Origin of the sequence: Paraburkholderia sp. C35, from assembly GCF_003121405.1 — a bacterium.
In the GTDB taxonomy this organism is placed as follows: Bacteria; Pseudomonadota; Gammaproteobacteria; order Burkholderiales; family Burkholderiaceae; genus Paraburkholderia.
Window position 1 is genome coordinate 1 of record NZ_QBUY01000027.1, and the last position, 84,682, is coordinate 84,682.

Below are 84,682 nucleotides of genomic sequence, written 5' to 3' on the forward strand. Positions count from 1 at the left end.
TCCTCTCAGGCTGGAGCCTGTTTGCCCAGGAGGAAGCAGCAGACCGTCGGACCTGATGCCAGGCTTGCTGGTTGCGAGACAGGCGTCTGCTTTGCCCGCGGCGGTGGGCCACCTAAATTCTCCATCCTTCGACCGTCAGTCTTTTTGACACTGGATGTTTGCTATTGAATGCCGGTTGTCGACCGAGGCCGTGTGAAAACGCGAAAGTACTCGGTTTTCGGGTGTTGCTTTACCCTTCCCAACGCGCTACCAGGCCAATACAGGCCGATCTGAAGGGTCGCCTTTCTCGAACTTCGCGTTTGACCTACGTTTTCACACGGCCTCGACCGGCAAGCGCCCGCTCACCGGCCGACAGCTATCAGACTTCGGTTTGCTCGGCCATCTCGAGCGCGTCGTCCACCTCAATACCAAGATACCGAACTGTGCTCTCGAGCTTCGTATGGCCCAAGAGTAACTGAACCGCGCGCTGGGTCTTGGTGCGTCGATAGATCAGGGCTGCCTTCGTGCGGCGCATCGTGTGAGTGCCATACGCGGCATCATCGAGTCCAATTGATGCGACCCAACGATGCACGATGCGCGCGTACTGACGCGTCGACACGTGCGCGGACGCGTGCAGGCGACTCGGAAACAGATAGTCAGTGGGCTTCAGCCCGCGTGCCAAAACCCAGCTCGCGACACTTTGCCGGGTTTGCTCGGTGATTTCGAACTGGACCGGCCGCTGCGTCTTCTGCTGCATGAAAGTCGCTCGCGAGACCACATGCCCTCCCATGCAAACGTCTTGGACCTGCAAACGCGTCAAATCGCACGCCCGAAGCTTGCTGTCGATCGCAAGGTTGAACATCGCCAGCTCGCGGGCGTTGGACGACATCTGCAGCCTCGTTCGAATCTCCCAGATTTCCCGAAGCTTTAACGGAGGCTTCTGACCGGTCGACCGCCCCTTGTTCCACGGCACACGATGAGCGCCGGAAGAAGTAAGCGTTTCCATGACAATCTCCTCTTCAACGAAGGGAGATCGATTGTGCGCTTGGTGGAGTGGTCAATCTTCGGTAGAGTCGAGATGTGGCGCGGTAGCCGGAGGTCCGGTTTGTCTGTTGCCGCCCCTTTCGGCTGGCGGTGCCCGAGTAACCTCGCCTTAACCCCGTTTCCACATCCCGCTCATCGAACCGGACATGCAGATCTCCCGCATCCGGCTCTCGGACAAGACATCACGCCTTCGTACACGGCACGTTACACCCAAGGCCCCGTCAGACGCACAAGACCGAAGTGCTTGTAGAGGTGCGGGCGTGGATAGCTCCCGCGCCTGCTTCGCCTGGCTTTGTACTTGTTGCGTAACCACCGACGCAACCGCAGATGAACCGACAGTCTACGCCGAACACATATGCCGCTCTGCGGTGCATGACATCGACCATGCAACCACGCCGTCCCGCGAATCCGCCAGCCTCCGGCCCATTCATAGAAACGTCGTCTCGCTCCCTATGGACGTTTTGCACATCGCACAAAAGTCTCCCTCGAGTTCACTCCTCGAATCACCGCACGCTGCGACTCAGCATGTTCGCGAAGGACCGCTGTAGGACTTCCCACGGTTGGACGGCTTCGGCCACATCGCCTCGTCTATAATCGGCACATCCAGAATCCACACCGCATGGAGCCGTATTTTATGAGCCAAGCCCGTGGGCGATATGCGGAATCCCGGCGCAACGGTCAACGCAACTTTCAACGCGAGAAAACCTCGCCGCCCCAACGCCACGGTTCTCCGTATGTGAAGGCGCCGGCCAAAGACGCCGCGCAAACTGCCTCCATCTTCAAGACCCGATCGCTCCAGTTTCTGGTCAACGCGGTCGGCGCAGAAAACATCGCCATCGCGCTCGAATCGAACATGACGCGCGTGGCCGAACTGATGAAAGGCGAGCGATTCACACCTGAGACCGCCTTTCACATGGAAACTACGCTTGGCTTACCGCATGGTTTCTTTGACCAGCCTAACCCTGCGCTCGGGGACGAGACCATCGCGCGTCTGAAGTCCCCGCTCGACTTGGTCCAGATCGATGAAGGTTTCGACGCAGCGCCCGAAGCACCTGAACCGACCGTTGCCAGGACGGTCGACCACGAAGCCGTTCCAGAAGTCAGTGTGGCCGAGGAAGTACAGATGCCCAAGAAAACCACAACAGGCTCCCCGGGAACCGTCAAGAATAGCCGAAGCAATATGCCCAAACAGTCTGAGCCTCGCGCCCCGCTCAAAGCTTCATCTCCGAAGGACAGGACGTCTTCTAAAGCGCCACAGCAGCAACCGCTGGCACTGACCGAGAGCGCCGAGGTCGAGACCATCCGTCGCACCAACCTGCACCTGCTCACGAGTCGCACCGGATCGAAAGTACGACTGGGCGTGGTCATGGAGATGAGTGCATTCAACATCGCCGATCGGCTCCATGGCAAGAAGCGCATGGACAGCACTGAAGCACACCGTTTCACCGAGCGACTCGGATTGCCCGTTGGCTGGCTGGACAGCCCACACACCGACGCCGACATTCCCGAGTCCGTATCGCGTCTGCTCGCACCGGCGCCGCGTGGACGCGCAGCCGTCAGGCAGGACGAGCCGCCAGTGCCAGCCAAGATCGATAGCGAACAAGGGAAACTCGCGCACGAGGCGGTCCGCACAAGGCGTAAGCGTGCGACCGGCACGGGCGATTCGGCACAGCCCGTACCTGTCCTAGAGGATGTCGCGGAAGAAATAGACACAACCATTGCCCGCACTCAGGCACACGCAAATGGCGTCCCTGACGATCTGGCCAGCCGCGCGTCGGCAGAAGATCACGCCCGGCGCCAGTATCGCCACTGGCACACCCTGAGCCGATTCGGGAGTCGTTGCCCGCCTCCGGGACGCTGCCGCAAAAACCGGCTCTGCCCGACCTCACCTCCACGACCACACTGGACACGCTGCACGGGATTGCCCCGATCGCAGAAGCGTTGATCAAGACGCTGGCCGGCAAGGCGCGCACGGGTCGGCTGGACGAGCTGAAAGCGCTGGAAATGCTGCAGCAGGCGATCCTGCTGTAGGCGTCGCGGGGCATGGCGGCGTCGATCAAGCAATGACGCCTCCACCGCCGGTTGCGACAAGCGCTGGGCGCCGTGCAGACCGGCGCCTGTCTGTCGACGCCGATATCGATTTTTTTGTCAAGGACGAGTAACGCAATCCGATCTTTCGTGTGCACGGCGTAATCGTGGCACGTATCTCCTCGCTTCGGACACGCCCTTTGGCAACCTGCCGCGGATGCTGCGGTCCATGTGGAAAATCCGCACGGAATCGCCACAGCACCATGCTGAGTTTGCATCTCGCGATGCGTTGAACGCTTGCCATCTTCAGTTCAATCCGAAAAACTCATGAGAACCTTCAGCCGACGTCAGGTCATCATACAGATCCTCCCCCGTCGAACCCACACCACCTCTTCCGCGCCCTCGCCAGGCGCCCCTACATCCGTCTCGGCCCCACTTCGAATTCTGATCGGTTTCTCGCCTCACAGCGCATCGGACGATCTCGTGCACTGTCTCCAGCCGGAATTGAGCACCGCGCTCGGCAGGCCGGTCAACGTCGAACTGATGCCCGGAGACCTCGGCACCAAGGCCGCGAAGATGGCAATCGCCAGCTCCGCCGACGGAAACACGATCCTGGTCGCGACGTTTGGCACACATGCGATCAGCCCCGATCTGAAGCCGAATCTTGGATACGACCCACAGAAGGATTTCACGCCCGTCTGCCTCGCCACCCGTTCGCCGCTAATCCTCGGCCCGCATCCTTCGTTTGGCGCACACGACGTGAAGGCACTCATTGCACTGGCTTCGAAAAGCGAGGTGCCGGTCGGCAGTTCAGGCGTGGGAAGTGCCCCATATCTGGCCGGACTGCTGTTTCAGAAAATGAGTGGCGTCAGGTTGACACACCGCGCCTACCCGGACCCCCGCATGTTGTACGAAGACTTGCTGGCGCAGCGGCTCGATATCAGTTTCAACAACGCTTCAAGCATGCTGCCCCTCGTACGCGAAAAGCGCTTGCGCGCACTCGCGGTAACAACGCCTGTCCGGTGTACCGCGGCCCCTGCTCTGCCTACGATGATGGAAGAAGGTCTCGACGGTTTCTCGCTGAACAACTGGCTTGGCTTCGTTGCGCCGCCCCGTACACCTGCCCCTATCGTCGCCGAATTAAATACTGCGCTACTCGTGGCACTGCGCAGCCCGCGAGCCCACTCATTCTTTACTACCAGCGGCATCGACGTAATCGGTAGTACTCCCTATGCGTTCCGCTCTTATATCGCCGAAGAGATTGATCGTTGGTCCTGGCTCAGGGACTCGCCACACGCTTAGATCAGCAGCGTTGGCAAGTTGACTTCTGAAGTTTTTAGCAACAGCTACCGTGGCGGGCGATTTTCACGAAGGCTTTGCAGTTCAAAGCAAGCGCACGAAGCGGACGAAGAATAGCTGTCGTGATCATGGCCCCGATCGTCCTGAACGATGCGAAGCCTCGTGGACCGCGTCAACCTGCGCGTAAAGCTGCGCGGTATTGTGGCGATTGAGAACTTCAGAATTTATGCCGAAGGCCAATCCGAACCGTGCTTTGCCGATCGCTCGTCGAAGGGGTAAGGTTGTTAATGGATGCGACTGCGGGCGCGCCGGTTGAGTCCGTACCTGACGCCTTCTGATAAATGCCGATGAGGTACACGTCGGTGCGTTTGGACAGGAAGTAGTCCACTCCCAATGCACTTTGATAATACTTCGCTCCCGGATTTTCGCCAGATGCCGAGTCGACGCCGCTTCCCTTCGTATAGTCGAATGCTGCGCCGACTAGCAGCGCTGCCGTTAGCTGATACTTGAAGTTGACTTCGACGTTGTTGAAAGTGGCATTCCCGCTGTAGCCGCGCGGATTCGGTGCGGACGTCGCAGTATCACCCAGATTCCCGAACTGAATGTTGGAGTAGGTTGCACCTAAAGTGGCGGCACCGACCTGGTACGCTGCGCCGGCAGCAACGACCTGATACGTGTGGGCCGACGCATAGCCACTGTATACCGGTGATGAAATGTAATTTCCACTCGATGTCGTCGCAGTGCTTGCGCCGTTGTCTCCAAAGTAGCCAATGTTTGGGTTGCGAGCATTTAAGTATCCCACGCCGAGCGACAGCGGACCGTTGGCGTACCTGGCGCCAGCCGACCATACCTGGTTGCGAGAAATGTCACCCGCGACACCGCCCAGACTGTAAAGGCCGCCGAAAGTGAAGCCGCCATATGAACGGCTCGTATATTTGATAGCATTGTTGACACGATACGCATTATTCATGTTGTCCAGGTCGCCGGGGTGAGCCCCGATATATCCCGCCCACTGCGTGCCTGACTCAAACGGGCCGACGTAATCAACAACCGAATCGTATTGGCGCCCGAGAAACACACTTCCGTAGTTGCTCGAGATCCCGACGTAGGCTTGACGACCAAACATCAAGCCTTGAGTGCTTCCGCGATTTTTCTGGGCAAGTGACCCGCTGTTCAGGTCGAATCCATTCTCGAGGACGAACAACGCCCTCAATCCGCCCCCCAAATCATCCGTGCCACGAAACCCCCAGCGACTCGCCTGAATTACACCACTCGACATTCCATATAGACTGTGCCCTCCCGAATTCGAAGTCCAGCCAAAGCCGTCGTCGACGATGCCGTATATCGTCACAGAACTCTGCGCGCAGGCCTGACTCGAGACCATTGAGCATAGCGCGGCAGCAAAAATTCCAAATGCAACGTATTTCCTGATTTCCATATGTAATCCTTAATTTATAAAATTGTGTTTCTCGACAGATAAATAATCAGCGTGAATTCTTGGGTAAAGCGGGATTCCGTTCCGGTGAACGGCCGAAGTGGATCGACTTACGACAGAAAGTCCTCGATTGGCAGGTCTGTTATCAGCATGTGGCCAGCGGCATGACCGATGGCAAAGGGAATTTCTGCAGCCATGACGGCGACTTGCGGAGTAAGGCCGCAGGCCCAAAATACCGGGAATTCTCCGGTTCTCACAGAGGAGAGCCCGTGAAATTCTGGCCGTGTAATGTCCGCAATACCGATATCGTGGGGATTGCCGAAATGTACTGGCGCGCCGTGTACCTGAGGAAACCTGCTTGTGATTTCGATGGCTTTGATGGTCTGCGCGACGTTGAACGGACGCATCGAGACTGCGAGCTTCCCTCCAAAAGGTCCGCTCTTCACGTTGTCAATGTTAGAAACAAAGACGGGGGCACTTCCGCCCAGTTCGATATGTCGCACAGGCAGCCCATGCTTTAGCAACAGGTGTTCGAAAGAGAACGAGCATCCCAGAGCAAAGGTGACAAGGTCATCCCGCCAGTGCCGGATCAGGTCTATCCGCGACTCCGAGAATTTTCCGTTTCGATATACCGTGTAACGCGGTACGTCTGTTCTGACATCAATATCCTCGCCCAGTGTCGGCATCGACCAACTGCCAACGTCGCTAACCGCCAGCAACGGACAAGCGCGTGGATTTAATGCACAGAAATTCTCGAAATCGGCTGCGTACTCCTTCGGGAGAATCATCAGGTTGACCTGAACATAGCCGTTGCAATATCCCGCCGTCGGTCCGTCGTATAAGCCGGCTCGTGCCGCACGTCGAAACTCTCGTGGGTGCGTGCGGATATCCATATCAATCCTGGTCTGAGGTTCTGATTCCTGTTCCTTCCGCTATGCGCGAAAGTGCGATGGAGTAACTGATACCGAGTGCATCGGCGGCAGCAACGTCGAATCCGAGGCTCTGCAGCAGTCCATCGACGAGCGAATAAACCATCGCATGCACAACCACCTCTTGTCCTCGCGCCCACGCATCCTGCATGACCGTGGTGTTGCACACGTTGCGCGCCTGTTCCAGAACATTCAGGTCACACGCCATATCAGCGCGCAGCGGCCCTTCGAGCTTGCTCAGCAGCGGCTCATGGCGCGCAACAACGTCGCGCACATGGAGAATCCAATTGTCGGCAAGACCGACTCGCGTTCCGGCTAACGCTGCGTGGACGCCTCCGCAACCGCGATGGCCGACCACCATCACGTGTTTAACCTTAAGGACATCGACCGCGTACTGCAGGCATGCAAGACTGTTCAGGTCGGACGGTGAGACGACGTTTGCCACGTTCCTGTGAACGAAGAGTTCGCCGGGACGAAGGCCGACGAGTTCGTTGGCAGGGACCCGACTGTCGGCGCATCCAATCCAGAAATACTGAGGTGCTTGCTGAAGGCTCAGGGACTTAAAGAATCCAGGCTCGGAGCCTTTAATCGACGACGCCCAACTTCGGTTGCGCTGCAGTAGTGTGTCAAGCGTTTCCATCACCAGCGGGCTCCGAAGGTTTCAACTGTCCAATTGCCTGGCCATAACCCACCACCTGCCCTTCCGGCATCGACGTAGATAGCAGGCTCCCTGACGTAGGCGCCAAAACAGCGCAGAACACCGAGTCGATTTCCACGTATCCGATAGGGTCGCCGCGACCGAGCATCACAATGTCCGATTGAGCCGGGCTTACCAGCGGATGAGTGGCACGAAATCGCCCAGTCGCCGGCGCCGCTATGGTCAGCGTGACCGGTTCCGTCTGAAGAGCTTCACCAACCGAGTTCTGCATTGGCTGCTGTTGTGCCTGGCTTACTTCTTTCTCGAATTTCAGACGGAGAAACTGGGCTCCGTACTCGATTTCGCATTCAGTCACATCGGTTTTTTGCAGCCGAGCCAGGAATTGGGCGATATCGTCCATTGTCATCATGCTTTCGCCCCATTCAAGACGTCGCCTTCGATAAGCCGTTCGAGATGGTGGATATCGAATCCGCCGTTACGGAAGCCTTGCTCCTGCATCAGTTTCTGGTGGAGTGCCACAGTGGTGTCGACTCCCCCGATGCAAATCTCATCCAGAGCGACTCGCATGCGAGCAACAGCCTGCTCACGATTTGCCCCATGCGTAAGCAATTTTCCAATCAGCGAATCGTAGTTCGGCGGAATCGTATATCCTGCATACAGATGTGACTCGACTCGAACGCCCGGTCCGCCGGGAGCAATCCATTCGGTCACTCGCCCCGGTGACGGTACAAATGTCCAAGGATTTTCAGCATTCAGCCGACATTCGATTGCGTGACCCTCGAAGCGGATATCAGACTGCTTCATTGACAGCGGCTCCCCGAGTGCGATGCGCAATTGTTCAGCAACGATGTCAACGCCAGTCACAAGCTCTGTGACCGGGTGTTCGACCTGAACTCGGGTATTCATTTCGATGAAGAAAAACGAGCCGTCTTCGTAGAGAAACTCGAACGTGCCGGCGCCGGTGTAGCCGATATCGACGCACGCGTTCGCGCATAGCGCGCCAATGCGAGCTATCTCGGCGCGCTCGATACCGGGTGCCGGGGATTCTTCGATAATCTTCTGATTGCGTCGTTGCATCGAACAGTCACGTTCCCCAAGCCAGACGGCATTGCCATGCCTGTCGGCCAGGACCTGAATTTCCACGTGACGCGGTGTCTCGAGGAAGCGTTCTGCGTAGACGCTTGGATTCCCGAATGCACGGCCGGCTTCTTCGCGTGTCATCGCTACGGCCTGGAGCAACTCAGATGGCTCACGAACAATACGCATCCCTCGACCGCCGCCGCCCCCAGCAGCCTTAACAATTAGGGGATAGCCGACCTGTGCTCCAATTGCTGAAACTACGGCAGCATCTTCAGGCAATGCGCCATCAGACCCGGGAACACACGGGACGCCAGACGCTGTCATCGCCAGCTTGGCGCTGACCTTGTCCCCCATCTGACGGATAGCCGCAGAAGTGGGACCAATGAACGTGATGCCCGCATCCTCGACCATCTGCGCAAATTCAGCGCTTTCAGAAAGGAAGCCGTAGCCTGGGTGGATTGCACCTGCCCCAGAAAGCTTTGCGGCAAGAATAATTTCCCCTTTTTGCAGATAGCTCTTTTGCGATGGCGCAGGTCCGAAACATATGGCATGGTCAGCCAGGGCTACGTGACGCAGGTTCGCGTCGGCCTCCGAATATGCTGCAACGGTCTTTAGACCGAGGGCTTTGCACGCTCGGACAACGCGAAGTGCGATTTCTCCACGGTTAGCGATAAGGACAGTGTCAAACATCAGCGGCCTCCAAAGACTGAATCGCAAAGAGCGCTGTGTCCGGCGTAACCGGCGTGCCGTCTTCCACGAATATTTCCGCCACGCGACCCGAGCAATCTGCTTCGATGGAGTTCAAAAGTTTCATGGCTTCGACCACGGCAACTGTTTGCCCCTCCTGAACGATGTCACCAATCGCGACAAAAGGAGACTGGTCCGGCGCAGGTGCACGGTAGAACGTTCCCGTCATTCCTGCAGTTATCACACGCCTGCTGGCCGCGGGTTCGATTTCGACCGAAGGCGAATTGCGCGGCTTGTCGGCTTCTAGCGCTGATGCCAAAGGCTCGGCTCTACGTCGCGGGCTGACCTCACCGGCCTGCTGCCCGCGTATCAGTTTCACTCGCCAATCGGACTCCGCGTATTCAATCTCGGTTACCGAAGAGTCCTCTACAAGCTGTAAAAGCCGGTTGAGTTTGTCGTGGTCCATTCGCGAATGCCTCAAACAAACGACTTGATGGTCACGCCGGCGCTCTCGAGCACCTTTCGCACTTCGGCTGCCATCTGAATTGCGCCGGGCGTATCGCTGTGAACGCAGATGGTGTCAATCTGAACCGGAAGCATGCGTCCGGACACGGTCTCGATGCCGCATGCTTCGACCATTCGAAGCATGCGCGCGGCTGCCTGCTCAACATCGTGCAGCACTGCGCCGGGCTTCTTGCGATGTACGAGGTGGCCTTCCTCATCGTAAGCCCGGTCCGCGAATACCTCGCAGCAAACGCGAAGTCCCATGTCTCGGGCGACGTCTTGCATCAAAGCGCCCGCGAAGGTCATACACACCAGCTCAGGGTTGACCGCCTTTATCGCACGAGCGATTGCTGTTGCAACATCGTGCTCGGTTTGCGTGAGGTTCCCTAGCGCGCCGTGTGCTTTAACATAGGTGATAGGGTTGCCCGCGTATGTCGAAAGCGCTTGCGCCGCACCAATCTGATACGCGACAAGACGCTCAATCTCGCCTGCGGAGAATGGAATGATGCGGCGGCCGAAGCCCCACAGGTCAGGGAAGCCTGGGTGCGCACCGACATTGACGCCCCGTTCCTTTGCCATCGAGAACGTGCGAGCCATGATTTCGGGGTCTCCGGCATGCAAGCCACAGGCTACGTTTGCAGAAGACACGATGTCGAGGATTGCCTCATCGTCGCCCATCCGCCACGCGCCGAAGCCTTCTCCCATATCGGAGTTGAGGTCGATGTGGAGTGATTTGTTTGAACTCATTGCAGTAACTCTCTATGGTTTTGAGCGTGGCGTCTGTCAGCCACGTGCCGACATCAAGGCCAGCGTCTGTTGCAGTTTCTTCACCTCGGCAGCTCGCTGGCGAAGCGATGCAACGGCTTCATCAATGTCAGTCAGGACGAATCGAATTCGACATCCAGCCGGGGCCTGTCCAAGCTTCCAGAGGTCTGATTCGATGACCGTCGCAATCTTGGGATAGCCGCCGCAGGTATTCGCTTCTGCGAGCTGGACAATGGGCTGCCCGGACGGCGGTACCTGGACTGTGCCGGGAACGACTCCGTGGGAAAGGAGTTCAACGGGCCTGGTCAACGGCAATGCCGCGCCATTCAGGCGATAGCCCACGCGATTCGACTCAGGAGTAATCTCGTACTCGGCAGTAGCGAACGCTTCTTTCGCTTCATCGGTGAAGTCGCCATACTCCGCGGCCGGGACCACGCGAACTGAGACGGTTCCGGCAGAGAGTTCTTCCCAGAACGAAGCAAGCCCCTGAGGGACCACGCCGAGCCCAGACTCGCGCGCGGAGCGAAAAGGGCTGCTTCTTACCTGAAGTGCGTCGCCGCGCTTCAGGCCTCGTCCTTCGAAACCTCCGAAAGCACCTTTGAGGTCGGTCGACCTTGAACCCATCACTGGCTCAACGTCGACACCGCCTGCCAGACAAAGATACGCACGCGCACCTCGCTTCGGTCGCTCAATCACCAGGGTCTGACCGGCGCGCGCTGTCCGTGACCACCAGGGGGCAAGCGTTGTATCGTCGAGCCGCACGCGACAGTCGGCACCCGTTACCGCGAAATCCAGGTCCTTCTGAAATTTGACCCGAAACGGAAACAGGCTAATTTCGATGGCGGCCTCACTTGGGTCATTCCCGACAAGTGAGTTGCCAACCGTGAGCGCGAGAGCGTCCATGGCACCAGACCTGCTGACCCCAATGCCGAGGTGACCTCGCCGTCCGGCGTCCTGGACGAGGTTCGGCGCGCCCGTTGAGAGGATGTCAATCATGCTTCAATACCTTTCACAATGAATCGGACTTCATTGCCCGGCTCAAGCAAACAAGGTGGCGTGCTCTTCGCGTCGAACATGCGTGTCTGAGTTCTTCCCAGCAAATGCCAGCCGGATGGCGCGGTGCAGGGCATCACACCAGCCTGTGCTCCGCCTACGATGACGGTACCTTCGTCGACCTTCATGCGGGGGACCTTTCTACGAGGTATCGCGAGCTCGGCGGGAAGACCAGTCAAGTAGGCGAATCCGGGCATCGAGCCGATGCAGGCGACCGAGTAAGTCGCCGCGCTGTGCAGCCTCACGTATTCGTCAACGTCGACGTGCGCATTGTTTGCCAATGCAATCAGGTCTTCGCCGGCGTGACCGCCGTAGATGACAGGAATCTCAATCGTCCGTTTTTGTTTGAGCTCCGGCTCCGTCGTATCCCACATGCCGAGGAGGGCGTCCGACGCATCATCCGGATTCGTGTCAATCGGGTCGAAAATAAGCATCAGGTTATTCACGCCGAGGACGACTTCGATGCCGCTAAGAGGACACTGGCCGAAATCCCGGCGCCTCGTTGCTAGCGACAGCAGTCGGCTCTGCAACGCCGAATCGAACGTGCCATTACTCGGGTCAAACAGGAGTGCGCCGGCACCGGCCGCACTCAGCTTGAGGTGCGAATCTGCGAGTTGAACAATCTGCTTGGCGGGCGCCGCCGAAGAAGAGCTGGCGGATGCGGCCGAATCGCTCTGCTCGCTGTCGTATAGGTGGGCTTCCATGTCACTCTTCCAGCGGTCTTCCGGCAGTTTCCTTGGCTGCCATCAACGCAAAGATGGTGATGAGGAGACCGGCCGAGATGTAGACAGCGATATACGTCCACGACTGATAAGCCTTGAGAAGGCTCGCGAACACGAGCGGAGCGAAGCCGCCACCGATGATTCCACCGAAAGTCGCTGCGAGCGACGCGCCGGCGTAGCGGACTCGCGTCGGAAACTGCTCGGTGACGAATGACGCCTGCGGCCCGTACATCATTGCCTGGAAGAGCATCCCGACCACTACGGCAACGCAGATGTTGAGCGGCTCGCGCGTATCCATCAGCGCGAAATAGGCAAATGCCCAGACTATCGACATAGCCGCGCCGGTTCCATACACGGCACGTCGCCCCAACTTGTCGCAGAGTGCACCGAACAGCGGGACACACACTGCATGAAGCGCGGCGCCGAGCATCGTGGCGGTCAACGCAAGGGAGCGCGGAAGATGCAACACGCCCGTTACGTACGTCAAGGTGAAAACGACCAGCAGCCCATACACAATGTCGGAGCCGATGCGGACACTGCCGGCAATAATCAATCGCTTCCAATAGCCGCCTACGACCTCCTTGATGGGCAGCTGAACCTTGTGATGATGACGCTCCAGGTCCTTGAACATGGGTGTTTCATCGACACCTCGGCGAAGCCACAGCCCGAACATCACGAGAACCGCGCTGGAGAGAAGCGGAATTCGCCACCCCCAGGTTTGAAACGACTCTGCTGACATCGTGAGGGTCGCGACGGTGATGAATCCGGCCCCGAGCAAGGTCCCGCATGCAGGTCCCATTTGGGCGTACGATGCGTTTCGGCCGCGCTGGTCTTGCCTGCCGTGCTCCATCGACAGCAGGACCGCTCCTGCCCATTCACCGCCGATTGCGGCACCCTGAAAGAAGCGCAACGCCACAAGCAGAACCGGGCTCCAGATTCCCCATACGTTATAGGTTGGAAGCAGCCCCATCAGTGCCGTTGCGGCGCCCATCAGAACCAGGGTCGCAACCAGAACGAATCGGCGGCCGAGCTTATCCCCCAGATGACCGAACACCAGCCCGCCGAACGGCCGTGAGAGATAGCCAACGGCATAGGTCGAAAATGCGAGGATGGTTCCTGAAAGCGGGTCAAACGACGGAAAGAAGACGGCATTGAAAACGAGCGCCGCCATCAGGTTGTAGACCGTGAAGTCGTACCATTCCAGGGTGGTGCCAATCGAACTGGCGGCTGCCAGCCGGCCCATCTTTGGCCGCTCACCTTGTATGAAGCCCGATTGTTCAATCGGGGTTTTGCCGATAGCGCTTGTGTTGTCCATCACGTCAGCTCCGATGCCGAGAGTTTCCAGGTGAGCGAGTAGCGGGCGGTTTGCGAAGCCCGCGAATCAAGCGCTTGAGCTGCGAATTCCAATGCTCGTTCGTTCGAGGTCTCGTTGCTGCTCTCGATGATGAAAATGGGGTACATCCGACGCGAACTGAGGTCCTCTTGGGGCAGCGGACGGCTGAGTTCATCGACCGGCGATAACAGGTACGAGTGAACAAAGCCCAGGTCTTCAGAAAGGCGCGCGCCAATTTCTGCGCAGCGGTCACTGAGACCTTGCAAGTCTTCCGGGATGTTCAGAGAAAGTGTCGCGACATAGGCACCACTTCCCTGGCCCACGCTCGCGCTGACCTCGCCAATGCGGCGAGTCGGTGCGACCATTTTCGGAAGCGTTTTCTGCGACCATTCGGTTTGATTCTGAAACGCATGGCTGTACGCGGCGGAAGCAAAAACAGATATCGATTCTGCCCAGTAGAGGCCAAGATATTTGGGCTTCCCACTCACCGCCCAGTACCGTGCAGCTGAGATTACGCCCTGCATGCGGACGCGCTCTTCAATGTGCGCGCGGTCGTACCATGCGTTGAAATCCGCCTCATCGTTGGCATTAATGTCAGAGGCCACAAAAAGCATGCCGTGGGGTGTCACAGAAGTCATCTTCGTCTCACTCATCTTCCGGATTGGATGACCCATCGTCATCAACCAATAAATCAGGGGCAAACGGGAAATTCCTGGGGTGGTTGATAGATTTTTCTTGTGAGGCTCTAAATGCCGAGCGGTAGTTACAGATACGCTGGCCGTATCTGCCAGCTCCGAGAAACGGAATTGACGTGGCGATTTCGGCGACGGAAGGTGACGGACTAAGGCGTTCATCGAGCGCTTAAACGGGAGACCACATGAATACACGCTTCCTGGAGAGTTTTCTTCTCGTTGTCGAGCTAGGAAGCTTCCGTGCGGCTGCCGACCGCTTGCATGTGACGCAGGCGGCAATCTCCAACCGTATTGCGTCGCTTGAAGAAGAGCTCGACGCCCGCGTATTCGACCGTGGCCCTGGTGAACTCCGGCTGACGCCGGTGGGCTTGCGCCTTATCAGCTACGGTGAACGGATGCTCGAGCTGCAAAAAGACATGCTGCAACTAGGCCGGACTGACCAGAAGCTACTGGGGAGTGTTCGAATCGGCGCGATAGAGAGCATCGTTCACACCTGGCTGGTGCCTTTCATGCAGCATTTGCAGCAGTCTTATCCCGGCATTGAAGTCCAGCTCAGTTCTGAGTCGACGGACCGACTGCATCGCAGTCTGCGAGATGGCGATGTCGATATCGCACTCCAGACTGACCAGATGATAGGCGACGGCATCGTGAGCACCGCCTGCCTGCCGATGACAATGGGATGGGTTGGTTCAGCACAGGCTCCTGAAGAACTCGACAACAACCTGCCGCTTATCCTGAGCCAGCCAACGATTACATTGAGTCGAGGCTCGCAGCCCTATCTCGTGCTCAAAGACCTGTATCGGCGTGCCGGCATGCCCCTGGGCAAAGTGCACTGCGTCAGCTCGATTGCGGCCATCGTGCGCCTCGTGCGTTGCGGTTTCGGAAGCGCCATGATGCCGTTGCCACCCGTGCGCGAAGAAATCGAGAGTGGCGTATTGCGCATCATAGCGAGCGACCATGCCTTGCCTCTGCAGGGACTGGTGGTCAGTTACCTCGAGAATCGGGCGTCTGATGCCATTCGCTTCGTGGCCGAACTGGCCTGCCAGGAATCGGACCGGTACATGCGCTCGCTGCACGCACCGTTCGCGCCCGCTTGAGTAACGCTAGCCGTTAGAGATGACGTTGAAAATTAAAACGTCGAGTCCCCACGAAGCATGAGGGGGAGACTGACGTCTTGCTGGAACGATGTGTGCATCAGGTCTGCCGCTCCGATAGCCTTACGAAGTCGGCGATGGACTGCCACATAGCAACCGGATTCGAATACATCGGGAAATGTCCGCAGTCGGCAATCTCGGCGAGCTTCACCCCACGGCTCTCGATATGCTTCAGATAAGACAGGTGAGCGTTTTGCTCGCCAAACATGAACATGCGCGGGAATGGCATCCCAAGGAACCTTTCCATCAGTCCAGCGTTATCCGACAGTTCGACCATCGACTTGAAGATCCCCGCAACGGCTTCCGCACGAACCTTATGACGGAGACTCGCTGAATACAGCGCGCTTGCGTAAGCTGGAGCGTGAAGTGCGCGCTCAACGAAATCGTCAAGGAATTGCGCTGCACTGTCCGCAGGATATTGGTGAATCTGCCGGCTCAGAAAGCAGTCCTCGGGCGCAATGTTTCCTTCGATATCGGTGAATGAGATGACTCGTTGCGGCAATTGCGACCCGAGCATGAGTGAAGTTAAGCCGCCCATCGAATGTCCCACGAGGTGGAACCGCTCAAAACCAAAGTGGTCGGCGACTGCCACGGCTGTGTCAACCAGAAACGGAATGCAGACTTTGCTCAGGTCGGAGCAGTGCGTCTGTCCGCATCCAGGTGCGTCGTAACTCACGAAGGGGCGCTCAGCGAACTCGTTGTGTCTGGCGATATCTGCATAGTCTTCCTTCGTGGAGCCAAACCCATGGAGGAACATCATGGGTGCCTTCGAGCCATCACGCGATAACGCGGAAATCGTCATAGATGTTCCGGATACGGATAGGGGAATCGACGATTGATTGAATTCTCGTTTCATGAGTTTTCAAATGAGGAACAGGGCTCGCGAGCCCTGTTGTATTAATCAATTAGTCGCCGTTACAAGGCGTCCAGTCAACCTTCAAGCGTTGTGCAAAAGTCACGAATAGCGTCGCATGCTCGCGCTAGCGAGTCATCGTCCAGCGCATAGGCGATGCGAATGTACGGCCCTAAGCCGAACGCGCTCCCGTGAACGGTCGCAATGCCGACCTCGTCGAGCAAGGCATTGACCACCGCTTCATCACTATCCATACGCGCGCCTGCGCGTGTCGTTTTTCCAATCAGGCCTTCGCAGGACGCGAACGCATAGAATGCACCCTGCGGAACCTGACAGTGCAGTCCCGGAGCGCGATTCAGTCGTGCAACGACCTCATCGCGACGACGCTGGAACACTGACCGAGACTGCAGGATAAAGTCTTGTGGGCCATTCAAGGCGGCGAGTGCGGCGTGTTGCGAGATGCTCGACGCGCCCGACGTCTGCTGACCCTGCAGCTTTTCCATGGCATCAATCAGCCATCGTGGCCCAGTGCCATAGCCGATTCGCCATCCGGTCATTGCGTACGCTTTGGAGACGCCGTTCATTGTGAGGACGCGCTCACTCAATCGCGGCTCAACTTGCGCTATCGTCGCAAACTGCAACCCGTCGAAAATCAGATGCTCGTAGATGTCATCGGACAGTACAAGTACGTCCGGATGGGCGCGCAACACTTCCGCGAGTCCCAGCAACTCGGACCGGCTATAAACAGCACCGGTTGGGTTGGACGGCGAGTTCAGAATCAGCCACCGCGTCTTTGATGTTATGGCTGACTGCAGCGCGGCAGGTGTCAACTTGAAACCTGTGTCGGCCTTGCACGGCACCACTACAGACGTGGCGCCGCAAAGCTGAACGATTTCAGGGTAGCTGACCCAGTACGGTGCCGGGATGACAACCTCGTCGCCCTCGTTAAGCGTCGCCGCTAGCGCGTTAAAGATGACCTGCTTTCCACCGCTGCAGACGAGCGTATCCTGCCAGCGAACGGTCAGACCGTTCTCGCGTTCGAACTTTTGCGCAATTGCCTCGCGCAGTGTCCGCAAGCCGGCGACTTGCGTGTAACGGGTCTGACCGGAGCGGATTGCTGCGATACCGGCGTCGCGCACATGCTCGGGTGTATCGAAATCGGGTTCCCCTGCGCTAAGGGAGATAACCGAAGCGCCACTGGCACGCCGCGCAGCGACACGGTCAATCACCTTATAGGTCGCCGAGGGACGTGCCGTTGCGAGGAAACGGTTCAACTTGCCAATTTCCGTGGTCATCGCGTGTCCCTCCAGCTCGTCAAACCCATTAGCTCGAGCGTGCTGCGGCCTTCGCGAAGTGCGTTCATCATGGTGGCTTCCTTGTCCGCCCGCGCCTGTCCATCGTTGATAGTGCGCAGCGCGTGCTCAGCCGGAAGGACAAGAACGCCGTCGTCGTCTGCGACGACCAGGTCACCCACCTCGACAGGCGTACCCGCAAAGCTGATGCGTTGCCCGACCGACGGTGAGCTTGCCTTGATGGTCCCTCGCATCGAGATGCCGCGAGTAAAGACCGGGAAGCGCCGGGCCACCAACGCCACGATGTCACGGACACCACCGTCGATAATCAAACCGACGACACCTGCTGCCTCAGCTGCAACAGTCAGGACTTCGCCCCAGTAGCCCGAGATGAAACCGCCCGTCGACACCACCAGAACGCTGCCACGGGGAACACGCTCCATGGCGATGTGGATCGAGAGGTTGTCGCCCGGCGAGCATTCGAGAGGATAAGCGGGGCCAGCAATGGATGCGCCCGCCCACACAGTCCGGATATCAGAATCGACTGCGGTGGTAGATACGCCTGATGCTTCGAAGAGTGTCGAGGTACCCAGCTTCCGCGCTTGCTCGAGGATCCCTTTGTCATACGGCGTGGTCGCAACCATCAGTCCTTCCTTTGCAGTGTGTGGTAGCCGAGAGCCGAACGCGCCTCGCCAAGCGTCTTGCCTTTTGCGAGCTGCTCGCGAATACGCGACTCGGTTTCCTCAATCTGGCGCGCAGTCGCGGCGACTTCTCGGGCACGCCCTCGCGGAACTACGACGACACCGTTCGCATCCGCGACAACGATGTCCCGGGATGCGACGCGTACCGTCCCGATTCCGACAGTGGAATTGACGGATTCCACCTGAACACGGTCCTTGCCGGTTCGCATGAAGCGGCCTGCAGTGAAAAGTGGGTATCCGTCACCCAACGCTTTATTGACGTCGCGACACACGCCATCAATCACCGTGCCCGCGATATCCCTCAATCCGGCATATTGCGTCATGATGTCGCCCCACACCGTGCAGTCTGTCCGGCCATCGTTGTCGATGACGACGATGTCGCCCTGCGCGACTTCGTCGATGAAATCGCCGACGGTGCCCGGTGGCAGGCTTGCAGGAACATACTTAACCGTGAACGCGGGTCCAACGACGACCTTCGTATAGTCTGCGAGCGGAGCAATTCCGAGTGCCTGCCCGTGGATGCCCAGCTTGTCCAACGCGTCTGATACGCCTGGCGTATCAAGCCCGATGAACAGTTCGACAAGCTCTCGGTCCTCGGCACTCGCCTTCTTCGGATTCTTCATGGATAACTCCAGAGTGTGTGGTTATTGAGCCCGGATGGCCTCGAATTCCTTGTCGTGCATCACCTCGGCCACGGAGCGGCCCGCTCTGACCGCCGCAACCATTCCGTCCTGACGACGCACGATGCGCTCGCCAAGGTCGAGAACCTCGTCTATGCGGGCAGCAGGCACGAACACGGTGCCGCAGCGGTCGGCAATCACGAAGTCATCCTCGTGGACGGTGACGCCGGCAATCTGAACCGGCTTTCCAGCGTCGACCTGGATAACCCGGTTGCGGGCGCTAATCATCGTGACGCCGCGGCCGAACACCGGATAGCCGACGGCCTCGCTACCTTCGATGTCCCGGCTCACCCCGTCGATAATCGAGCCACGAACTTTTTTTGCGACAGCTGCATTGGCCAGGATGTCGCCCCAGCACGAAATTCCTTCGAGCCCACCGCCAATGACGAGAACGCGGTCGTCCGTCGTAACTGCATCGATAACCGGGGAGATGAGATGGACCGTCGGAGCGACGCCTGTTTTGGAGCCAAGCTGAATGGTGCTTGCGCGGCCGACAATCTTCGGACAATCCCCGAGCGGTCGAAGTCCGAAAGTGGCACCATCGATGTCCAGAAAGTCAAGAGCGTCAGAGACAGTATTTGTGTCGAGCGAGGCAAGTCGTTCGAGAGTTGACGTGCGGGTCATTAGGAAGCTCCGTTGGCAGGATGAGCCAATGGTCGACCAGCAGGGCTGATCTGTAAATTCGTAATGCGATATCTCTCTGATACGATTTACCAATCAATAGATTTCGTCACAATTCCTCATCTCATAAGGACGCCGACATGACCACCATCGACTTTCGTCAGATTCGTCAACTCTGGATGTTCCTGGCCGTAGCAGAGGAAAAGCACTTTGGGCGAGCGGCGCAGCGACTGAACATGTCGCAGCCCCCCTTGACCGAGCAGATAAAGATTCTTGAGCAATCGCTGAAACTGACGCTGTTCGACCGATCGAGAAGAGGCACTCAGCTAAGTGCCGCGGGTGCGGCCATCCTGCCCGCAGTGCGACAGTTCGCTGACCAGGTCGAACGTCTCGAACGCGCCGTGCGCGAGGTTGCTGCTGGACAGACTGGTGTCTTGCAGGTTGGTGCGATTACGTCAGCCATGCTGGAGACCGTGCCCGCGGTGCTTGCTGGATTAAAGCGGGATCACCCGGGCCTCGCGGTGTTCATCCGGGAGATTGACAGCGTCGAAGCAATACCGGCCCTCGAAGCCGGAGAGCTTGACGTAGCCTTCCTGAGGCTTGACGGCAAAGTGGGCCATGGAATCGCCACCCTTCCAATGGCAGAAGAGCGACTCGCCGTTGCGCTCCCGCGCGACCATCCACTATCGGACGTTCCGAGAATTCGACTGCGGTCGCTCGCGAACGAATCTTTGGTCATGTCGTCGCGAGAGGTTAGTCCCGCATATTTTGACTTCCTGACGGCAGCTTGTCAGTCACATGGTTTTGCTCCTCGAGTTTTACATGAGGTCCGGTCGGTGATGTCACAGATTGCTTTCGTGGGATGTGGCCAGGGCGTCGCCCTTGTTCCTGCTTCGATGCGAAAGCTCGCATCGGAGAACGTCGTCGTTCGTCCGCTGAAGGAGCGCGTGATGGTCGTCACCGCTGCGCTGGCATGGAATCCCGCTCGTCATAATCCAATGGTCGATGCGATGGTGTCTTTAGCCGAGCGTCTGCCTGCGCCTGCGCGGAAACTGCACAAACCAGACTCTTGCGATGCGCGCTGACTTTCCACAGGAGATGAAGAGAAAACAACCGGAACCTGCCCCGACTGCAGCGATCATGGGCCGCCGGCTAAGGTTGTCGACTCGTTGAGACCATCTCGCGACGATCGATCGACCGTTTGCTGAGTGGAGCGTCCGACTCGACGTCCGAACGTCTGGCCGGACGGATGCCTCGTCGAGGCCGAATTCACCCATTGATCGGCCGTCGCCGCATACCCGAGCTTGGATCACCTTCCGCTCAAACGCCATTATCCCGGTAAGGCGCGGACTATCACGGCAACTCAATGGTGATGCGCACAATTGCTCTGTTCGGTCCTCTAGCATCAATGAGACGGCGAGAGCAATTGAAGCCTGAGGTCGAACGTGGTTCGCTTGCCCTATGCGGGCCGCAACGAAAAAACCGTCGAAGGAGCTACGGATCAGGCGGAACGCATAGGCGCCGCTCGATCCGGGAATTTCCCACGATGCGTCAGCGTCGATCAGGCGGCAACCGATGTGCTGGTCACCTCGAGGGTCATCCTGGCTGTGACCTTCTTCGTAGCACACTTCTTCACGGCTGCCATGCTGGTCACAGTTCTTGCTCTTGCCAGAGCTGCAGTCCTTTTCGCCGCAGCCTCCGTCGATTTCAAGGCATCCGCGCTAGCCCGATCAATCAGAAACTTCGTTCGGTCTCGGGCGCCGCCCACCATGCGGGCGCCGGTCCATGCCAACTCCACGTCGCACCACTTTTCGGGTCGCGACACCTGGGCGTTACGGGCCTCGTACGCGCTGGCCACCCGCCGCCTATCTTCCGCTACGCAAATACCCCTCCTTCGATGGGTCCCGCATGCATATCGCCACCACGCCTGCTATCACGCAGAGCGCCGTCACATACCAATAGAATGCCGGCTCGATGCCCACCGCTTTGAGCCACAGCGCCACATACTCCGCAGAGCCGCCGAAGATCGCATTCGCGATGGCATACGAGAGACCGACACCGAGCGCCCGGACTTCCGGCGGAAACATCTCTGCCTTAATGAGGCCGCTAATCGACGTATAGAAACTGACGATGAGGAGCGCCGCCATAACCCAGCCAAACGCCGCGTATGGACTGCTCACACTCTTTAGGGCATACATGAGCGGTACGGTACAGGTTGCTGCGAGAACACCGAACAGGATCATCGACATGCGCCGCCCGATCCGATCGGACAATGCGCCAAAGAGCGGCTGCATCAGCATGAAGACGACGAGCGCCAACGACATCACCGTGCTGGCAGACTTTGCATTCATACCCGCCGTATTCACGAGGTACTTCTGCATATACGTGGTGAAGGTATAGAACGCGAGCGAGCCGCCCGCCGTGAAGCCGATCACCGTCGCGAGGGCCCGCTTATGCATGAGCAGCCCGCGCAGTGTACCCGCGTCCTCACGATTGCGGCTCGCCGTCGAAGACGTCTCTTCCAGTGACCGCCGCAGATAGAGCGACACCACGGCCGCTACGGCGCCAATCGCGAACGGCACGCGCCAGCCCCATGCACGCAGTTCCTGGTCAGTCAGCATCGTTTGCAGCACGATCACAACGAGCAGTGCCGCCACTTGCCCCGTAATCACCGTCACGTACTGAAACGACGCAAAGAATCCCTTTCTGCCCGCGACGGTCACCTCGCTCATATAGGTCGCGCTTGTGCCGTATTCGCCTCCCACCGACAGTCCCTGAAAGCAGCGCGCGACCAGCAGCAGCACGGGCGCGGCGGTCCCGATCGACGCATACGTCGGCAGCAGCGCGATCACGAGCGAACCGGTACACATCATCAGCACGGAGACAATCATCGAATGGCGCCGCCCATAGCGGTCCGCGATACGTCCGAACATCCATCCGCCGATCGGACGCATCAGGAATCCGGTCGCGAATCCACCTGCCGTATTGAGCAACTGCGTGTTGGTATTGCCGCCTGGGAAGAACGCGTGCGCGAAGTAAATCGAACAGAACGAGTAGACGAAGAAATCGAACCACTCGACGAGGTTGCCTGACGATGCACCCACAATAGCCTTGATGCAGCGACGTGTTTCACTGCTTCGGGTGACGACGCTCTGGCCGAACGTATCAACTGTCATGGTGTCTCCGTGTATGTGCCTGGGCCGGCGATCTACTGTCGCCTTCGAACGCGCTTACCGGTTGGGTCAATGTGGGACGGCCACGCGGTGCCCGTCCAGGGGGGAAGTTAGCGGATCACGAATGGATTGCCTGTGGGCGCGCCTGTGTTGATCCAGACGCTCTTGGTCTGAAAAAAGTCGTTGATGGCTTCGATGCCGTTTTCACGCCCGAGCCCCGAGTCCTTGTAGCCGCCGAACGGCGACATGTAGCTCACGGCGCGATACGTATTGACCCATACGGTGCCCGACTGGATGCGCTCGGCCATGCGGAACGCGCGGCCAATGTCACTCGTCCAGACGCCCGCGCCGAGGCCGAAGCGCACGTCGTTGGCGATCTCGACCGCCTCGTCTTCGTCCCTGAAGCGGATCACCGAAAGCACCGGTCCGAACACTTCTTCCTGCGCAATGCGCATGCTGTTGCGCACGCCCGTGAAGATCGTCGGTTCGATGAACCAGCCGTTCCCGCACTCGCGGCGCACAGCGGCCTTGCCGCCAAGCTCGAGCGTCGCCCCCTCTTCGCGGGCGATATCGATGTAGCTGAGCACCTTGTCGTATTGCGGCCGCGTCGTGATAGGGCCGATCTGTGTGTCCTTCTGCATTGGATCGCCCATACGCGCGGATTCGGCGAGTTGCACCACGCGATGCACGAACGCGTCGTGGATGCTGTCCTGCACCAGCAGCCGCGAGCCCGCGATGCACGTCTGCCCGGTCGCCGCGAAAATGCCGGCAACTGCGCCGTTCACAGCATCGTCGAGATTCGCATCGGCGAATACGATGTTCGGCGACTTGCCGCCCAGTTCCAGGCTCACATGCTTGAAGTCGCGCGCCGCCTGCTCGTTGATCCGCCTCCCCGTTGCATTCGCCCCTGTGAACGTGATCTTTCTTACCAGAGGATGCGACACGAGCGGTGCGCCGACCTCGTTGCCAAAACCGGTCACCACATTCACGACGCCCGGCGGGAAACCGACCTCCTTAAACAGTCGCGCAAACGCCAGCGTCGAAGCCGACGTGAATTCGGACGGCTTGATGACGACCGTGCAACCCGCAGCCAGCGCAGGCGCGAGCTTCCAGGCGAGCAACATCAGGGGCGAATTCCACGGCGTGATGATGGCCACTTCGCCAAGCGGTTCGTGCCGCGTGTAGTTGAAGTACCCCTTCTTGTCGAGCGGGATGACGCTGCCCTGGATCTTGTCGGCGAGGCCGCCGTAATAGCGGAACCATTGGGGCAGGTAACCCAGTTGCGCATGCATCTCCGAATACAGCTTGCCGTTGTCGCGCACTTCAATCGAAGCGAGACATTCGGCCTCTTCAGCGAGACGATCGCCGAGACGATGCAGCAGCAATCCGCGCGCACTCGCACTGAGGGCTGGCCATGCACCCGTCGTGAATGCTCGCTGCGCGGCCTGCACGGCGCGCTCCACGTCGGGTGCGCCACCGCGCGCAACCTGCGCCCAAGGCTCACCCGTGAACGGATTGTCGCTGGTGAACCATTCACCCGATGCAGGCTCGCACTGCGTTGCGTCGATATAAAGACGATAGCGTTCCATCAGAATCTCTTCACGATAATGCCGGCTTGATCGATTCCCGCGATGAGAGCAAGCGTGTCAGCACGCTTCGGTACGGGGGATGACACGGATCTCAAAACGGCGCGTAGCCGAGCGCCGCCCGGAAGCGGTTCTTGACGTACACGCCATCGCGCGGCGGAAGCGCGCGCGGCGGCTCGTCGGGCCGGATGAAAACCTGCGCGAGCGTCGGGCCGCCCTTCGCGCGCGCTCGCGCGGCGACGGCGGACACGCCATCCAGATCGGTCACCGCGAACGCGTCCTGAATGCCGAATCCTTTGGCGACGGCGACCAGGTCTGTGCCGAGACTCGTGTGACTGCGCTGCATACCCGTCTCGCCGAAATGTCCGTTGTCGAGCACAACGATCGTGAGGTTCTTCGGCTGCTTGACGGCGATGGTGCCGAGACTGCCGATACCCATCAGTTGCTCGCCGTCGCCCGTGACAACGATCACAGGCTTGTCCTGTTGCGCGAGCGCGAGGCCGAGGCCCAGCGACGCCGCGCAGCCCATGGCGCCCCACAGATAGAAGTGCTGGTCGCGATCGCCGGAGGCGAACACGTCATAGGAGGCCGACCCAAGCCCCGTCACGACAAGCGCATGAGGCACCGACTCCAGCAGGCTCGCGACGAATTCACGACGATCGACCGCGTTGTTTGGCTTCGACATTACTTTCTCTCCCATTTCTTGCGACCGATAAGACTCTGCGACAACAGCACCGCGACCTGTTCGCCCGCCTCGAAGGCCGCGTCGAACCCCGCGCTGACGATCTCGCCGACCTGATCCGGATCGTCCGCGCGCAACACCGTGATGCCCATCAACTCGAGCGCAGCCTGGGTCTGCTTGCCCATCGGGCCTTGCCACGGATTGAACTCCGCATACTCGCCGCGCATCGTGACGAGGGTGAAGAACGGGAACCGGCAGCTTTGCAGCAGCGAAAACATGTTCACGCAGTTGCCCACGCCGCTGCTCTGCATCAGCAGAACGGCGCGCTGACCGCCCAACCAGGCGCCGCTCGTGACGCCGACACCCTCTTCCTCCGTGGTCAGCACCACATCCTCAATCTCGGGATCGGCGATCACGCTGCGAATCACGTGCGAATGGCCCGCGTCCGGCACATACGCGACCTGTTTGACTCCGCCCTCTTTCAACACGTCGAAAATGGCCTGCTGCCAGGCGGGCGCCTGCACTGCTGACGTACTCATGAATCCGCCTCCAGGAAAAGAAACTATCGATGCAGGAATCATAGTTTGCTATGTGACAAGCGTAGAAATAGAATTATTTGATTCCTGCATACGCTTTCGGCATTGGAGAGACCGACGTGGATATCAAGCAATTACGGGCGCTGCTCGCCGTCGCCGAGACAGGCAGTGTCACCAGGGCGGCATCGCTGCTGCATATCGTTCAGCCCGCGGTGTCGCGCCAGCTTCGGCTACTGGAGGAAGACGTCGGCACGCCGCTTTTCTCGCGCGGGCGGTATGGCATGGAGTTGACCGAAGCGGGCGAAATCTTCGTCGAACACGCGCGGCGCGCGCTCGCGGAACTCGACCGCGCCCGCTCCGAATTGCAGCCGTCAGGCGGCGTGAGCGGCACGGTGACGATGGGCCTTTTGCCCAGCACGTGCGACCTGTTGGCGAGCGGACTCGTTGCGAATGTCGGAGCGACGTATCCCGCCATCCGCTTGCGCATTTCGATGGGCTATACGGGCCACCTGCAAAACTGGCTCGAAGTCGGCGAGGTCGATGCGGCATTGCTCTACGATCCGAAGCCCTCGCCAATGCTTCAGGTCAGCCCGCTAGTCGAGGAAAAGCTTTGGGTAGTCGGTCAACCCGAGGCGGGATTCAGTCCGAATGAGCCCGTCAGTCTTGAGAGCGTCGCGCATCTGCCGATGATTCTTCCTAACGCGCCGCACGGAATCCGATCGCTCGTCGAACAAACATGCGCGGGTATTGAAATCAACATGAACATCGCCGCGGAAACGAATGCAATGAGCGTGCAGAAAGGTCTGGTGCTAGGCGGTATCGGCATCACGATATTGCCGGGCATCGCTATCGCCGATGACATCGCGCAAGGCAACCTGAGCGCGGCGCCACTCATCGACGCGCCGCTTCAGCGCAAGATCGTGCTGGCACTGCCCAATAACCGGCGCATACCTGTTGCCGTGCGCTGCGTCGTCGATCTGCTCGTCAGCCAGATTACGGACGCCGTGCGCGCTGGCAGCTGGACAACGGCGCGGCTGCTCACAGACGAAGCGGACAACTCGTCGTGAACCGTTCCGATGCCAGCCAGGTACGTCACGCGCAACAGGATCGCCGAGGCTGAGCGGCCTCACACTCTTCTGGCATCTGACGTATTTTCAGCAGAGCGCTTTCTTGTGCAAACCGCCAGAAAACAGACGTACGTTCTCGACACCAGATACAAGTCGAATGTCACTCGATAGACGCAAGTTCTTCCGTCACCGCAAGAAAGCGGCTGATATCGCCCGGCGTATGGCAATGCAGCGGCGAAATCCGCACAGCGCCTTGCAGGCCAAACGATCTCAACATGCGCCCCGAGTAAAGGCTTGTTCCGATGCGCTCGTACACGATGACACCGCGCTTTTCGTATTCACGCACGGCGGCAGTCGGCTCGAGACGATCGAACCCGATGCCGGCGATCAGATCGCGTTTCGTCAGATCGTCGTGGTCCCAGAATACCCGCACGCCCTTGATTGCTCTCAGCCCGCGTTGCGTTTGCGTGCCGTCAAGCAAGGTCGCAAGTAGTGCGCGTTCATGGCTTTCGATACGCTGCATCCCTTGGGCGAACAGCTCGCGGCGATCATCCGCATCACTGGTTTGCGCACCGATCCAGGCGACGTAATCGACGATCGCGCTCACCACTGCGAACTGCGCGGGTGCGGGACTGCCGAGTTCCCACACGCCGCTTTCCTTTGCATCGAGGCGGTGATGCGGCAATTGCGCCAACCTGTCCGACAACCACGAGATGCCCGATCCTCGACATCCAAAGAATTTATACGGCGCGAAATTGATTCCGTCGACGGGCGTTTTGTGCAGGTCGATCGCCGCGTGCGGCGCATGCTGGACGGCATCGACGATGATGAAAAGATCGGGCTTCTTCGCCCGCGCACGCTCCACAATGGCAGCGATATCGAGCTTCGCACCAGAGATATTCGACGCATACATTACGCTTAACAGCGCAGTGTCCTGGTCGACGAGCGACACGATCGCGTCGACATCCACGCCACCTGTTTCCGGATTGCTCGGTGCGATGCGCAACGCTTTTCCAGTGCGTTCGCAATAGAGCTTCATCGCATCGAATGAGGACGGATGCTCGAGTATCGTCGTGACAGCGTTCGTGCCGGGTACGTTTTCCATCACGGCGCGCACCATCTCGAACATCGCGGCCGACGCGGTCAGCGACGGATAGATACTGCCACCTTCTGCATTGAAAATGCGCCGGATATCGTCTTCACCACGCGCCTGAACATCTTGCAGATAACATGCCCGTTCATGAATGCGCTCCGGGCAGTCTGGCAGTGCGTCGACGTATGCGAATGCTTCCAGCGCCGCCTTGAGCCGGAACGATCCGCCCGCGTTGTCGAAAAAGAGCCGCTCGCGCCCGTCGATGTCGCTATCGACATAATGAAAACGGCTCTTGATCTCCTGCATAAGAGACTCAGGAAAGAACTGCCCCTGGTTGCTGCTCATCTGTAGCTCCTCGATATGATGCTTTTCTCTGCGCTCAGGCGTCGAGCGACGCGAGATACGCCTTGCCCTTTTCTTCGTCGTACTGCCCTTCCCACTTTGCGATGACGAGCGGCGCCAGTGCATTGCCCACGACATTCAACGCGGTGCGTCCCATATCCATGATCCGGTCCACGCCTGCGATGAAAGCGAGCCCTTCGAGCGGCAGTCCAGCGCTGGCGAGGGTGGTCAACAGGATCACGAACATGAAGCCCGGTACACCGGCAGCGCCTTTCGATGTCACGACCATGGTCAGGATCAGGACGATCTGTTCCTGGACACCGAGATGCACGCCGTACAACTGCGCGACGAACAGCGTGCCGATACCGAGATAGATGGATGCGCCGTCCAGGTTAAAGGTGTAACCAGTCGGCACGACAAAGGTCGTGATGCTCTTGGGCACGCCGAAGTCTTCCATTTTCTTCATCAGCTGCGGCAGCACGGTGGCCGAACTGCACGTCGAAAACGCAATGATCAGTTCATCCTTGATGACCTTGAGCAGCGTAAAGATCCTGAAGCCGAACAGGCGAGCGGTGACGCCGAGCACGAAGACAGCAAACAGAACAATGGCGAGATACGTGACGGCGACCAGCTTGACCAATGGCAGCAGCGAACCGAAGCCGAAGTTCGCGACGGTCACCGCGATCAGCGCACATACGCCAAATGGTGCGTAGCGCATCACCATGCCGGTGACCTTGAACATCGCGTCACCGATGCCCTTCAACGTGGCGAGCAAGGGCTTTCGGTATTCCGCTGGCACGGACTGCAAGCCGAGCCCGAACAGCACCGAGAAGAAAATGACTGGCAACAGATCGCCTCGCCCCATCGACGCGATGATGTTGTCGGGGATGATATTCAGCAGCAAGGACATGAAACCATGATGGCCTTGCGTCTGCGTGGCTTGCTGGAGATGCGAGATGTCGGTGTGGCCGAGTTGCGACATGTCGGTGCCGACGCCTGGCTGCAGCACATTGCCGAGCACGAGCCCCAGCACGATCGCAATCGTCGTAACGACTTCGAAGTACACCAGCGTCTTCAGGCCGATGCGCCCCAACGAGCGGCCATCTCCCACGCCTGCAATGCCCGCCACCATGCTGGTGAATACGATTGGCACGACGACCATCTTGATAAGCCGGATAAAGATGTCGCCGGCAGGCTGCAAAAAGCCGGTGATGACGGAATCGCGCATTTGAGGAAAGCGGTTCAGCACGACGCCGACTGCAATCCCGACCACCAGGCCGATCAGTATCTGCCAGGCAAGTCCAATGCGCGGCTTGCGCTCAGTGTGTTCGGCAGACGATGTTTCGATCACGGATTCCATGCATTCTCCAGACGGACCGATTGATATGGATAACGCGGGAAGCGGCGCGCCGTGTCGTGTACGCGCTCGCTCGAGCCTGCCCGCATGCGCAGTGTTCCAGCCCGATGTCGAAACCATAATCATCCAGAATAAACAGAAAAAGCGATTTTTTTCTATGCGAAAATATCGCTTTTAGTCATGTAACGACGATGCGATGCTGACCTTCAAGCAGATCGAAGCCCTGTACTGGATCGTGCAACTGGGATCGTTCGAGGCCGCGGCGACGCGTCTGAATACGCCCCAGTCGGCGGTGTCCAAGCGTGTGCAGGAACTGGAGCGGGCTTTCGACCTCGTGGTTTTCGCCCGCGCCCGTCGCAGCGCCCGCCTGACCGGGAAAGGCGCTGAATTGTTCGAGTACGCGAAAGAGTTGCTGGAGCGGCGTGATCAGATCGTCGAGCGCATCATTTCGAAGGAAGCGCTCGTCAAGCAGATACGGATCGGCGTGACGGAACTCACGGCGCTGACGTGGCTGCCCCGCCTCGTGGCTGCGATTCAGGCCGAGTATCCGAAAGTGAAGGTGGAAGCCGAGGTGGAACTGAATGCGACGCTGCGTGAGAGGCTCGCGGCCGATACGGTCGATGTCATCATCGTGCCGCAGACGCAGGCCACCGAGCCGTTCGCGGCCACACCCGTCGGCCATGTCGACAACGCGTGGATGTGTGCAGCCAGTCTCGCCCCGCGCAAGACCGCCATTCCGATTACCGAGATCGCGAAATATCCACTGATTCTGCAAGGTGGCTTATCCGGCACCGGCTACGTGTATAGCCGATTTTTGCAGGATCACGGCGTCAGCCTTCAGAAAGTACTGGCAAGCAATAGCCTCATTGCGCAGATCGGGCTGACGTTGTCGGGGCTCGGCGTCAGCTATCTGCCCAAAGCTTGTCTGCACCATATGCTCGAACGACGCGCACTCATGGTGGTGCCGACAAGGCCCGCATTGCCGCCGGTGACATACGTCGCGATGCATCGAGCAGACCAGTCGCATTCGTTGAACGCGGCCATCGCGAGACTGGCCGCGCAAACGTGTGATTTCAGTTCGAACCTGCTCGATCCGGGGTTGCCGCAACTGCAGCCTGCGCAATAGTGATTGCACCAAATCACGGAGCATCGAGCTTCATCCGACTGTGGTCGATTGTTATGTCATCTCGCCGCACTCGCCCTCCCCGGCATCGTCGGCTACGCCCGTTGATCGGCCAAAGCCGACGATCGCCGATCAGCCGTTGTGCGGCGGCTGAAGGTTGCTTCACTGACATTCGCAAGCCCGTGCCGACGAATGTCTCCTCTCTCTATCGACGAAGTCTTCACGACCCGTTGCGGCCAGTCGACTCGTCATAGTACCAATGGCAGCTGGTCGACCATATCCGTCTCGATTGATCATGTTGGATTGTTCGGAGATATCAGTCGGGGCAGCTTATCCTTCATGAGCGGACGTTCGTGGAGATTTAGTGAACGTCCGAACCTGGCCAAACCCACTCCGCTTGACTCACTCGTCGCCATAAGTCAATCAGGCAGCCATGCCGTCAGTGTCTTCGAATGGAAATCGCAAGACTATCGCATCATCACGTTCAGGACCCGTGGTAACTATTGACACTGCAACGCCGACGTCCTGCTGAATCGCCTCGATCAGCGCCGTGGCCTGGCGCGGCAACTCTCCATAAGAGCGGACGCCCCGCGTTGGGCCTTCCCAACCGTCAAAGCGTTTGAGAACCGGCTGCAAGCGCTGCTGCTCGGCGTTAGTTGACGGCATGTAGTCGATGCGTCGCCCATCGAGTTCGTAGCCTACACACAGGTAGACCGAATCCAGGCCATCAAGGACGTCCAGCTTGGATAGCGCCAGGCGATCGATGCCCGCGACTTTGCAACTCTCGCGCAATTGCACCGTGTCCAGCCAGCCGCAGCGACGTGGACGGCCCGTGTTGACGCCATACTCGGCGCCGCGTTGCCGGAGCACATCGCCGACTGCGCCGCCCACTTCGGACGTGAAAGGCCCTTCGCCGACACGCGTTGCATAGACCTTGCTGACACCAAGTACCTGCCCGATGCGCGACGGCGCGATGCCGGTGCCGCTGGCCGCGCCGGCGGCGACCGTGGTCGACGACGTCACATACGGATAGCTGCCCCAGTCCACGTCGAGCATCACGGCTTGCGAGCCTTCGAACACCGTGCGCTTGCCCGATGCATGGGCGCGGTCTAGCTGTTCCCACACGCGCCCTACGAACGGCAGGATTCTCGGCGCCACGGCGAGCAGGTCGTTCAACATCGTGTCTCGCGGGAAAGACTCCAAACCGAGGCCGCGGAACCACGCGTTATGGTGCGCGAGCAGCCCATCGAGCTTTTGCGCAAGCAGTTCCGGTTCAGCAAGGTCACAGACCCGCAACGCTCGGCGTCCAACCTTGTCTTCGTAGGCCGGACCGATGCCGCGTAGCGTGGTGCCGATCGGCTCTGCGCGCAAGCGTTCCTGCGCGGCGTCGATCGCGCGATGGACGGGGAGAACCAGCGTGGCCGTCTCGGCAATCTGCAGCACGTCCGGCGTGACGCGAATGCCAAGCGCAGCCACACGATCGATCTCCGCCAGCAGCGCTTCGGGATCAAGCGCGACGCCGTTGCCGATCAGACCGCGCTTGCCGCGCACGACTCCGCTGGGAAGCAGCGCCAGCTTGTAGGTCTGACCGTTCACCACAAGCGTGTGGCCGGCGTTGTGGCCACCGTTGTAGCGGACCACGATGTCCGCATTCTCGGCAAGCCAGTCCACGATCCGGCCCTTTCCTTCATCGCCCCATTGCGCGCCAACGACAACGACATTCGACATACAGTAGCTTTCCTTGTGACTTAATCAAACAGATTCGAAATACGATCTATCCCCATGCGGCTCAATATAGGCGTGCGATGCCGTCACGAAAATCGATATAAAATCATCGATACTGTCAGAAAAAATCACATAGGGATTGCCCACATGCCTCGCCGTCTTCCGCCGTTGAACGCGCTACGCGTATTCGAAGCCGCCGCGAGGCTGGAAAGCTTCTCGGCCGCAGCCGACGAGCTTTGCGTCACGCACGGGGCGGTTAGCCGTCAGGTGGGCCAACTGGAAGCCTGGCTTGGACACAATCTGTTCGAGCGCCGCGGCCGAAGAGTTGTCCTGACCGCTCGAGGGCGCAATTACTTGTCGGAGATATCGGCAGCGCTTGACCGCATCGCGCTGGCCACCAACGAACAGCTCCGGGTCACGCAACAGCAAATCATCAGGGTCAATGCGCCGACGACATTCGCATTGCGATGGCTATTGCCACGGCTTTCCAACTTCCAGCTAACCTATCCAGCGGTGGAAGTGCGGTTGACGACTTCGGACGAACCGATCGAACGGCTCCACGACGAATTCGACGTAGCGATTCGCGGCAGTGAGCAGAAATCGGCGGGGTACGTAGTCAACGAGTTTCTGGTGGAAGTCCGGCTGCCGGTGTGCTCGCCCAAGGTGCTGGAATCGCATCCCATTCGCCAGCTCTCGGACCTGGCACATCACACCCTGCTGCACACTGCGACCTATCCCGGCCTCTGGGCCGAATGGCTGGCGGCCTGCGGTAACCCTCGGCTTGCTGAAAGCAATTCGCTGCAGCTTGACCACTTTTATTTGACCTTGCAGGCCGCCATTGATGGTCTGGGTATCGCGATGGGCCCAACCGCGTTGGTAGCGCTCGATGTCAAGGAGGGACGTCTCGTGTTTCCGTTCGACGGGCCGACCCTGCCAGCATGGCGCTACTGTAGCTACGTCCACAATGCACGCCTTGACGATCCCGCCGTCAATGCATTTCTGACGTGGTTGCGCGAACTGGGGAATCGTTTCTCACGCAATGTTGGGTGAATAGAACTGACTTCATAAGTGTCGGCAAGAATTGACAGCGGCATTGATGAAACCACTTTGAGTGAGTCAAACTTCTTCGAGCGACTTCTCCAGATTGTTGACGGTCCACATGCTCGTATCGAATATCTCAAGATGGCGGGTCGCGAAAGATCGTCCCCTACCCCAACTCGCTCGTTCTACTTTCGCGCCGGCCTTCTGCGAACGAGCCTCTACATTCGCCCTGGCGAGCTGCACTTCGACGGCTGCTGCGAGAGTACACCGGTCGATCGGTGCCTGGCAGCACCGACCGGTCATCGGGTTATCGGTCTTTATGGATGTTTGTCAGTCTCAACGTCAGAGCTGCTCTCCGTGCACAGGTGACAGCCGCGTGGCGAGGCTCGTTGACAGTCGAGTACAACGATTTTAGTTGACTCCCGTGTTTTTCAACACGACAGTCATCTAGGTCTAGCAGCGTGTCCTTGAGTTCACCAATTGCTCCTGCACATCGCTATCAACTGCCCCACAGTAGACGGCACTCCAATGTCACCAATGGCCGATCAGCCGAAGGATTCCGCCCCCCTCGCAAACGCGTCGCCCGCCTTCGAGGATTGCCGCAATAGCGTCGTGGGTTATCGCGGCAACGAAGGGAGCACTACGGTGGTTGCGCCGACCAGGTCAAGGCCTGCCTAATATTTTCTTGAGACTCGACAAAAAGCGAACAATGAAATCGAAGATTTCCCAAACCATCGATGATCAGACATCCTATTGATTCCAGCATCAGGAAAATGTGGCAACATGAGAAACCGATAAGGGCGCGCCGATGCAGACAGCAACGGGTAGCGCACGGTCGACCACTCCTCTATTTGAAATATGGTTAGCTCCAGTAGGCGTTCTGGTCAATCGACAGAATTCCAAGTTATCAACGTTTTGGCGCCAGCGCATTCGGCGCCTTCAGATCCGTCCTGGCCAGCGCACAGGCCGATGTGCCGCTCCGGTTTGGCCGGGTCCCGGCGAATCATGCTGTTTGCGCCTCGCTGGCTAACCCGTCGCCGAGTCGGGCACCGGCGTTGCCGGCTCTCCCTGGGCGGTCAACCCGGCCATCCAGTCCCACCTCATCATCCGCTTGCTCGGGGAGCGGCCCAGTCCTCGTGCGGAATGCTGCCAATGGATTGCGCGGGATTTGCGCAAAACAAGACTTCAAGCCGCGCCAGCAACCGACGGCCACTCTCCACAACGTATCATCCGTGCATCGAACGATGCGTTCTATCAGATAGCTGACTCTCAGGTTCTGGCAGGCGCTCGGAATGGCCAGAACTTTTCAGCCGGCTCAATTTGAGCCGGCTTGTTTTCGTGCTCGACGAATGTGAGCACGCCAACTCTCAAATTACTAAGCGTCATAAAAGTATTGCAAAAGGTAATGCGACGTGGAACCGTTTCCACCGATATTCTGCCACCGCAGCGCCGGAAGTACCGTGTTCGGTCAGCCAGAACCTGAGAGAAAGCCGAGGATGAAAGCCAACGGTCGGCGCTGCACTCCGGCTGTTCACGAAGTGACTTTATTGCAGCGGATCCCGCGCTTACACCTACCTGGCCGACATTCAGAAGACGATGTCGCGATACGTGTGCGTTCTTGGTCGCGTCCAGTGGCAGGTTGCTTGTCTGTCGACTATCTTTCCATCATCGACGACTCAGTTTTACCGCCTATTCGCAACCTGACGAATATTTGCAGACAGTCATCCGGATACCAGCATCGATGCACGGGTTTACCGGAGCTAGACTCGCTCATTCAAAGGAGCGTCTCGTGCCAAAAATCTTTTCTGTTGCTTCCCTCGTCATGTTGTACCTGTCCACGTCCGCGTGGGCCGATCCGGATACGTTGCTGGGGACATGGCGTCTGAAATCATTCGTGCGCGAAGTTGTCGGGACGAACGAGCGATACAACCAGTTGGGAGAACAACCTGACGGCTATCTCACCTACTCGTCGGATGGTCGCATGCTCGCGCTGTTCGTGTCTGGCGACCAGCCGCGGCCGCAAAACGAACCCTCCGACGACGAGCGCGTCAAGCTCCACAAATCGATGCTTGCATACGGTGGAACGTATAGCGTGTCGCCGGGAAAGGTCGTCCATCATATCGACATCGAATGGGACGGCAGGCGAATCGGAACCGACCAGGTTCGCTTTTACACTATTAATGGCGATACGCTTTCCATCAAGACCGAACCCAACAAAAGCCCGGTCGATGGCCGTGAGGGCATAGGCATCCTGATCTTCGAACGAGTAAAGAGCACGCAGCCGCAGTGAGTGGGCAATATCGGTGCGGCTGGTTGCAGCAATTGTCGACCGACTGGTAGTTTCCGCGATCTACCTGGACGACTTCAGGCTCCATCGTCACGAGCACGCTGCACGCCAACCTGTCCAGCGGTAGGCCATCTACCTTGCCACTCCACCATTGCGCGATCCCGTGGGTTCGACGATGTCCCACGGCGATCAGATCGGTTTCCAGGACATGCGCGACATACAGAATCCTCTCCAGTGGATTACCGATCGCAAAATGATCAATCGTCTTGATTCCTCGCCTTGCCAGTCTCTGAAGACCTTCTTCAAGGATCGAGCGGGGCCGTCACTCGCTTGAAATATTCGCTCGGGAAACTGGGTTTCGTGACAGAACTCACCTTCGTGAAGCCTTCACGCGCGGGTACGGTGCGACGCCTCAAGCCGTGCGCAGAGAAGCACGTAATCCGGCCACTGCCCTCGCCGACGACTAGTGCGAGCAACGTTTCGCACAGTCCTTAAGGCTGAATCTTCCGACATCCGCCACGTATTGCAGCGTTGACCAGTCCGACGGGTGGTCATTGTCTGTATGGACGCCAATGGGTTCGGAAGATCGCCCCCTACCCTAACTCGCTCGCCCCGTAGTCGCGCCGAAGTTCGGCGAACTACCTAAGGCGTCTCTCAAGAATGCGTAGGCCGAGTGACGGCCATTTGATGGCTCAACAGACATTCCGAATCTTGAGCATAAACCGGGGGTCTTGGGGTGCCCGTGATATCGACATTAGGAAAGAGCGATCTCTCGCTCCTCGTTGATTGATCGATAGCCGGCGGTTGAAACCTCCTGAACCAGGATATTGAGTTCAAGACTACACAGCGGGTCGACTTCGCTTTCGCCGCGGATAACGCTCACAAAATGCTCTGCGCCATCCTTAAACTTGATCGGAATGGAGCTACAGTCAATCCGCTGCCCCTTGGGAAATTCGGAGTTCACCAACACAACATAGCCTTTGCTGCTGGTGCGAAGCACGCCATCGGTTCCATATACGATGAGGCCACGGTTTGTCGGATCAACTTCCTCCTCGGGACCTTCGTCCATCTGGGTCCAGCTTCCCTCGGCCTGGCCCAGCGCTTGTGGCCATTTCATCGTGACCACTGCGTTATCCTCCATTTCGGGCGGGATGTTCTCCTTCACGAAATGACCCGCCATCGCAGAGACGCTGGTTGGCCGTCCGAACACGTGGCAGAGGTAGCTGATGCCGTAGTAGCAATAATTGATGAGAATGCCGCCACCGTTCTTTTCCATATCCCAAAGCCAGTCGGTAAAGAACTTCGACGCGCCGGATTTTTCCGTTCCTGCATTCGCATTGCGCCACTTGGCCCAGAACGGTCGACCAATCGCCCCTTCGCGGATGAGGTCAAAGCCTTTGCGGAGCGGGGCCTTCCAGATTGACAGAGAATTGACGACGAGCTTGACCCCCGTCTCATCGACAATCCGTTTCATTTCCCACGCATCTTCCATCGTCGTGCATAGCGGCTTGTCCATCAGGATATGCAAACCTTTCTTCGCCGCTGCCCGAACGGGAGCGACCTTCGCATTACTTGGCAAGCCAATCAGCACCGCGTCAAGCTGTTCGGTCTCCAGCATTTCGTTGTAGTCGGCGTAGACTCGTTCGATTCCGAGATCGTTGCGCAGCCTGTCGTGAAGTTCCTGATGCTCTTCGGTCGCGGCGACCAGTTTCACGCCTGGATGATCGCGAAACTCGAAAAAGACACCCTTTCCCCAAACGGGCCAAAAGTGATCATGTACCGCGCCGATGATGCCGATTCGTACTTCCTTTGAACTCATGGTCATTCTCTCCAAATCTATACGGAGCCAGCAGTGTTCATGCTGGAACGTCTAAGGGGCGCCGAACAAACGTGCGGCGATTTGATAGATCAGCTTGCGCTCGGTGCGGCGACCGCTTGCTGCACGTCGGATGAGTGCCGAAGCATGCGCGATAGCACGAATGCGAGGAGCGATGCGAACAAGGCGGGGCCAGCTGCCACGAGAAGAAGATCGCGAGTTGGCCAGCCGAGGGCCATCAATACACCGCCAAGGGTTGGCCCGAGAATCGCACCACTTCGTCCGATGCCTAACGCCCAGCCAACGCCGGTCGAGCGCAGACTCGGCGGATAGGCAAAGGCGCTCACAGCGTTCGCACCTGTCTGAGTGCCAATAACGAAGAATCCGGCGAGGAACGCGATTGTCGTGAAGTAGGCGATTGAGCTTCCTGCAAACGCCAGCAGTACCTGCGTTAATGCACCTCCGCCCATCCCGATTCCGATCATCGTGAACGGATCGAGGCGTCGCACTAGGGCGGCCAGGGAAAATGTGCCGAGCACACTCCCGACTTGCATGAAGGCTGCGGCGCGGACGGAATCAGCCAGGTCAATGCCAGATGAGTGAGCGATGGTCGGAAGCCACGAAACCATGAAATACAACGACAGGATGTTCGCGAAAAACATCACCCAGAGCACGATCGTGCGCGATGTTCGCCCCTCGGTGAACAGCCGTTTAATCGGGAAGCCGACTTCTCTTTCGCTGAGGCTGAGTTTGGCATCTGGATCGACCGAAACGGTAGGTGCAATCTGGTTGATGGCCTTGGCGACGAGATCGGAGCGGCCTCGCCGGGCAAGATCGACAATCGACTGTGGTAGCAGAACGAAGATCGCCGCCAGGATCAGAAGTGGCGCGACGCCACCGAATACAAAGACCGAGCGCCAGCCGAGCGCTGGAATCATGTAAGCGGCGATCAATCCACCGCCTGCCGCACCAATCGCATAACCAGACGTTGTAATCATGGCAGCCGGCACCTTAAACCGGGCGGGACAGAACTCAGCAACATATGCCACGGTCAATGGCGTCAGTCCGCCGAGCCCGAGCCCGGAGATGAAACGCCACACCATCAGCGTTCCAATTCCCGTTGCGGTGATGGTGCCGAGAGAGCAAATCGCGAAGGTCAGAATGCAGGAGCACAGTACGCGTTTGCGGCCGACGCGGTCGCCCAACGCACCAAAGATCAGAGCGCCTAAAGTCGTTCCCAGCAGTCCACTGGAAAACACCGGGCCGAGCATCGCGCGCTCAACACCGAACTCATGCGTCAGCACAGGTGCGACGTAGGTGATCACCTGGATGTCGAAGCCATCTACCAGCATCGCCATCAAGCACAGTGCGAGGATGCGCAAGCTCGTCGCATTTAGGGAACTGCGGTCAATCACTTCTGTGACATCAAGTGATCCGAGCTGGATTGATCGTCGTGGTCGATCCATGATGAGACTGTCTCCTTCCAGAAACACGCAGGATTCCGCGATAAGGGTGTTCCCATTTCACGCGGTGCGTGTCGATTTTCGATTGCCCTTACTTCAAACGAATCCTCTCGGCATTACGCTGAAGCAATCCGACGCGGTGCGATCAGAACGAGTGCCGTATGCCGATTCGCGTCGCAAGTTCGTTGGGCGATGTAGAGCCAGGCTGCCCGAGCAGATCGGGACCGGCCGGCTTGCCTGTCGAGTCAGTTCCCGTCGCATGTGCGGCAACCACGACGGCATAAACATACGTGCGCTTGGACAACAGATACGATGCCCCCAGATTGCCTTGCCAGTAGTGTGCCTCGTCCCCCTTCGTGTAGTCTGCACCGACACCGATCAGAAATGCTGGCGTAGCCTGATACGTGTAGCTCAGTTCGGCATTGCGCACGAAATGCGTCCCGGCGAATGGCGTCGAAGCTGTCTTGATCACATCACCAAAACGGGTGTTGGTCAAAACCGTGGCGATCATCGAGCTTCCGAACGTGTAGGCCAGGGTGGTGCCATAAACCTGATAGTTGCTGGCAGAAGCGTAGCCTGCATAGACTGTGTTGCTGAGCGGATTCGTGAAAGCCTTGCCTGCCACCGGATCTGCCGACGCGTACCAGAGCGTTGTCGCAGGATTGTTGATATTTGCGTATACCGCGGCGTAGGAAAAACCGCCCTGGTCACCTTTGAAACCGAACTCATACGCTCGTCCGCCCGCAAACGTCCCGGGCCTACCTCCGGGCGAAAAGATCGCTCCGAATGTCGTGCCGAAAATCTTGGGCGATTCGTATCGAATTACGTTGTTGAGCTGGTATGTACCATAAACGTTATCCACGTCGCCCGCGTGAGTCGCGAGGCTACCGCCAAAGGTAAGACTGGCTGCCTGAGGATTGAGGTAAAGCGGAAGAAGTTCATACGACCGCCCCATCTGGAACGAGCCGAATTGATCATTCGCCAGACCAACTGTCGCGTAACGGCCAAAGAGCGCTCCGTGCTGGCCAAGCTTGCCGGTGTTGGTATCAAAACCGCTTTCCAGCTTGAAGAATGCCTGCGTGCCACCACCCAGATCCTCGTTGCCTACCATGCCCCATTTGGAGCTGCCACGGCCACCACTCGACGTAAGAAAATTCGAGTGGCCGCCAGCATTTGACAGGTACAGCAGACTATCGTCCAGTACACCATAAAGTGTCACCGACGAAGCGAGGGCTGCGGAGCTGCCGAGCAAACCTGAGACCATCACGACGGCTGTGGCTATACGACTGCGTTCCATTTCTGTCTCCATTGATCTTTTTAGTTCGACGCTCAGATGGCATCGATACGAGCGCGCGGAGTGCCGCGGTGATTCAATGATGCCGACGACCTGAATGCCGCGGCAGTCCTCGCAGACTCAAAGCAGCTATGAGCGCGCGGAACAGATATAGACGTAACGCTTCTAGATGCACCGGAGGCGCTGGACGTCCGGGCGCGAGGATGAATGGCGTGTGAAGTCCCCCAGACGGGCCTAAGAGGGAAAAAGTTGGGGCAAAAGTCCGTGCGGATTTGTCCGCGCCGTATCAGACCATCAGAGACATCGGAGCACTGCTTTAGGGGCGTCCGATGGGAGAGTTATCGTCGTAAACCCCGACCTTCTGGCGTTCGTGGCTAAACCGCACGAGGCTTATTTTTCACGGCTTTGATTGGTCGCCCGCCACCGATCCCAAGCCCCAGTCTGTCGACCGGGAGAGGCGCTCCTCAAGGAACTTCACGAAAACCTTGACGCGCAGATTCAGGTTGCGGCGGCTTTGGAACACAGCAAAGACGGGTTCACGATCCTCAGGCAACCAGTCAGCAAGCACGGTGCGCAGGGTCCCGGCGCGTAGATCCGGAGCGATGTGGAATGCCGCAAGACGGGCGATGCCCATACCCTGGCATGCGAGAACGCGCAGAAAATTATCCGAGTTGCTTGCCACGTTTCCCGTCGCCTCAAGCCGCGTGGTTTCGACACTCTGCTCGCCCTGCGTTCGCATCGGCCAGACGCTGCGATACGTCCCCGGCAAAAAATTCAGGCAGTTGTGGTCGGCAAGGTCCGCCGGGTGTCTCGGCGTGCCGGCACGTTGAAGGTACTCTGGCGAAGCACAGAGAAGCCATTGCGTTGTAGCGATCCGTCGAGCAACCAGTGAGGGATTGGTAACTGGACCAACCTGTAGCGAGAGATCGATATCCGCAGCGATCAGATCCACAGCGTCGCTGTGCAGGATGAATTCGATGCGCAGCTGGGGATTCAGCGCGAGAAAGTCCGGAAGAATGCGCGCGAGTTGCTGCTGCGCGAAATTCAAGGTGGTGTGCACACGCAGCAGGCCGGTCACAGGCGCATCAGCATGCAACAGCGAGGCCTCAGCCTCATTAACCGCTTCGAGCGCCCGAATGGCCGCCTGATGGAAGTTCCGGCCGTCCTGTGTAAGTGCCAGCGTGCGGGAGGTGCGGTGAAGCAACCGGACACCTAACCGGTTCTCCATTCGGTCGATGAGCTTGCTGACAGCCGACGGTGTGCAGTCGAGCTTGCGGGAGGCGGCGGAAAAGCTGCCCGTATCGACCACACAGACGAAGGTTTCAAATTCTCGAAAACGGTCCGCGCTCATAGAGGCGACACTTCATTTGTGCCGGAGTTTCATAGGTAGTGTGAGTGTACAGGCCTTTTTCGGAGGCTTCCAGACCGGCATGATTGCCTCATGTACTCAACATTCCTACAGGAGACAATCGATGGAATCCAAAAGAGTAGCTTTCGTTACCGGCGCCGCCGGCGCGGTAGGGCGCGCAATTGCAGAACGACTCGCACGAGACGGAAACCGGATCGTGTATGCCGATCTCGACGGTGCCATCTGTGACGAACTGGCCAGGGAACTCGGCGATCGCGCAATCGGCGTCGAGGTGGATATCACCAATGACGCCTCGGTCCGCAAGGCTGTCGCTGAAGTCATCGAGCGCTTCGGTCGTATCGACATTCTCGTCAACAACGCGGGTGTCCTCGTTCGCGAAGATAACTGCGAGATGGACGAAGACGTGTTCGATCGCATCATCAATGTGAATCTGAAGGGCCCTTTCCTGATCACCCGCGCAATCATCCCGCATATGAAAGCACAAAAGTACGGTCGCCTCGTCGCGATCACGTCGCGCAACTATCTTGCTGGTGGTATGCCGGCCTACGGCGCCAGCAAGGCTGGCCTGCAGGCATTGACGGTTTCGTGGGCGCGCGAACTCGGGGCCTATGGCATCACGGCGAATGCCGTTGCGCCCGGCTCGATTGCGGTCACCCCCGGCCTCGGCCTTCTCAAACGTACGCCGGAGGAGCAGCTCCATGCCGCACGTCACTCTATTGCCCGCACTCCTATCCAACGTTTGGCGACGAGAGACGATGTGGCCGGCGCCGTCGCCTACTTTGCGTTGGAGGAATCCGGCTTCGTTACAGGCGAAACGCTCTACGTTGCGGGCGGTGCACAGCTGGCTCCGGTAGCCACATATCCAACGGATACAAAGTAAACCCGGCACAAACGCCTTGCTCGGGATGGTGACGTGAGCCTTTTGGATCGCCGCTTGTGGAAGAGGAATGCGGCGGCATTCCTTATTCCGCGACGAGTGCAGTTCGTAATAAGTCAGTCCTGGCAATTTGAGCCGAATGACCGTCATAAGGAGTACATCAGCCGTTCGGATTTGAATTCTCAGTGGCCGACGAATGTCAATTGTCGGCCGCATTGGGTCCGACAGGGAACACTCCAAACGTCCCATTGTGGATGATCAGATGTGACCCACGAATGCGCGGTAAGGGGCGCGAAGCGGCCGTGCAACAGCACCGCACAGCATCCACTGGTTCCGACATCACCGGGCGGGGCCTTGGCGGTTTGTAATCCGGCTACTGGGCGCGACGCCCGAAGCGGAGAGTTGATCCCACCGTCACAAGCAGAAGCACTAGCGCGAGCGCCACGTTACCAGCCACGATTCCCACCAGCCGATGGTACGCGACGGTGACACTGTCGCTCAACCAGACACTGTCGTGAACGAACGTCAGGATGACGACTGCTCCGAATTGCGTGCCAAGATAGCTAACGTCGGAATGCCCAAAGCGGACGTAGCAAGCGAGCCACACCAGGACACATACGGCAATCAGACTGTACGTGAGACTTCCAGCCGTGAGCGGCAATACGGCGAGCACCACCACGCAGCCCAATCCGCAGCCGAGAAGCCGGTGACACATCCTCTGCACGACGCGGTACGGCGACCATATTCCCTGCGCGTCGACGGGGACCATCAGGACAACCAGTGCTGTCGTCATCGCCTGCGGAAACCCGTCCAGCGGGTAACGCCATGCGAGATACGCGAGCGCTGATAGTGCAATCGCGCCGATCATTGCATGTGGCACGCGACCGAGCTCGCCGCCCGTCAGGGCGTGCGCCATGACCGGACCGCTTTCGGGGGCGCCTGGCTCGTACCTGCGGCACAGGAGCGCCGCTGCCGAACCCGCCAAGGCAACGCCCAGGTAGACGAGAGTGCCAATCGAGGCATTGAGCCACAAGGACGACGCGACGCCATGCAGTTCAACGTTTGGGTTAGCGTGGGCCGTTGTCACGACGAATATGGCCAACGCCGTCGATAGTATCCACATGTAGCCCATCGATCGTTTCGTCGCCAGATAGAGACCTGCTGCGGACAAGCCGGCCATCGACAGAACGAATATGACCGCACTCGAACTTGCGACCGGCGACAGCATCAGGCCGATGATCGTGCCGCCGAACGTGCCGGCTATTTGCTGCACGCCCATATCGAGAGCCACCTTCAATGCAAGGCCCGTCAATGAAAACGCACAGATAACTGCCCACCACGTTTCGGTCAGGCCAAGATATCGACTTACACATATCGCAAGAACCGTGGCCAGAATCGCCTCGGCGCAACTGCGAAATCGTGCCCTCAACGTTCGCCTGGAAAGCTCAGCCTTCAAGGCGCCGAAAGTGTCGCGCACTGCTAGCGATAAGGTGTCGCACATGATGTTGGCTAGTCGGAAAACCGCAGTCGACCGCAGATACCGGTCGTCACATGTTACGACGTGGCTGGAGGGCCCTAGAATGTCCACGCCAGTTGCCGAACCACATGCCCGGTATGGCACCACCGCGGCAACAGCAGTCATTCCTGTTTGCAGGATAACCCTGGCGTCAAAACTAATCATAGCTGGGTAGTGTCGCTTGACCGAACACAAGCGGTCATTAGCGCACGCAAGGCTGACGGCCGCTTTTGGGCCGCATTGGGTCCGACAGGGAACGCTCCAAACGACCCGTTGCCGACGTTTCCACGCGCATTCCCCTGAACGTCTCGTACTGCAGTAATGGAGTCGTTCCAATGACAGGTTAGTCCGCTCACAGAACGGATGCTTCTAGCCCCACTGGGTCCGACGGAAAGTGCTCAAAATCGCCCTTTCCATGAGAACTGTCATCGTAGAGTAGCCAACCGACGATTACTGCGTATGAGTTCTATCTGTTGTGCCGAAGCCCTCAGCAAGAAACTCCTTGTCCATGATTCGATATTTCGACTATTATCGAATTATGGAAACGAACCAGACCATCGCCGCGCTGGCGGCTCTCGCGCATGAGTCCCGACTCGCAGTATTTCGCGCTCTCGTGCAGGCGGGCCCCGAAGGCATGCCTGCAGGCCAGATCGCCACGCTGCTGGACATCGCGCCGTCGTCCCTGTCCTTCCACCTGAAGGAGCTGTCCCATGCGCAGCTCGTCACCAGCCGGCAGGAAGGGCGGTTTATCTACTACTGCGCGAACTTTGACACGATAAACGGCCTGCTGGCCTATCTCACCGAGAACTGCTGTGGCGGCAACCCCTGCTCGCCGGTCTCAGCGTGTTCTCCCTCCCGGGAGAAGCAGTCATGAAGCGCTTTCACATTCACGTCGCCGTCACTGATCTCGCCGCGAGCGGCCGTTTCTACTCGGCGTTGTTTGCGTCACAACCAACGGTCGTCAAAGACGACTACGCCAAGTGGATGCTCGAGGACCCGCGTCTCAACTTCGCGATCTCGCAACGCGGCGCTACACCGGGCCTGGACCATCTGGGCGTGCAGGTTGAGAACGAAGCCGAACTGGCTGAGATGCACGATCGGCTCGAAGGCGCAGCACTGCCGGTCGATACCCAGATAGGTACGGCCTGCTGCTACGCGAAGTCGAACAAATACTGGACTGTCGATCCGCAGGGCATCGCATGGGAGTCGTATCACACGCTCAATGACATCCCGGTCTTTGGCGAGTCGCGTAACACGCAGAACAGCGTACCCAATGCTGAAGTCGCAGCGTGCTGCGCTCCGTCGTCGGGCAAACCGGTCAGTGTTCCCGTCAAGTCTTCGTCGTGCTGCTGAGTCCGGCGCGCTATCAATGAGAAACCCATGACGACCAACGTACTGATCCTTTGCACGCACAACTCCGCGCGCAGCGTGCTCGGTGAAGCCATGCTGAATCACCTCGCCGCGAAACTCGGCAAGGATGTGCGCGCCTTCAGCGCGGGCAGCACGCCAAGTGGCCGCATAAATCCGCTTGCGATTGATGCGCTCACGCAGGCAGGTATCGACGTCAGCGGCTATCGCAGTAAGAGCTGGGACGAGTTCGCGCAGGACCGCGCGCCGCACATGCGCATTGTCATTACGGTCTGCGACAGTGCAGCGGCCGAAGCGTGCCCGTTCTGGCCCGGTAGCCCGGTCAAGGTGCACTGGGGCTATGCCGATCCGTCGAATGCGCCCGGCGGCGATGAAGGCAAGCGTCAGGCGTTCGGACTCACCCGCCAGGCCATCGGCTATCGCATGCTGCAGTTACTGGCGCTTCCCATGGACAGTCTGAGCAACGCCGAGCTTCAGCAGGCGCTCAACGACATCCTGCAAAGCTGAACCACCTTCACCGAGTTGTCCCATGAACACCCCCGACGTTGCCGCTTCGCCGACGACTGCCTCAAAGCCGACCATCGGCTTCTTCGAGCGCTACCTGACCGTCTGGGTTGCTCTATGCATTGTCGCCGGCATCCTGCTTGGTCAGATTCTGCCGGGCGTCTTTCAGGCAATTGGCAAGATGGAATACGCGCAGGTCAACCTTCCGGTCGGTCTGCTGATCTGGGTCATGATCATCCCGATGCTGGTCAAGGTTGATTTCGGGTCGCTGCATGAAGTGCGTCAGCACGTACGGGGGATCGGTGTCACCCTCTTCGTCAACTGGCTGGTGAAGCCATTCACGATGGCGCTTCTCGCGTGGGTCTTCATCAAGCACCTGTTCGTGCCCATGCTGCCGGCGGCACAGCTCGACAGCTATGTGGCCGGCCTGATCCTGCTGGCCGCCGCGCCCTGCACGGCGATGGTGTTCGTATGGAGTCGCCTCACGGGCGGCGACCCGCTCTTCACGCTCTCGCAGGTCGCACTGAACGACAGCATCATGGTGGTCGCGTTTGCGCCGCTCGTTGGCCTGCTGCTCGGCATCTCGGCCATTACCGTACCGTGGGCAACGCTGCTCACCTCGGTCGCACTCTACATCGTCATTCCGGTGATCCTCGCGCAGATCCTGCGCAAGGTGTTACTCGCCAGAGGCGACGCTGCGTTTGAGGCTGCCATGGCTAAGATCGGTCCGTGGTCGATTACGGCGCTACTCGCGACACTGGTGCTGCTGTTCGCGTTCCAGGGCGAAGCGATTCTGATGCAGCCGCTCGTCATTGTGTTACTCGCCGTACCGATCCTGATTCAGGTGTTCTTCAATTCGGCGCTGGCGTACTGGCTGAACCGTGCGGTCGGCGAAAAGCACAACATTGCCTGCCCGTCTGCGCTGATCGGCGCATCCAACTTCTTCGAACTGGCCGTCGCCACGGCAATCGGCCTGTTCGGTTTCAACTCGGGCGCGGCGCTCGCAACGGTGGTGGGCGTGCTGATCGAGGTGCCCGTCATGCTGCTCGTCGTGCGCATCGTCAATCGCTCGAAGAACTGGTACGAGTGTGCCTGAAGGCCACCGACAGAAACACATGAACGACGTCGTCATTTATCACAACCCGGACTGCGGCACTTCCCGCAATACGCTCGCGATGATCCGCAACGCGGGCATTGAACCCATCATTATTGAGTACCTGAAGCACCCGCCCTCGCGTGAAAAGCTCGCAGAACTCGTCGCGCAGGCGGGACTGGGCATGCGCGAGGTGCTTCGTCAGAAAGGCACGCCTTATGCCGAGCTGCAGCTCGACAACCCGGCGCTGACCGACGACCAGCTGCTCGACGCGATGATGGCCCATCCGGTTCTCATCAACTGGCCTATGGTGGTCACGTCGAAGGGCGTGCGGCTATGCCGGCCATCCGAAGTCGTGCTCGACATCCTGCCCTAGCCACAACGCGGCGCGTTCACGAAGGAGGACGGCGAAGTCATCGTCGACGCGGAGGGAAAACGTGTCTGATCTGACGACCAACCTGCCGCAGGTTGATTCGGCGCTGTTCCGCGTTCCTGACATCGACCGCCTTCAGCCCGCAAACACTTCGCCCCATCCACCACGCATCCTGCTGCTCTATGGCTCGCTGCGCGAGCGCTCGTTTAGCCGGCTGCTAAGCGAAGAAGCCGCGCGCCTCCTCCCGGCGATGGGCGCCGAGGTGCGAATCTTCAATCCGAGCGGCCTGCCGCTCCCGGCCGATGCACCCGACACTCACCCCAAGGTGAAGGAACTGCGGGAACTGGTGCTGTGGTCGGAAGGCATGGTCTGGTGCTCGCCGGAACGCCACGGCGCGATGACAGGCATCATGAAATCACAGATCGACTGGATTCCCCTGTCGGTCGGCGCGGTCAGACCAACACAGGGCAAGACGCTCGCGGTGATGCAGGTCAGCGGCGGCTCGCAGTCGTTCAACGCGGTCAACCAGATGCGAGTGCTCGGACGCTGGATGCGCATGCTGACCATCCCGAACCAGTCATCGGTCGCCATAGCTTTCACGGAGTTCGATGAAGCCGGCCGCATGACACCTTCAGCTTACTTCGACCGGGTCGTGGACGTCAGGGAGGAACTGGTGAAGATCACGCTGCTGACCCGCGATATCGGTCCGTATCTGGATGACCGCTATAGCGAGCGAAAGGAAAGCGCCGAAGAACTGACGAAGCGCGTAAACCAGGCCAATATCTGACCCATGTCCCCATCCGCGATCGAACACGAGTCAAAAGGGAACACTGCAACGTGGGCGCTGGCCCTCGCCCAGCTCGTCGCCTGGGGGACCGTCTATTACGCGTTTTCGCTCTTTGTCGTTCCGATGGAGCACGAGCTTGGATGGAGTCGGGCGTCAACCAACGCTGCGCTATCGGTCGGCCTTTTGGTCTCCGGACCGGTCGCCTACCCGGTCGGTAAATGGATCGATCACGGCCACGGCCGCGCGGTGCTGACGGCAGGGTCATTGCTTGCGTCCATCATGCTGGTGCTCTGGTCGCAGGCCGGGAACCTCGTGACGCTCTTTGTTGCGTGGGTCGGGCTGGGCGTCGCGATGGCGGCGACACTCTACGATCCTGTGTTCGCGATCCTCACCCGGAACTACCCTCAGAGCTTTCGCACGAGGATCACATTGGTTACGCTCGTCGCGGGCTTCGCGAGCACGGTGTTCATCCCGCTTACGCAGGCACTGATCGATTACCAGGGGTGGCGGCACGCGCTGCTCTCGCTCTCGGCGATCAACCTGTGCGTCTGCCTGCCGATCCATCTGATGGCCTTGCACGACAAGGCGATCAGCACGACAGCGACGATCAGCAAAGCGAAGGTTAAGGCGGAGAACAGCGAGTCCGTCAGGCGCGCTCTCCGAACGCCGGTCTTCTGGGCGCTCGCGATCTGCTTCACTGCCTACTATGCGACCTTCGCCGCGCTGACGTTCCATCTGGTCCCGCTAATGGTTGAGCGTCACGTCGCCCAACCTATCATCCTCGCGACAATGGCGGTGATCGGCCCAGCGCAGGTGCTTGTGCGAATGCTCTGGTTCACGTTCGGGCGGAACGTATCGCCGAAGATCGTAGGTTTGACGATCACCGCCGCCTTTCCGGTATCGGTTGTCATCCTTCTGGTTGCCGGCGCGTCACCTGTGGCACTGATCCTGTTCGCGGTGATCTATGGCGGTGCGAACGGCATGATGACGATCCTGCGCGGGACGATCGTGCAACACATCCTCTGGACGGAAGGGTACGGTGCGGTCAGTGGCCTGCTTTCGATGCCGTCAAACATCGCGAAGGGCATCGCGCCGATCTCGGCTGCGGCGATCTGGACAGTGACAGGCAACTATCTGCCCGTAGAGTGGGCGGTATTGTGCGTGTCGCTGGTGTCGACGGCGGCCTTTGTGTACGTCGTGCGCTGGCAGGGCGGCACATCAACCGGGATCGCAGCGCGGGAAGGAAGTGCGTCATGAAAATCCGAGCCGCCAACGACGATGATCTCGTCGACATACGCTCCCTGCTGACAGCATGTGAGTTGCCCGTTGAGGACGTCGCCCGTAGCCTGCTAACGGGGTTTCTGGTTGCTGTCGATGATAAGGGAGCAATCGTTGGCAGCGCCTGTCTGGAGCCGGTAGGTGAGGCGGCGTTACTCAGATCGCTGGCTGTCGGCTCGCACCTGCGAGCAACGGGTCTGGGCATGGCCCTGCTGCTGGCAATCGAACGGGAAGCCAGGAAGCGTACCTACTCCAGTCTGTGGCTGCTCACAACCAGCGCACAGCGTTTTTTCGAACGCCATGGGTACAGCGTAGTCGAGCGCGAGCATGTGCCGGATGAATTACGTGAGACGGCCCAGTACACGCGCCTCTGTCCATCTAGCGCCGTATGCATGCGAAAGCACATCAAGTGACCTATCGCACTGTTCAGTGAACTCGGCCTGACTCCGACCTGCAGCAAAACGCGGAAGGCCCGCGACCCAGAATCTTTGGAGATGACGCGCAACGCATGTAGAAGTTGATACAGTTAAGTCGGGCGTACCCTCCCTTCCCCGGATCATTCTGCACCGACAACTGGAAGAACACTATGACTGCGATTGCCCGGCGCGTGCCTGGCGCTTCAACCAGCACTCAACTCGACACCACCATGCACTCGAAAATCGACGTGCGTTTTCGATTACGTATTCTCGTTGGCGACACAGTGGCGATTGGTCCCGGGAAAATGGCACTCCTCGAAGCTATACAGGAGAACGGTTCGATTAGTGCCGCTGCGCGCAGCCTCGGGATGTCCTATCGACGTGCGTGGGTCCTTCTCGATGAGTTGAACTCTCTGCTGCGCGAGCCGGCGACGTCTGCTTCGACCGGCGGCGCGACCGGCGGCGGATGCCAGTTGACGGACGTCGGCGAAGCGCTCGTCCGCTTGTACCGGCAGATCAATCTCGAAGCGAGTCAAGCCTGTGCAGTTCATCTGGCTGCACTACGCGGTCTCATCTCGTGACGAGCTGATTGCGTCTACTTAAATGCGCCGATCAATCATCCCACCACTTCGAAGATTTGTTCAGCGATTCTTGTGAGCGCCCGTATCTCAATTTGCACAGGCCTTAGTACGCGGGGAATAGCGCTATAAAGAGAACTATATCGCGCCATAGCAAAACGACAACGTACCTCGATTGATACTCTGCACGGTCGCCTCCTCAGTTGTTCTCACCGCCCTACCTCGCGCGCCCGAAGCCGCAACAGTCGACAAGAATCCCGAGAGTAACATTCGCTATGCCCTAGCTAAATGGCAGACAGACTTCAATGCGCGACGTGAAGCATACATCTGTGACCTCTTCGCACCCGATCTACGCTACGATTTCTATGACGCACCTGAGCGAACCTACTCCGAACTCTGCGCCCGCTTCCACCATGCGCTGGCTGACACCACGCAATCGCTTCGATATGACCTGAAAATCGCGGAGATCATTGTCTCCACCAACCTCGCGATCGTTCGCCTGATTTGGAAATCGACCGCCACCATCCATGGCAATCAGCAGTCTAATGATGAGATCGGGCTCGATGATCCGCTCGTCAGCCAGACGTCAGTTGGAAGATCATCCGTTACATCGCATATCCTGAGAAGGACTGACATCCTGTGCTCGTGGGGTGATCGGGGCGTCGTGTGCTCGACGCCGCTCGATGACTGGTTATTGTGGCGGACGCGACGTTCGATGGTCTCGCGATCCGAGCCTATGAATGACTCTCGATGGCCCCCGGTTGCAGAAATCGGGATCTAAGCGCCATCCTGAAGCGACGCAACTTTCGCGGTCGAACCAAGGCCACCGACCCAAAGACCGCAGTGCGCAAAAGACGGAGTGTTGCTGGCGGCCACTAGAATTTATCAAACATTGGCAGAGCGTTTGGCTCTCCCCCGAATCGGGAGAGCTCCTCGTCGGCGAGCAACTAGCTCCTGTTGCTGAGAAGTCGATCAAGGCAAGATCCCAAAAAGCTCTTGCACGCTTTGGTTGCACAGCTCGGCTTCCAGAGTAGATGTGCAGTCCAATGTGATCGCTCATATGCTTCTGAAGAACGGGCACCCTCGGCATTGACAGACCCTAACGCTCTCGCCGCTGATCACGCGACGGCCCTGCGTGGGGAAGCATCCTTTGCAGCACATGGTCCTTCAGGACAAAGCGGTGAAACAGCGCAGCGACGACATGCAGACAAATCAACGCGAGGAGCACCCATGCGAGGATGCCGTGCACATCCCCCATCGCGTGGCCGAAGGCCGAGCCCGATTCGCTCAGCGCCGGATAGGACACCACGCCCGCCAAGCGGACCGTCCAGCCACGCGAGGACGCGTTGATCCAGCCGAGCAGCGGCACCAGCCCCAGGGCGGCGTAGAGGAGAACATGCGTTATGCGCGAGGCGACGCTCAGTAGCGGTGGCAGTTCATCCGGCGTGGGCCCGTGCGTCAATCGCCAGATCACCCGGATTGCCATGACGGCGACGAGCGTCGCGCCCACCCCGAGATGCCAGGCGATCAGATTAACCGGCTGCGTGTCTTTGTGCACGTCCGGCATCGTCCAGCCAATCACAAATTGCATTGCGACCAACAGGACGGTTAGCCAGTGCAGTGTGCGTGCGACTGCGTCATATGCCGGATGCCGTATTTCGTAGGCCTTCGCCATTTTTTCTCCTTAAGTTGTCACGACTTGATAAATTGATGGGGATCCGCAGTGCGCATCTTGATGCTGATAGCCTGAAAAAAGCACTATTCACATCCGATGGATGCTAGCGCCATTACCTTAAGGAAACCTGACGTTTAGAGGGGCGATCCGGATCGCTCGCCGCCGCTGTTTCGGCACAGCCGCCAACGCGAGGACAGCACGACCAGAAAGCCGGCAGGCCGGTCTTGCCACCTGCATCACGCGAATGGTTCGCGGCGGCAGGCAACGATCCAACCGCGACGCCGATATCGGCCGGGCCGTCATCGTAGTTACTTGAAAGACAGTTGACGTTGACTTATTTCAGTTGCCATCGAAATACACAAATACTGATGATAAGCGTTGCTATTCTCGGTAAATGCGCACGCCGGGGTTTTCGCCCATCTTGCACGCTATCCCGGTAGACTAGAAGCAGTCGAACAATTCCTGGGCGACGCTGTGGCCTCTAAACACGAACTCCGGCGATTTCAGGCGAATCTCGCCGATGACCACCATAGCGCAATAATTTACGAGACTCTGGCGGACGTAGAGCGCGACAGCGAGCGCAAAAAAGTCTACGATGAACTCGCTGCTTCTGAGCGGGCGCACGCGAAAGTCTGGGCTGACAAGCTCGAAGCTAACGGACAGCGCGTCCCAAACAGAGAAAGCACAAAAACCTTCCTGATGAGGGGCCTCGTCCACCTCTTCGGTCCAAAGTTTGTCCTCCCCACGCTCGCGGCCGCCGAATTTGCCGACAGAAACAAATACGCAGGCAATCCCGAGACCGAACAGATGTCGGCGGACGAACGACATCACGCTAGCGTTGTGCAGGCACTGGCAAACGATAGGAAGCCGAAACCAGTTAATGGGGCGGACATAGCCGGCGCCGAGTCATGGCACAGAGGCGTGTCATCAGGAAATGACCTTCGGGCAGCGGTCCTTGGTGCTAGTGATGGTCTCGTGTCCAACTTCTGCCTCATTATGGGCGTCGCCGGCGCAGGTAGTGGCAACCACGCCACGCTCCTGTCCGCGTTCGCAGGACTGGTTGCCGGTGCCTGCTCCATGGCCCTCGGAGAGTGGCTGTCGGTGACCAATGCACGAGAACTGGCCAGAACCCAGATTGCGAAGGAAGCCGATGAACTTGAACACTCGCCTGACGCTGAAGAGCACGAATTGCGACTTATCTACCGCGCGAAAGGCCTGGAAAGCGGAGAAGCAAGGCGTGTCGCTTCGCAAATAATGCGTGATAAAACTGCGGCACTCGATGTGCTGACCCGCGAGGAACTTGGTCTTGACCCCGCGGAGCTCGGCGGCAATCCATGGACGGCAGCCGCTGTATCTTTCTGCCTTTTTGCAACCGGCGCAATCTTTCCCGCGATGCCCTTTCTATGGGCGGCGGGCGGCTGGGCAATCGTCCAGTGCATCCTGTTCAGCACTCTGGCGCTGGGTGCCATCGGTACGTTTACTTCTCTGTTCAATGGTCGTAGCGCGGCTTTTTCGGCAATGCGACAGATAGCCATCGGACTGGTCGCAGCCGCATTTACCTACCGCGTCGGCCGCCTGTTAGGTGTCTCAATTTCTTAGCCAACGAAAATAAGAAACTTAACCACCCAGATCTGGTGCGTCCGGGAACAGGTCATTGCGAGAAATGCGTTTAATGTTTGCGAGGAGCTCGCGCTTTCTGTTGCACGGAGTTCCTGTCGTCAGCAAAACGTCCGGACAGCACTAATGGCTCGGTTATCGTCGAAATCGCATCCTTGTATATGGCCTGCATACTGCCAACTTTGCGAATCGGCGAAGGGTGTCTGGAGTCAGTCGATTCTGTCGTACTAGCGCCAGTGCGATGCGTGCTAACCCGGCATGGAAGACATTGGACGTAATGGGCAATAGCACCTTCATGCGCAACTGGTTCGCGTACCAGCCTTTAGAAGCCGCGAGTTCGGTCGAAATGACGGCCAGCTTTGCCGTGATTACCACCACAACAGGCTATTGGTTGATTCATCTTTTGGATAGCGATAGTCTCGTATGGTCATTCGACATTCAGTCCGATGGCCATACGACATCGCGGGCAGCCAGGCGTCGAACCCTCAACGTCGATACAGATACAAATATCCAGGCGTTGGTTCGAGAACGAGCAATTTCTCCGAGGTTTGGTCGTTCTGAACCTCAACTGAAAATAGCCCTCCCATGATGAGCATACGGCGTTATCGACTGTGGTAGTCACCCTCACCGAGACCATCCGGTCCACTGCTATCGCTTTGCGCGTATAGCGAACTGCCACGCGAGCAACCCGGGCAGATAAATTGACAAATCCCGAATGCGTCGTGCGCCTGCGAGTGCAAGACTCGTCGCAGGCTCGATCCCAAACCAACCGCCAATAATCACAACTGCGCTCTCCTGAACCCCCAACGCACCCGGGACTACGAATGCGGCGCTGCTCACAGCCTGAATCAGGACTTCGATTGTCAGCACGATGGGAAAGTTTGTCGTGAATTGAAGGAAACGTAGTGCGATCCACAACTCCAGTGCCGTCCCGATACACTGCAACGGTTGCCACAGGAAAAGGTAACGGAAAATCACGCCGGATCTGCGCCAGATCACCTTGATCGCCTGATCGGTCGTCACCGACGGTTCAATAAGTGCGCCCAGTTTGCCGTTCGTTATCCGGGCAAGTGCCCGGGAAGCAAGTTCGAAAGGCCTGGCATGCTGGACGAGCGCGAACAGTATGGGGATTGGCACGAGCAACGCCGTGCCCCACGATAAAATTCCGATCACATGGCCTAACGCTGATTCTCCGTGGGTCGCGAGGAAACCAACGGCGACCATTGTGAACATAAACTGGCTGATGATCGTCAGCTGGAGGTCAACCACGAGGCTCGCGGCCGCCGTTGACGACCTTAGCCCCCATTGCCTTAGCAGCTGGAAAGAAACGAGTTCGCCGCCGATCCGCGCAACGGGCAACATGCAGTTGACCGATTCGCGTATCCAAACGAGCTTTAACATCGAAACGAGTGCTGGACGGTTGGCTCCGCGTATCAACGTCTGCCAGTCACGCGCATTGGCCAGCATCGGGAGGATGTGTGCGAATGCCGCCGCGAGCAACCCGGCACTCGCATCATGCAACAGACCGATTACCTGCGCGGGATGACTTCGCCATATCGTAAAAAGCCCGATCGCAAGACCCACGAGTGCCGCATACCTGCCGATGTGTTTGATCATCAAAGAACAGTGTGTTTGTTCGATCGCTCAATCGGCCGACGAGCGGCGCTGTTCGCCTTTCAGCATTCCGTGGCCATCGACTCTGAAACTGAATCCTCGCCAGACAACGCGTGAGGAAGCAAAGCTCTGACACAGTATCGCGAATGCCATCAGGTCCCAAACCGGCAATAGGAAAAGACCTTCAACTGGCCGCTTCAGAATTGCATCGATCCGCAATTGAAGCAACGCTCTTACACCGAGCGATATCAGAAAAAGCGATATCGTCCACATCTGCGGGCCGCCTGACAGAATCGTCAGTGTGGCCCACGGGATAGGGTAACTCAGCGCGGAACCAGCGTGACCGATTGGATCAATGCGACGTATCGTCCGGCTCCAGCGCAATTCGTGTTCTATGAGCGTTGTAGCCGTAGTCTCCTGACAGGCATGCCCCACCACAAACCCGGGCACGACAACCTTCTGTCCATTCTTCCGCACCGCAGCCCCGATCGCGTGATCCTCCGCAAGCACACAGGAAAGTGGCCTGAGTCCGCCAATTGACTCGAGCGTCTGCCGTCGCATCGCAATGGTCTGGCCAAAGCACGGGTGAGCAAGGCCCAGTCGCAGACCCATCACTACGCCGGGCAGGAATTGGTAGTCCACTGCCCGCGCAGACAATCTGGGCCAGAAACCTGGCTCCCGTACGCCGACATACGCACACGTCACAAGGCCGACGCCGTCGGCATGCAACTCGCCCACTACGCGCGAAAGATAGTCCGGCCCGACTGTCACATCGCTATCTGCGAACACAAACAGATCGTGTTCAGCAGCTGGAAGCATGTTGATAAGATTACTGACCTTACGGTTCGACCCGTGCATGTCGCTGTTAGCGACGATGGTGATATGCGCGCCCGGAAAATCGATCTGCAACTGCTTCACGACTGCGAGAGCAGGATCGCATGCGTCGTGCACACCAAACAGATACTGCACCGCCCCGCGATAATCCTGTTCACAAAAGCTGCGCAAGTTATCAAGCAGCGCCGTCTCCATGCCGCTAAGAGGCTTCAGAACTGTCACGGATGGAAAGTGGTCGTTCACAGGCGAATGTCTATCGAAAAATACTCCTACCGATGCGGCGGCGACAACCGTATAAACGATTCCGCATATCGCACACAGTCCCAGCAGAGATGTGAGGGCGTGTGAGGCACCTGCCAATGACATCACCGGCATGACCAGCTCAAAAACTGTCGAAGCCATGTCAGTGTCCGCCGACGGAACTCAAATCAGAACGCCGTTTTCGGCACAACGTTCGGCGTTCACTCCCGAAAATCGGAGATGCAGCAAAACGAGCGAGCGCTGCCTAAATCCGTAATGAGAATGGACAACGCCTTCTGTCAGAATGAAGGCACGCGGTTGAGCTAGCGCGCGACGATAGGCGGCGAAGGCCAACAATCGCGTCAACGCCAACGCCATCGCAATCAGGACGACAACGGTCAGCCTGAAACCCGGCGTCTCGAATGCCGATTCGCGGATACCGAACACATCAATGGCGATAAATGCCATCGCATCAATGGTCATTGCCGCAATCGACGCTGTGACGAGATGTGCTCGAATGGATGAGACAGTTGCCCTTTTCATGGATCTCGCCCGCTCCGTGATGATCGCCGATTTTCGCCTTCGGCCAAGACCTCAGACAACTTCGACATCGCGTACAACTATGCCAACGATCGTAGCGGGACTAATCTGAAGAAGAGGTTAAGGTTACGTTACGCAATATTACTGACGCTTTCGAAAGCTGTCAGCTACTGGACGTTTCTTGAAAGGAAACGGGAAATGCCTCGATGAACCGCTTCACGAACTCCGAGATTTCTTAATGTCCGGTTAAGGTGCGCTCACGTAGCATTGCCAACTAACGATCCGGCTTGAACCAAGCCGTCGTACTTCATGCGTGCACCTCCATCCACGGACGAGGAGCGGTCCAGGCAATGAAAACAAACTACAACGCCGAAGGAGCAACCAGTGAAACGGCGAGACGATCGTTCTGCTCATCACGTCGCAACTTTCTGCGTATCGCCGGGGGCACTCTCGCAGCATCATCGGTTTGTGCCTTAATGCCCCAGATGATTCATCGGGCACTCGCAACGCGAGCGCACCGCTTGACGGGAACGATCGACGATGTGAGTCATATCGTGATCCTTACGCAGGAGAACCGTTCTTTCGACCATTACTTCGGCATGCTGCGAGGCGTTCGCGGGTTCAATGACCGGATGGCAATCGCCTTGCCAAATGGGGACGCCGTATGGAAACAGCCGACGGATACGGGTTATATTCTGCCTTTCCACGCTGATATGACCGTCACACGCGCGACATGCGAGAGGGCGCCGTCGATGAACTATCCCGTCGACATAGCGATGTGGAACCATGGCTTATGTGACGAATGGAACAAGGCGCGGTTTGCGGGACTCGGCATGAGTTATTTTTGCCGAAGTGATCTGCCCTTCTACTATGCGCTGGCCGACGCTTTTACTGTCTGCGACCAGTACTATGCATCCACGCTAACCCAGACAAACCCGAACCGGTTGCATCTGTTTAGCGGCAGCAGCGGTCTGTCGGCAGGCTTTGTTCCCGCGCTAGATAATGTTGAGCCCGCAGCGGGCTTCACCTGGCCCACGGTGGCCGAAACACTCCAGATGGCTGGCGTGCGCTGGCGCGTGTATCAGCAGGCAGACAATTTCGACGATAACGCGCTTGCACTATTTCGGAGCTTCCGAACCGCATCAGCGTCGAGCTTGCTCTACCGCAACGGCATGGCACGAGTCGACGATGTAGTTCGGGCGTTCGCTGCGGATGTGGCCGCTGGTACGCTTCCGCAGGTAGCATGGATCGTCGCACCGGCCGCATTGTCGGAGCATGCAAATTATCACCCGCAAGCCGGGGAGGATTTCACTGCGCGTCTGCTCGGAGCACTTTTCGCGAATCCAGAGGTTTGGTCCAGGACCGTATTCCTGCTGAACTACGACGAACAAGGCGGCTTCTTCGACCACGAGCCGCCACCGACTCCCCCCGCTTCCGACGCGGAAGGCCGCTCGACAATCGCCACGACGGGCGAAATCTACGAAGGACTACCACTCGGTCTCGGCTTCCGGGTGCCGATGACGGTGATCTCGCCATGGTCCAAAGGAGGCTACGTATGCTCGGAGGTCTTTGATCACACCTCGATCATTCAATTCATCGAGCGCCGCTTTGGTGTTCATTGCCCGAACATCAGCCCGTGGCGTCGTGCAGTGTGCGGCGACCTCACATCCGCGTTCGACTTTCACACGCCGGACACGGCCTGGCCGTCGCTACCCGTTACTCGTACATATGTATCGGATGCCAATCGGCAATGCAGTATGCTGCCAGATCCAACCGTGCCGACGGTGCAATCGCTCCCGAAACAGGAACCCGGCATTCGCGCGTCGCGAGCGCTACCTTATGAGATTCACGTCAGCGCGCAGGTGGATGTTCTCAGCGGAACACTATGGCTTGAGATGATCAACACCGGGGCGGCCGGAGTGGCGCTTTCAAGCTACGATCATGTGACCGGCACCAATCCGCCGCGTCGCTATGCGCTCGGTTCGGGCACGCAACTATCTGACCGTTGGGCGCATGCCCTGCCAGCCAACACCCGATATCATCTCTCGGTACGGGGACCAAACGGCTTTTTGCGGGTTTTCGCGGGTGATGTCGCCTCTGTACGCGATGTATCTCGTGCAAACCCCGAGATTCGGGCTACCAGCGACACGAAAAACAACGCGTTATGCCTAACGCTGATTAATCGTGGGAAAGCAGCCTGCGAATTTGCGATTTCATCGAACGTATATGGTGCGAGTACCCCACGGAAGTTCGCTGTCCGTGCCGGCTCCACGGTCGCCACCCTATGGCCAGTCTCGTCAAGTGGCAACTGGTATGACCTCAGCGTCACAGTCGACGATCAGCCAGCTTTTTTGCGGCGATTTGCAGGGCGTGTGGAAAATGGCCACGACCTCATAAGCGACCCAGCGGCTGCATGATGGGGCGCTCAACGAGTAATCGATCACGGGGCAGTCGTGTACAAGAGCGTTCTGGTCCGGATTGGACAGGAAAATCCAAACATCGGTTTCAAGCGGGACACAACGCCTGATTCCAAACGTCCAGATCAGATCTCAATAGCACGCGCCGGAGCGCAAACGGCATTTTCCCGTCGAAGTTCCGCAACAGTTCGCGCGGTCTCCAGGTTTCTCCTGCTCAACCACCGTCGGGCAACTCATCCGGCACGAGGCTGAAACTTTAGAACTCTTTAATTGCGCATCAATCGCAGGCCAGCGCGCATGTCCCGTACAAGTAGCGTGGGCAGTTCCCTGGCTACCAAGTGATCGCCCGCCTGAGGCCGTTTGTAGTAAATCGACGTGTGACACGCCTGCTCCGTCCAGCTGCGCGGCTCCTGAAAGATTTCTCCCAGAAACGCAAATGGCTGCGTGAACGGTCTGAAAATACGGCGAACTCAAGCTGATCGAAACTGCGGACGCCACGGCAACAAGTCAGAAAGGGCCTTTGCCCGGGCGTTCCATCGTTAGCTCAGTCGATCATCCGAACTTCAATTTTTCAATTATTTCATTCGCATTGCGAACAATATAAAACCCTTGTTCGCAATGCTATTCATACACACCCGCTGTTAGAATTTCTCCCGAATGCCGATCCGAACGAACGCCTGCCGGTCACTGCTCGACGCGCTTTGCGTGTTGATTGCCGCGACGGCCGCTTTACCCGTCGAGTCAGTTCCCGACGCCTTCTGGTAGATACCGACCATATATACGTCCGTATGTTTCGACAGAAAGTAATCGACGCCTAACGCACCCTGCAGATACTTCGCGCCTGGATTGGTCGTGCCATCCGATTCGCTGACATCGCTGCCCTTCGTGTAATTGAACGCTGCACCGACCAGCAATGCCGGCGTCAACTGATACTTGAAGTTGAGTTCTGCATCATTGAAGGTAGCGGTTCCCGTGTAGCCCTTCGTATTTAGCGAAGCTACCGCGCCCAGATTGATCAACTTGATGTTCGAGTAGGTCGCACCAATCGTCGCGGCGCCAAAGGTGTACGCACCACCCGCAGCAATGACCTGGTAGGTATTGGCCGAGACGAAACCGCTATACACCGGCGTCGTCACCGTCGAAGCCGTGGTCGTCGATGTATTGTTGCCGAACATGCTGCCGCTATTCGCCCCCGGCGTACGCGCATTCAGGTAGCCGACAGCAAGCGTCAAGGGCCCGTTTGCGTAGCCCGCACCCAGCGACCAGATCTGATTCGACGTCACGTTGCCAGCAACGCCACCCAGACTATATGTGCCGCCAAAAGTCAGCCCCGCGTAATTCGCGCTCGCAAACTTGACGGTGTTATTGGTGCGATACGAGTTGTTCAGGTTGTCGAGTTCGCCCGGGTGCGCGCCCATGCTGCTCGCCCATTGATCGCCTGTCGCCAGAATGCCGACATAGTCCACCACCGAATCGTATTGACGCCCGAACGTCACCGTGCCGGGATTGCCTGAAAGACCCACATATGCCTGACGGCCAAACATCAGCCCGCCCTGCCCAAGTTTCCCCGTGCTGCCGTCGAAGCCATTTTCGAGCACGAAGAGCGCTTGCGTTCCGCCGCCGAGATCTTCCGCGCCGCGCAGTCCCCAACGGCTCGCCTGCAGTCCGCCGCTGGTCAGACTGTAGAGCCGGTGTCCGCCAGCGTTCGAGTTGTAGTTCAGTCCTTCGTCAAGCACGCCGTATAACGTCACGCTGCTCTGCGCGTGAGCAACGCCGGCGAACGCACTCAGAACCGCGAGCGCAAGAAACGACTTTCTCATCGATTGATCTCCAAACGAGTGGTTTTTTATAAGGACAAACATCGGCCGTGCAGGCGGCCTTTCCAGCAACACCGGGTGATGAATCAGGTCGCCAGTCCAACGGAGCGGGCACACATCTTCGAAGGCAACAGCAGCACGCCCGCAATGCCGACCAGCACGCTTGCCTCGACGTAAAAGATCGGCGCGAGATTGCTGCCCGTCGCCTGTACCAGCCAGATGTTCACGAACGGCGCGAGTCCGCCGAAAATAAGCACCGCAATGTTGTAGGTGACGGCTGCGCCCGTCGAACGCACGCTCACCGGGAAAATCTCCGTCAACGTGACGGGCGTCACGCCCCAGAAGAAGCTCATCAGCAGCGACACGCCCATTTGCACCTCCACCAACGAGCGGAACGACGGCGCACTGACCAGTTGGCTGAAGAGCGGAAATGCCGCGATGCCATATGCCGTCATCGACACAAGGAGCACTGGTTTTCGACCATAACGATCCGACAGCCATCCGGCGATCGGGCAAAAAGCCATGATGACGGCCGTGCTCAGACAGGTACTGAGATTGACATCGGCAGCAGACAGTCCGAGTTGCTTCTTCGCGAAGATCGGCAGGAAGAACACGAATACATAGGCGGAAACCGTGCCGGCGACCGCTACGCCGATGCTGGCTAGCCCTTCCTTCGGATAGTCACGCAGCAGCGTTTTCAGCGGCGTTTTCTCGGCACGTTGCTCGCCGCGCTCTACCTGATTCGTGTACGCAAGAAACTCCGGCGACTCATCGATACGCGAACGGATCAGCCAGCCGACCGGCCCGATCAGAATGCCCAGCAGAAACGGCAGACGCCATCCCCAGGCTTCGAGATCATGTGCAGACAGATTGACCGTCAACAGCCACGCGACCATTGCGCCGACGGCAAACGCAAGCGCCTGCGAGCACATCTGGAAGCTGCCATAAAAACCGCGCCGGTTGGCAGGCGCGAACTCCATCAGCATCGTCGTGGCGCCGCTAAACTCGCCGCCCGCCGAGAAGCCCTGGATCAGCCGTGCAAGCACCATCAGAACAGGCGCGGCAACGCCAATCGCTGCATGGGTCGGCAATATGCCGATCATCCCCGTGCCGACTGCCATCAATGCGATCGTCACCGACAGCGCCTTCTTGCGGCCAACGCGATCGCCATACAGACCCAGCAACACGCCGCCGATCGGTCTCACTGCAAAGCTCACGCCGAATGTCGCGAGCGTCAGCAGCAGCGACGCAAACTCATTGTTGGCCGGAAAGTACAGCCTCGCGATGGTGACGGCAAAGAGCCCGTAGATCGCAAAGTCAAACCACTCGAACGCATTGCCCAACACTGAGGCAATCACTACTTTTCGTACCATCGCCGGCGAAGGCGTCGATTTCAAGTGCATGTCCATTGCTCCTGTGCGGATGAGTCGAGTGCGGAACTAACCGAGTCGCTGCTTCACGATTTCGATGAAGACGGTAGCGCCCGTCGGCGACGTGTCGTCGTCGAAGTCGAATTCGGGGTGATGGCAGGTCAAGCCGTTATGGCCAAGGAAGAAATACGAGCCTGGCCGCTGCTGCAACATGAACGCGAAGTCTTCCGACGCCATCAAGGGCGCCACGTTGTCGATCACGTTGTCTGCGCCGAGCACACTTTCGGCGGCACGACGCACTACCTCGGTCTGTTCGGCCGTATTGACCGTGGGCGGCGAGGTCTGAAGATGCTCGAACGTCACCTCGCAGCCATACATCCGTGTCGCGCCGTCACAGATGTCGCGCAACCGCGCGAGCGTCAGTTTCTGCGCGGCGGTAGACAGGGTGCGGACGCTGCCTTCGAGCACGGCCGTATCGGCAATCACGTTGATCGCCGTTCCGGCGATGAACTTGCACACGCTGACGACAGCCGTATCGAGCGGATCGATATTGCGGCTGACGATGCTCTGGAGCGATTGCACGACCTGGGTGCCCACGACGATGGGTTCGATAGATTTGTGCGTCAGCGCGGCGTGGCTGCCGACGCCCTTGACCGTGATCCGGAACAGATCGCAGGCCGAGAGAATCGAGCCGACACGCCCGCCGACCTTGCCCGCGGGCAACGCGTTGTTGTTGTGCAGCGCGTAGATCTCGTCACAGGGAAAACGCTCGAACAGACCGTCGTCGATCATCGCCGAGCCGCCGCGCAGCGTCTCTTCGGCGGGCTGAAAGATCAGATGCACCGTGCCGCGAAACGCACGATGCGCAGACAGATACTTCGACACGCCAAGCAGAATGGCGGTATGCCCGTCGTGACCGCAGCCGTGAAATACATTGTCGTGCATCGAACGATGCGCGACGTCGCCTTTCTCGCTCATCGGCAATGCATCCATATCAGCGCGCAAACCGATGGCAGGCCCCGCCCCGCGATTGCCGCGTATCGTGCCGACCACGCCCGTTCCACCGACGCCCGTCGTCACGTGGATATCCCACTCTGCCAGCAGCTTCGCCACCAGCCCCGCCGTCCGATGCTCGTGAAAACCCAGCTCGGGATGACGATGAATATCGCGCCGCCAGCCGCGCATCTGCTCCGCGAGCGCCTCCATGACCGTGTCTTTCTCCATACAACCCGCCTCTATATGTATTCAGATGTCCGCCAACAATCGGCAACGCTTGCCGGTGGTGTATTAGTAGAATACGTCAACAGTTGCAAACGTCAACTTTTCAAAAATAAGGCAATCCCTGGTTTCACAACGGACTTGAGCTATCATCCAGATCAGAAAGGAACGCGGGTTGCCTCGACCCGCATCACGCCTGGAGACCTGGAACATCCAGTCTCTTGAACCGGATCTTCGAAACGCGAGCAGGTATGTCATCAGTCAAGCGGAAAGCCGACGTTGCTTCACACAATGCGAAGTCCGCGTATTTCCTGACCTTCAAACTGGATCTGATCAAGACCGAAATGATCAGGCGGGCAAATGGCGTCTACCGACCCGCGTGCGGCCTCGACGTGCGTTCGTTGCGCGTGCTGCGGATCGTCTGCGACACGCCGGGCATCACCACGACGGCGCTCAAGGAACAGACGCTGATCGAGAAAACGCTGCTGTCGAAACTGATGGCGGATCTGATCGAGAGAAAGCTGGTGCGGCGAACCATCCATCCGGACGACGCGCGACACTTTCAGCTTTGGGCGACAGCGGCGGGCGAGAAGACACGCGTCGCCAGCGACGAACTGGGGCAATCGCTGGAAACGGAGATGTTGTCGATGCTGTCACAGGATGAACGCGACGAACTCAATCGCATCGTCGACAAGTTGGTGGATGTGTTTCGCCGGTCGGCAAGTGGTGAGGATACGAAACCAGTGGCATGAAGTTGGGTACACCTCGCGCTCGCGCACGATTCACTGATCTGTCGAATCGATCGTGAATGTCGCTATCGCCGATCGGCAGCAAGGCGACCTGGAATGGTCCTCTGAATGGCCGTGTAAAGACGAGGGCGAACGGCCGCAGTTGGCCGATACCGCCAATTCGACAACACTCTACGCGGGTTCGCAAGCCACCTTGTCCTCGTCCGGCATACAGACCTCCTGCCACTATTCAGTGCGACATAGCGCGGTAGTTTCTAGCGTTGCCCTGATGATTGTTCAAGGCGGGCGATAATCTCTAGCAAAGTTGCTTGTGCGGCCTCACTGTTCTTTTTCATCGCTATCCGCAGTTCATTCAGATCGTCGTCCTGCAAGGCAAGCTCAGTCCGAAGGGCGATGCTTGCATCGATCGATGCGTCATTGAATCTCGTGTGCCAAGCCGCCATCGCCTTAAGCCCGACGAGTTGAGCACCCAGAAGCTCGATAAATTTTTCGTCCCTGAGTTGCGTCCAATGCTCGATCTGGCGAGACTTAAAGTCAATCTGTCCACACACAAATTGCCATTTCGCAGGGTCCGGTGGCCCCTCGAACAGCATCGATGTTTGGGTCTCTATCCAACGCCCTTGATCGTCTACTGCTCTCGTGACAGCATCACCATTTGCGAGATACTGGCTGTGATGTTGATCGATTGCAATTCGGACTTGCGACAACTCTGAGTGCATAGCTGCCATGCAATTCATGAGACTTCCGACGACAGAAACGGTATGTGCTCCGGCGACTGCATTTACTTTCCCGATAGTTGCAACGGCTTGGGAGAATTTCCTATTGATTTCAGCTGTCTGAACAGTGGGGTCGACCATAGCCCCAACTTGGCTGAGTGCTGAAAACACTGCTTCGACGGCGGGAATGTAGACCTCTCGGCGCAACTGCATTCGCCGGTTCAATGCGGCTTCCGAGACGTCGTGCTCCCGTTTGAGCGCGTTCTCATCGGCGGTGTGTCTGAGCTGCTCCCGGTGACGCCTAGACAGCCCAAAATTTGTGACCGTGACGCCGAGCACGGTTATCAGTGAGCCTAACATCCCGGACCATATGACATCGGGTATCGCCGTGAGACACTCCCCCAACGAAGCGCAGGATGACAATAGTTGATTCATACGAAGCCTTGAACTTGTTTGATTTAATCGGCTTGGAGCATCATTTGCAGCGCGCTATTTTATTAAAAAAGGCAAACGATGAGCGAGAGCAGGCCATATCCGCACATCAGGGAAGGACTCCGGGAGTTCATCCCGCGAATCAACGCCAAGCGCTTCTCTGCTTGATCCTACCGGTCCGCTGTAGCATTGCCTACTGACGGGCCGCTTTGGCCACATCGGCTCGTCTATAATCGGGAGATCCAGAATCCACACCGCATGGAGCCGTATTTTATGAGTCAAGCCCGCGGGCGATATGCGGAATCCCGGCGCAACGGTCAACGCCCACTTCACCAGAAGCAAGCCTCTCCGCCCCAACAGCAGGGATCATCGTACGCGAAGCCGCCTGCCAAAGACGCCGCCCAGACTGCTTCCATCTTCAAGACACGATCGTTCCAGTTTCTGGTCGATGCGGTCGGCGCAGAGAATATCGCCATCGCGCTCGAGTCGAACATGACGCGCGTGGCCGAATTGATGAAGGGCGAGCGCTTCACGCCTGAGACCGCCTTTCACATGGAAACCACGCTCGGGTTACCGCATGGTTTCTTTGACCAGCCCCATCCTGCGCTCGCAGAAGAGACTATCGCGCGTCTGAAGTCACCGCTCGACTTCGTACACATCGATGAAGAATTCGACGCAGCGTCCGAAGCCCCCGATCCGGCGGCTGCCACGCGCGTCGACCAGCAGGCCGTTCCAGAAGTCAGTGCGTCCGAGGAAGTACACATGCCCAAGAAAATCACAGCCGGCTCCCCCGGAACCGTCAAGAACAGCCAAACCGCAGTGGCCAGACAGCAGAAAGCGCGCGCTCCATTCAAGGCTACGTCTGCGAAGAACAAGGTGCCTTCCAAAACGCCACAACAACAACCGCTGGCACTGAGTGACAGTGCCGAGGTGGAAACCATCCGGCGCGCCAACCTCCACCTTCTGACGAGCCGCAACGGATCGAAGGTTCGACTTGGCGTCGTGATGGAGATGAGTGGTTTCAACATCGCTGATCGACTCCACGGCAAGAAGCGCATGGACAGTGTCGAAGCGAACCGGTTCACGGAGCGACTCGGATTGCCCGCTGGCTGGCTGGACAGCCCGCGCACCGACGAAGACATTCCAGAGACCGTGTCGCGTTTGCTTGCACCGGCTCCACGCGGGCGCGCAGCCGTCAAGCAGGACGAGGCGCAAGCGTCAGCAATGAACCATGACGTACAGGTGAAACCCGCTGGCGAAGCGGTCCGCACAAGACGAAAGCGTGCGACCGCGGTGAGCGATTCGGCACAGCCCTCACCTGCCCCAGCGGATGATGCGGAGGTCAAAGAGACGGCCGTCATCAGCGCTCAGGCTCGCGTCAATGAATTCGCCGACGATGCTGTCAGCCGCACATTGGCAGACAGTCGCGCCGCGACTCCGGTCTCGCCAAAGGCACGCCCGGAGTCAGTGCCCGAGTCGTTCCCGGCCTCCGGGATGCCACCGCAAAATCCGGCTCTGCCCGACGTCACCTCCACGACAAGTCTGGACACCCTGCACGGTATTGCCCCAATCGCAGAAGCGTTGATCAAGACGCTGGCCGGCAAGGCACGCACGGGTCGGCTGGACGAACTGAAAGCGCTGGAACTGCTGCAGCAGGCGATCCTGCTGTAGGGGTCGCCGCGCACCGCGGCGTCGATAAATTCATGAGACCGCCATCGCCGGTCGTCCTGAGTGCCGGGCGCCGGGCAGAGCGGCGCGCCGTTGATATCGCGCGTTATGTCGAACAGCCACATCCCGACTCGCTCCGCCGCTCTCCTCGCCTTTTATCTACACACCTCTAGATCTCGCCGAAAAGTTCTTCGAAGCCTTCCCTGCATAGCTGCAGCATCGCGTCAGGGTCCAGCCTGTCATCAGGTATTTCCGCCGCTTCGCGGATGACGTCGTTCATCTCCGAGAAAAGTTCGTCCACGCCATCGCGAACCGATTTTCGCTGGTTGACATGCAGCGTGGCCTCCAGTTCCTTCCAGATTGGAACGAGATCACTCTCGAGTGCTCCGTAAAAGATCTGGAACGTACCGTGGATGTACAGCACGTCCTGAGCGCGCTTTTTCCCCTCCCGCCTGTCCCGGATCAAAAGCTTCTGAATCATGAAACTCACCGGGTTCGGCACGCGAAGATCGGCCACGGCCTCGTCCAACCCGGACTCATCTTTCGGGATAGTCACAAGCCAAGGTTTAAACAGGAGGACTTCGAGGAACCGGAGCTTTTGCGCGACGATTCCCATGTGCAGTTCGGTTGCGTCCTCCTCCCATCCTCCTTTCCCGTCGCGCTTCTTCCCGCTACCCGTGAGCGGGGTAAGAAACTCAGCGTAAAACCCGTTCTCATCGCCTTCCAGGTTGTAGCGCATCGCCGGCGGCCGGAACCCGCCCGCAAGGTTTGGTTGTTCAGTGAAGCCAGCCCCTTCCAATGCCGTCTTGATATCGCCTTCCAGGAGTTCGCGCTTGTCGTTGGCCACGTCCGCGTCCTGTGTGAAGATGGGCTTATGGTCCACCGTGTAAGCACGCGGCTCATACCCGTACACCCGGAATGCCCATCCGCCGACAAAGACGATGTGCTGGCGCCACGGCTCGAGGGTAATCGCAAGCCTGCCGAATTCCGCGAGGCCGCTCATACTTTGTCTCCCACGACTTTTGCCAGAACGCCGTGCTCGAGCTCAGCGGCCTGTTCGGCACCGCGCGTCGGGTCGCCGGAAACGTCAAGCCATGGCTGGATGATATCGGTCACCCAGACTCCATCACACATGACGCGGCCGCGAAGCAGCGATTGAGGGTACTGGTGCTGCTTCAGGATCACATCCGGCCGTTCGCCCTCACGCGCACGCTTCAAGCCCCGCCAGCCTTCAGCTGCTGCGAGATCGGGCACCCACAGTGTCGTTATCGCGCCGTGAACGTGCCCTACGCGCAAAGCGTTGGCCGCCGCAAACTGTCCGAGTGTTGCCCCGTTTTCGCGCTTGAGCGTCTTTCGTAACTGCTGCTCCTCGGGAAGGCCGCCCACGAGGAATTTCATCGGCACGCTGGCGGCAGGTTTCGCGTACGCTGCCTTCCAACGATGCGCAAGCTTGCGTCGCTGCACGATCCGTAGATGGGGCGCGAACTCGCCCAGGCCCTCTTCTTTCAGGGCATTAGTGAGCCGGGTAGCGGTCATGACCGCAACGCCGGCTTCGCGCGCAAGCTCGCTCGCCGTCATGTATATCTTTTCAGGGGCACTTATCAGGTTCTCCCGCTTGATGTCGGTCGCGAGCAGGAGCTTGAGCATCCATTGGGCGAGGTCGGAGAAGACGAGCGTCGGCGGTGCCGAGTGACTGGCGCGACGCACCGTCACCGGCTGCTCATCGGCCTGCAACTCCGGAAAGTCTGCGTATAGAGGCACGTCGGAGAGGATAGCGAGCGGCTCACCGTTCCCGTACTCCCTGTGGAAGCTAACCAGTTTTTTGATAAGCACGGGAGATGCGATTCCCACCCAGAGGACGACAGCCGGGCGTGATCGAGCCTGCGATGCGTTCGCGCGTGCGCGCGACTCCAGCAGAGCTTGCGAGAATAGCGGGATTGCGCGATCGGCACGGCCTTCGGTCAGCGCCTTCATCACGACGTGATACGTCTGGCCACGGGGGCTCGTTAAGATGAAATCCGCACCCTTGCCGTCGTCGCCCTTCTCAACGACGTCCCATCCTTGGCTTTGGAAAAGCGAATGCACGGAATGGCGCGCGAGGCGGTCGGCAGTGCGGGTTGCAGAGTGAAGGTCGCTCATGTCATTTGTCCATGCCAGTGCAGCTGGCCATGTTAGATCACATGGCCATGTGAATTCACACGGCCATGTTACATCTACGTTCACATCGATGCAAGCGGGATTGCGCACCGGCTGACGCACCTCAAACTCGGGGGACCTTGGCAAACCGCTTAATTAAGACTCGCAAGAGGAGGACAGACGCTGACGCTTCTTGTTCAGGCGTGGGATTCGGGCAGCACCGTTTCGTGCCGGAAGCGCCTCACTCGTTCCGGCCTGTGCAGCAATCCGCAATTGACATCGCGATCATCAATGTCGCAAAGCTGCGATCGGCAGAACTCGACCCGAAGCAGTCAAACAGCGCATTACCCGCACAACGGCTGCTCTCCGAGCCAAACGGTCGTCAGCGCAGCCACACTGGCACTGAGACAATTTGAGGCAAGCCGGTCTACACCGGCCAGGCGCCCTGCTTTTGCCCACCAAGTCGCCCGCGCTGTAAGCCGTTTTCGTCGACAAGTAGAGCGTTATTCACTCGCGACAGCGACGCCGCTCAGCGAGTCGTTTGCAAGAGTTCCGGGTTTCGGATAGCGACCAAGACCGAGCAGGAAAAGACACGATGCCAGCAGCAGAAACGGAGCAATCTGCATCGGTAGCACATAGGACCTGGTGACGTCGAAATAATGGCCGGTGGCGAGTGGACCGAACACAGCGCCAAGCGAATATCCCGAAAAGACAATCCCGTAGAACAGGCCAAACTTCTCCATTCCGAGGTAGGCGCGCGTCAGATAAGAAAGGAGATCACCCTCTGCTCCAATAGCAAGGCCGACGAGAATGGAAGCGAGCAATGCACCCTCGTACGATTCGACCTGACGAAGCAGCATGAAGCCGATCGCACCAGACGCAAAATATAGGCAGGCCACGAGGGGTGCGTGAATGCGGTCGATAAGCAGACCAGTGGAAAGTCGACCGGTCAGGATGCCAAGGCCCACCAGCGATGCGCAGCGTGCCGCGTCCGTCGCACTGACTCCGCGATCGATCAGAAATGCCGGGAGATGGGGCACCAGAGACAATACAGCCGTCGACGCACAAAGGGCGCCTGCAAAAATCAGGAAGACCTTCAACCCACGACGACGAACCGGACCAACGCGAGTCACCGATCCACCGGACTTCGCGTGCCTGCGAAACGTGCGCTTAACGCCAGGCTTTTCGCGGAGCAGCAGAAACGCTATCAACGCACCCGAGAGCGAGATTGCGGCGAGTGCCTGATAAGCGTGGCGCCAACCGATGTGTGTGATCAGATAGGCCGACAACGCGGGCATCGTAACCGTTCCGATGCCGAGGCCCACCATCGCAATGCCGATTGCGAGTCCCAGCCGACGATCGAACCATTGCGGAAGAATCGCGAGGTAACCGAGCACTGACGTTGCAGCGCCGGCCATACCGATCACAAGCGACAGTGCAACCCAGCTTGCAGCGTTGCCGGTCTGGAACGCCATGCACGCCATCGCGATCGTAAATACGATCGCCGACAGAAACACGACCTTCCTGACTCCAAAGCGATCCATCAATACGCCGACTAGCGGACTGACCAGCGCAAGACCTAGCATGGATGCAGAATATGACTGTGAGGCTTGCGCCCGCCCCCAATGAAACTCCCGCACAACCGATGGAATAAATACGCCGTTGGTTGCAATGAAGATGGCAGCAAACCCGACGGCCATCCCCAAAGCAGCGCCGGCAACGTTCCGAACGTAGATGCTCTTTGACCTGCTTGCGTCTTCCGTGATTTCCATGGGTGTCTCCGTGAGTCTTTTTATGATGTCTGGGGATGTTCCGACTATGCGGGCAGGCCGCGTCGATCCCCGAGATAAGCGCCCGCACCGGGCGCCACGGGATCGAGGTTGAGCAGCTTCAACATCTGCCGGACCGTACATACCGCAGTCGAGGTCACGGGGATTGCCAGCATCTCCTGCGCTTTCTGGATGGCCGGCAAAGATGGCATCTGCACGCAGGCCGAGAGAACCACTGTGTCGACGCTCTTCACGTTGAGCTTTTTGACGTCATCGAGCAAACGCATTGGATCGCGTGCGCCAACGTCCAAGTTATCCTCGATGGAAAAGTTGATTGCGTCCTGAACTTCGATGCCTTCCGCTTCGATATAGTCGACCACACGCTTCGTGAGTGCGTCCGAGTATGGCGCCATTAGCGAAATGCGCCTCGCGCCGAAGCTCTTCAGTTCGTCGACGAGGGCGCCCGCCGAGGTCATCACGCCAGGCGATGCCGGATGTCCGTTTAGCGCATCCGTGAGCGCTTGCGCAGCGGTCTGGTGATAGCCTCGACCCATACACATGATCGCGACGAGACAGGCGGTGCTGAGCACGTCTACGCGCGCGTCGGCCAGTTCCACCGCGCAACGTCCCATATCGCGATTCATCCGCTCCAACTCCTCGGGAACGACACGGTGCATCCTCACGCGACTTGCGTGAAAGGAAAACTGGTGTTCGGGGTGAGCCTGCATGTAAGACGCGAACAATGCGGGAACCTCTGTTTCCATCGTGATGTTCGAACTGGGCACGATCTGCCCGATGCGGAAATTCATGTCGACTCCGTTTGCCGAAGCGGCTTTGCTGCGAACTGTTCGAGCGCCTTTCTCATCGGGCCGGGGATGTCGGTCCCAACACGTTTGTCGGTACGCACGCAGATTGGTGAGAACGTTGCGGTGAAGATTGGCTGATTGTCTGGTGTGCGAGCGTCGAGAAGAATGTCGAACGATCGGGTACGAACCTCACCAATGCTGCACCAGATGTCGATGCTGTCGTCCGGCCACAGGGTTCCCGCAAAATCGAACGACATCCCGCGGCACGGCAATCCAACATTGAACATCTCACCCAGCGATTTCCCGCGGCCACCTGTTGTCTCGGCGATGTATTGCTTGAACAGTCCCACCGCGCTCAGAACATACTCACTGAACTTTCCAGTGAAGACCACACCCGCCGGGTCGCAGTCCGCCCAGCGCGCTGTTCGGCGCACGGTGAACGGCACTTCGGTCAGCACGTATTCGTAGCTGCTGATCATAGAAGTGCCTCGTTGGCCGGTATCGCCTGCGCACTTTCCAGCTCCCGCACGAGTTCGGGATACTGCTCCCGCAGGCGCGCGACATCCAACCGGCCCGTACGCGTCATAAACTGATAGACGAACTGATGAGGGTTGAACGTCGTCATCCATTCACGGATGTTCTCGTACCACAGGTACGAAGCCTCCGACGCTGAGATAAGACGGTCCTTGGATGCCCTGCGTAGCGCGACGTATCCGGCGAGTGCACGTTGCGCGTCCGTGTCACTCGAAGCGATCGCCTGCGCAAGCGCGATCGAATCCTCCATTGCGATACGGGTGCCCGAGCCGATGGAAAAATGTGCACTCGCGAGCGCGTCACCTATCAGAACCCGATTGCCGCAGAACCAGTTGGCATTGCGGATGACGGGAAACTGTCGCCAGCTTGAGTTGTTCGAAATCAGGCCAAGACCGCCAAGCTCCTGAGCGAAGACCGTATCGAAGAGCTTCTGCCGTTCGTCCAGCGACCACTGCTCCAGACCAAAGTCTGTCCAGGTCTGATGGTCGCATTCAGCCACGAAGGTGCTCATCGTCTCCGAATACGGGTAGTAATGCGCAACAAAGTAGCCGCCGTGATATTCGCGGAACACCAGGGCTGGGCATTCAAAGGCCTTTCCGACGCCAAACCACGCGAAATGATTCGTCAATTCCCGCCGGGTCGTACCAAAACCCATTTCGTCGCTGGCGCGCACGCGCGAAGTGACGCCATCCGCCCCGACGACAATGTCGCCGGCCAGAGAATCGATATCGTTCACCCGTGACGAATAGGTCACGGGAATCTTCAGACGCGCGGCGTGTTCCTGCAGGATATTAAGCAGCGTCAGTCTCGGAATGGCTCCTCCACCCTGCCCTGGCCGCTTGACGGTAAGCGGGGTTTCCTGACTGACGATAGTCTGCTGCGCGCCGAATGTCATAGCCTTCATGAGGTCCGCGCAGACATCCGGTGCCGCGTCGCTCAGGCGTGACAGTCCGGTGTCGGCCAGAACGACGCCGAAGCCAAATGTCGCATCAGCGGCGTTTTGCTCGATCACCTCCATTTCAACGTGCGGAGCCTGCCGCGCAAGGAGAATCGCGAGGAACAGACCGGCGGGACCGCCTCCAACAATGTCGATTTTCATGAACGCACCGCGGGGTTGATGACCAGTTTGTCCGTGTCGAACTGTTCGATTGAGCCGACAAGACCTCCTGTCAAGGCGCCGTACCAGACTGCCGGCTTGAATCCCAGTGCCTTACGCTCGAACGCAATACCTGGTGCGCCATCGATCCGGATATAGCCGTCGTTCAGGCGGGTCGCCGTGTAGCCATCGGTCGCATCTGCGGCTTCGACCAGCGCACTGAACTCGGGTACATCCAGAACAAAAACGGAAGCGACAGTTGCCGGACCGGATTCGTTGAGACGCTCGCCTTTGCGCTGCCAGACGGGCTCTATGCTGTTGAATGCCGTGCCGTCTCGGCTCGCGCGCTCAAGTTCAATGGCTGCGTCGATGGTCCGCGCCGCGTCGCCTTTGTCCTTCTCCTCGAACGGTCGGGTCTGGTAAGTGATTTCGATCGGATAGCCGTTCGGGTCGTTGAAGTAAATCGACTCGATCACTTCGTGACGCACCTGGTAGCGCAACGGGATGCCGGCCTCTTCCACCCGGGCCCGCCAGTCAGCGAGTTCGTGTGCATCAGAGACCAGCCACGCAGTGTGGGTGGCGCGATCCTGATAGTGATCTGTCGGAATCAGCTTTTCAGGCCGCTCGGTACCGATGTAGTAGAAGAAGGCGATCGTGCTGCCATTGCCACTATCGAAGAAGAAATGCAGGAACTCAGCGTGATTTTCCGGTCCCCAGCCACGCGCCGAAATCGCATGGACAAGCGGCAGTCCGAGCAGATCGCGATAGAAATGCACGGTTTCTTCGAGCTTCCAGGTCGGACGCGCCGTGTGATGCACCCCGTGAAGGACTGGATTGGAAAAGAACGTTGTGTTTTCTGGACGGTTCATGACTTATCCTTGCGTGACAGTTGATTGCGCGCGTTCTTCGGCAAGACGCTCTGTCACCTGCTTGCGCAGCAGGACTTTGCTCAGCTTGCCCGAGGCGGTAAGAGGGAACTCAGCGATAATCTCGACGCGCTCCGGCCATTTGAATCTCGCCAGCCCCTCGGCCTGAAGGAATTCCGTCAGCTCGGCAAGCGTGATGGGGAGTTGTCCCGGCATCGGAACGATGAATGCGCAGACCTTCTCGCCGTACACGGGATCGGGCATGCCGACGATTGCCGACGCATGCACACGCGGGCAGGTGTTGATCACGTTCTCCAGCTCTTCCGCATTGATTTTCTCGCCGCCACGGTCCACCACGTCCTTCGTGCGACCGCGAAAATAGAAGTAACGCTTGCCGTCGGTCACCTGCGCCATCATCAGGTCGCCCGAGCGATAGAATCCGTCCGCGGTAAAGCGGTGTACGTCCTCTTTCTCTGACTTGTAGTAGCCCCGAATCGTGTAAGGACCGCGGAACAACGCTTCGCCAACCTCGCCATCGGGTACGTCGATCTCAGTCCCGGGCTCGACGATCCGTACCTCGTCATAGGCGCAAACGGGACGTCCAACAGATTCATCGAGGACCGCTTGCGCATCCGACGAGTGCGCAAACATGATCACTCCCTCCGTCATCCCGAAGATGTGATAACAGGGCGAGCCCAGCATTTCCCGCAGGCGAGCGGCGTTTTTCGGGCCAATCAGCTTGCGGCGCTGCTTGTCCTCTGTCGAAGCCATTTGCATCTGGTCCGCTATGCGGGACAGAATCGGCCCGGCCAGGCCAAACCAAGTCGGGTTATATCGTTTGATCACGCCGCAAAGTGTTTCCTGCCGGATGTCGGGACATACCGTGATGCTCGCCCCAACAAGGAACATCGGCCCGAAGAAGCAGGCCATGTTCATGTTGTGCATGAACGGAGTGGGCATGAAGAGCACGTCGTCCGCGTGGTATCTATTCCACTTCGCGACTTCGCGCATGTTCAGCAGATATTCGTTCTGGAAGCGCGGGATAATCTTGGGTACGCCGGTCGTGCCGCCGGACAACTGGAACACCGCAACCTGAAACGGGTCATCGGGAATGGCGTCCAGCATGCGGTGCGCTTCCGCACGATCCATGCTGTCGATCAGCGACCACAACATGTCTGCCTTGCCGCGCTGTTCTCCGCGTGCCTGCACGATGATGCGCAATGACGACACGCATTCACGCATTTCTTCCGCAAACGCGACATCGTCGAATTTCAGATCATCCCCCTGCACCACATGCACGACGGCTTTGCACAAGTTCCCGAGATACGAGATCTCGTGCTTGCGGAACGCCTGCAGCGCACACAGCGGTATCAGCGAGGCCTTCAGACATCCGACAAACGCAATCAGAAGTTCGTTGCAGTTGCCGCACTGAAGAATCACGGGATCAAACGGGCGTGCGCCTTGTCGTAGCAGCGCCGCGCCGAACCTGTCGGTGAGATCGTCGAATTGCGCGTAAGTCAATTCTCCTTCGGGTCCTACCAGCGCGTTACGATTCGCGTGGGTACTGAACGACTCACGCAGCGCTGCTCGCAGGGATTGGTGTCCAAGTATGCCTTCCTCCATGTATCGCGCCAGCCGATCCACGTCGGGATAGCGAACTCCTTCGAGGAGTTCCTTGGGCCTGAAGTTGCTCTCGTTCAATTGTGTCTCCGTCTTTATCTGTGATTGCAAGGTCAGCCTGCGAACACCCTGTTCAGCCAGGTGCCGATATGCTGCCCAACCACGTCACGACCCGATGGCTCGTCTCGTGTCAACGCCATTCCGTGATGGTTGCCGCGCACCTTGACTCTCGTCTTGTCTTTCGCGGCGATGTCTGTATAGATGCGATCGAAATCCCGCGGAAACGCGCATTGATCGCCTGTGTATTCGAGCAGCAATGTTGGAGCCTCCATGGACGACGCGCACTTCGCGAAAGAAGCGTTAGTCGATAGTCCGGACCATGTTGAAAGCCATGACTCGGGTGTCACCACACGGCCGAAGGCGACACTTCCCCAGTTCGAGGTGAAGGGGTCGTTGCCCCACAGGGAACCGACCTTGCGATCCGATGGGTCGATAGAGATATCCCACGCGCGCAGATCGGCGTCTGTTCTCCAGACCTGAAATATCGGCGCATAACCCGCAATGCGATGTTCGACGGCACTGGCAGTCCCTTCTTTCACCCGCTTGCGGGCGTCCTGTTTGCGGCGAATCAATTCACGCGAGTGCGCATCCAGCTTGCCGGCCCGAACGAGTTGGGCTGCCTTGTAGCGTTGGATGAACTCCGGCGAGTAATGTCCCCTGCGAGCTTGCGCGTCGTATCCGTTTTCGACGCTAAATGGGTCGAGAGACGAATCAACGGACATCGGATCGTTCTCGTCGATCACGCTCGGGTCGAGGCTATCCAGAAGGATTGCGCCTTGCCCCGGATGGGGCGAGACGAGAATAAAGCCGTCAGCGACGGGCATCTGCGCCTCATCCAGACCCGTTGGGCGACCGCCAGGCGTGCGACGGATACGATTTTCGGGAGCCTGCCTCGATTGCTGGTTGTAGAACGCATAAAGCGCGCCACCACCCGAGTTTCCGAGCAGAACGATGTTCTCGAACTCGAGTGAGCGCAGATGGTTCATCCCAGCTGCGACATCCAGAAGCGCAATCTCGTGCTCCAGACGAAGGTCGTTGCCAATAGAGCGAGGTCCCTGTACCCAACAGGCGCAGCCGGCATCGAGCACCGACGGAACGAGATAGTGCGTCACCGACATCTCGCGGGGATGCATGATCGAGACAACAGTCTTTTCGTTCCCGCTCCTGGTGAAGAGAAAGCCTAGCGTTTTCTGACCGTCGGACGTCCGGAGCGCATACGGCACCACCTTGTATGGGCGACGCATCAGCGCTGGGTCCCAGTTCGCTCCGCGAAGCCCTGCGGTCACGACCGCTTTCTCGATTTCAGCCACGTTGTCTCCTTCGATGTGCAGATCCGTTAGCATCAGAATAAAAATTAATTGAGATAGTGTCAATTAATTTTTGCGGGTAGACTGTCGGTACTTTCCCGAAACCGCTTGCCACCCATGACGGCCGCATCCCGAAAGACTGATGAAGTGATTGCTGAAGCTGCGCCGCGCCGACGCGGCCGGCCGCCGAAGACGGCCTCTGCCATCGGTGCCGAGCCAATCCTGTCGCGTAACGTAATCATCGATCGTGCGAGCGAAATGACGCGAACGATGCCGCTTGACCAGGTTTCGATGGTTCAACTCGCCAAGGAATTTGGCGTGGCACCGGGATTGATTCACTACTATCTTGGCAGCCGGGACGATCTGATATCCGGCGTGCTCAACAGCTATTACCGTCGTCGGCTGGAAGCGCTGCCGGCGCTCACCGGGCGCTGGCGAGCGGACGTCGAAAAGATCGCCCGGATCTCATATTCGTTCTCGCTCGATATGCCAGGCGTCAGCCTGTACGTCGCGTCTCACAATCGGTTCCGATTGTTTCAGTCCGTCAGTCCCGGCGAAATCGACTACGGTCTCGCGCTGTTCAATCACACGACGTCCGCGTTCCTGCAGGGAGGATTCTCTGCGGATCAGACGGCACTCGCCTATCACCTGCTGGCGCAGTATCTGTTGTCATCGAACGTCTCCGCTGCCGGACGCCAGTCGCCAGCGGAGCACTCAGCCTATATTCGTGAGAAATTCGATGCCGCTTCGGCCGATAGCTATCCGGCCGCGAAGATCGTAGGAACGGCATTTTCCGAATTGAGTGCCGACCGGGCTTTCGATGAAGGTCTCCGGTTACTGCTGGACGGCTTCGAGCACTGGATTGGTTCGCAGGTCGCGGAGGCAGATACCGTCGCGCCACGCGCCGCAAAACGCAAGCGCACGGCGACCCGGTAGCGCTCAGAACTTGTGACGGATGCCAAGACGAACACCGATCTGCTTGTCGGTGGAGGATGGGCTAAACCCGGCAATGGAAGCAACCGCCGGCTGCCCGAGCGAGTCGCGTCCCATGGCGCGCTGAAGTACGGTTAGCGCGTAGAGATCCGTGCGCTTGGACAGGTTGTAATCGGCGCCGAGATCAAGCTGAAGATATTTCGCGCCTTCGTCGCCCTTGACAGAGTTACGATGCGTATAGTCGACGCCGGCTCCTACCTGCAAAGTTGGGGTCACGAAAAAGCGCGCGTTGAGATCGATGCTCGTGAAAATCGCGTCCCCTGTATAACCAAGAGGGTTCGGACCAGACGACGATCCCATCGAGTCAAACCTGACGTTAGTGCCGACCAGCGAAACCGTGGCGTTTCCGAGCGTGTAGGAAGCGCCCCCGCCAAGAAGCTGCAGGGTCTTTGCTGAAGCATAGCCCGCATAGACCGGATTCGACTCGGGTGATGTTGCACTGCCCGCCGAACCAATATTGTTCGCTGTTGCTGTCCCCTTGTTTGGCGTGTTCCCGTAGAACGAGACGTTCGTGTCGCGCGCGTTCAGGTATCCCACCCCGGCAGCAAAGCCCGCCCCCGTGTAGCCTGCACCAAGACCCCAGATCTGATTCTGGCGCATGCTCCCCGCAACACCGCCGAAACTGTATAGTGCACTCGCTTTGAAGCCGGCATAGGTTGCCGATTCGAACTTGACTGCGTTATTGATACGATTGGTGTTGGTCAGATTATCCAGATCGTCGGGATGTGATCCCATGTAGCCTCCGAACGTCCCCGACGCGGCGAACTGCTGCACATAGTTGACAAGCGGATCGTATTGCCGACCCGCGGTCACTGTTCCCCACGGGCTCGAAAGACCAACAAACGCTTGACGTCCGAACTCGGCGCCGCCCTGCGCGAGTGCGCCCGTGTTGGCCAAGAAGCCCTTTTTCAAGCGTGAACATCGCTTTCAGTCCTCCTCCGAGGTCTTCCGCGCCTTTCAAGCCCCAACGGCTTCCAGTCAAACCTGTACTGTGAGCATCCGTCAGCGCAAGCTGCGATGCGCCTTGCGGCACACCGCCCACGCGCGCGGTCTGAGCGCTATTGGTGTACTGCAACCCAAGATCGATGATCCCGTATAGCGTGACCGTACTCTGCGCATGTGCGTGCGTCGCCATCACGGCAAGCACAGAGAAAGCTGCGGTATATCTCCTTTTCATCGACACATCTCCATAGATAGTTATACTAATTAGTTGATTTGCATTCCACGCTTCCACACGAATCATCCCAGGCGCGGTAATTGACATACCGTCAATTACTGCAAAATCTATCAGATTTGCGAGGGGTGTCAATATTAGACTGACGGCCGTCAGCTAGCGTTTACCCGCGCCCGTATCTGCTAACTGATAGATCGATCTGATCAAAGAGGCGACGGTTCGAGCGCTGAGAGCCTCGGACGGCTCACCTGCTCCTGATGTTGCGGGGCGACACGATCGAAATGGCCGTTGGAGCCGGAAGACGTTCTTCCGGGGGCTCCTGACTGACAGATTGCAGCTGCTGCACGCCATCGATAAACCCAACAACCTGCCCGGACGAGGTTATGCGATGAGCGCCCCTGAATTCGTTGTCCGATGCCTGCAGCCCGATGAATGGCGTCTGCTGAAAGCGCTCCGTCTGGAGGCACTCGCCTGCGACTCACAGTCCTACTGGGAAACCGAAGAACAATCCCTCGCGCGCGACGACGACTTCTGGATGACTTTTGCCCGCGAGTTAACGCCGCCGCAGAGGTCGCGCATGTTTATTGTTGAGCACGCCCCACGCGTGGCTGTTTTCGTTTTTGGTGTGAGGAAGGACAGTGATGAATATCGCATCGGCGGCCTCTGGGTCGATCCAGTTCACCGACGCAAAGGGTTGGGAAGCGTGCTGGTGCAGCAGGTGGTCACCTGGGCACGGGCAGATTCGCCTTCAGCGGTAGTCCAGCTCTGGTGTCATACAGGACCGGCCCTATTGTTCTATAAAAAAACGGCTTTCATTCTCTGGGCAGGTTCCGGACTCACAAATCTGACGGCCGGCAGATCGTCGAGATGGAATGGCGCGACACCTGACGGCTACCAGATGGTCTGCGCCGAGCGATCAGGGATGTTCACCGCATGTCTCATGATGGATGGTCAGGGGACCCTCGAACGGCCCGGTTGCTGGACAGCTCGGTGACTGCTTGTGGCCGGCCGACTTCGGAAGTTCGTTAGCGATGGACATGACTGGGGATGCGCACAAAGCCTGATCCCCTCCTGACGCACCACAACATCGAAATCACACCGGATCGCGCATCATTCGTGATCCTTACCGGCACGGATCGCCGCGACTTCGCCAAACAGGCGGAAAGTTTCTTCAATTGTCGCGCGTTCTACCGCACGTGTGATGAAGACGATTCTCGAACGCCGGTCGTCATCCGGCCAGGCATCGAGTTGTTGCAGCGGATGAAATACATGCTGGACACCGTGAATGACAACGGGTGTTTCCAGCCCCTTCACATTCAGGATGCCCTTGATCCTTAGCATCGACGGGCCCATCAGGGACAGCAACATGTCCAGCCACTCCGTCAGCACCCGATCAGGCACAGGATCATCTATGACGAAACAGAAAGCGCGAATCTCATCATCGTGTCGGTTCACGTCATGGTGGTGATGATCGTGATCTTTCACGCATTCATGGGTGCAGATCCCGTCATCGTGATGATGATGTTTCGCATGATCGATGTACTGCTCTTCGGCGAGCCAGCGCCGCACATCACCAATCTTCCCATCGGCAGAAAAAAGTCCAAGGCCGATCAGGCGGCTGACCGATACGTCGCCGAAGCTGGCCCGGATGATCCCCGCGCCTGGATTTATCGCATGTAGTCTCGTGCACAGTGATTCGAGTATTGCTGGCGCGACCAGGTCAACCTTTGTCAGCAGCAACCGGTCCGCCATCGCCGCTTGCTTGACGGCTTCGACATGCGCATCGAGGGTCGACTCGCCATTGCGCGCGTCGACCGTCGTCACCATGCCATCCAGTTGGTAGTGATCCAGCATGTGCCGATCCGCAGCGAACGTATGGACGATAGGCGCAGGATCCGCAAGCCCCGTCGTCTCGATGATCACGCGATCGATGCGGCGTTGGCCCGTGCCGACAAAACGTTCGTAGACGTCACGCAGCGTATCGACGAGGTCACCGCGGATCGTGCAGCACAAACAGCCACTGCTCATCTCTATCACGACGTCTTCCTGACCGTGCTCAACAAGCAGGTGATCGAGCCCAACCTCTCCAAACTCGTTGATCAGCACCAGTGCGTTCGCCATCTCTGGTTGTTGCACGAGCCGGTTCAGCAAAGTGGTTTTGCCGCTGCCAAGAAATCCCGTCAGCAACGTTACCGGAATGCGATCCATGGTTTTTTCCTCTCGCGTGCCAGCTTGGATCGTTTTGTTCGATCAGGCCACTTCGTCCGTCTTCGGCACCCTGCCGCCCCACGACGGAAATGGATCGAAGTATTCGCCCCAGCCGCGCGGGCCGTTTGACATCTCGGCGTCAGTGAGCAGGCATGCATCAAGGCGACCGCGCAGCGTGGCTTCATTCATGTCGACGCCGATGAGCACCAGTTCCTGACGAGCATCGCCGACCTCGTCGTGCCAGCTATCCTCTATGAACTGAAGTGATTCGACGTCCGTCGGCCAATGCGCCTTCGGAACGGCAGCCCACCAAAGCCCTGCCGCGCCGTGGCGGCATACTGCACCCGCCTGTGACCACGACCCGGCATGCGTCGGCCTGCTCGCAAGCCAGAAAAAGCCCTTCGAACGCAACACGCCCGGCCACTCGCTGTTCACCAGATCCCAGAAACGTTGCGGATGCATTGGCCGCCGCGCGCGCCAGACGAAGCTGCCAATACCGTACGCGTCCGTTTCGGATAAGTGCTCGCCGCGTAGTTCCCGGAGCCATCCCGGCGCCTTTGCCGCCTCCTCGAAATCAAAGAGATGTGTGTTGAGCACGCAGTCAAGTGAAACCTTGCCGAATACTGCGATCTCGATCTTCGCTCTCGGATTCAGGCCATGAAGTATCGCCATCAACCGCTCACGCCCGACGTCGTCAATCAGATCAAGCTTGTTGAGCACGATCACATCGCAGAACTCGATCTGCTCAATCAGCAGATCGACAACCGTCCTTTCATCTTCATCGCCAAGCGATTCGCCTCGTGCCTGCAGACTGTCCTGAGAGCTGTAGTCCTTCAGAAAATTGAATGCGTCGACCACCGTCACCATCGTGTCGAGGCGCGCAACGTCTGACAGGCTCTTGCCATGCTCGTCAGCGAAGGTAAAGGTCTCTGCAACGGGTAGCGGCTCGGAAATACCTGTCGACTCGATCACGAGCTGATCGAACCGTCCATGCTCCGCGAGCCGCGTCACTTCCATCAACAGATCTTCGCGCAATGTGCAACAGATGCAGCCGTTGCTCATTTCGACGAGTTTCTCGTCGGTACGCGAGAGTTGCGCGCCTCCGTTGCGAACGAGCGCAGCGTCGATGTTGACCTCGCTCATGTCATTGACGATGACGGCCACCCGCCGCCCCTCGCGATTGTTCAGAATATGGTTCAACAACGTGGTCTTGCCAGCGCCAAGAAAGCCGGAAAGCACCGTCACCGGCAGTCGTGAATCCATCGTCAAGCTCCTTGCAGATCGGGCAGCACCGTGAGTTGCTTCACTGCGGGCCTGTTTCGTCATTCGCCAGCACGCGCGATGATTGATATGTTATATCATTTCATTTATCACGCACAACAGCAAAACCGCTACGAGGCTTGCACGTGGTCAAAATGCAGTTTGCGCGGCAATCCACGCTTCAGTTCCCCCTGAAACAATCGCGCTGAAGCGCCTGCATACTTCAAGCGTATGACCGACATGCGTCACGTAATCGTGATCTCTGCTCCTTGCCGCGAGAACAAAGTGCCCACTGCACAAACAACGAATACCGGAAGATTGAGTCCGTCTTTAGACCTGATTCTGCTTCTGACACTTTCGACACTGTGGGGTGCGTCCTACACATTCATCCGGATTGGCGTTACGACCATTCCGCCGCTTACTTTCATCGCAGGTAGAACACTGATCGCGGGCTCACTCCTTTTGCTTTGGATGGCAGCAAAACGCATCGCCATGCCGCGCGATCCTGCAGTCTGGCGTCGATTCCTGGTGCAAGCGCTGTTGAACAGCGTTATTCCGTTCACACTGATTGCATGGGCCGAACGTTCGGTTGAAGCTGGGCTGGCGACCATTTTGAACTCAGCCTCGCCAGTGATGGCATTCCTCGGAACCTGGCTGATTACTCGCCACGAAAAAGTCACGCCGCGCAAGTTATTCGGCGCCGTTATAGGGATCATCGGCATCGGCCTGATTGTTGGCGTCAATGCATTAGAGGGACTCGGCAGGCAGATCATTCCGCAACTGGCGATCATCGCAGCAACGGTGTGCTATGCAGCGGCAGCGATCTATGGTCGGTCGTTCAAAGGACTTTCTCCGGCTGCTCCCGCAGCGGGTTCACTCGTCGTTGGTGCGTTTTTGCTGGTTCCTTTCAGTCTTGCGGTTGACCGTCCGTGGACACTCCATCCGTCACTGCAGTCGCTCCTGGCATTGCTGGCACTTGCGGTCTTCTCGACGGCGATGGCGTTCGTCATTTACTTTCGACTTGTACAAACGCTAGGTTCGGTTGGCACGACGGCGCAAGCCTATCTAAGGGTTCCTGTTGGCGTCGCGATAAGCGTTGTTTTTCTGGGAGAATCGCTGTCCAGGTCGGCGTGGTTGGGGCTGGTTTGCGTCGTTGCAGGGGGCGTGGCGATAACTGTTTCACCACTTAAAAATCTCACACGTAGCACCGGTTGGCGCCGCTGACGTAGTACAAAACAACACTGTCACTCTTTCCAAAATCCGATTGTCAATTGATGCAATGGTGACCATCCCGAGCGATGCAAACATCATAAAATCAAAAGATTAGAGATCCCGCACTGGAACGATCGCCCCTTCCTTCACGCGAAGCGTCAACTGAAAGGTCGCAATGCGGAATTCGACGTGCAGACGTGCTAAGGGGATCGACAGGCATAACGTCACCGGTAAGCAATGAAGCTCGTCAAGCGCTGCGTATGCGGAACTGATCTTGTCGCGGATGGCCTCGATATATCGGCATCTAAGGCTAGGAAGGTCTGAACAACTCATTTTCCGCGTTGGATTTCTAATCGGCGAACTTCAATGGAGATCGCCTCACCATTCGCTGCGCGATGGACCAGCGCCGGTCGCCTCTAGTGCACCGAGCGCTGCGCCCATACGAGATACGCCTTCACCCTTTATGTTGTTTCAGCGAGCG

The 84,682-nt window shown here is 58.4% G+C and carries 74 protein-coding genes and 3 pseudogenes; 28 read left to right on the plus strand and 49 right to left on the minus strand.

Annotated features, from left to right (window positions below):
- Positions 1-358 precede the first annotated feature (358 nt).
- Positions 359-985 carry a tyrosine-type recombinase/integrase gene (locus DK391_RS18165; RefSeq protein ID WP_109479362.1) on the minus strand — a complete coding sequence of 209 codons (627 nt, stop codon included), beginning with the start codon at positions 983-985 and terminating at the stop codon, positions 359-361.
- A gap of 672 nt (positions 986-1,657) precedes the next feature.
- Here DK391_RS18165 and DK391_RS18180 point away from each other — a divergent pair.
- Positions 1,658-2,968, plus strand: coding sequence for a hypothetical protein (locus DK391_RS18180; protein ID WP_239482867.1), 1,311 nt, complete (start codon positions 1,658-1,660; stop codon positions 2,966-2,968).
- A 410-nt stretch (positions 2,969-3,378) separates the two neighbouring features.
- Positions 3,379-4,353 (plus strand): tripartite tricarboxylate transporter substrate-binding protein, encoded by a 975-nt coding sequence (locus DK391_RS18185; protein WP_109479364.1) that lies wholly within the window; start codon positions 3,379-3,381, stop codon positions 4,351-4,353.
- Between the two features lie 214 nt (positions 4,354-4,567).
- On the opposite strand, the gene DK391_RS18190 is transcribed toward DK391_RS18185, so the two are convergent.
- The 11 genes from DK391_RS18190 to DK391_RS18240 all read right to left on the minus strand — a co-directional run bounded on the left by DK391_RS18190 (position 4,568) and on the right by DK391_RS18240 (position 14,370).
- Complete coding sequence (locus tag DK391_RS18190) at positions 4,568-5,788, minus strand: porin (protein ID WP_109479365.1); 1,221 nt, start codon at positions 5,786-5,788, stop codon at positions 4,568-4,570.
- A 107-nt stretch (positions 5,789-5,895) separates the two neighbouring features.
- Positions 5,896-6,678 (minus strand): putative hydro-lyase, encoded by a 783-nt coding sequence (locus DK391_RS18195; protein WP_109479366.1) that lies wholly within the window; start codon positions 6,676-6,678, stop codon positions 5,896-5,898.
- Between the two features lies 1 nt (position 6,679).
- Entirely contained in the window at positions 6,680-7,354 is a 675-nt protein-coding gene (can, locus tag DK391_RS18200) for a carbonate dehydratase (protein WP_109479367.1), read from the minus strand.
- A complete protein-coding gene (locus DK391_RS18205; RefSeq protein ID WP_204117391.1) occupies positions 7,341-7,772 on the minus strand; it encodes a hypothetical protein in 432 nt (143 codons plus the stop codon). The genes can and DK391_RS18205 overlap by 14 nt, the downstream gene beginning before the upstream one ends.
- 5 nt (positions 7,773-7,777) lie before the next feature.
- Complete coding sequence (gene accC, locus DK391_RS18210) at positions 7,778-9,142, minus strand: acetyl-CoA carboxylase biotin carboxylase subunit (protein ID WP_109479369.1); 1,365 nt, start codon at positions 9,140-9,142, stop codon at positions 7,778-7,780.
- Positions 9,135-9,605 (minus strand): acetyl-CoA carboxylase biotin carboxyl carrier protein, encoded by a 471-nt coding sequence (gene accB, locus DK391_RS18215; protein WP_109479370.1) that lies wholly within the window; start codon positions 9,603-9,605, stop codon positions 9,135-9,137. Before accB ends, accC begins: the two co-directional genes overlap by 8 nt.
- Positions 9,606-9,616: 11 nt before the next feature.
- Complete coding sequence (locus DK391_RS18220; RefSeq protein WP_109479371.1) at positions 9,617-10,390, minus strand: 5-oxoprolinase subunit PxpA; 774 nt, start codon at positions 10,388-10,390, stop codon at positions 9,617-9,619.
- A gap of 36 nt (positions 10,391-10,426) precedes the next feature.
- Complete coding sequence (locus tag DK391_RS18225) at positions 10,427-11,404, minus strand: biotin-dependent carboxyltransferase family protein (RefSeq protein ID WP_109479372.1); 978 nt, start codon at positions 11,402-11,404, stop codon at positions 10,427-10,429.
- Complete coding sequence (gene pxpB, locus DK391_RS18230; RefSeq protein WP_109479373.1) at positions 11,401-12,165, minus strand: 5-oxoprolinase subunit PxpB; 765 nt, start codon at positions 12,163-12,165, stop codon at positions 11,401-11,403. Before pxpB ends, DK391_RS18225 begins: the two co-directional genes overlap by 4 nt.
- A 1-nt stretch (position 12,166) precedes the next feature.
- On the minus strand, positions 12,167-13,426 hold the full coding sequence (locus DK391_RS18235; RefSeq protein WP_239482874.1) for an MFS transporter: 1,260 nt from the start codon (positions 13,424-13,426) through the stop codon (positions 12,167-12,169).
- Positions 13,427-13,497: 71 nt separating this feature from the next.
- Positions 13,498-14,370 (minus strand): DUF4286 family protein, encoded by an 873-nt coding sequence (locus DK391_RS18240; RefSeq protein ID WP_162600843.1) that lies wholly within the window; start codon positions 14,368-14,370, stop codon positions 13,498-13,500.
- 23 nt (positions 14,371-14,393) lie between these two features.
- Between DK391_RS18240 and DK391_RS18245 the strand changes: the two genes are divergently transcribed.
- Positions 14,394-15,305 (plus strand): LysR family transcriptional regulator, encoded by a 912-nt coding sequence (locus tag DK391_RS18245; RefSeq protein WP_109479376.1) that lies wholly within the window; start codon positions 14,394-14,396, stop codon positions 15,303-15,305.
- A 97-nt stretch (positions 15,306-15,402) separates the two neighbouring features.
- Here DK391_RS18245 and DK391_RS18250 read toward each other — a convergent pair whose 3' ends face one another.
- The 5 genes from DK391_RS18250 to DK391_RS18270 form a co-directional block, all read right to left on the minus strand.
- Positions 15,403-16,218 carry an alpha/beta hydrolase gene (locus tag DK391_RS18250; RefSeq protein WP_109479377.1) on the minus strand — a complete coding sequence of 272 codons (816 nt, stop codon included), beginning with the start codon at positions 16,216-16,218 and terminating at the stop codon, positions 15,403-15,405.
- 74 nt (positions 16,219-16,292) lie between these two features.
- Positions 16,293-17,510 carry a pyridoxal phosphate-dependent aminotransferase gene (locus DK391_RS18255; protein WP_109479378.1) on the minus strand — a complete coding sequence of 406 codons (1,218 nt, stop codon included), beginning with the start codon at positions 17,508-17,510 and terminating at the stop codon, positions 16,293-16,295.
- Positions 17,507-18,151 carry a dimethylmenaquinone methyltransferase gene (locus tag DK391_RS18260; RefSeq protein ID WP_109479379.1) on the minus strand — a complete coding sequence of 215 codons (645 nt, stop codon included), beginning with the start codon at positions 18,149-18,151 and terminating at the stop codon, positions 17,507-17,509. The genes DK391_RS18255 and DK391_RS18260 overlap by 4 nt, the downstream gene beginning before the upstream one ends.
- A complete protein-coding gene (locus DK391_RS18265) occupies positions 18,151-18,831 on the minus strand; it encodes an RraA family protein (protein ID WP_109479380.1) in 681 nt (226 codons plus the stop codon). The genes DK391_RS18260 and DK391_RS18265 overlap by 1 nt, the downstream gene beginning before the upstream one ends.
- Before the next feature lie 21 nt (positions 18,832-18,852).
- On the minus strand, positions 18,853-19,512 hold the full coding sequence (locus tag DK391_RS18270; RefSeq protein WP_109479381.1) for a diguanylate cyclase: 660 nt from the start codon (positions 19,510-19,512) through the stop codon (positions 18,853-18,855).
- Positions 19,513-19,649: 137 nt separating this feature from the next.
- Here DK391_RS18270 and DK391_RS18275 point away from each other — a divergent pair, with 137 nt between their 5' ends.
- Positions 19,650-20,594 carry a LysR substrate-binding domain-containing protein gene (locus tag DK391_RS18275; RefSeq protein ID WP_109479382.1) on the plus strand — a complete coding sequence of 315 codons (945 nt, stop codon included), beginning with the start codon at positions 19,650-19,652 and terminating at the stop codon, positions 20,592-20,594.
- Positions 20,595-21,374: 780 nt separating this feature from the next.
- Here the strand turns inward: DK391_RS18275 and DK391_RS18285 are convergent.
- From DK391_RS18285 to DK391_RS18300, 4 genes are all read right to left on the minus strand, one after another.
- Complete coding sequence (locus tag DK391_RS18285; protein WP_109479383.1) at positions 21,375-22,685, minus strand: MFS family transporter; 1,311 nt, start codon at positions 22,683-22,685, stop codon at positions 21,375-21,377.
- Positions 22,686-22,792: 107 nt separating this feature from the next.
- Complete coding sequence (locus DK391_RS18290) at positions 22,793-24,271, minus strand: aldehyde dehydrogenase (protein WP_109479384.1); 1,479 nt, start codon at positions 24,269-24,271, stop codon at positions 22,793-22,795.
- A 91-nt stretch (positions 24,272-24,362) separates the two neighbouring features.
- Complete coding sequence (locus DK391_RS18295) at positions 24,363-24,953, minus strand: thiamine pyrophosphate-dependent enzyme (RefSeq protein ID WP_109479385.1); 591 nt, start codon at positions 24,951-24,953, stop codon at positions 24,363-24,365.
- Positions 24,953-25,489: a thiamine pyrophosphate-binding protein gene (locus DK391_RS18300; protein WP_109479386.1), complete on the minus strand. Its 537-nt coding sequence runs from the start codon at positions 25,487-25,489 to the stop codon at positions 24,953-24,955. Before DK391_RS18300 ends, DK391_RS18295 begins: the two co-directional genes overlap by 1 nt.
- A gap of 116 nt (positions 25,490-25,605) precedes the next feature.
- On the opposite strand from DK391_RS18300, the gene DK391_RS18305 reads away from it, so the two are divergent.
- The gene (locus DK391_RS18305; protein ID WP_109479387.1) at positions 25,606-26,553 is read left to right on the plus strand and encodes a LysR family transcriptional regulator; all 948 of its coding nucleotides are present in this window, start codon (positions 25,606-25,608) and stop codon (positions 26,551-26,553) included.
- A gap of 160 nt (positions 26,554-26,713) precedes the next feature.
- Here the strand turns inward: DK391_RS18305 and DK391_RS18310 are convergent, their stop codons facing one another.
- Together DK391_RS18310 and gltP are read right to left on the minus strand one after the other, a co-directional pair.
- On the minus strand, positions 26,714-27,991 hold the full coding sequence (locus DK391_RS18310; protein ID WP_109479388.1) for an aminotransferase class V-fold PLP-dependent enzyme: 1,278 nt from the start codon (positions 27,989-27,991) through the stop codon (positions 26,714-26,716).
- A gap of 34 nt (positions 27,992-28,025) precedes the next feature.
- Positions 28,026-29,348: a glutamate/aspartate:proton symporter GltP gene (gene gltP, locus DK391_RS18315; protein ID WP_109479389.1), complete on the minus strand. Its 1,323-nt coding sequence runs from the start codon at positions 29,346-29,348 to the stop codon at positions 28,026-28,028.
- A 193-nt stretch (positions 29,349-29,541) separates the two neighbouring features.
- On the opposite strand from gltP, the gene DK391_RS18320 reads away from it, so the two are divergent.
- The gene (locus DK391_RS18320; RefSeq protein WP_109479390.1) at positions 29,542-30,471 is read left to right on the plus strand and encodes a LysR family transcriptional regulator; all 930 of its coding nucleotides are present in this window, start codon (positions 29,542-29,544) and stop codon (positions 30,469-30,471) included.
- A 420-nt stretch (positions 30,472-30,891) separates the two neighbouring features.
- Here the strand turns inward: DK391_RS18320 and DK391_RS18325 are convergent, their stop codons facing one another.
- Complete coding sequence (locus DK391_RS18325) at positions 30,892-32,196, minus strand: adenylosuccinate synthase (protein ID WP_109479391.1); 1,305 nt, start codon at positions 32,194-32,196, stop codon at positions 30,892-30,894.
- Positions 32,197-32,340: 144 nt separating this feature from the next.
- On the opposite strand from DK391_RS18325, the gene gcvA reads away from it, so the two are divergent.
- The 3 genes and pseudogenes from gcvA to DK391_RS45320 all read left to right on the plus strand — a co-directional run.
- On the plus strand, positions 32,341-33,243 hold the full coding sequence (gene gcvA / locus DK391_RS18330; RefSeq protein WP_109479392.1) for a transcriptional regulator GcvA: 903 nt from the start codon (positions 32,341-32,343) through the stop codon (positions 33,241-33,243).
- 1,780 nt (positions 33,244-35,023) lie between these two features.
- Positions 35,024-35,524: a lipocalin-like domain-containing protein gene (locus tag DK391_RS18340; protein WP_162600844.1), complete on the plus strand. Its 501-nt coding sequence runs from the start codon at positions 35,024-35,026 to the stop codon at positions 35,522-35,524.
- Between the two features lie 305 nt (positions 35,525-35,829).
- A pseudogene (locus tag DK391_RS45320) lies at positions 35,830-35,988 on the plus strand (GlxA family transcriptional regulator); the annotation flags it as partial.
- Positions 35,989-36,275: 287 nt separating this feature from the next.
- Here the strand turns inward: DK391_RS45320 and DK391_RS18350 are convergent.
- The 4 genes from DK391_RS18350 to DK391_RS18365 all read right to left on the minus strand — a co-directional run bounded on the left by DK391_RS18350 (position 36,276) and on the right by DK391_RS18365 (position 41,445).
- Positions 36,276-37,340, minus strand: coding sequence for a Gfo/Idh/MocA family oxidoreductase (locus DK391_RS18350; protein ID WP_162600845.1), 1,065 nt, complete (start codon positions 37,338-37,340; stop codon positions 36,276-36,278).
- Positions 37,341-37,429: 89 nt separating this feature from the next.
- Positions 37,430-38,803 (minus strand): MFS transporter, encoded by a 1,374-nt coding sequence (locus DK391_RS18355; protein ID WP_109479396.1) that lies wholly within the window; start codon positions 38,801-38,803, stop codon positions 37,430-37,432.
- A 142-nt stretch (positions 38,804-38,945) separates the two neighbouring features.
- Entirely contained in the window at positions 38,946-40,097 is a 1,152-nt protein-coding gene (locus DK391_RS18360; protein ID WP_239482868.1) for a porin, read from the minus strand.
- Between the two features lie 394 nt (positions 40,098-40,491).
- Positions 40,492-41,445 (minus strand): LysR family transcriptional regulator, encoded by a 954-nt coding sequence (locus DK391_RS18365; RefSeq protein ID WP_109479397.1) that lies wholly within the window; start codon positions 41,443-41,445, stop codon positions 40,492-40,494.
- A 121-nt stretch (positions 41,446-41,566) separates the two neighbouring features.
- Here DK391_RS18365 and DK391_RS18370 point away from each other — a divergent pair, with 121 nt between their 5' ends.
- The gene (locus DK391_RS18370) at positions 41,567-42,343 is read left to right on the plus strand and encodes an SDR family oxidoreductase (RefSeq protein WP_162600846.1); all 777 of its coding nucleotides are present in this window, start codon (positions 41,567-41,569) and stop codon (positions 42,341-42,343) included.
- Positions 42,344-42,713: 370 nt separating this feature from the next.
- Here DK391_RS18370 and DK391_RS18375 read toward each other — a convergent pair whose 3' ends face one another.
- Positions 42,714-43,841 (minus strand): FUSC family protein, encoded by a 1,128-nt coding sequence (locus DK391_RS18375; RefSeq protein ID WP_109479430.1) that lies wholly within the window; start codon positions 43,839-43,841, stop codon positions 42,714-42,716.
- A gap of 553 nt (positions 43,842-44,394) precedes the next feature.
- Here DK391_RS18375 and DK391_RS18380 point away from each other — a divergent pair.
- From DK391_RS18380 to DK391_RS44340, 10 genes and pseudogenes are all read left to right on the plus strand, one after another.
- A complete protein-coding gene (locus DK391_RS18380) occupies positions 44,395-44,730 on the plus strand; it encodes a metalloregulator ArsR/SmtB family transcription factor (protein ID WP_109479398.1) in 336 nt (111 codons plus the stop codon).
- Positions 44,727-45,209 (plus strand): ArsI/CadI family heavy metal resistance metalloenzyme, encoded by a 483-nt coding sequence (locus tag DK391_RS18385; RefSeq protein WP_109479399.1) that lies wholly within the window; start codon positions 44,727-44,729, stop codon positions 45,207-45,209. The genes DK391_RS18380 and DK391_RS18385 overlap by 4 nt, the downstream gene beginning before the upstream one ends.
- A gap of 27 nt (positions 45,210-45,236) precedes the next feature.
- Positions 45,237-45,731 carry an arsenate reductase ArsC gene (locus DK391_RS18390; protein WP_109479400.1) on the plus strand — a complete coding sequence of 165 codons (495 nt, stop codon included), beginning with the start codon at positions 45,237-45,239 and terminating at the stop codon, positions 45,729-45,731.
- A 22-nt stretch (positions 45,732-45,753) separates the two neighbouring features.
- On the plus strand, positions 45,754-46,824 hold the full coding sequence (arsB, locus tag DK391_RS18395) for an ACR3 family arsenite efflux transporter (RefSeq protein ID WP_109479401.1): 1,071 nt from the start codon (positions 45,754-45,756) through the stop codon (positions 46,822-46,824).
- A gap of 19 nt (positions 46,825-46,843) precedes the next feature.
- Positions 46,844-47,266 (plus strand): annotated as a pseudogene (gene arsC / locus DK391_RS18400) (arsenate reductase (glutaredoxin)).
- Complete coding sequence (arsH, locus tag DK391_RS18405; RefSeq protein ID WP_109479403.1) at positions 47,259-47,981, plus strand: arsenical resistance protein ArsH; 723 nt, start codon at positions 47,259-47,261, stop codon at positions 47,979-47,981. Before arsC ends, arsH begins: the two are co-directional and overlap by 8 nt.
- 3 nt (positions 47,982-47,984) lie before the next feature.
- The gene (locus tag DK391_RS18410; protein ID WP_109479404.1) at positions 47,985-49,238 is read left to right on the plus strand and encodes an MFS transporter; all 1,254 of its coding nucleotides are present in this window, start codon (positions 47,985-47,987) and stop codon (positions 49,236-49,238) included.
- Complete coding sequence (arsN2, locus tag DK391_RS18415; RefSeq protein ID WP_109479405.1) at positions 49,235-49,672, plus strand: arsenic resistance N-acetyltransferase ArsN2; 438 nt, start codon at positions 49,235-49,237, stop codon at positions 49,670-49,672. The genes DK391_RS18410 and arsN2 overlap by 4 nt, the downstream gene beginning before the upstream one ends.
- A 233-nt stretch (positions 49,673-49,905) precedes the next feature.
- Positions 49,906-50,256, plus strand: coding sequence for a LysR family transcriptional regulator (locus tag DK391_RS18420; protein ID WP_239482876.1), 351 nt, complete (start codon positions 49,906-49,908; stop codon positions 50,254-50,256).
- Positions 50,257-50,428: 172 nt separating this feature from the next.
- Positions 50,429-51,034 (plus strand): nuclear transport factor 2 family protein, encoded by a 606-nt coding sequence (locus DK391_RS44340; protein WP_162600847.1) that lies wholly within the window; start codon positions 50,429-50,431, stop codon positions 51,032-51,034.
- Positions 51,035-51,352: 318 nt separating this feature from the next.
- On the opposite strand, the gene DK391_RS18430 is transcribed toward DK391_RS44340, so the two are convergent.
- A complete protein-coding gene (locus DK391_RS18430) occupies positions 51,353-51,928 on the minus strand; it encodes a cytochrome b (protein WP_109479407.1) in 576 nt (191 codons plus the stop codon).
- A gap of 474 nt (positions 51,929-52,402) precedes the next feature.
- Here DK391_RS18430 and DK391_RS18435 point away from each other — a divergent pair, with 474 nt between their 5' ends.
- Both DK391_RS18435 and DK391_RS44345 read left to right on the plus strand, forming a co-directional pair.
- Positions 52,403-53,527 carry a VIT1/CCC1 transporter family protein gene (locus tag DK391_RS18435; protein ID WP_109479431.1) on the plus strand — a complete coding sequence of 375 codons (1,125 nt, stop codon included), beginning with the start codon at positions 52,403-52,405 and terminating at the stop codon, positions 53,525-53,527.
- A 295-nt stretch (positions 53,528-53,822) separates the two neighbouring features.
- On the plus strand, positions 53,823-54,134 hold the full coding sequence (locus tag DK391_RS44345; RefSeq protein WP_162600848.1) for a hypothetical protein: 312 nt from the start codon (positions 53,823-53,825) through the stop codon (positions 54,132-54,134).
- A 59-nt stretch (positions 54,135-54,193) separates the two neighbouring features.
- Here the strand turns inward: DK391_RS44345 and DK391_RS18440 are convergent, their stop codons facing one another.
- Genes DK391_RS18440 through DK391_RS18450 form a run of 3 tightly spaced genes read right to left on the minus strand, consistent with a single transcriptional unit; the run spans position 54,194 to position 56,776 of the window.
- Positions 54,194-55,162, minus strand: coding sequence for a lysylphosphatidylglycerol synthase domain-containing protein (locus tag DK391_RS18440; RefSeq protein WP_109479408.1), 969 nt, complete (start codon positions 55,160-55,162; stop codon positions 54,194-54,196).
- Between the two features lie 27 nt (positions 55,163-55,189).
- Entirely contained in the window at positions 55,190-56,359 is a 1,170-nt protein-coding gene (gene hpnI / locus DK391_RS18445; protein WP_204117392.1) for a bacteriohopanetetrol glucosamine biosynthesis glycosyltransferase HpnI, read from the minus strand.
- Between the two features lie 57 nt (positions 56,360-56,416).
- Positions 56,417-56,776, minus strand: coding sequence for a hypothetical protein (locus DK391_RS18450; RefSeq protein WP_109479410.1), 360 nt, complete (start codon positions 56,774-56,776; stop codon positions 56,417-56,419).
- A gap of 347 nt (positions 56,777-57,123) precedes the next feature.
- On the opposite strand from DK391_RS18450, the gene DK391_RS18455 reads away from it, so the two are divergent.
- Complete coding sequence (locus DK391_RS18455) at positions 57,124-59,190, plus strand: phospholipase C, phosphocholine-specific (protein ID WP_109479411.1); 2,067 nt, start codon at positions 57,124-57,126, stop codon at positions 59,188-59,190.
- A gap of 641 nt (positions 59,191-59,831) precedes the next feature.
- Here DK391_RS18455 and DK391_RS18460 read toward each other — a convergent pair.
- The 3 genes from DK391_RS18460 to DK391_RS18470 form a co-directional block, all read right to left on the minus strand.
- Complete coding sequence (locus DK391_RS18460; protein WP_109479412.1) at positions 59,832-61,010, minus strand: porin; 1,179 nt, start codon at positions 61,008-61,010, stop codon at positions 59,832-59,834.
- An 83-nt stretch (positions 61,011-61,093) separates the two neighbouring features.
- Complete coding sequence (locus tag DK391_RS18465; protein WP_109479432.1) at positions 61,094-62,410, minus strand: MFS transporter; 1,317 nt, start codon at positions 62,408-62,410, stop codon at positions 61,094-61,096.
- 36 nt (positions 62,411-62,446) lie between these two features.
- Positions 62,447-63,601: an amidohydrolase gene (locus tag DK391_RS18470; RefSeq protein ID WP_239482869.1), complete on the minus strand. Its 1,155-nt coding sequence runs from the start codon at positions 63,599-63,601 to the stop codon at positions 62,447-62,449.
- Positions 63,602-63,846: 245 nt separating this feature from the next.
- On the opposite strand from DK391_RS18470, the gene DK391_RS18475 reads away from it, so the two are divergent.
- Positions 63,847-64,347 (plus strand): MarR family winged helix-turn-helix transcriptional regulator, encoded by a 501-nt coding sequence (locus DK391_RS18475; protein ID WP_109479413.1) that lies wholly within the window; start codon positions 63,847-63,849, stop codon positions 64,345-64,347.
- Positions 64,348-64,598: 251 nt separating this feature from the next.
- Here the strand turns inward: DK391_RS18475 and DK391_RS18480 are convergent, their stop codons facing one another.
- On the minus strand, positions 64,599-65,495 hold the full coding sequence (locus tag DK391_RS18480; RefSeq protein ID WP_162600849.1) for a hypothetical protein: 897 nt from the start codon (positions 65,493-65,495) through the stop codon (positions 64,599-64,601).
- 270 nt (positions 65,496-65,765) lie between these two features.
- On the opposite strand from DK391_RS18480, the gene DK391_RS18490 reads away from it, so the two are divergent.
- The gene (locus tag DK391_RS18490) at positions 65,766-67,163 is read left to right on the plus strand and encodes a hypothetical protein (RefSeq protein ID WP_109479416.1); all 1,398 of its coding nucleotides are present in this window, start codon (positions 65,766-65,768) and stop codon (positions 67,161-67,163) included.
- 166 nt (positions 67,164-67,329) lie between these two features.
- Here DK391_RS18490 and DK391_RS18495 read toward each other — a convergent pair whose 3' ends face one another.
- From DK391_RS18495 to DK391_RS18535, 9 genes are all read right to left on the minus strand, one after another.
- A complete protein-coding gene (locus DK391_RS18495) occupies positions 67,330-68,163 on the minus strand; it encodes a GSU2403 family nucleotidyltransferase fold protein (RefSeq protein ID WP_109479417.1) in 834 nt (277 codons plus the stop codon).
- The gene (locus DK391_RS18500) at positions 68,160-69,299 is read right to left on the minus strand and encodes an RpiR family transcriptional regulator (protein ID WP_109479418.1); all 1,140 of its coding nucleotides are present in this window, start codon (positions 69,297-69,299) and stop codon (positions 68,160-68,162) included. Before DK391_RS18500 ends, DK391_RS18495 begins: the two co-directional genes overlap by 4 nt.
- 500 nt (positions 69,300-69,799) lie before the next feature.
- Positions 69,800-71,068, minus strand: a complete 1,269-nt coding sequence (locus DK391_RS18505) for an MFS transporter (protein ID WP_109479419.1) — start codon at positions 71,066-71,068, stop codon at positions 69,800-69,802.
- 44 nt (positions 71,069-71,112) lie between these two features.
- Positions 71,113-71,874: an Asp/Glu racemase gene (locus DK391_RS18510; protein WP_109479420.1), complete on the minus strand. Its 762-nt coding sequence runs from the start codon at positions 71,872-71,874 to the stop codon at positions 71,113-71,115.
- On the minus strand, positions 71,871-72,350 hold the full coding sequence (locus tag DK391_RS18515; RefSeq protein WP_109479421.1) for an acyl-CoA thioesterase: 480 nt from the start codon (positions 72,348-72,350) through the stop codon (positions 71,871-71,873). Before DK391_RS18515 ends, DK391_RS18510 begins: the two co-directional genes overlap by 4 nt.
- A complete protein-coding gene (locus DK391_RS18520; protein WP_109479422.1) occupies positions 72,347-73,504 on the minus strand; it encodes an FAD-dependent monooxygenase in 1,158 nt (385 codons plus the stop codon). Before DK391_RS18520 ends, DK391_RS18515 begins: the two co-directional genes overlap by 4 nt.
- Positions 73,501-74,370 (minus strand): VOC family protein, encoded by an 870-nt coding sequence (locus DK391_RS18525; RefSeq protein WP_109479423.1) that lies wholly within the window; start codon positions 74,368-74,370, stop codon positions 73,501-73,503. The genes DK391_RS18520 and DK391_RS18525 overlap by 4 nt, the downstream gene beginning before the upstream one ends.
- A gap of 3 nt (positions 74,371-74,373) precedes the next feature.
- The gene (locus tag DK391_RS18530) at positions 74,374-76,068 is read right to left on the minus strand and encodes an AMP-binding protein (protein WP_239482870.1); all 1,695 of its coding nucleotides are present in this window, start codon (positions 76,066-76,068) and stop codon (positions 74,374-74,376) included.
- Between the two features lie 32 nt (positions 76,069-76,100).
- Entirely contained in the window at positions 76,101-77,357 is a 1,257-nt protein-coding gene (locus DK391_RS18535; RefSeq protein WP_239482871.1) for an alpha/beta hydrolase, read from the minus strand.
- Between the two features lie 114 nt (positions 77,358-77,471).
- Between DK391_RS18535 and DK391_RS18540 the strand changes: the two genes are divergently transcribed.
- Positions 77,472-78,290, plus strand: coding sequence for a TetR/AcrR family transcriptional regulator (locus tag DK391_RS18540; protein WP_109479424.1), 819 nt, complete (start codon positions 77,472-77,474; stop codon positions 78,288-78,290).
- Positions 78,291-78,293: 3 nt separating this feature from the next.
- On the opposite strand, the pseudogene DK391_RS18545 reads toward DK391_RS18540, so the two are convergent.
- Positions 78,294-79,524, minus strand: a pseudogene (locus DK391_RS18545) (porin).
- A gap of 328 nt (positions 79,525-79,852) precedes the next feature.
- Here DK391_RS18545 and DK391_RS18550 point away from each other — a divergent pair.
- Positions 79,853-80,515, plus strand: a complete 663-nt coding sequence (locus tag DK391_RS18550) for a GNAT family N-acetyltransferase (RefSeq protein ID WP_162600850.1) — start codon at positions 79,853-79,855, stop codon at positions 80,513-80,515.
- A gap of 116 nt (positions 80,516-80,631) precedes the next feature.
- On the opposite strand, the gene DK391_RS18555 is transcribed toward DK391_RS18550, so the two are convergent.
- Positions 80,632-81,729: a GTP-binding protein gene (locus tag DK391_RS18555; protein ID WP_109479426.1), complete on the minus strand. Its 1,098-nt coding sequence runs from the start codon at positions 81,727-81,729 to the stop codon at positions 80,632-80,634.
- Between the two features lie 42 nt (positions 81,730-81,771).
- Positions 81,772-82,992, minus strand: a complete 1,221-nt coding sequence (gene zigA / locus DK391_RS18560) for a zinc metallochaperone GTPase ZigA (protein WP_109479427.1) — start codon at positions 82,990-82,992, stop codon at positions 81,772-81,774.
- Positions 82,993-83,220: 228 nt separating this feature from the next.
- Between zigA and DK391_RS18565 the strand changes: the two genes are divergently transcribed.
- Complete coding sequence (locus DK391_RS18565) at positions 83,221-84,213, plus strand: DMT family transporter (RefSeq protein ID WP_239482872.1); 993 nt, start codon at positions 83,221-83,223, stop codon at positions 84,211-84,213.
- The last annotated feature ends 469 nt before the right edge of the window (positions 84,214-84,682 follow it).

Excerpts from the sequence above, each read along its gene's own strand:
- DK391_RS18325 (WP_109479391.1), bottom strand. The coding sequence starts at position 32,196 with ATGTCGAATGTCGTTGTCGTTGGCGCGCAATGGGGCGATGAAGGAAAG.
- DK391_RS18360 (WP_239482868.1), bottom strand. The coding sequence starts at position 40,097 with ATGGAACGCAGTCGTATAGCCACAGCCGTCGTGATGGTCTCAGGTTTG.
- arsN2 (WP_109479405.1), top strand. The coding sequence starts at position 49,235 with ATGAAAATCCGAGCCGCCAACGACGATGATCTCGTCGACATACGCTCC.
- DK391_RS18380 (WP_109479398.1), top strand. The coding sequence starts at position 44,395 with ATGGAAACGAACCAGACCATCGCCGCGCTGGCGGCTCTCGCGCATGAG.
- DK391_RS18245 (WP_109479376.1), top strand. The coding sequence starts at position 14,394 with ATGAATACACGCTTCCTGGAGAGTTTTCTTCTCGTTGTCGAGCTAGGA.
- DK391_RS18540 (WP_109479424.1), top strand. The coding sequence starts at position 77,472 with ATGACGGCCGCATCCCGAAAGACTGATGAAGTGATTGCTGAAGCTGCG.
- DK391_RS18350 (WP_162600845.1), bottom strand. The coding sequence starts at position 37,340 with ATGAGTTCAAAGGAAGTACGAATCGGCATCATCGGCGCGGTACATGAT.
- DK391_RS18510 (WP_109479420.1), bottom strand. The coding sequence starts at position 71,874 with ATGAATTTCCGCATCGGGCAGATCGTGCCCAGTTCGAACATCACGATG.
- DK391_RS18500 (WP_109479418.1), bottom strand. The coding sequence starts at position 69,299 with ATGAGCGACCTTCACTCTGCAACCCGCACTGCCGACCGCCTCGCGCGC.
- can (WP_109479367.1), bottom strand. The coding sequence starts at position 7,354 with ATGGAAACGCTTGACACACTACTGCAGCGCAACCGAAGTTGGGCGTCG.
- DK391_RS18375 (WP_109479430.1), bottom strand. The coding sequence starts at position 43,841 with ATGTGCGACACCTTATCGCTAGCAGTGCGCGACACTTTCGGCGCCTTG.
- DK391_RS18320 (WP_109479390.1), top strand. The coding sequence starts at position 29,542 with ATGCTGACCTTCAAGCAGATCGAAGCCCTGTACTGGATCGTGCAACTG.
- DK391_RS18285 (WP_109479383.1), bottom strand. The coding sequence starts at position 22,685 with ATGACAGTTGATACGTTCGGCCAGAGCGTCGTCACCCGAAGCAGTGAA.
- pxpB (WP_109479373.1), bottom strand. The coding sequence starts at position 12,165 with ATGGAAGCCCACCTATACGACAGCGAGCAGAGCGATTCGGCCGCATCC.
- DK391_RS44345 (WP_162600848.1), top strand. The coding sequence starts at position 53,823 with ATGGGCAATAGCACCTTCATGCGCAACTGGTTCGCGTACCAGCCTTTA.
- DK391_RS18505 (WP_109479419.1), bottom strand. The coding sequence starts at position 71,068 with ATGGAAATCACGGAAGACGCAAGCAGGTCAAAGAGCATCTACGTTCGG.
- DK391_RS18255 (WP_109479378.1), bottom strand. The coding sequence starts at position 17,510 with ATGACCACGGAAATTGGCAAGTTGAACCGTTTCCTCGCAACGGCACGT.
- DK391_RS18355 (WP_109479396.1), bottom strand. The coding sequence starts at position 38,803 with ATGGATCGACCACGACGATCAATCCAGCTCGGATCACTTGATGTCACA.
- DK391_RS18475 (WP_109479413.1), top strand. The coding sequence starts at position 63,847 with ATGTCATCAGTCAAGCGGAAAGCCGACGTTGCTTCACACAATGCGAAG.
- DK391_RS18165 (WP_109479362.1), bottom strand. The coding sequence starts at position 985 with ATGGAAACGCTTACTTCTTCCGGCGCTCATCGTGTGCCGTGGAACAAG.
- DK391_RS18195 (WP_109479366.1), bottom strand. The coding sequence starts at position 6,678 with ATGGATATCCGCACGCACCCACGAGAGTTTCGACGTGCGGCACGAGCC.
- DK391_RS18420 (WP_239482876.1), top strand. The coding sequence starts at position 49,906 with ATGCACTCGAAAATCGACGTGCGTTTTCGATTACGTATTCTCGTTGGC.
- DK391_RS18220 (WP_109479371.1), bottom strand. The coding sequence starts at position 10,390 with ATGAGTTCAAACAAATCACTCCACATCGACCTCAACTCCGATATGGGA.
- DK391_RS18525 (WP_109479423.1), bottom strand. The coding sequence starts at position 74,370 with ATGAACCGTCCAGAAAACACAACGTTCTTTTCCAATCCAGTCCTTCAC.
- DK391_RS18555 (WP_109479426.1), bottom strand. The coding sequence starts at position 81,729 with ATGGATCGCATTCCGGTAACGTTGCTGACGGGATTTCTTGGCAGCGGC.
- DK391_RS18410 (WP_109479404.1), top strand. The coding sequence starts at position 47,985 with ATGTCCCCATCCGCGATCGAACACGAGTCAAAAGGGAACACTGCAACG.
- arsB (WP_109479401.1), top strand. The coding sequence starts at position 45,754 with ATGAACACCCCCGACGTTGCCGCTTCGCCGACGACTGCCTCAAAGCCG.
- zigA (WP_109479427.1), bottom strand. The coding sequence starts at position 82,992 with ATGGATTCACGACTGCCGGTGACGGTGCTTTCCGGCTTTCTTGGCGCT.
- DK391_RS18480 (WP_162600849.1), bottom strand. The coding sequence starts at position 65,495 with ATGAATCAACTATTGTCATCCTGCGCTTCGTTGGGGGAGTGTCTCACG.
- accC (WP_109479369.1), bottom strand. The coding sequence starts at position 9,142 with ATGTTTGACACTGTCCTTATCGCTAACCGTGGAGAAATCGCACTTCGC.
- gltP (WP_109479389.1), bottom strand. The coding sequence starts at position 29,348 with ATGGAATCCGTGATCGAAACATCGTCTGCCGAACACACTGAGCGCAAG.
- gcvA (WP_109479392.1), top strand. The coding sequence starts at position 32,341 with ATGCCTCGCCGTCTTCCGCCGTTGAACGCGCTACGCGTATTCGAAGCC.
- DK391_RS18190 (WP_109479365.1), bottom strand. The coding sequence starts at position 5,788 with ATGGAAATCAGGAAATACGTTGCATTTGGAATTTTTGCTGCCGCGCTA.
- DK391_RS18185 (WP_109479364.1), top strand. The coding sequence starts at position 3,379 with ATGAGAACCTTCAGCCGACGTCAGGTCATCATACAGATCCTCCCCCGT.
- DK391_RS18290 (WP_109479384.1), bottom strand. The coding sequence starts at position 24,271 with ATGGAACGCTATCGTCTTTATATCGACGCAACGCAGTGCGAGCCTGCA.
- DK391_RS18180 (WP_239482867.1), top strand. The coding sequence starts at position 1,658 with ATGAGCCAAGCCCGTGGGCGATATGCGGAATCCCGGCGCAACGGTCAA.
- DK391_RS18390 (WP_109479400.1), top strand. The coding sequence starts at position 45,237 with ATGACGACCAACGTACTGATCCTTTGCACGCACAACTCCGCGCGCAGC.
- DK391_RS18495 (WP_109479417.1), bottom strand. The coding sequence starts at position 68,163 with ATGAGCGGCCTCGCGGAATTCGGCAGGCTTGCGATTACCCTCGAGCCG.
- DK391_RS18225 (WP_109479372.1), bottom strand. The coding sequence starts at position 11,404 with ATGATTGACATCCTCTCAACGGGCGCGCCGAACCTCGTCCAGGACGCC.
- DK391_RS18260 (WP_109479379.1), bottom strand. The coding sequence starts at position 18,151 with ATGGTTGCGACCACGCCGTATGACAAAGGGATCCTCGAGCAAGCGCGG.
- DK391_RS18490 (WP_109479416.1), top strand. The coding sequence starts at position 65,766 with ATGAGTCAAGCCCGCGGGCGATATGCGGAATCCCGGCGCAACGGTCAA.
- DK391_RS18460 (WP_109479412.1), bottom strand. The coding sequence starts at position 61,010 with ATGAGAAAGTCGTTTCTTGCGCTCGCGGTTCTGAGTGCGTTCGCCGGC.
- DK391_RS18265 (WP_109479380.1), bottom strand. The coding sequence starts at position 18,831 with ATGAAGAATCCGAAGAAGGCGAGTGCCGAGGACCGAGAGCTTGTCGAA.
- DK391_RS18440 (WP_109479408.1), bottom strand. The coding sequence starts at position 55,162 with ATGATCAAACACATCGGCAGGTATGCGGCACTCGTGGGTCTTGCGATC.
- DK391_RS18470 (WP_239482869.1), bottom strand. The coding sequence starts at position 63,601 with ATGGAGAAAGACACGGTCATGGAGGCGCTCGCGGAGCAGATGCGCGGC.
- DK391_RS18370 (WP_162600846.1), top strand. The coding sequence starts at position 41,567 with ATGGAATCCAAAAGAGTAGCTTTCGTTACCGGCGCCGCCGGCGCGGTA.
- DK391_RS18300 (WP_109479386.1), bottom strand. The coding sequence starts at position 25,489 with ATGAGTACGTCAGCAGTGCAGGCGCCCGCCTGGCAGCAGGCCATTTTC.
- DK391_RS18310 (WP_109479388.1), bottom strand. The coding sequence starts at position 27,991 with ATGAGCAGCAACCAGGGGCAGTTCTTTCCTGAGTCTCTTATGCAGGAG.
- hpnI (WP_204117392.1), bottom strand. The coding sequence starts at position 56,359 with ATGTCATTGGCAGGTGCCTCACACGCCCTCACATCTCTGCTGGGACTG.
- DK391_RS18250 (WP_109479377.1), bottom strand. The coding sequence starts at position 16,218 with ATGAAACGAGAATTCAATCAATCGTCGATTCCCCTATCCGTATCCGGA.
- accB (WP_109479370.1), bottom strand. The coding sequence starts at position 9,605 with ATGGACCACGACAAACTCAACCGGCTTTTACAGCTTGTAGAGGACTCT.
- DK391_RS18270 (WP_109479381.1), bottom strand. The coding sequence starts at position 19,512 with ATGACCCGCACGTCAACTCTCGAACGACTTGCCTCGCTCGACACAAAT.
- DK391_RS18465 (WP_109479432.1), bottom strand. The coding sequence starts at position 62,410 with ATGCACTTGAAATCGACGCCTTCGCCGGCGATGGTACGAAAAGTAGTG.
- DK391_RS18275 (WP_109479382.1), top strand. The coding sequence starts at position 19,650 with ATGACCACCATCGACTTTCGTCAGATTCGTCAACTCTGGATGTTCCTG.
- DK391_RS18205 (WP_204117391.1), bottom strand. The coding sequence starts at position 7,772 with ATGGACGATATCGCCCAATTCCTGGCTCGGCTGCAAAAAACCGATGTG.
- DK391_RS18430 (WP_109479407.1), bottom strand. The coding sequence starts at position 51,928 with ATGGCGAAGGCCTACGAAATACGGCATCCGGCATATGACGCAGTCGCA.
- DK391_RS18565 (WP_239482872.1), top strand. The coding sequence starts at position 83,221 with ATGACCGACATGCGTCACGTAATCGTGATCTCTGCTCCTTGCCGCGAG.
- DK391_RS18515 (WP_109479421.1), bottom strand. The coding sequence starts at position 72,350 with ATGATCAGCAGCTACGAATACGTGCTGACCGAAGTGCCGTTCACCGTG.
- DK391_RS18295 (WP_109479385.1), bottom strand. The coding sequence starts at position 24,953 with ATGTCGAAGCCAAACAACGCGGTCGATCGTCGTGAATTCGTCGCGAGC.
- DK391_RS18520 (WP_109479422.1), bottom strand. The coding sequence starts at position 73,504 with ATGAAAATCGACATTGTTGGAGGCGGTCCCGCCGGTCTGTTCCTCGCG.
- DK391_RS18240 (WP_162600843.1), bottom strand. The coding sequence starts at position 14,370 with ATGAACGCCTTAGTCCGTCACCTTCCGTCGCCGAAATCGCCACGTCAA.
- DK391_RS18235 (WP_239482874.1), bottom strand. The coding sequence starts at position 13,426 with ATGGGCCGGCTGGCAGCCGCCAGTTCGATTGGCACCACCCTGGAATGG.
- DK391_RS18385 (WP_109479399.1), top strand. The coding sequence starts at position 44,727 with ATGAAGCGCTTTCACATTCACGTCGCCGTCACTGATCTCGCCGCGAGC.
- DK391_RS18450 (WP_109479410.1), bottom strand. The coding sequence starts at position 56,776 with ATGAAAAGGGCAACTGTCTCATCCATTCGAGCACATCTCGTCACAGCG.
- DK391_RS18455 (WP_109479411.1), top strand. The coding sequence starts at position 57,124 with ATGAAAACAAACTACAACGCCGAAGGAGCAACCAGTGAAACGGCGAGA.
- DK391_RS18365 (WP_109479397.1), bottom strand. The coding sequence starts at position 41,445 with ATGAGCGCGGACCGTTTTCGAGAATTTGAAACCTTCGTCTGTGTGGTC.